The following is an 85,082-nucleotide window of genomic DNA, read 5'->3' as shown; positions in this document are numbered from 1 at the left end:
CGTATTTCACACCTGTAAAGGATGTCTCCGGTTTAAAACGTAAAGGATGTCTCCGGTTTCTACCACCTCAAACACCGTCCCTTGTGGGAGCCGGGCTTGCCCGTGATGAACGATTACACGGTGTGTCAGCCAGACCGCGTTGTGGCCATCGCGGGCAAGCCCGGCTCCCACAGGGATTTGTGGTGTTACTGGATCAGCGAGCCGCGCAGCGAGTGCGGCTGTGCCGCATCGATGTGCACGTCGGCGAACTGGCCGATCAGGGTCGGATTGTCGCAGCGGAAGTTGACGATCCGGTTATTCTCGGTCCGGCCTTGCAGCTCGCCGGGGTCTTTTTTCGAGTAATCGGTCACCAGAATCCGCTGGACCGAACCGACCATTTGTCGGCTGATCTCGAAACCTTGCTGGTTCAGGCGATGTTGCAGGGCATTCAGGCGTTCTTTTTTCAGCTCTTCAGGCGTTTCGTCGGCCAGATCGGCTGCCGGTGTGCCCGGGCGCTGGCTGTAAACGAACGAATAGGAGAAGTCGAAACCGACGTCTTCGATCAGCTTCATGGTTTGTTCGAAGTCTTTTTCGGTCTCGCCGGGGAAGCCGACGATAAAGTCCGAGCTGATGCAGATCCCTGGCACGGCCGCGCGCAACTTGCGAAGTTTGGATTTGTATTCCAGCGCGGTGTGGTTGCGTTTCATGGCCGAAAGAATGCGGTCCGAGCCCGACTGCACCGGCAAGTGCAGGTGTTTCACCAGTTCCGGCACTTCAGCGTGGGCATGGATCAGGCTGTCGGAGAACTCCAGCGGGTGCGAAGTGGTGTAGCGGATGCGGTCGATGCCATCGATGGCGGCGACCACGCGGATCAGCTCGGCCAGATCCGCCAGGCGACCATCGTGCGTCGTGCCGCGATAGCCGTTGACGTTCTGGCCCAGCAGCGTCACTTCGCGCACGCCGTTCTCGGCGAGGTGGATGATCTCGGCAATCACGTCATCGAACGGGCGGCTGACTTCTTCACCGCGAGTGTAGGGCACCACGCAGAATGTGCAGTACTTGCTGCAACCTTCCATCACTGACACATAAGCGCTCGGGCCATCGATGCGCGGCTCGGGCAGGTGGTCGAATTTCTCGATTTCCGGGAACGAGACGTCCACTTGCGGCAATTTGGTGGCGCGGGCGGCGTCGATCATTTCCGGCAAGCGGTGCAAGGTCTGCGGGCCGAACACCACGTCCACGTACGGGGCGCGGTCACGGATGGCGGCGCCTTCCTGGCTGGCCACGCAACCGCCGACGGCAATCACCATTTCAGGGTTGGCCAGTTTCAGTTCGCGCCAGCGGCCGAGCTGGGAATACACCCGGTCCTGGGCGCGCTCGCGAATCGAGCAGGTATTGAGCAGGATCACGTCGGCGTCTTCAGCGCGAGCGGTAACTTCCAGGGCCTGATGTTCACCCAGCAGATCGACCATGCGCGAGCTGTCGTACTCGTTCATCTGGCAACCGTGGGTTTCGATGTAAAGCTTCTTGGCCATGGATACAGTCATCACGTGATTCAAAGAACCGCGCATTATAGGGAACATGTCCCCAGGTTCCTACCGCTGCGCGTCTGGTGGCTATGCTATAGTTCGCGCCCTCATTTTTATCCCCCGATGTGTTGCTCGCCCACCATGACCAAACGTGAAGCTCCAATCTACAAGGTGATTTTCCTCAATCAGGGCCAGGTGTACGAAATGTACGCCAAGCAGATCTATCAAAGTGATCTGTGGGGCTTCCTGGAAGTGGAAGAGTTCGTCTTTGGCGAGCGCACGCAAGTGGTCGTCGACCCGAGCGAAGAGAAGCTCAAGGCTCAGTTCGAGGGTGTCGTGCGCAGTTTTGTGCCGATGCATTCGATTGTGCGCATCGACGAAGTCGAACGTCTTGGCACGCCGAAAATCAGCGAAGCCCGTGGCGCGGTCGGCAATGTCATGCCGTTTCCGATGCCGATGCCTGAGAAGTAAGCCTCTGTGGCGAGTGGGCTTGCCCCCTCGCCAGCGCTGGAATCAGGGAAGAGGCGAGAAAGGCGTACGCCCATCCACGCTCTGCAATTCCATCAGGTACTTGCGGAAGATTTGCCCAAGCACCTGCGTTGCAACCTCAAGTTCTTCACGCGGCATCTTCTCGGCGACTTCATCCGCCGTATCCAGCGCTTCTTCCGCACCATTGACCGCCGCCATTTTCAGCACGATATATGCCTGAACGTTATTGGCCGGTACGCCTTCGCCGTGGAAGAACATGGTGCCGAGCTTGAATTGCGCCTGGGCATGGCCTTGCAACGAGGCCTTTTCGAAGTAATCCAGGGCTTTTTTGAGATCGCGCGGGGTGTTTTTGCCGTCGTAGTAGAACTCACCCAACTCGTATTGCGCTTGCGCATTCCCTTCATCCGACGCTTTCTGACAGGCGGCGAGGGCCTGTGCCAGGTCTTGCGGCTGGGTATTGAGGGTGCAGCGACCCATCGCTGGGATTAACAACGAGTTGCCGCCTGCTTGTGCGAGCGCGAGCAGGGGCTGAAGGAGCAACAGGCAGCCCAATGCAAGGGCGCGGCCGGTGCGGTTCATGGGAATCGACTTACCTCTGAAGGGCGCGCGGACCCAACGAGGGGATCCAATAAGCGCGCATTATGAAATAAGCAGGGCCAACCTTACAAAGTCTTTACTCGTTTTTCTGCTGCGCGGGGAATATATCGCCCGGTTTACGGGGGATTATCGGCAGATGAGTAAGAAAAGACGCTGGAATGTAGGTAAAAGCTGACGCTGGCAATCGCCAACGTCAGCGGCACAGGGTTATTTCAATGCAGCGAAAGCGCGCTCGGCGGCATCCAGCGTCAGTTTCAACTCGGCTTCGCCGTGGGCGATCGAAGTGAAACCGGCTTCGAATGCGCTCGGTGCCAGGTAAACGCCGCCTTCAAGCATCAGGTGGAAGAAGCGGCCGAACAGCTTTGCGTCGCTGGCCATCACGTCATCGAAGGTGACGATGTCGTCGGCGCCACTGAAGTACAAGCCGAACATGCCACCGGCCTGGGTGGTCACGAACGGAATGCCGGCGGCGTCGGCGCGCTGTTGCAGGCCATCGAGCAGGCGGCTGGTGTAGTCGCTCAGCTCGGCGTGGAAGCCTGGGCGGCTGATCAGGCGCAAGGTTGTCAGGCCGGCCGCCATCGCCAGCGGGTTACCCGACAAAGTGCCCGCCTGATAAACCGGGCCCAGCGGCGCGATGTGCGACATGATTGCGCGTTTGCCGCCGAAGCAGCCAACCGGCATGCCGCCACCGATGATCTTGCCGAACGTGCTCAGGTCTGGCGTGACGCCGTAATGCGCTTGAGCACCACCGAGTGCGACGCGGAAACCGGTCATCACTTCGTCGAAAATCAGCACCACACCGTGCTTGTCGCACAGGGTTCGCAGGCCTTCGAGGAAGCCCGGCGCCGGCGGCACGCAGTTCATGTTGCCGGCCACTGGCTCGACGATGATGCACGCGACCTCCTGGCCAACTTCGGCGAGCATGGTTTCTACCGCGTCGATGTCGTTGAACGGCAGGGTCAGGGTGTGTTTGGCGAAGGCCGCCGGTACACCGGCCGAGCTCGGCACGCCTTGGGTCAAGGCGCCGGAACCGGCTTTGACCAGCAGGCTGTCGGAGTGACCGTGGTAGCAGCCCTCAAACTTGATGATGCTGTCGCGGCCGGTGAAACCACGGGCCAGGCGAATCGCGCTCATGGTCGCTTCGGTGCCGGAGCTGACCATGCGCACCATTTCCATCGACGGCACGATCGAGCAGACCAGGTCGGCCATCTCGGTTTCCATCTCGGTCGGGGCGCCGTAGGACAGGCCGTGTTCCAGCTGTTTACGCACCGCGTCCAGCACGTCCGGGTGGCTGTGGCCGAGAATCATCGGGCCCCAGGAACCGACGTAATCCACATAACGCTTGTCGTCTTCGTCGGTGACGTAGGCGCCTTCCGCGTGTTTGAAGAACAACGGCGTACCGCCCACGCTCTTGAATGCGCGAACAGGCGAGTTCACGCCACCGGGAATGTGTTTCTGGGCATTGGCAAACAGCGTTTCGGAACGAGACATGATAGGACTCTCAAATCAGACTTTTAAGCTACTTAGATAGAAAGCAGGGCATTAAAGGCGCGGGCGCGACGGGTGACTTCAGCCGTGCTCTCGGCGCCGAACAAACCGTGGACCACCGCCAGCAGATCGACCCCGTGGGCCACCAGCGGGGCGGCGTTTTCCAGAGTGATGCCGCCGATCGCGCAGATCGGCAGGTGCAATTTGCTGCGGGCCTGGTCGAGCAGTTCGAGGCTGCAGGCCGGTGCGCCGGGTTTGGTGTTGGAGTTGAAGAAGCGGCCGAAGGCGACGTAGCTGGCGCCTTCCTTGGCCGCTTGCTCGGCGAGTTCAAGTTGCGCGTGGCAAGTCGAACCGATGATCGCCTGGCGACCGAGCAGTGCCCGCACCGGCATCAGCGGGCCATCGGTCTGGCCCAGGTGCACGCCGACGTTCAGGCGTGCGGCCAGTTCCGCATCGTCATTGATGATCAGATGGGTCTTGTAGCGTTCGCACAGATCGCGCAAAGCTTCAGCCTCGCGCAAGCGGCGGGCCTCGTCGCTGGTCTTGTCGCGGTATTGCAGCAGAGTGACGCCGCCTTCCAGCGCCGCCTCCACGTACGAAAGAAATTTACCGGCCAGTAACTGGCTGTCGGTAATGGCGTACAGGCCACGTAGTTTCATCGGGCAAGCCTCATGGCGTTACGAACAGAAATCCAGCGGCAGGCGGCGCGGCACGAACTGACCTTTGCCCAACTGCTCGGCATCGCGCAGGGTGCGCCACGTGTAGTTAAGCGCGGTCTGCACGGCACTGACGAGGTTTTCACCTTGGGCCAGACGACCGGCGAGGGCACTGGCCAGCGTGCAACCGGAACCGTGGTAACTGCCGGGCAAGCGCTGACAGGTATAGGTTTCGCGCAGGCCGTCGCGACTGTACAGGCGATTGTGTATTTCGTGTTCATCGCCGTGGCCGCCGGTGATCAGCAGGTGTTTGACGAACGGCAGGAGTTTTTCAGCGCACTCGTCGGCGGTGCCTTCGGGCAGTTCGGCGAGGATGCGGGCTTCGGGAAGGTTAGGGGTGGCGATGATGGCCAAGGGCAGCAGGCGTTCGCGCATCGCGTAGCCGACTTCATCCTTGCCCAGTCGTCCGCCACCGCCGGCGCGCAGCACCGGGTCGCAGACCATCGGCAAATGCGGGTGCGCCTGCAGCAGTTCGACGACGGTGTCGACCATTTCCAGGGAACCGAGCATGCCCAGTTTGACGGCGGCGACTTCGGAATCGTTGAGCACAGCGTTGGCCTGAGCCAGCACCCACTCACGGTCGAGGACGCGGAAGTCCGTGACATTGACCGTGTCTTGCACGGTCAGGGCGGTGACGGCCGGGGCCGCATGACAACCCTGGGCAAGCAGGGCTTCGATATCTGCCTGCAAGCCGGCGCCACCACTTGGGTCGTGGCCGGAGAGACAGAGGACAACGGGGCGAGAGCTGTAGATATTCATGGTGCGCGAGCTTACCACCAAACATCAATTTTCGGGTGCAGTGCCCGCCAGGTCTGCCGATAGAGAGTCATGGGCGGGCAATGCAACGGCCGGGATCGGCAAAAACTGACCCGCTAATCAACTCTGGCTCAATGTTATCCGCTGTAATGCCCGTGCTAGAGCCTTTGCAGGAAAAATTTCAATGGTGTTCAATGGCCATCAACGGCTATGCTAGAGTGGATCCAAACCAATAACAGGTAATGCCGGTTTTACGTCTTCTCAAAAGGAATGAGGGGCTTCCTGAGATAACCGGACAGGCCACGCTGGGGCTTAAATGCGCTATTTGCTGATGTTGCTGTTTTGCTTGCCCCTCATGGCGAGCGCAGTCGAGTTCGATGAATTCACTCAAAGCCTGCCCCTGGGCCGAGCCCTGCAAGTGTTCGAAGATGCCGACGGTCAGGCGACCATCGATGATGTCCGTGCGCAAGCTGCGGCCGGACACTTCAAACCCCACGACAAGGCCACGCTCAACGCCGGTTACTCGCGTTCGGTGTTCTGGTTGAAAATCGACCTGCATTACCGCCCGACCAATCCCGGCGCACAACGGACGTGGCTGCTGGAACTGGCCTATCCACCCCTCGATCACCTTGATCTGTATTTGCCCGATGCTGGCGGTGGCTATCAATTGGCCCGTCAGACCGGCGACGCCTTGCCGTTCAACACTCGCGAGATTCGCCAGAACAACTACCTGTTCGATCTGAATTTCACGCCCGATCAAACGCAGTCCGTGTACTTGCGCCTGCAAAGCGAAGGGTCGATCCAGGCGCCGGTCACCTTGTGGTCGAGCACCGCGTTTCTTGAAGAACAGCCGGTTCGGCTATATGTGTTGGGCCTGATTTACGGCGTGTTGTTGGGGATGCTGGTCTACAACCTGTTCATCTATCTCAGCGTGCGCGACACCAGTTATCTCTATTACATCTTCTATATAGCCTCGTTCGGCCTGTATCAGCTGTCGGTGAATGGCGCGGCCGTGCAGTATTTCTGGCCGGACAATCCGTGGTGGGCCAATGCCGCGACGCCTTTCTTCATCGGTTGCGCAGGGCTGTTCGGCAGCCAGTTCGCCCGCAGCTTCCTGCAAACGGCGACCCTCAACCGCTGGCTCGATCGCTTACTGCTGGCGTTGATTGCGTTCGGTGCGGTGGTTGTCGGGTTGTCGTTGATGACCAGTTACGCCTTGGCCTTGCGCTTGGCGACAACGTTGGCCCTGACGTTCACCGTGGTGATTTTCGCTGCAGGGTTTTTCGCCTGGTGGCGCGGCTTGCGGGTGGCGCGTTATTTCATCATCGCCTGGTCGGCGTTTTTGCTCGGCGGCATCATCAACACATTGATGGTGTTGGGTTACCTGCCGAACGTGTTCCTGACCATGTATTCCAGCCAGATCGGCTCGGCCATCGAAGTGGCCCTGTTGTCCCTGGCCCTGGCCGACCGCATCAACGCCATGCGCGAGCAGCAGGCGCAGACCTTGTTCGATGCCAGTCAGAAACTCGAAGTGCTCAACCAGCAACTGGCGCACAGCAACAAGCTCAAGGATGAATTCCTCGCCACGCTGACCCACGAATTGCGCACGCCGATGAACGGCGTGATCGGTTCGCTGGAGTTGATGCAAACCGTCGAGATGGATCCGGAGCTGGAGCAATACCAGCAAACGGCTGCCGGTTCGGCGCGAGACATGATGCGCATGGTCAACGGCATTCTTACCCTGACCGAATTGCAGGCCGGCAAGCTCAAGGCTTCGGCGTCCACCTTCAGTTTGCGCAGTGTGGTCGATGCTTTGCGGGTGCAGTTCGACGGCAACGCGTCGGGCAAGTCGCTGGACTTCAAGGTCGACGTGACGCCGGGCCTGCCCGACCGCTTGCACGGCGACAGCGTCAAGTTGGCGCAATGCCTGGAATGCCTGTTGGATAACGCGATCAAGTTCACGCGAGTGGGCGGGGTGGCGCTACGGGTCACGGGTAAAAACGTGGAGCCCGACAGAGTGGCGTTGTCCTTTGCGGTGATCGACACCGGCATCGGTTTTACCGATTTGGGCGAGGCGACGCTGTATCAGCGGTTCTTCCAGCTCGACGGCTCGATGACCCGTGAGTATGGCGGCCTCGGTGTCGGCCTGGCGATCTGTCGACAACTGGTCGATCTGCTCGGCGGGAACCTCACGCATCGCTCCGAGCCAGGTCGTGGCAGCCGTTTCCAGCTTGACGTCGAATTTGAACTTCCCTTGGTAGACCGCGTGACAACGCCATTGATGACCCGCGAATTCCCGCGCCTGCGCTTGCCTCAGGACTGCACGGTGTTGCTGGTGGATGACAACAGCATCAATCAATTGGTGATGCGTGGCATGTTGCTCAAGCTTGGGTTCCAGGTCCGCACGGCAGGCAACGCAGTGGTCGCGCTGGAAATCCTGCAGCGTGAAACTTTTGACGCCGTACTCCTCGAGGGTCAGTTGTCGCCCCTCGATGGCGTGTCTGTCTGCTGCCAGATCCGGGCCTTGCCGGGTTGCGCCGAATTGCCGGTGTTTGTGATTGCCTCGAGTGCTGACCGGGATCGTTGCCCAACCGGTGCCTTGATCGATCACCTGAGCAAACCGGTGAAATTCGAAGACTTGCAGGCTGCGTTATATCGACGAGTGCTTTGTCCGAAACAAGGCGAAAGCGCCGACAGTTAGGCGGATATGCCACTTTGTTCGGCCTCGGGGCAGTGCTTAACTGAATCCCTTGGTTGACCAAAGGAGCCCCGTCATGAACCTGCATCAGTTCGCCGAAACCCACGAAGTCACCAACCAGCCACCGTCGCTGGATGGTGTAAACCTGTATCGCATCGATCTGCCGTTGCAGGAGTGGTCGCGGCGTTTCGGGGCCGGTTGGGCTGAATCGCGTATCGACGCTTATGGCGCACTGGCCGGCGGACCGCTGATGGAAGCGGGGTTTCTGGCCAATCAGAACAAGCCAGTGTTCAGCAGTCACGACCGTTATGGTCACCGCATTGATCTGGTGGAATTTCACCCCGCGTATCACGAACTGATGCGAACGGCCATCGAACACGGACTGACCTCGCTGCCCTGGGCGCATCCACAGGACGGCGCCCACGTCGCCCGCGCCGCCATGACCTATCTGCACAGCCAGGCCGAAGCCGGCAGTGGTTGTCCGCTGACCATGACGTTCGCCAGCGTCCCGGCGATGCGCCTGCAAGCGGATCTGGCCAAGCAGTGGCTGCCGAAAATCCTCGCCACCGAATATGACCCGCGCAACGTCGGCATGGCCCACAAGGCCGGCGTCACCGTCGGCATGGCCATGACCGAGAAGCAGGGCGGCACCGATGTGCGGGCCAACACCACCAAGGCGTATCCGGTGGGGGCCAGCGGTCCCGGCCAGGCTTATGAGCTGGTGGGCCACAAATGGTTCTGTTCCGCGCCGATGTGCGACGCCTTCCTCACGCTGGCGCAGACGGACAAGGGTTTGACCTGTTTCCTGTTGCCCCGCCATCGTCCGGACGACACGCGCAATCAGTTCTACATCCAGCGCCTGAAGAACAAACTCGGCAATTGCTCCAACGCCTCCAGCGAAGTCGAGTTCCGGGGGGCGCTGGCGTGGATGGTCGGTGAAGAAGGGCGCGGCGTTCCGACCATCATCGAAATGGTGGCCATGACCCGCTTCGATTGCATGGTCGGTTCCAGTTCGCTGATGCGCCAGGCATTGACCCAGGCCAGCCATCACTGCGCTCACCGTAGGGTCGGCGGCAAGCTGCTCAGCGAGCAACCGTTAATGCAGAACGTGCTTGCCGATCTTGCACTGGAAAGTGAAGCGGCCCTGGCGTTGAGCCTGCGCATGGGCAAGGCGCTGGATCATCTGGATGATGAGCACGAAGCGAAATTCGCCCGCCTGGTGACGGCGGTGGGCAAATACTGGATCTGCAAACGCGCGCCCGCGATGATCAACGAAGCCGCCGAATGCATGGGCGGTGCGGGTTATGTCGAAGACAGCATCCTGCCGCGTTTGTACCGTGAGGCACCGGTCAATTCGACATGGGAAGGTTCCGGCAACGTGCAATGCCTGGATGTGTTGCGGGCGCTGTCGAAAGAGCCCGGTGTGCTCGATGTGCTGTTCAGCGAATTGGGCGATGGTCACGGCGACAAACGGCTGGCTGCGCACATCAGCCAACTGCAGGTGGCCTTCAAGGACACCAGCGACATTCAGTATCGTGCGCGGCAGCTCACGGAAGACATCGCCTTGGGGCTACAGGCCAGGCTGTTGCTGGAGGCGGGCAATTCGGCGGTCAGCGATGCCTTCATTGCCAGCCGTCTCGGTTCGGCCGGCCGCGTGTATGGCGCGTTGCCACGGGGGCTGGATGTGGAAGCGATCGTCGCCCGCTCGACTCCGCTTTTGTAAACAACACAAAACCCCTGTGGGAGCTGGCTTGCCAGCGATAGCGGCAAGTCAGTCACCATCAATGGTGAATGATAAGCCGTCATCGCTGGCTAGCCAGCTCCCACAGGGTTCATCTGTGTTTCAGAATGGGTGTGCAACCAACACGCCACTGTTCCCGTGAAGCGACGATGCAGGCAAGATGAAGGCCTGCAAGTCAGAACACAGGATGCTGATCGTGACCGAAGCTTTTATTGTCGTTCAAACCGCCGAGGAAGCCGTGGACCGGCTTGCTCACCTGCACAATCGTGCCACCACCGCGCTGAACCAGGCGCTCAAGCGTTACCTCAAGGATCGAGTTGAACCGGACGCCGAACAGCGTGCGATGTTTCGTTATCCTGAACTGCGTCTGACCTACCATTGCCACGGCGAAGTCCCGCAAACCACCCGAGCCTACGCCAAGGTGCAATTGCCGGGGACCTACAGCGTCACCGTCACCCATCCGGCGGCTTTCCGCAAATACCTGCTGGAACAACTCGTGCCGTTGATGCATGACTTCACCGTGACCGTGGAAGTCGGCATCAGTCAGCAGAACATTCCTTATCCGTACGTGGTCGAGCAGGGCGATGAACTGGCCGGCTCCGGCGTGACTGCGGCCGTGCTGGCGCGGGTGTTCCCGAGTACCGACCTGTCCGCCGCCACCGATGGTATTGCTGACGGTTTGTACGATTGGGAAAATACCGACCCGCTGCCGCTGGCCCTGTTCGACGCCGCGCGGGTGGATTTCTCGCTGCGCCGGCTGGTGCACTACACCGGCAGCGACTGGCGCCATGTGCAGCCGTGGATTCTGTTGACCAACTACCACCGCTACGTTGACCAGTTCATCGTTCATGGCCTTGAGCAGTTGCGCAGCGATCCGCGTTTCGTGCGCATGGTTCTGCCGGGCAACGTGATCATCGAAAAGAGCATGGATCACGGCGAAGCCTCGGCGATTGCGGCCGGTGTGGTTTGGCATCGCTATCAAATGCCGGCCTATCACCTGATTGCCAGTGACGGTCATGGTGTGACCCTGGTGAACATCGGCGTCGGCCCGTCCAACGCCAAGAACATCACCGACCATTTGGCGGTGCTGCGTCCGCATTGCTGGCTGATGATTGGTCACTGCGGCGGTTTGCGTCAGTCGCAGACCATTGGTGACTACGTGCTGGCTCACGCCTACATGCGCCGCGACGGGATTCTCGACCGGGTGGTGCCGCCTAACATTCCGATTCCGGCCCTGGCCGAGGTACAGATGGCGTTGCAGCAAGCGGCGGCCAATATCACCGGGGAGAAGGGCGACGAGCTGAAAAAACGCCTGCGCACCGGCACCGTGCTGACCTACGACGACCGTAACTGGGAATTGCGCTGGGCGCAGGAACGGCCTCTGATCAACCTGTCCCGCGCCGTGGCGGTGGACATGGAAAGCGGCACCATCGCCGCGCAAGGTTATCGCTTGCGAGTGCCGTATGGCACGTTGCTCTGCGTCTCGGACAAACCGCTGCACAGCGAAATCAAGCTGCCGGGTTCGGCCAACGCGTTTTATGAGCGTGCGGTCAGCCAGCACCTGAAGATCGGTATCGAGGCGGTGGATCTGTTGCGCACCGAACTCAACTCGTTGCACTCGCGCAAACTGCGCAGCTTCGACGAGCCGCCGTTTCGGTAACAGTTGTCATGGTCATTTGGCGGTCAGGGCACTAGCATTAGCAGTCCTGACCGTTAGATGTTCTCTTCGCCATGTCCCGTCCCCAACGTCCCGTTTCCCGCCGCCCCGGCGTGAACACCCCGCCATCAGCCCCGCGCCGTGTCGCCAAGGCGCCACCGGCCGAGCCGAAGCTGATCCTGTTCAACAAACCTTTCGATGTGCTGACGCAATTCAGCGACGGCGAAGGGCGGGCGACGCTCAAGGACTACATCGAGATTCCCGGGATTTACCCGGCAGGACGGCTGGATCGCGACAGCGAAGGCTTGCTGTTGCTGACCAACGACGGCCAGCTTCAGGCGCGGATTGCCGATCCCAAACACAAACTGGCCAAGACGTATTGGGTGCAAGTGGAGGGCGAGCCGAGCGCTGAGCAGTTGCAGCGTTTGCGCGAGGGTGTCGAACTGAATGACGGCATGACCTTGCCCGCCGAAGCACGGCAACTGGATGAGCCTGAATTGTGGCCGCGCAACCCGCCAGTGCGTTTTCGCAAAAGCGTGCCGACCAGTTGGCTGGAGCTGGTGATTCGCGAGGGGCGTAACCGTCAGGTCCGGCGCATGACCGCAGCGGTCGGCCTGCCGACGTTGCGGCTGGTGCGGGTCAGGATCGGGGACTGGTCGATCGAAGGGCTCGATCAGGGCCAGTGGAAAGAAGTGCCGGCGCGCTTATAACGTCCCGGATTCGATCAAACCGATGACCACGCTTTTGATCACGAATGCGGCCACGCCCAGACCGAGCACGAAGAACAGGATGAACGAGCCAAAGCGCCCGGCCTTGGATTTTTTCGCCAGATCCCAGACGATGAAACCCATGAAAATGATCAGAATGCTGACCAGTCCGGTCATCATCCACTCTTCGAATACTGCAGGATCCATCAGGTAACTCCAGCGCAAGCGGGGCTAAAAGGCGCTGGAGTATACGGCATGGGGGATTGGCGCAGTATTGACCTGCGGCGGTGTGTCGCAGCTATTCGTCGCCTGTGCAGACCCCTTCGCGGGCAAGCCCGCCCCACAGGTTATGTATCGATCACGATATTGCGATTGACACAAAACCTTGTGGGAGCGGGCTTGCCCGCGATGGCGGATTCAGCTGCGCAGATGAGTCAGCGGCAACTCAGTGCTGTTCAACACCTGATTCAACACAAAACTCGACCGCACACTCGTCACCCCTTCAATCCGTGTCAGATGCCCCAGCAGCAATTTCTGATAGTGATCCATGTCCGGCACCACCACCTTGAGCTGATAGTCCGCATCCATCCCCGTTACCAGGCTGCATTCCAGCACTTGCGGCAACGTGCGAATCGCCGCCTCAAAGTTTTCGAAACGCTCCGGCGTATGCCGGTCCATGCCGATCAGCACATAGGCGGTCAGGCTCAAACCGAGCATCTTGCGGTCCAGCAGGGCCACCTGGCGGGTGATGTAGCCGTCGTCCTCCAGTTGCTTGACCCGGCGCGAACACGGTGAAGGCGACAGGCCGATGCGTTCGGCCAGCTCCTGGTTGGAGATGCGCGCGTCGCGCTGCAATTCCGCCAAAATGCTCAGGTCGTATCGGTCGAGTTTGCTCATCAATCAGGCCTTTGTCATATCAATTGCGGCAGATTATCTATCCAGGGTTAAAAATTGCGCAAGTCATGTTTATTTGAGCAATCTTCGCAATCATCTGTCGCCGCTGCAGGCCTATTCTTATCACCAGAATCACTGCTCGGACAAACAGTCCACAGCGGCTCGCCCAATCAGGCCAGTCGCGGCCGCCACCCCCACCGGGGATGTGCCGGCCCCCGAGCTACACACTGTCCAGAAGACGGCGTGAGGTGAGCCGACGTCAAAAGCGTCGAGCACGGACGAAGTTCTCAAAGGGAGGCCGACGGGTCTCCCTTTTCTTTTGCCCGCAATTTATTGCCGGCCCCTCAATAAATAAGTTGCGCGACTGATAACCTGTTGCAGAACCGGCCTGTGCTTTCCCAGTCTTACGTACAGGCTCTAACCCGCAGTGAGGAAAAGCATGAAGTCGCGCATCTGGCGTTTGGCCGGTGTTGGTTTGCTGTGTATCAGTGTCACTGCGCAATCGCTGGCCGATGAGCCGCAGAACCGTGGTCCCGATAACGGGCAGCGGGGCGACGGCCACCAGGGCAACAATCAGGGGCATGGCGGCAACAATCAGCCCCGCCCGCAAAACAATCCTCAGCAGAATCAGCCACGCCCGCACAGCAACGAGATCATTCGCGGCGACAACAGTCGGCAGTTCGAGCACAACGGCCAGCCGAGCAATGGCGGGCAGTGGCAAAACAATCAGCCACGCGACAATCAGCCTCGCGACTTCAACAATCCCGTTCGGCCACCACCGCCGCCGCCGCAATTGCCGGCCAACGACCTGCCGATCCAGGGCCGGCCCGATACCGTGCGCCAGACCCAGCAACCACAGCGTGGCTACTACAATGACGTGCCGCGGCGTAACGACAACAACAACCAGCACTGGCAGAACAACGGCCCGCGTCCCGATGATCATCGCTGGGCCGGTCGCCCGGACGGGCACGGTAATGGTTGGGGCCCGGGGCCGCAGTATCGTCCTGGTCATGTGATCGACCGCTTCCCGGACCGCGACTATCGCGTGCCGTATCGTGGCCAGGATTATTTCTTCTCCGGCGGCTACTGGTATCGCCCGCTCGGCCCGCGCTATGTCGTGGTGCAGCCGCCACGGGGGATTCGCGTCAGCTACCTGCCGGATTACGCCCGCGAAGTGTGGATTGGTGGTGCGCTGTTGTTCCTCGCGGCCGGTTCGTATTACGCCTACCAGGAAACCACTCAGGATTACGTGGTGGTCGAGCCCCCGGTGCAACCGCAGCCGCAACCGCTCAGCAATGGTTATGACGTGGTGGCCTATCCGGCCAACGGGCAGTCGCCGGAGCAGGTCAATCAGGACGGTTACGAGTGCTATCAGTACGCGGTGCAGCAGAGTGGCTTCGATCCGCGCACAGCCACTTACCAGCCGGACCCTTCGGTGGTGCAAGCCTACCGTCAGGCCCAGGGCAACTGCCTGAGCAGTCGCGGGTATCAGGTGAGTTTCTGATTCACCCTGGGGGCCTTCACCGCCTCCTGCGGGTCGGCGTGCACCAGCACCTCGGCTCGCGGGTAAGCGGCGTGAATCGCATCCGCCGCCTGATCGCTGATGCCGTGGGCGACTGACAGGGTCAGTTCGCCCGGCAATTCCAAATGCAATTGCACGAACCACTGGTTGCCGGAAACCCGCGTGCGCAGGTCATGCGCACCCAGCACGCCGGGTACGCTGCAAGCCAGTTCGAGCATGTGCTGACTGACATCTGGCGGCAGCTCTTCATCCATCAGCACGGTAAAACTTTCCCGGGCGATTTGGATGGCGCTCCAGAGGATGTAAGCGGCGATCCCCAATCCAAACCATGCATCCACCTGATGCCAGCCGAACCCCGCCAGCACCAGTGCCACCAGAATGCTGCCATTGAGCAGCAGGTCCGAACGGTAATGCAGGGAGTCGGCACGCACGGCGTTGGAACCGGTGGCCTTCACTACTCGATGCTGCAACATCAGCAACGCCAACGTCAGCACCAGGGAAAACACAATCACGCCAATGCTGATCCACGGCGCACCCACCGGTTCGGGATGCTTGAGCCGATCAAACGCCTGTAACGCAATCAACACCGCACTGCCGCCAATGAACAGTGCCTGCGCCATCCCCGCCAACGACTCGGCCTTGCCATGCCCGTAACGGTGATCGTCATCGGCAGGGCGCAACGCGTAATGCACCGCCAGCAGGTTGAGCAACGAGGTGACGCCGTCGAGGACGGAATCGGTCAACCCGGCGAGCATGCTCACCGAACCGCTCAGCCACCAGGCGATGCCCTTGGCAACGATCAACATGCACGCGACTGCCACCGAGGCACGGGTCGCCAGCCGCAGCAGGCGGGCGTGTTCGGAACTGGAAATCATAGGTGCGGCTATTCCTTTATGTGCACGGATTACGCGGCAGGCTGCAGGCCGAGCAGGGCCAGTTGCTGAGTGCTGCCCTTGTGCTGGATCAGGCGTGGATCGTCCAGCGGGAAGCTGCGGCCCAATTCGGTTTCAAGAATAGTCTGCAATTTGTGGGTATCGACCTTGCCGTCGGCGCCGATGGCTTCCTTGAGTTTTTCCGGCGCCACCTGCGCAGTCTCGCCCGGTGCGTAATAGATCGCGCCGGAGGCAAAGTCCACGGCAAACGCGATCAGGCCGGGGATGATGTAGAACAGTAGGCCCACGGCATCCAGCGCTGCGATTGCGGGGTCGATCTTGCCTTCGATCTGCCCGCGACGATCAGGGTAGAAAATCGATCCGCAAGCAGTGACCTGGGTCAGCAGGGTTGCAACCAATACACCGCCAATCAGGCGAAAGGGAACACGCATAGGAAATCTCCTGAGTAGTCTTGAAACGAAAGGGCGTCTCTATGAATTAGGACCCTGATAAACACCGAGCAGTTCGCCGTTATACTCGGCCCGGCAGGGCGTGCCCACAGTAAATTGCGGCCGCGTCTCACCCCTTCCTGGAATAGTTGAGTACTGAAGTTGTTTCTTCCAGTTCGACCACGTGTAACGGCTGATGAATTTGATCGGGGTTCGGCCCTCCGGGCTGAAGCTGTGGACGCGCCATGCTGCGTTGCGGGACTTGGTAAGGAAACGACCCTTACCTGCGTCCCGCGCCTTGCCTGGTACGTCCACAGCTTCAACTCGACTCGCAATTTACTGTGGGCACGCCCTGGGGAGCCAGCATGATTTCTTTGCCGATTGATGAAGTTTTACCCGCCCTGCGTGAAGCCTTGGCTACACGCCACGAAGCCGTGCTCGAAGCACCGCCCGGCGCCGGTAAAACCACCCGGGTGCCCTTGGCCTTGCTCAACGAGCCGTGGCTGGCGGGGCAGACCATTCTGATGCTCGAACCGCGTCGGTTGGCGGCGCGTGCGGCAGCGGAGCGTCTGGCCAGCGAGCTGGGCGAAAAGGTCGGTGAAACCGTCGGCTATCGCATTCGGCTGGACAGCAAAGTGGGCCCCAACACCCGTATTGAAGTGGTCACCGAAGGCATTCTCACCCGTCGCTTGCAGGACGACCCCGCGCTGGAAGGCGTGGGTCTGCTGATCTTCGACGAATTCCATGAGCGCAGTCTCGACGCCGATCTGGCGCTGGCCCTGAGCCTGAATGGCCGGGAGCTGTTCCGCGACGATCAGCCGCTGAAAATCCTGTTGATGTCGGCAACGCTGGAAGGCGAACGCCTGGCCGGGTTGCTCGATGACGCCCCGATCCTGCGCAGCGAAGGCCGCATGTACCCGGTAGCGATGCGCTGGGGCCGGCCGTTCCAGCCCGGTGAATTCATCGAGCCGCGCCTGGTGCAGACCATCCTTGAAGCCTTGAACGATGAAACCGGCAGCCTCCTGGTATTCCTGCCGGGGCAAGCGGAAATCCGCCGGGTGCATCAACAACTGGCCGATGCGCTGGGCGATAACACGCCGGTGTTGCTCTGCCCGTTGCACGGTGAACTGGACCTCGCCGCGCAACGCGCCGCGATTGATCCGGCACCGGCAGGCTTTCGCAAAGTGGTGCTGGCGACCAACATCGCCGAGACCAGCCTGACCATCGACGGCGTGCGCGTGGTGATTGATGCCGGGCTGGCGCGGGTGCCGCGTTTCGATCCGGGCAGCGGCATGACCCGTCTCGACACGCAACGCATCTCCCGCGCCAGCGCCACTCAGCGCGCCGGTCGGGCAGGGCGGCTGGAGCCGGGCGTGTGTTATCGCTTGTGGTCGCAGGATCAACACGAGCAACTGGCGGCGTATGCCAGTGCGGAAATTTTATCGGCGGACCTTGCGGGGCTGGCGTTGCAACTCGGTCGCTGGGGCGTGACGCCGGGGCAGTTGGTGTGGCTCGACGTGCCGCCAGCCGCCGCGTATGCACAGGCTCAGGACTTGCTTGATCGACTGGGGGCACTGGACGGCGAAGCGCTGACCCGCCACGGTCAGGCCATGGCCGAACTGCCGGCGCATCCGCGCATCGCCCATTTGCTGCTGCGCGGTCAGGCGCTTGGCTTGGCAGAGATGGCGTGCGATGTCGCGGCATTGCTCGGCGAGCGGGATATCTTGCGGGGTGCCGGCGCCGATCTGCACAGTCGATTGGTGCTGCTGTCCGGTGAAGAACGTGCCGCGCGCGGTGCTCAGGGCGGCGTGCAACGGGCTCGGCAACTGGCGCGTCAGTATCGCGGTTACCTGCGCGGCAAACCGTCGGAGCCGGTCAGCGACCCGGATCATCCCCGCTGGCTCGGCGCACTGTTGGCGCTGGCCTATCCCGACCGTGTGGCGCAGCAACGTCGAGCGGGCGGCGCGGAGTATCGCCTGGCCAACGGTCGTGCGGCGTTGTTCGCCGAGGCTGACAGTTTGATGAAGCAGTCGTGGCTGGTGATCGCCGATCTGGGCAGTCGTCAGGGCCAGCGTGAGGAACGGATTTATCTGGCGGCGGATTTTGATCCGGCGTTATTCGATTCAGTGTTGGCCGAGCAAGTGCGGGTGGTCGATCAGCTGGATTGGGATGAGCGCGAAGGCGTGTTGCGCGCCGAGCGTCAGCGCAAGGTCGGGGAGTTGATCCTCAGCCGTGAACCCTTGACCGGGCTCGATGAAACCGCGCGCAGTCAGGCGCTGGTGAATCTGGTGCGGCGCAAGGGGCTGGAGCTGTTGCCGTGGACCCCGGAGTTGCGTCAGTGGCAGGCGCGGGTGGCGTTGTTGCGGCAGTTGGATCTGGGTAGCAAGCGTGAGAGCGAGTGGCCGGATGTCAGCGACGCTGCATTGCTCAAAAGCCTCGAACATTGGCTGATGCCGTATTTGGGCAAAGTCTCGCGGCTCAGTCACTTCGCCAATCTGGACCTCTCGAGTATCGTCCATAACCTGCTGCCGTGGCCGTTGCCGCAGCGGCTGGAGGAGCTGGCGCCGCATCATTTGAGCGTGCCGTCAGGGTCCTCGATTCGGCTGGATTACAGTGAGCAGCCGCCGATTCTGGCGGTGCGGTTGCAGGAACTGTTCGGCTTGGCCGAAACGCCGCGCATCGCCGGTGGGCGGCAGGTGGTGAAATTGCATCTGCTGTCCCCGGCACGGCGGCCGGTGCAGGTGACGCAGGATCTGGCGAACTTCTGGCGCAGCACGTATGCCGAGGTGAAGAAGGATTTGAAGGGGCGGTATCCGAAGCATTACTGGCCGGATGATCCGCTGGTGGCTGAGGCCACGGCGCGGATCAAACCGCGCAAGGTTTAGCGGCCGTGCTCCGCAACGCCGTGCGCTATATCAGTACCCAATCCAGGGCGGCCTGATCTTTGGTCCGCTCGTATAAAGGTCAGATTATTCGTAATCCCGGTTGAATCACCCATTGACTCTCCCGTTACGGGCACACCCTACCCTGAGAGCTTCACTTTCAGGATGTCGTCATGATGAGCAAGCGAGTACTGGTAATTCTGGGGCACCCGTCAACCGACAGTTTTTGTGGTGCGTTGACTGAGGCGTATGTCGAGGCGGCCAAAAGTGCCGGGCATGATGTGCGTCTGTTACGACTGGATGCGTTGAGCTTCGATCCGGTGCTGCACGATGGCTATAAACAGATTCAGCCACTGGAGCCCGACCTGCTCAAGGCCCAGGCCGATATCACCTGGGCTGAGCACCTGGCCTTTGTCTATCCGATCTGGTGGGGCGGCATTCCGGCCTTGATGAAAGGTTTTTTCGACCGGACGTTTTTGCCCGGCTTTGCCTTCAAATACCGCGAAGGCAAAGCCTTTCCCGACAAGCTCTTGAAAGGACGGACCGCTCACCTGCTGGTCACGATGGACACTCCACCGTGGTATTACAAATGGGTCTATCGGATGCCTGGCCTGCACCAGATGCGCAAGACCACGCTGGCGTTCTGTGGCATCAAGCCATTGAAGACCCTGACGTTTGGCCCGTTGCTCGGTTCCAGGTCCAATCAGCGGGATGCCTGGCTCAAGCAAGCCCGGGAAATCGCCAGCCACTGATACGCCCGTTGTGCAGCATCGCCTGCAACGGGCGATGCCCGCTTCATGCCTGCCAGTCCCCCGCCATTTGATGCCCTCGGGTTCCCGCGTTCGCATGCCTATGTAAAGATGCCGCCGCGCAAGCGAGCGCCCCTTTCCTGGCATAAAAAGGACTTTTTCATGTATATCGGCAAAGCGGCCCGGTTGTCGGGTACGACGATCAAAAGCATCCGCCACTATGAAGACATTGGCTTGCTGCCGCCGCCCCAGCGGGAAGGCAAATATCGGGTCTACAACCAGCAGAGCGTTGAACTGCTTACGTTCATCAAATGTGCCCAGCAACTGGGCTTCAAGCTTAAGGAAATGCAGGCGATCCTCCAGGATCACCGGGGCCAGGAGCTGCCCTGGGACTTGGCGAGCAAGGCAATTGCCGACAAGAAAGTGGAGTTGATGGCCCGGATCGAAGGGTTGCAGCAGGTTTACGCCGGGCTCGAGGCGTTTGAAACCAACCTGAAGGACGCCCAATACCAGTGCCAGTTTGAACGCCTTGGCAAAACCGCTTGAGCGACCTTGCGGGGGTGTTAACGAAGCACGACTGACTGGGAACAAGCGCCGCCTTCAAGTCCATCGTGAGCAAGCGCGCTCCTACAAGAGCAGGTGTGAACCTTGAGATTTAGCGGTCAGTTGCTCTCGACAATAATCGGCAAACAACTGCGCCGGTTTGGTCAGTTGCCCGCGTTTGAGCCACGCCGCCACCAGTCCTGAGCCGGTGACGTCTTCGATGATGTCCACGCACACCACTTTCTGACCGTCGTAGGTGCATTCCGAGTGCGGGCGGGTGACCAGGATCGAGAAGCCGAACCCTTGCCCAACCATGCCCCGAACCATCTCGATCGACGGTGAGCTGAAGGCGATGTTCGGCGAAAGGCCCAGTTCTTCAAAGAGGCTGACGAAGTAGGTCCGGCTCGGTTGCACGTCCAGCAGAATCATCGGCTCCAGGCACAGGTCGCGCAGTGAAACCTGTTTGAGCTGGGCAAACCGGTGATCCGCCGGCAGCAGTGCATAAGGCCGCTGCGCCGGCATCAGCGGTTCGGTTTCGATGGTGGCGTCGAGGTCGTGTTCATAGAGGATCGCCAGGTCGAAGGTGCCTGAGGTCAGGCCTTGCACCAACTCTTGCTGCTCGCCATCGCGGATGCGGATTTTCACGCCGGGGTACAGCGCCGAGAACCCGGCAATCAATTGCGGCAGGTACAGCGGCGCGACGGTTTCGAAGCAGCCGATGTCGATTTGCCCGGCTACCACGTCATTGTCGGCCAGAGCGTTCTGCTCGAACTCCTTGGCCATGCGCAACAGTTCCTGGGCCTTGCGGTAGAAGCGTGCACCACTGGGGGTCAGGGACACGCCTTGCGCGTGATGACGGATCAGCAGTTGCACGCCGAAGCTGTCTTCCAGGCCTTTGATCGCCGTGGAGATCGCCGGCTGAGCGATGTACAGCTTGCGCGACGCCTCGGCGACGCTGCCGCATTCGACGGTGGTGATGAAGTACTTCAATTGACGCAGGTTGTAGGCAGCCACGGCAAACCTCGGGGTGGATGGACTCGACATCCAGGCAATTTTTACGCCGACTGCATCCGTTCTGACGACGGTGTTGTTGTGCCTGAACAATAACCACATACCGCGCAACCGTGGAGATGGGCTGCCCAGTTTTTTCATGGTCTGCGAAGACATTTTTACTATTTTTCCTCGACACGGGTCTGGGCCACCATCCAATTCACAAGAAAAGCCCATGGAGCATCTGAACGTGTTCGAGCTTACCTACTGGCAAAACCAAGCCGCTGCGCTGACGTTTCCCGACCAGGCCCTGATCGACGGCAAACTGCGTTCGGCGCAGTCGGGCCAGACCTTCGCCGCGATCAACCCGGCCACCGGCCAGTGCCTGGCCAACGTGACCGCGTGCGGCGCTGAGGACGTCGACGTCGCGGTCAACAATGCGCGGCAGGTGTTTGAGGCCGGCACCTGGTCGGCGCGTTCGCCGGCCGAGCGCAAGCTCGTGCTGCTGCGTCTGGCCGATCTGATCATGACTCACCGCGAAGAATTGGCACTGCTCGATTCGCTGAACATGGGCAAACCGGTGATGGACGCCTACAACATCGACGTGCCGGGCGCCGCCGGGGTATTTCGCTGGTACGCCGAAAGCCTCGACAAGCTCTACGACCAGATCGCCCCGAGCGCACAGAACGTGTTGGCAACCATCACCCGCGAAGCACTGGGCGTGGTTGCCGCCGTGGTGCCATGGAATTTCCCGCTGGACATGGCCGCGTGGAAGCTCGCGCCAGCCTTGGCCGCAGGCAATTCGGTGATCCTCAAACCCGCCGAGCAATCGCCTTTTTCTGCCCTGCGTCTGGCCGAGCTGGCGCTGGAGGCCGGTGTTCCCGCCGGCGTGCTGAACGTGCTGCCCGGCCTCGGCGAACAAACCGGCAAAGCCCTCGGTTTGCACCCGGACGTCGATTGCCTGGTGTTCACCGGCTCCACCGAAGTCGGCAAATATTTCATGCAGTATTCCGCGCAATCGAACCTGAAACAGGTATGGCTGGAGTGCGGTGGCAAGAGCGCCAACCTGGTATTCGCCGATTGTCAGGACCTGGATCTGGCCGCCGAGAAAGCCGCGTTCGGCATCTTCTTCAATCAGGGCGAAGTGTGCTCGGCCAACTCGCGGTTGCTGGTGCAGCGTTCGATCCATGACGAGTTCGTCGAGCGCCTCAAGATGCAGGCCGAACGGTGGTTGCCGGGCGATCCGCTGGACCCGTCGAGCAGCGCCGGGGCGATTGTCGACAGCCGCCAGACCGCACGAATCATGAAGTTCATCGAGCAAGCCGAACGCCAGGGCGCGAGCAAGGTGTGTGGCGGTCGGCAGTCGATTTTCAACGGATCCGACAACTTCATTCAGCCGACGATTTTTACCGGCGTGAGCCCGGACATGCCGCTGTTTCGCGACGAAGTGTTTGGCCCGGTGCTGGCGGTCACCGCGTTCGATGACGAGGCACACGCCTTGCAACTGGCCAACGACAGCGTCTACGGGCTGGCTGCGTCGCTGTGGACCGACGACCTCAATCGCGCCCACCGCGTGGCGCGGCAATTGCGTGCGGGCACGGTGTCGGTGAACAGCGTCGATGCGCTCGACGTGACCGTGCCATTCGGTGGCGGCAAGCAGTCCGGTTTCGGCCGCGACCTGTCGCTGCACTCATTCGATAAATACACCCAGTTGAAGACCACCTGGTTTCAGCTGCGCGCATAACAGCCGCTCACAACAAAACGGAGAACTGGCGATGACCACACCACGTGAAACCCGCGACTACCAGGCCGCCGACGCTGCGCACCACATTCACGCATTCGTCGATCAGAAAGCGCTCAACGATGAAGGGCCACGGGTGATGGTCCGTGGAGAGCGCCTGCACCTGTGGGACAACGATGGTCGGCGTTACCTCGACGGCATGTCCGGGCTGTGGTGCACCAACCTCGGTTACGGTCGCAAGGATCTGGCGGCTGCGGCGACCCGACAGCTTGAACAGTTGCCGTACTACAACATGTTTTTCCACACCACCCACCCGCAAGTGATCGAGCTGTCGGAGCTGTTGTTCAGCCTGTTGCCGGGGCACTACAGCCACGCGATCTACACCAACTCCGGCTCGGAAGCCAACGAGGTGCTGATTCGCACCGTGCGGCGTTACTGGACGATCCTCGGCAAGCCCGAGAAGAAAATCATGATCGGTCGCTGGAACGGTTACCACGGTTCCACGCTGGCGGCGACGGCGCTCGGTGGCATGAAGTTCATGCACGAAATGGGCGGCATGCTGCCGGACATCGAGCACATCGACGAGCCGTACTTCTTCGCCCACGAAGGCAACCTGACCCCGGCTGAATTCGGCCTGCGGGCGGCGCAGCAACTGGAAGCAAAGATTCTTGAATTGGGCGCGGACAAGGTCGCCGGGTTTATCGCCGAACCGTTCCAGGGCGCGGGCGGGATGATCTTTCCACCGGAAAGCTACTGGCCGGAAATTCAGCGGATCTGCCGCAAGTACGACGTGTTGCTGTGCGCTGACGAAGTGATCGGCGGCTTCGGTCGCACTGGCGAATGGTTTGCCCACGAGCACTTCGGTTTCGAGCCGGACACGCTGTCGATCGCCAAGGGTCTGACCTCCGGCTACATCCCCATGGGCGGGCTGATTCTGTCGAAGAAAATGGCCCAGGTATTGGTGGAGCAGGGCGGGGTGTTTGCCCACGGCCTGACGTACTCCGGGCACCCGGTGGCGGCAGCGGTGGCCATCGCCAACCTCAAGGCATTGCGCGATGAAGGCGTGGTGACGCGGGTCAAGGATGACATCGGCCCGTACCTGCAACAGTGCTTGCGCGAGGTGTTCGGCAACCATCCGTTGGTGGGGGATATCCAGGGTGTCGGGATGGTGGCGGCGTTGCAGTTGGCCGAGGATAAAACCAGCCGCAAGCGCTTTGCCAACGAGAACGACATCGCCTGGCGCTGCCGCACGATTGGCTTTGAGGAAGGGGTGATCATTCGTTCGACGCTGGGGCGGATGATCATGGCGCCGGCGTTGATTGCCAGTCGTGAAGAGGTTGATGAGCTGGTTGGCAAAACCCTGAAAGCGGTGGATCGTACGGCTCAGGAATACGGCCGGCTCTGATCTGGCCGGAAGGTCCTTCGGACCTTATCGCGAGCAGGCTCGCTCCCACATTGGGACTGTGTCAACCTCGGTAGAGAGGACGACATGGAACCCCTGTGGGAGCGAGCCTGCTCGCGATAGCTTTCTCTCCCGCAACCTATCTCTAAGCTTTTGCACCCGTCCCGTGCGCCCCCGCAAACAGCGCTCATTTTCAGTGCGCGCTACCCAGTTTTTTCATCACTCCCAACGACATATTTCCTGATTTTCCTTCTCTCGGCCTTGGGCCAACATCGACCTCGCCAGTCAGCCGAACGCTGCCCACAAAAAGGTCCATCAGAGACCGCCCGTGGCAGCTCTTCTCCAAACGCTGCTGGCCGTACTGCCCATGACAAAACTAAATCAACAGCTTTGGGAGTGCTCCATGATCAAGTCCTTGCTTACCCGCGTCGCTCATCCACTGGCGATCACCGCCATCGCCGCCACGGTTGCCACCAGCGCCCAGGCCGGCACTCTCTCTATCGGCCACACCACGTGGGTCGGTTACGGCACGCTCTACCTCGCCCAGGACCTGGGCTACTTCAAGGAGAACGGTTTGACCGTCGAATTGCCCGTCGTCGAAGAAGCCTCGATGTACATGGCCGCGCAAGCGTCGGGTGAATTGTCCGGCTCGGCGTCGACCATCGATGAGGTGCTCAAGTACCGTCCGCAATTCTGCTTCAAAGCGGTCGCTGCACTGGACGACAGCCATGGTGGCGACGGTGTTCTGGTAGGCAAGGACGTCAAGAGTCTGCAGGAGCTGAAGGGCAAAGCCGTGGCGGTGAACGAAGGTTCCACCTCGCAGTTCTGGCTGTCGTACTTGCTGAAAAAACACGGCATGAGCATGAGCGACATCACCGTGCAGAACATGACGGCTGATGACGCCGCCACCGCGTTCATCGCCGGGCGTGTACCCGCCGCTGTGACTTGGGAACCGCATCTGTCGATGGTGCGCAGCAAGCAACAGGGCAAAGTGCTGATCGACAGCAGCAGCACGCCGGGGGTGATCGTCGATGTGGTCGCGCTTAACTGCACCGTCATCGAGAAGCAACCGGAAGACGTCAAGGCGTTGGTCGCCGGTCTGTACAAAGCGGTGCAGTACACCAAGGACCATCCGAAGGAAGCCTACAAAATCATGGCCAAGGGCGTGGGTGGTTACCTCGCCGATCCGAAGGAACTGGAAGCGGCCGCGCAAGGCGTGCGTTTCTACGATCAGGCCATGAGCGAAAAACTCCTGGGCTCGCCGGGCAAGCCGGGCGACAGCGAACCGCTGATCAAACTGGCCAATGAAACCGCCAGTGAATTGCAGGGCAAACCCTACAACGTCAGCAATGACGACCTGATCGACAACCGCTTCGTCACCCCGCTCTAGGAGGTTCGCATGTTCAAGCGCAATTCATGGCTGAGCCGCTGCATCACGCCCAAGACCGGCCTGCCGGTTTCAGTGATCTGGAGCGCAAGCGGCTTGGCCTGGGTGTTATTGGTTGGCCTGTGGGCCGGGTTGTCGTATGGCGGCGTGGTGCCGGGCATGTTCCTGCCGACACCGGGCGCGGTGGTCGAAGCCGCCGTGCGCCTGAGCCGAGACGGCACCCTCGGCCTGCATGTGTGGGCCAGTCTTGAAGTGGTGATCGTCGGTTTCGTCGTCTCGTCGCTGGTGGCGGTGCCGCTGGGGTTGCTGATGGGCAGCTTTCGCATCGTTCAGGCGTTCCTCGAACCGATGGTGAATTTCATTCGCTACCTGCCGGTAACCTCGTTCGTGCCGCTGTTCATTTTGTGGATCGGCATCGGTCTGGAACAGCGCGTTTCGGTGATCATCTTCGGCGTGTTTTTCCAGCAACTGGTGATGATCGCGGACGTGTCCAAAGGCATCTCCAAGGACCTGATCAATGCGTCTTATACCTTGGGCTCGAACCGCCGCGATGCGGTGCTGCACGTGATCGCTCCGGCCTCTTTGCCCGGTGTGCTCGACACCTTGCGCGTGACCATGGGCTGGGCCTGGACTTACCTGGTGGTCGCCGAGCTGGTCGCCGCTTCCAGTGGCCTGGGTTACTTGAGCCTCAAGGCCATGCGTGGCTTTCAGGTGGATGTGATTTTCCTCGCCATCGCGATCATCGGCCTGTTGGGCCTGGTCACTGATCAACTGTTCCGTTTCCTTCGTCTGAGGATTGCCGCATGGGCTCAGTAACTGCCGTCAACCCGCGTTTCGTCACCCCGATGGCTGCCCCGGTGCACGCCGCGCCACGCCTGCAAGTGGACAAGGTCAGCCTGCGTTATCAGAAGCCCGATGGCGGTGTGTTCACTGCACTGGATCAGGTTTCGTTCGAAGTCCCGGATCAACAATTCGCGGTGCTGGTCGGGCCGTCGGGCTGCGGCAAGTCGAGTTTGCTGTACCTCACGGCCGGCCTGAATGAGCCCACGGAAGGCGAGATCTACGTCGGCGGTCAGCAAGTGCAGGGCCCCGGCGCGGATCGCGGCATGGTGTTCCAGAGCTACACGCTATTCCCGTGGCTGACCGTGCGCCAGAACGTCGAGTTCGGCCTCAAGCGTCGCGGCATGGCGGCGGCGCAGCGCAAGGAGATCGTCGATCACTACGTCAATGAAGTCGGCCTGACGGGTTTCGCCGACAACTACGCCAAGCAGCTGTCCGGCGGCATGATGCAGCGGGTGGCGATTGCCCGGGCGTTGGCCAACGATCCGCAGATCCTGCTGATGGACGAACCCTTCGGCGCCCTCGACAGCCAGACGCGCCTGCAAATGCAGCAGCTGCTGTTACGGGTCTGGGGCAACAGCAAGAAGACCGTGCTGTTTGTGACCCACGACATCGACGAGGCGATTTTGCTGGGCGACCGGGTTTACGTGATGGGCGCCAGGCCTGGGCGGATCAAGCAGATTCTGGACGTGCCGATTGAGCGTCCACGGACCCTGGACATGGTCATGGAGCGCTCGTTTATCGAGATGAAGCGCGATATTTTCGGCTTGCTGCACGACGACCTGGAGGAGGTGCATTGAGCCGAATGTGGGCCGTGCACAGACCCTGTGGGAGCGGGCTTGCCCGCGATGAGGCCATCACATGCAACATCGTTGTTGACTGACAGTCCGCAATCGCGGGCAAGCCCGCTCCCACAGGTTTTTGTGTACGGCTGAGCTACGGTGCGGCCGGCAACAGAAACCGCGCAATCACCGGCAAGTGATCGGAGATCCGCAAGGTATCGTCCTGCCGCACCGTCGCCTCGACCCGTTTGATCCGCGGGCTGTAAAACAGGTAGTCAACAGTCCGGTCCGGGCCGTTCAGCCCCGGGTCATTCGGGTAATGCGTCAGCCACTGCGCCCGATCGATGCCGCTCGCTTCATTGTTGGTCGGGATCATCGGGTACTTGTCCCACAACAGGTGTAACGCGCTGTCGGCGGAGTAGGGCGTGCGTTGTTCAGTGGGCAAGCGTCGATATTGCCCCAGCGGCAACAGGTTGAAGTCGCCGCCGATCAGCCACGCCGTGCCACGGCTTTCGTATTTGTCGAGGACTTTGGCCACCGCCGTCACCTGGGTCTGTAGCGTTTCATCAGGTTGGGTCGCGCGGTCCAGATGGGTGTTGAGCACTGCTATCTGACCGCCGTCACTCAAGGGCAGGTAAGTGACGAGCAACGCATTTTTCGGTTGGAACTGGCGGCTGATGAGGTTGGCCGGCGCGACCGGCAATTGCAGGCGTTCGGCGTGATCGATCTGGTAGCGGCTGAGGGTTGCCAGTTGTCGGCCGACACTGCCGAAGAGGTGCGGTTGCGGTACGAAGTCGGCTTTCCAGTCGAAGGCATGAGCGCTGCACGGATAGAGGTCGGCGAGGCGTTCCTGGAGCAGCTTGAACTGGTTCTGGTAATCGCTGGCCTTGGCGCCGTCATCGAGTTCTTGCAACAACACGATGTCCGGTTGTTCGTCGCGAATGACCCGCGCCACCTCATCGAGGCTGAAGGCCATGTCTTCAGGCGTCGGTTTTTCATCGCTGCCGGCGGCCAGGTCATTCCAGAACACATAGCGCTTACCCGCCAGGTACTGAACGTTCCAGGTCATCACTTTCAACGCCTGGCCGGGCACCAGTGTCGGTGCTTGAGCATTGCAGCTGACGGGCAGAACTTCCTTGGCTTCAGGGCGCCAGGTCAGGCTGTAGATCAGCAGGGCAATCAGGCCGATCGCAATCAACAAGCCCAGCAGGGTGTAGCGCAGTAGACGGGTCATGGCTCGGCTTATAGCGTTACAAAAGATGACCCCGAGCATAACCGAGAGCGGGGCCGAAGCCCACGCTTAGAGCGGTCGGTCGATTTTCTCGGGAACGTCGCTGATCAGCATGAACAAACGGAACACCACCACGCTGGTGAACAGTTGCAGGAAGCTGTGGGCGCTGTCGATCAGCAGGGAGATCACCGGGTTCTGCGGTTCCGGGTAAACGTTGAGGGTCACGCCTTTGAGCAGCCACAACGGGGCCATCACACACAGAATGCACACCAGAATGCGCAGGAAATGACCGCGGGTCAGGCGCAGGCTTTCTTTCATTGCCGCCAGTGGCGCCAGGCCGCGCAGCACCAGCAGGTATTCGCCGAACGCCAGGGTCACCATCAGCCAGATGCCCGGCAGGAAATACAGCGACAGACCGAGCAGGATTAGCAAGGTATTGAGCGCGGTCAGCAGGGCGAAGCGCGGCCACAGCCAGGCGGACCTTGTCAGCAGGTCACGGTTACGCGGTGATTCGCCTCGGCTGCGCGCGTCGAGAAACAGAATCAGCGCGCCGGTGTACAGCGGATACACCAGCAGGCCGACGATCACGCTGATGCCGGGGAAACTGTCCGGTTCGGTGGAGTGGTCGACCACTTGTTGCAGCAGCGTCTCGAGGATCACCAGCGGCAGGCACAGCTGCACGATCTGGCTCAGATTGCGCTTGAAGAAATACAAAGAGTCACGCAGTACATCGAACGGATTCATCAGTCGGTATCGCAGGTTGAAAGCAGTGGCCCACTTTAACCGATGCAGCGCTTCGGGGCGCAAACGTAAACGTTCGGTAAAGGTCATTGAAACAACTTGTTTCAGCCTCCATTAAGGTCGAGCGCCGTATCCTCCCTGGAGAAGGTCAACGATTTCCCCGGCAATCTACGAGGTCGCCATGAACAGCGAAGAACAAACCCTGATCGATGGACTGTTTTCCCGGCTGCAACAGGCCGAAACGGACTCAGCCCCGCGTGACGCCCAGGCCGAGGCGCGGATCAAGGAGCATCTGACTCGCCAACCTGCGGCGGGCTACTTCATGACCCAGGCGATTCTGGTGCAGGAGGCCGCGATCAAGAGCCTCGACGCGCAGAACAAGCAACTCACCCAGCAAGTCCAGCAATTGCAGGCCGAGCTGCAATCGGCCAAGGCGCAGACGGTGGCTCCGGCGCCAAGCGGCGGTGGCTTCTTGTCGAGTATTTTCGGCGGCAGCTCCCGTGAGGCGCCTGCTCAGAGTGCGCCGCCCTCCAACGGTGGCTGGCGCGAACCGGGGCGGCCCTCATTCAACGCGCAGCCGCCGCAGCAGGGTTTCGCTGCACCGCCACCGCAGCAGAACTACGCGCCGCAACAGCAGGCGCCTGCGGCCGGCAGCAGTTTCCTCGGTGGCGCGCTGAAAACCGCCGCCGGTGTGGCGGGTGGCGTGATGCTGGCGCAGGGCATCAGCAGCCTGTTCCACAGCAATCAGCAGCCTCAGGAGGTCGTCGAAGTCATCAAGGAAGAGCCGGCTCAGGTCAACGATCAGAGCAATGACAGCGGTTGGGCCGATGATCAGCGTGTGGCGGACAACGCCAGTGATCAGGGCGGCTTTACCGACGCCGACTACAACGATGACAGCTCATCGTTCTTCGGCGGCGACGACGATTCCTTCGTCTGACACGCCATTCGTCCGGAGCGCTGCGGCGCTCCGGACCGATTATTCGCGGAACAATCCTTCAGGCTGGCATACTGGGCAACTTTTCGGGCCCGGTGCCTGATCCAGCCTTGAGGAAAACCGGTGAAAAAAATTGCAGTGTTCGCCGACGTTCAAAACCTCTATTACACCGTGCGTCAGGCCTATGGTTGCCACTTCAACTACGCCGCGTTGTGGGCTGACATCAGCAAACAGGGCGAGATCGTCGAGGCCTATGCCTACGCGATCGATCGTGGTGACAGCAAGCAGCAGCAGTTTCAGCAGATCCTGCGCAACCTCGGTTTCACCGTGAAGCTCAAACCCTACATCCAGCGCAGCGACGGCTCGGCCAAGGGCGACTGGGACGTGGGCATCACCCTCGACATCATGGACGCGGCGGACCACGTCGATGAAGTGGTGCTGGCCTCCGGCGACGGCGATTTCGACATGCTGCTGGAGCGCATCATCGCCAAGCACGGCGTGCAAGCCGTGGCTTACGGCGTGCCAGGCCTGACGGCCAACTCGCTGATCCGCGCCGCCAGCCGCTACGTGCCGATCGAAGGCGCGTTGCTGCTCAAGAATTGATTTTTACGGAGTTGAAACAGGTTTGGAACGCATAGCAGTCATCGACTTTGAGACCACCGGGATCTCCCCGAGCAGCAGCTGCCGGGCCACGGAAATCGCCGTGGTGATCCTTGAACAGGGGCGCATCGTCGAGCGTTACCAGAGCCTCATGAACGCCGGCGTGCGCGTCCCGGCCTTCATCGAACAACTCACCGGCATCAGCAACGCGATGCTGCGCACCGCGCCATCAGCCGAGCAGGTGATGAACGAGGTCAACGAATTCGTCGGCATTACGCCGTTGCTGGCCCACAACGCCGCGTTCGACCAGAAGTTCTGGGACTTTGAACTGGGGCGGATCAAACGCACGCGGTTGCAGAACTTTGCCTGCTCGCTGTTACTCGCCCGCCGCCTCATGCCCGCTGCGCCGAATCACAAACTCGGGACGCTCACCACCTTCGCCAGCCTGCCCAACACTGGCAAGGCTCACCGGGCCATGGCTGACGCCGAGATGGCCGCCAACCTGACGGCGCATCTGGCGCAGGAACTGCGGCAGAAGCATGGGTTGCGCGAGTTGTCCCATGATCTGCTGGTCAGCCTGCAGAAAGTGCCGGCGGCGAAGATCAATGAGCACCTCAAGCGCCACCGCGGGTTCTGACAGAAACACCGGTGAACCCCTGTGGGAGCGAGCCTGCTCGCGATAGCGATTGATCATTCAACATCTATGTTGCCTGACACTCCGTCATCGCGAGCAGGCTCGCTCCCACATTTGATCTCCTGCAACTTTAGACCGGTTTCCCTTCCAACTGCCCCAACGGCACGCGCTTTTCGATGGCGCTCGACAACACAATCGACGTCTTGCTGAACCCGAATTTGGCAATCCGGTTGATCAGCTCCTCCAGCTCCGGCATCGAGCCCACCGCCGCTTGCATGATCACGCACGGGTCGCCCGTCACCCGGTGGCATTCGGTCAGTTGCGGGATTTTGATCAGGTCGTCATAGGCCTTCTGGTTGCCGTGCTGGTTCAGGCGCAGTTCGATGACGCACTGGATCGGCAAGCCAAGCTTGGCCATGTCGACTTTCGCCTGGTAACCGGTGATCACCCCGCTGGCTTCGAGTTTGGCCACGCGCTCGGCCACGGCCGGGGCGGACAGGTTGACCTTGCGCGCGAGGTCGGCGTAGGACGCACGACCGTTTTCCAGCAGGGCGCTGAGGAGCATGCGGTCGTATTTATCCATCGTCGTATTCCTGAAAAATGACTGACTTTCGAAAGCACGGTTTATAGCGCTGATCTCCGTGATTTGAAAAGTGTACCGGCGCTATAAACAGGTTTTGTAACTTATTTTCTATGGTTCACCTTTCTAGAATAGCTGTTCATTTGTCCTTGCCTGTGAGCTGCCCCCATGCCTGGCCTGCGCCGTTTTCCCTTACCGTTGATCGCTGCCTTTTTCGCCTTGTACGTGATTTGGGGCTCGACTTACCTGGTGATTCGTATTGGCGTGGAGTATTGGCCGCCCTTGCTGCTCGCCGGTATTCGCTTTGTCATCGCGGGTACCTTGATGTACGCCTTCCTGCGCTGGCGCGGTGCTCCGGCCCCGACCTGGGCGCAGTGGAAAGCGGCGGGGATCATCGGGATTTTGCTGTTGGCGTGCGGTAACGGCGGGGTCAGTGTGGCGGAGCACATGGGCGTCGCGTCCGGCGTCGCCGCGCTGGCGGTGGCGACGGTGCCGCTGTTTACCTTGCTCTGCGGCTATTTCTGGGGCGCGCGTAATACCCGTCTCGAATGGGCCGGGATTGTGCTCGGGTTGATCGGCATCGCCATGCTCAACCTCGGTTCCAACCTGCAGTCGAGCCCGCTGGGTGCCCTGTTGTTGATCTTCGCGGCAGCTTCCTGGGCGTTTGGTTCGGTGTGGAGCAAGCACTTGCCGCTGCCCCAGGGCGCGATGGCCAGTGCCGTGGAAATGCTGGTGGGTGGCGTGGCGCTGCTGATCGGCAGTGCCGTGAGCGGTGAGCATCTGGAAGCCATGCCGCCGATTGAGGGTTGGGCGGCACTGGCCTACCTGACCTTCTTCGGTTCGATCATCGCCTTCAACGCTTACATGTACCTGTTGAAAAACGTGCGTCCGGCGGCGGCCACCAGTTACGCCTACGTCAACCCGGCGGTGGCGGTGTTGCTGGGGATCGTGTTTGTCGGCGAGACCATCGGTATCGAAGAAGCGCTGGCCATGTTGGTGATCATCAGTGCCGTGGTGTTGATCGGTTTGCCGCAGTGGCGCCGGGCGCCGGTGCGACCGGCTGCCGTGGTGCAGACAGAATCGAGCGTGAATTAGGGTAAACTGCGCGCCATTGCACACTTGTTTGCACACCCGCGCTGAATTTTCCTACGGTAATCCCATGACTTTCGCCTCCCTTGGCCTGATCGAACCCTTGCTGCGCTCTCTCGAGACGCTCGGCTACCAGACCCCGACGCCGGTTCAGGCGCAAGCCATTCCGGCGGTGCTGGCCGGTCGCGACCTGATGGCCGCCGCCCAGACTGGCACCGGCAAGACCGCCGGTTTCGCTGTGCCGCTGCTGCAATTGCTGGCCATGGAAGGGCCGAAAGTCACTGCCAACTCTGTACGTGCATTGATTCTGGTGCCGACCCGCGAATTGGCCGAACAGGTTCACGAAGCCGTGCGTCAGTACGCCGAGAACCTGCCGTTGAGCACTTACGCGGTGTACGGCGGCGTCAGCATCAACCCGCAAATGATGAAGCTGCGCAAAGGCGTCGACCTGTTGGTGGCGACGCCGGGCCGCTTGCTCGACCTGTTCCGTCAGAACGCGCTGAAGTTCAACCAGCTGCAAACCCTGGTGCTGGACGAAGCGGACCGCATGCTCGACCTGGGCTTTTCCGAGGAGCTGGGGAACATTTACCGGGTGCTGCCGAAGAAACGTCAGACACTGCTGTTCTCCGCGACCTTCTCCGATGCGATTCGCCTGCTGGCCGGGCAAATGCTCAACGATCCGCTGAGCATCGAAGTCAGCCCGCGCAACGTTGCGGCCAACACCGTTAAACAGTGGGTGGTGACGGTGGACAAGAAGCGCAAGCCGGAGCTGTTCATCCATTTGCTGCGCAAGGGCAAGTGGAAGCAGGTGCTGGTGTTCGCCAAGACCCGCAACGGCGTGGACGCGCTGGTGGAAAAACTCCAGGGCCTGGGCATCAATGCCGACGGCATCCATGGTGACAAACCTCAAGCGACCCGTCAGCGTGCGCTGGACCGGTTCAAGGCCAGTGAAGTGCAGATCCTGGTGGCCACCGACGTCGCCGCCCGTGGTCTGGACATCGAAGATCTGCCGTTGGTGGTCAATTTCGACCTGCCGATCGTGGCAGAGGACTACATCCACCGGATCGGTCGTACCGGCCGTGCGGGTGCCACCGGGCAGGCTATTTCGCTGGTGTGTGCCGATGAAGTGAATTTGCTGTCAGCCATTGAGACGTTGACGCGTCAGACGTTGCCTCGGCAGATGGAGCATGACTTTGAACCTGAGCACCGTGTGCCGGATACCGATGCCAGCGGTCAGGTGGTGAAGAAACCGAAAAAGCCGAAGAAGCCAAAGACCTCCGGTGGCGGTAAACGCAATTTGGGTAAATGGGTCGAGAGCGGGGATGCTTCGGCGCCGGAGCCTTCGATCAAGCCTGTGCGTAAGGTGCCGGTATTCAATACCGGGCCGCGTAAGCGTAAGCCTTGATTCTCGGCGGCGCCTGCTAAGTCCTCATCGCGAGCAAGCTCGCTCCCACAGGTAACCGAGTTCTTTCATGGGAATACGGTCACCTGTGGGAGCGGGCTTGCCCGCGATGGGCGCGCCTCGGTCTCAATCCTGGCGCTTGAGCCACTCCACCATCCCCAACCCCGCTGCTCGCCCACTGGCGAAACACGCGGTCAGCAAATAGCCCCCCGTCGGCGCTTCCCAATCCAGCATTTCCCCCGCGCAAAACACGCCAGGCAGTTGCTTGAGCATCAAACGTTCGTCCATCGACTCGAACATCACGCCACCGGCGCTGCTGATGGCTTCGTCCAGTGGACGGGTTTTCACCAGCGTCAGTGGCAGCGCTTTGATCGCTTTGGCCAGCAACGCCGGATCGGCGAAGCATTCAGCCGCCGTTAGCTCGCGCAGCAACGCTGCTTTCACGCCATCAATCCCCAGCTGACTGTGCAGATGTTTGGACATTGAACGAGAACCGCGCGGTTTGCTCAGCGCCGCCTGAACTTTATCCACAGGTCGGCCCGGTAACAGGTCGAGGTGAATGGTCGCCGAGCCGTGTTGATTGATGGCTTCGCGGATTGGAGCCGACAGGGCGTAGATCAAGCTGCCTTCAATCCCGGTGGCCGTGATCACACATTCTCCCAGCCTTGGAACATCGTCATTGAGCCCGATGGCGATGTTTTTCAGCGGCGCACCGGCGAATTTGCTGACCATCAATTCGCTCCAGGCCTGCACTTCGAAGCCGCAATTACTTGGTTGCAGCGGCATCAGTCCTACGCCACGTTGCTCCAGTGGCAACATCCATGCGCCGTCGGAGCCGAGCCGCGACCAACTGCCGCCGCCGAGGGCCAGCAGGGTCGCGTCGGGCCGAATGGTTTTTTCGCCGTCGGGACTTCCGATGAGCAATCCACCGTTGTCATCCCAGCCCAGCCAGCGGTGGCGGGTGTGGATAACTACACCGGCATCCCGCAAGCGTTTGAGCCAGGCGCGTAACAGAGGCGCGGCTTTCATGTCGGTCGGAAACACCCGGCCGGAGCTGCCGACGAAGGTTTCGATGCCCAGATCATGAATCCACTGGCACAGCGCCTCGGCGCCAAAGGCGCGCAGCAGCGGTGCAATCTGCGGTGCACGCTCGGCGTAGCGTGCGAGAAAGGCCGGATAGGCTTCGGAATGGGTGATGTTCATGCCGCCGACCCCCGCCAGGAGGAATTTTCGCCCCACTGAAGGCATGCCGTCGTACAGATCGACCTTGATTCCAGCCTGGCTCAACACTTCGGCGGCCATCAGGCCGGCGGGGCCACCGCCGATGATGGCGACTTGAGGGGGGAGGGCTGCGGAGGTTTGGGTCATGGAATGCGCTGCGGTTTGGCGGAATAAGCCGGGCATTCTACCAGCACGGTTAACTGTAGGAGCGAGCCTGCTCGCGATGGCGGTGGGTCAGTCAAAATCGATGTTGGATGTGAGGGCCTCATCGCGAGCAGGCTCGCTCCCACATTGGTTCCGGGGTGTTCATAAAATAGTGATCAAAAAACAACCAGCGCTTTGCAGGCTATATGCAACATGGCCTGCAGGCCCTTTCACTCAGGTTATCCACAGGCAGTTCCACAGGCATTGTGGGTAAAGACTCATACCTCAATGACAACCTGATGACGTCCAGACCCGCTGCGCACTGTGATGCAGGATGCCGTGACGTCGCGCCAACGCCTTGCGGTCCTTGCTGTAACCGCCGCCAATGACCCCGACCACCGGGATATCCCGCCCCAGGCAATGGCGCATGACGCTTTCATCCCGAGCGGCCACGCCTTCGTCTGTCAGCTTCAGATAACCGAGCGCGTCATCCTTATGCACATCGACACCGGCGTCGTACAACACCAGGTCCGGTTGATAGAGCGGCAGCAGATAATTCAGCGCATCGTCCACCACCTTCAGGTAATCGGCATCGCCCATCCCTTTGGGCAGCGGGATGTCCCAGTCACTTTCTGCCTTGCGTGCGGGAAAGTTCTTCTCGCAGTGCAGGGAAACGGTCACCGCGTCCGGGGTGTTGTGCAGGATGCGTGCAGTCCCGTCGCCTTGATGCACGTCGCAATCGAAGATCAGCACCCGATTCACACGACCGCTTTCCAGCAGGTAATGGCTGATCACCGCCAGGTCATTGAAGATGCAGAACCCCGCCGGATAGTCGTAATGCGCGTGATGCGTGCCCCCAGCCAGGTGACAGGCCAGTCCATGTTCCAGCGCCTGTTCCGCCGCCAGCAACGACCCGCCGACTGCCCGCACCGTGCGCCGGGCCAGTGCTTCGCTCCACGGCAGGCCGAGGCGCCGCTGGTCTTCGCGAGATAACTCGCCGCTCATGTAGCGCTCGATATAAGCAGCGTCATGGGCGAGGGCGAGAATCTCCGGTGGGCAGAGCTGCGGGCGCAGCAGGTCGGCGTCCCGGGTCAGGCCGCTGTCCACCAGGTGATCTCGCAGCAGGCGAAACTTGTCCATGGGGAAGCGGTGGTCCGCAGGGAACTCGGGGCTGTAGTCTTCGTGGTAAATCAGCGGCAGCGGCATGGCAGGCTTTTATTGAGTACGGCGTGTAGGAATGAGTGAACGATCCTACCAGCGATGTAGACTTGCAGCATGGAAACGGAGGGGCACGATGGAGCCGATACTGGAACTCGAGAGCGCACGACTGTTGTTGCGACAGTGGCGTGACGAGGATTTGCCGGAGTTTGCGGCGATGTGCGCCGACCCACAGGTGATGCGCTACTTTCCGGCGCCCTTGAGTCGACTGGAAAGCGCCTCGCTGATCGGACGGATTCGTGGGCATTTCGCCGAGCATGGTTTCGGCCTCTGGGCGCTGGAGCGCAAGGACACCGGCGCATTTATCGGTTTTACCGGGCTCGGTGTGGTCGGTTTCGACGCGCCCTTCACCCCGGCCATCGAGATTGGCTGGCGCCTGGCGCGCGAGCACTGGGGCCTGGGTTATGCCAGTGAAGCGGCATGGACCGCTCTGCGCTGCGGGTTTGACCGCTTGGCGCTGAAAGAGGTCGTGTCCTTCACCACCCAAACCAATACGCCTTCTGAAAAAGTCATGCAGGCGATTGGCATGCACCATGATTCAGCCGATGACTTTGAGCACCCCAAGCTCGCGGCCGATCATCCCCTGCGTCACCATGTGTTGTACCGCATCACCCGCGAACAATGGCTGCAAACCTTGCATGGATAAGCCGGCCCGGACGTTTACAATGGCGCCAATGATGGCCCCGGCCAGAACCTGAATCGACCGCCGCAGCCAAGACTGCGCGGCATAGCGTTGTGTGAGGAGAGTCTGAATGAGCCAAGTGTTGGATGATCTGGTCGACTTGCTGACCCTGGAACCGATCGAAGAAAACCTGTTCCGTGGCCGCAGTCAGGACCTGGGTTTTCGTCAGTTGTTCGGCGGTCAGGTAATCGGCCAGTCCCTGTCGGCGGCCAGTCAGACGGTCGAAGCTGCGCGCCATGTGCATTCGATGCACGGTTATTTCCTGCGTCCGGGCGATTCCGCGTTGCCTGTTGTGTATCAGGTTGACCGGGTCCGCGACGGCGGCAGTTTCAGCACACGCCGGGTGACGGCCATCCAGAAGGGCAACCCGATCTTCACGTGCAGCGCCTCGTTCCAATACGACGAAAAAGGCTTCGAGCACCAGGCCGAGATGCCGACCGTGGTCGGCCCGGAAAACCTGCCCTCGGAGCTGGAACTGACCCAGCAGCGTGCGCACCTGATTCCCGAGCACATGCGCGAAAAATTCCTGTGCCCGAAACCGATCGAATTCCGCCCGGTCACCGAGAAAGATCCCTACAACCCGCAGCCGTCCGATCCAATCAAGTACGTCTGGTTTCGTGCCGACGGTGCCTTGGCCGATACGCCGGCGCTGCACAAATACCTGCTGGCCTACGCCTCGGATTTCGGTCTGCTGACCACGTCGATGCAGCCGCACGGCAAGTCGGTCTGGCAGAAAGACATGCAGGTTGCCAGCCTTGATCATTCACTGTGGTTCCACGCGGACCTGCGCGCCGATGACTGGTTGTTGTACGCAATGGACAGCCCTTGGGCAGGTAATTCCCGAGGTTTCTCTCGCGGCAGCGTGTTCAACCGTGCGGGGCAATTGGTGGCCTCGGTCACCCAGGAAGGCCTGATTCGTCACCGCAAGGATTGGGCATGAGCCTGGCCGAGGTGCGGCACTGGGTGTTCGACATGGACGGCACCCTGACGGTGGCCGTGCATGATTTCGCGGCGATTCGCGTGGCATTGGCGATCCCGGCCGAAGACGACATTCTGACCCACCTCGCGGCGCTGCCAGCCGATGAAGCCGCGGCCAAACACGCGTGGTTGCTGGAGCATGAACGGGATCTGGCACTGGGTTCGAAACCGGCGCCGGGTGCCGTCGAGTTGGTGCGTGAGTTGGCAGGGCGCGGTTATCGTCTGGGCATTCTGACGCGCAATGCGCGGGAACTGGCGCATGTCACCCTGGAGGCCATTGGCCTGGCCGACTGCTTCGCGGTGGAGGATGTGCTGGGGCGTGATGAAGCGCCGCCGAAGCCGCATCCCGGTGGCTTGTTGAAACTGGCCGAGGCCTGGAACGTGCCGGCGAGCGAGATGGTGATGGTCGGTGATTACCGGTTTGATCTGGATTGCGGGCGGGCGGCGGGGGCGCGTACGGTATTGGTGAATCTGCCGGATAACCCGTGGCCGGAGTTGACCGATTGGCATGCGGCGGATTGTGTGGAACTGAGGCAGATGCTTTCGGCTTGAGGAATTGGCGCGCTGACAGGCCGCCATCGCGGGCAAGCCCGCTCCCACAGTGATTTGCATGTAACGCAAAATTCTCATCCGGCGAAGCATCCTGTGGGAGCGGGCTTGCCCGCGATGGCGGCCTCTCAGGCACCGCAAGGCTTACTGACCAAACAAAACCTTCTGCCCCTCCGGCGACGTAAACATCCCATCCCCGTTGTGCCCAACTCCAGGCACTTCGATCAATTGCTGATTCAATCCTTGTGGATGACTACGCTTCAAGAAATCAAAATAATTGCGTCCGCGAATCAACCGATTGGCGCCCTGGGCTTTCGCCTCACAGCCTTTATCCAGTGCCGGATGATTCGGGTCGATGTCCTGCTGCCCCAGTAGATAGACGATGTCACGCTGGACGTAGTTTTCCTCCAGTTGCGCGGGCGTTTGGCCTTCAGCATAAGCCGGCAAATCTGTCAGACCGTACTTCCAGCGATTGAACTCCGGGCAACCGGCGTGGCTGAAAGCCACCGGCCGGCGCTCATCGAAATACGCGTAGGAAGACGGGTTGGCGATGACATAACGCACATGCACGCCTGCAGCCTTGAGCTCCGGTTGATCGTGACTCAACAACGCATAACGCTGAACCACCTGGGCCCCACCCGAGTGACCCGCGATGACGACGTCTTTCACATCCGGAAACTGTCGACGATCGCCGAGCCGGGCGATGATCTGGTCGAGAGCCGCGTAGGAACTCAGCGCAAACGGAGCGGTGGATAATCCGCCAGCCATCCAGTCATTGCCCTGCCAGCGCAACACAGTGTCGGCCACGGGTTGGAGTGCCACGTCGGTTTCATTGAGAAATTGCGGAGCAATCACCAGCGTATTCGCGCTTTGCCCGGCCAGTTCTGCCGCACGCTCGGCGCTCTGGCGATAGGTTTCGGCGTTGCGCAACCGTCCATGGATGATAATCAGCACGCGTTCGATTTTCGCCGGCGCCGGGCCAATGCCCACCGCCATCTCACCTTCTTCCAGCAACAGCCGTCCGGGGCTGATCTCCTTGACCCCCTGCTCGGCAGCCTGGGTATTTGCGCAGGTGAACAACAGAACCAACAGCCACTTGTTCATCTATAGGTTTTTCGCCGCAAAGGTATCGCACTGGCCGACCTGGCCTTGCGCAAATCCGGTTTTGAACCAGCGCACCCTTTGCGCTGACGTGCCATGGGTAAACGAGTCCGGCACCACGCGACCCTGACCTTGCTGTTGCAAGCGGTCGTCGCCGATGGCGTTGGCAGCATTCAAGGCTTCTTCGATGTCGCCCGGTTCCAGCCAGTTCAGGCGCTGCTGTGCATTGTTGGCCCAGACACCTGCCAGGCAATCCGCTTGCAGTTCCTGGCGCACCAGCAAACCGCCGTCGCCTTCCATTTGCCGGCCTTGCTGGCGGGCGGTCTGAATTTTCGCGGAAACGCCGAGCAAGGTCTGAACGTGGTGTCCGACTTCGTGAGCGATCACGTAGGCCTGAGCGAAATCACCCGCCGCGGAAAAGCGTTGCGACATTTCCTGGAAGAAACTCATGTCCAGGTAAACCTTCTGGTCCGCCGGGCAATAGAACGGCCCGGTCGCCGACGTCGCGAGGCCGCACGCCGAGTTCACCCGGTTGCTGAACAGCACCAGCGTCGGATTTTTATACTGCCGACCGGCCTGCTGAAAAACCTGGCCCCAGGTGTCTTCGGTGTCACCGAGGATCGACCGTACGAATTCGGCCCCTTCATCATTGGCCGGCGGTGCCTTGCGGGTTTGCGTCGGTGCGGGTGCCGATTGCTCGGTCATTTGCCCGGTGAGTTGGCCGAGGATCTGCAGCGGGTCCTGGCCGGTGATCCAACCGATGCCGACAATCAGAATGATCGCGGTCAGGCTCAGGCCCTTGCCGCCACCAAAGCGCATCCCGCCACCACCGCCGCCGGCATCATCACCACGGGCGTCGACCACGTTGTCGCTGCGTCGGCCTTTTTTCCATAGCATGTGGGAATCCTCTGATTGTCCGTGGGGATGAGTGTTGCTGGTGAGTGAGAGCGGCGCCAGTCCGGTCGTCCGGCTTTTCGCGCACGGCCGCATTCCCGGTCACCGTCAGTGGTCACCGGGAACAGTGCAGACTTGTATTGAACGTGGATAACCCATCAAATTCCGTCAGGTGACAGGTTTTTATGGCGTCAGGGCGAGCGCCCAATACCTTGTCCGGTGATTACCGGTCGAACGTATCCCACACTGGCGCAAAGTCCGGGCTGACCTGCCGTTCGCGTTTGGACAAACCGGCAATCAACGCCCGGTCTTCATCATCCAGCCGGACTTCGAGCGAGGCCAGGTTGGCCAGTTGATTGGCCTTGCTGCTGGTTTGGACATATTCAAACCCTGTGCATTAACGATGCGCTGCATGGTCGATCTCCTGTTCGTAAGCAGTGATTCCGGCGATATGTCGCGCGGCAATGTAGCCAAACGTCAGCGCAGGGCCGAGATTAATGCCGCCGGCGGGGTAATGCCCGCCCATGATGCTGGCCATGTCGCCGCCCGCGGCGTACAGCCCTGCGATGGCTTGGCCTGATTCGCCGAGGACCTGGGCGTGTTGATTGACCTTGAGCCCGGCGAAGGTGCCGAAGCAGCCGGGCTGGACTTTCACCGCGTAAAACGGCCCTTGCTCGATGGGGGCTACGCACGGGTTGGGTTGCTGCAAGGCGTCTCCCTGTTTGCGGTTGTAAGGCGTCGAACCACGGCCAAACAAGGGGTCTTCACCGTTGCGCGCATGCCGGTTGTAGTCCGCCACCGTACTACGCAAGCCGTCCGGGTCGATGCCGCAAGCCTGGGCCAATTCCTCGATCGTGTTGCCGGTTTTCAGATAGCCGCTGCGGATAAAGGATGACAACGGAACCGGAAATGGCCGAGAGATGCCCAGCCCATAGCGGCGTTGAAAACCATGGGTGCAAATCAGCCAGGAAGCCACTTCTTCACCCTGAGGTGCGGCGGCGACCATGGCTGTCACGTAGTCGAAGTAGCCGTTGGCTTCGTTGACGAAACGCTGGCCGTTGCTCAGTACACCGATGATCCCCGGTTTGCCGCGCTCGACGATGTGCGGGAAGTGACCGAGGCTGCCATCACGGTACGGCACTTGTGAAACCGGCGCCCACGCGACGGGCGACGCCATGTCGGTGTCGACCCGCGCACCCGCGCTTTCACCCAGGCGCAAGCCATCACCGGCCACGCCAAGCGGTGGCAGCGCCCAATGTTCGTTGCCGGTCGGTGTACGCGGGAACAACGCCTTGCGCCTCTCGATGTCGTTGGCAAACCCACCGGCTGCGAGCACCACAGCCTTGCGCGCATGGATGCGGATGCTGCCTCTTTCAGTGCTCACCATCGCGCCTCGCACCTGGTCGCCGTCGCGAAGCAATTGAGTCACTGGTGCCGATTCCCACAGCAATACGCCAAGGTCTTCGGCGGACTTTGCCAAACGGGCGACCAACGCCACACCGTTGACCAGTTGCATTGCCCGGCCATGAACGGCAAGGTCGCGCAGATGCCGGGTGAAGCGTTGGGTCACATGCCATGCCGCTGACAAAGAGCGGGTCAGATTGAGAAATGCCGTCAGGTCCGCGCCCGCCATGATCGGCATGCCCATGAACGAAGTTTCCCGCATGGTTGGGCGAAGACGCTTCAGCAGTTTGCCGACTTTTCGCCCGTCATAAGGCGCGGCGATCACCGAGCGCCCACCGGTACCCGCGCCCGGGGTACCGCCATGAATGTCGGCGATGGCGTTGCCGTCGGCGAATTGCAGGGACGTGTGCTGCTCGAAGAACTCGACCATGCGCGGGCCGGCTTCGAGAAACGCGTCGATCATCGCCGGATCGTAGTGCTGGCCCAGTTCGTGTTTCAGGTAGGTGCGCGGTTGTTCGACGTCTTCGACGATGCCGGCGCGCCGCGCCAGTGGGTTACACGGCACCCAGGCCCAACCGCCCGACCATGCGCTGGCGCCGCCAAACACCGGGTCTTTTTCCACCACGATCACTTTCAATCCGTGCCAGGCAGCGGTAACCGCTGCCGATAACCCGGCTGCACCGGAGCCGACGACCAGCACATCGCAGTCGATGTCCGGAGAGCTATGGGATTCGGCAGGCATTGTTGAAAACTCCAGTGCACATTTTTAGAATTTGATTCCAGAAAATATAGCGACATGAATCTGTTCGGCAACCGTTCAGCCGATAAAGCGGGCGGTTACCGGACAAGCAGTTCCAGATTTCGCATTGAGCGGTTTGTCTTCTAGAATCGAGCAAATTTCAGGTGGAACCTCCCATGGCCGGCAGTCAGATCGAACGTGTTTTCAGCGTGCTGGAAAGCCTTACCAATGACCCTCGCGGCTTGCCGATGCAGACGCTGGCGGAACAACTGGACATCCCGAAAAGCGCGACTCATCGCCTGCTCGCCGAACTGATTCGGCTGGGTTACGTGCGGCAGAATCCGGAAAACCTGCGCTATCACTTGTCGACCAAACTAGTGGCCATGGGCTTCCGTTATCTGTCGGGAAGCGGCACCGATATCGTGCAGCCAGTGCTCGATCGCCTGGCGCAGGAAACCGGCGAGCTGGTGCGGCTCGGGGTGATCGAAGGTGAGCGGCAAACCTGGATTGCCAAGTCCCAGGGCGCTCGGGCCGGTTTGCGGTACGACCCGGACATGGGCCGTGATGCGCCCTTGTTTTACACGGCGTCGGGGCATGCGTGGCTGGCGTGCATGAGTGATGCCGAAGCGTTATCGCTGGTGGAGCGTCAGGGCGGCGAGCGGCCGAAAGATCTTGGGCCAAACGCGCCACGCTCCAACATTGAATTGCTCGAGCGCCTGCGTCTGGCGCGGGAGCAGGGTTACGCCTGGGTCGAAGAGAGTTCGGCAGTGGGCACTTCGGCGATTGCGGCGGTGGTGCGCCACCCTGGCGATGGGCGAGTGATCGGGGTGCTGAGCATCGCCGGGCCGAGCGCGCGGATGCCGGGGGCGCGGCTGCATGAGTTGGCGCCGCTGTTGTTGAAATTTACCGAGGAGTTGTCGGCGGCGAGTCAGGCGTCGGAACTCTTCAGTTAACCAGGCGCCACCCTCCACAGTGATCTCTGCTCGCCCGGAAAGATGTGCGTTGTTCGCACACATTCGTGGTTCGCGTGTGTAAGAATCTGGAACCAGGTTCTAAATTGTTGGTTGTCACCCACAATAACCACAAGAGGACCGCACCATGCCTTCCCCCCTTCGCATCGCCCTGATCGGTGCCGGCAACATGGGCCAGCTGCATTATCAGCATCTGAGGACCCTGACCGAAGCGACCCTCTGTGCGGTGGCCGACCCTGGCCCACAAGCGGCTGCGCTCGCGGTCGAATGGGGCGTGGGATATTTCTCCGATCACCGTCAGATGCTGGAGCAAGTGAAGCCGGACGCGGTGATCGTTGCCAATCCGAACACGCTGCACGTCAGCACCGCGCTCGACTGCCTGGCTGTCGGCGTGCCCGTCCTGCTGGAAAAACCGGTCGGGGTGCACCTGGATGAAGCGCGCGAGTTGGTGGCTGCATCGAAAGCCACCGGCGTGCCGGTATTGGTCGGCCACCATCGCCGCCACAATCCGTTGATTGTCCGTGCCCGCGAACTGGTGCAAAGCGGTACTTTGGGACGGCTGACGACGGTGACGGCGCTCTGGCAATTGCGCAAACCCGACAGTTATTTCGAAATACCGTGGCGCCGCGAGCCGGGCGCGGGAATGTTGCTGACCAACCTGATTCACGACCTCGATCTGCTGCGGCATCTGTGCGGTGAAGTGCGGCAGGTTCAGGCGATCACCAGCAACGCGGTGCGCGGGTTTGCCAACGAGGATTGCGCGGCGGTGTTGCTGCAATTCGACAGTGGCGCACTGGGCAGCCTGACCGGCTCCGACGCGGTGGCGGCGCCTTGGAGTTGGGAGCTGGATTCCGGGGAGAACCCGATGTATCCGCGCCAGGCCGATCAGCCGTGTTACTTGCTGGCCGGTACGGGCGGCGCGTTAAGCATTCCTCAGCTCAAACGCTGGCATTACGCCGATACCGATGGGGGGTGGCATGACCCCTTGCTGCCCGTGCAGGAGAGTTTCAGCGGCGAAGAAGCGTTGCGTTTGCAGTTGCAACATTTCGTGCGGGTGGCACGCCGGGAGGTCGAGCCGTTGGTCAGCGCTGCCGATGCCGCGCGCACATTGGCGCTGATCGAAGCCATCCGCGAAGCCGCCGAAACCCGTCGAGCCTGTGCGCCGATGTTGATCGAGGAGTGAACATGAGTGAACGGATCTTTTCCCTGGCCAGTCTGACGGTACTGGAGTTATCGCCGCCGCAAATGGTGGACGTCGCGGCGCGGGCTGGTTACAGCCACGTGGGACTGCGCCTTGAGCCTGCGACACCCGAAGAACATCACTTTGCGCTGGTCGCCGATATCGGTTTGCGGCGTGAGACGCTGGCGCGTCTGCGCGACACCGGCATTCGTGTGCTGGATGTTGAAATCCTGCGTCTTAAACCGGACACGGTTGTCGCCGATTTCGAGAAGATTCTGGCGGTTGGTTCGCAGTTCGGTGCCAGTGAATTGCTGGTGGCCGGTAATGATTCTGACGAGCAGCGGCTTACGGAAAACTTCGCCCGGCTCTGTGATCTGGCGGCACCTTACGGGCTCCATCCGCACCTGGAGTTCATGCCTTGGACCGACGCACGCAATCTGGAACAAGCGGTGCGTATCGTCGAAAGTGCCGGGCGTGAAAACGGCGCGGTGCTGGTCGATGCTTTCCATTTCGATCGTTCAGGATCGCGGCTGGAAGATCTGGTCAAAGTCGCCCCGTCACGGTTACGGTATGCGCAGTTGTGTGATGTGGCGGGGGCGCGTCCGACGGACATGGCGGAAATTTTGCGTCAGGCCCGCAACGAGCGACGTTTTCCGGGGGATGGCGATTGTGATCTGGCGGGGTTGTTGCAGTGTTTGCCAGCCAATATTCCGTTGAGCCTGGAGATACCCACCGTGAAGTTGCTGGAGCAGGGCGTGAGCGGGTTGCAACGGGCGCAGATGGCGTTGGATAAAACCCGGGAATTGTTGGTACGCCGGTAAGCTTTTGACTTTCGATGTAAAAAAGGATCGCTAATGACCGTCAGCACCCCGCTCTCCGGCGTAAACCAACCCTTCAAAGGGATTTTGCTGATCGTTGTCGCGACCTTCCTCTTCTCCAGTCACGACGCCCTGTCGAAATACCTTTCGGGGTTCTACCCGATTGTCATGGTGGTCTGGGCCCGCTATGTGGTTCACACCTTGTTGATGGCCGGGATTTTTCTGCCGCAATCCGGGCTGCGAGTCCTACGCACAAAACGACCGTGGCTGCAGTTGCTGAGGGCGCTGTGCCTGCTGGGCACCAGTCTGTTTTTCACCACCGGCTTGCAGTACATCCCGTTGGCCGAAGCCACGGCGGTTAACTTTCTCGCGCCGGTGCTGGTCACTGCGCTGTCGGTACCACTGTTGCGTGAGCGGGTGACCCGTGGTCAATGGATCGCGGTGATTTGCGGATTTATCGGCGTGTTGATCATCGTCCACCCCGGCGGCGATCTGTTCACCCCAGCGGTGCTGCTACCGCTCTGCTCGGCGCTGTTTTTCTGCTTCTATCAATTGCTCACTCGCAAGCTCAGCAGCATCGACAGCCCGACCACCAGCAACTTTTTCGCCGGCTTGTGCAACACCCTGGTGATGAGTGCGCTGGTGCCGTTCTTCTGGCAGGTGCCGAGCCTTGGGCATGGCTTGATGATGGTGGCGCTGGGCGCGTGCGGGATGACGGCGCACTTGTTTCTGACCCAGGCATTCCGCTATGCCGCCCCGGCGCTGCTGGCGCCATTCGGCTATTGCCAGATTGTCTTTGCCGGTTTGTTGGGCTGGTTGCTGTTTTCCCACACGCCGACCCTGACCACAGTGGTCGGGATCGCGGTGATTTGCTGCAGCGGGTTGGCGGCAGCTTGGCAGCAAAGCCGTCGCTGAACATGATCAGAATCTGAAACGCACCACCAGATTTTGCAGGCCGGTCGCCAGTTGCGACAATTCCTGACTGGTGGCGCTGGTCCGGGTCGAGGCGTCGGCACTTTCCAGCGACAGATCGCGGATGTTCAGCAAATTGCGATCCACCTCGCGGGCCACTTGCGCCTGTTCCTCTGACGCGCTGGCGATCACCAGATTACGTTCATGGATCTGCTCCATGGCCCGGGTGATTTCTGCCAGTGCCAGACCCGCCTGTTCGGCAATCGACAAGGTTTCGGCGACGCGCTGACTGTTGTCGTGCATCGACAGCACCACGCTGTCGGTATCGCCCTGCACCCGACCAATCATCTGTTCGATTTCGCGGGTCGATTGCTGGGTGCGATGAGCCAGCGCCCGCACTTCATCGGCCACCACTGCAAACCCACGCCCGGCTTCCCCGGCGCGCGCGGCCTCGATGGCGGCATTGAGGGCGAGCAGGTTGGTCTGTTCGGCGATGGCGCGGATCACGTCCAGCACCTTGCCGATTTCCCGGGATTGCTCGGCAAGCGTCTGTACCTGTTGCAGAGCGATGCCGGCATTGCTGCTCATCGCCTGAATCGAATCGAGTGTCTCAATGACCCGCGTCTGACCCTGGCTGGCTTGTTGCGTGGACAGGCGAGTGCTGTCGGAAGTCGACACCGCGTTACGTGCGACTTCTTCCACCGCGACCGTCATCTCGTTCACGGCCGTGGCGGCTTGCTCAATTTCATTGTGTTGCTGTTGCAGCCGAGCGGAATCCTGCCGAGTGTTCTGATTCATCTGCAGCGCAGCCGCCGCCAATTGCGTCGAGGTGCCGCTGATCAGTTGCAGGGTTTCGCGCAGGCTGGTTTGCATGGCCGACAAGGCCTTGAGCAAGCGTGCGGTTTCATCGGTGCCATGGCTGCGGATCGGTTTACTCAAGTCACCGGCGGCGACTTGCTCGGCCACGGCGACGGCCTGACGGATCGGAACGACGATGCTGCGGATCAGCAACCAGGCCAGGCACAAGGTCAGGAGCGCAACGGCTATCAGCGCACCGATCACGGTGAACTTCACCTGGCTGTAAAGCGAATCGGCCTGGTTGGCCGACAGGCTGACTTCGTTGGCGGCAAGGGCCATCAGTTCGGCGAACTGGTCACCGGTCTGGGTCGAGTAATCCTGGATTTTACCGTTGAGCAGCGCGGTCATGTCCTCGCTGCGGTTCTCCCGCGACAGCGCTTCATATTGCGCCAACGCCTGACGGTAACGGGTGACGGTGGCAACGAACTTTTCGTACGGCTCCCGGTTGTAATCACCGACCAGCGGGGTGAATTTTTCCAGCGTCTCGCCCAGCCAGCCCTGTACTTGATGCAGGCGTGTGACGGTCGCATCGAGCACTTTCGGGTCGCGGTTGAGTGCCATGCGCAGGCTGAGTACGCGAATGCTAAGGACGTAGTCGCGGATTTCACCCAGGTAGCGAACGCTCGGCAGGGAGATGTTTTCCGTGTGCTGGCCGGTGGCGCGGACCTGCGCGACCTGTTTGAGGGCGAACAGTCCCTGCAACAGAACCAACAGGGCGATAACGCCGAAGCTGATCACGGCGCGTTTGGCAATGCTCAAGTGACCTGGCGACATGGTGGGTCTCTGTGGTGTTGAGAAAAAAGGGGACATTCATAAATCCTGCGCATAAAAAAACGCAGGCCCGGGATCAGGCCTGCGTTTGGGGTGTGTCAGTTTTCGACAGTCGGAATCTTGCGGGGCGCCATGAAGTACATCCAGGTCAGCGCGATGAAGTACATCGCCGGAATCATGGTGAACAGCACGGTGTAGTTGTTGTTGGTGATGGTCAGAATGTGGCCGACCAACTGGGTCATGAACATCCCGCCGATGGCGGCGCACATGCCGCCGAAGCCGAACACCGTACTCATCATGTGTTTAGGCGTGTAGTCCATCACCAGGCTCCAGATGTTCGCGGTCCAGGCCTGGTGTGCACCGATGGCCAGGGAAATCGCAAACACCGCCACCCACAAGCTGCTCGAACCAGCGGCCATGATCACGCCGACGATGCAGCAGGCGAACAGGAACATGGACATCAGTCGCGCCTTGATCGGGTTCATGCCACGGCCGATCAGGAACGAGGACAGGATGCCGCCGCCGACACTGCCGAAGTCGGCCGTCAGGTAAATGATGATCAGCGGGATACCCATCTGGGTCACGTTGATGCCCAGGTTGTATTGCTGATTAAGGAACGGCGGCAGCCAGTACAGGTAGAACCAGAACACCGGCGCGGTGATCGAGTAGGCGAGGGCGAAGGCCCAGGTGCCACGCATGCGCAGGATTCTCGAGAACGGTACGCGGGCCTGTTCCGGTTCGACTTCCTTCTGGATGTAGTCCAGCTCCGACTGTTTGACGCTCGGGTGATCTTCCGGGTTGAAGTACTTCAAACCCCAGAACAGCAACCAGATCCCGCCCAGGGATGCCATGCACAGGAACGCAGCCTGCCAGCCCCACACGTGCAGGATCAGCGGCAGCAGCATTGGCGTGAACATCGCACCGACGTTGGTGCCGGCGTTGAAAATACCGGTGGCCACGGCGCGTTCGCCGGCCGGGAACCACAACCGCGTGGTCTTCACGCAGGCCGGGTAGTTGGCGGCTTCGGTGAGCCCGAGGATAAAACGGCAGACCATGAAGCCGACCGCCGAGGTGGCGAGGCCATGGGCGCCGGTCGCCAGGCTCCAGAGCAGCACCGCGCAGAAGAACACGCGTTTCACGCCGACCCGATCGATCAGCCGGCCTTGCAGCACGAAACCGATGGCGTAACCGACCTGGAACCAGAAGTTGATGTTGGCGTAGTCCATCGCCGTCCAGCTCATTTCCTTGGCCAGGATCGGCTGCATCACGCCCAGTGCGGCGCGGTCGATGTAGTTCAGGGTGGTGGCGAAAAACACCAGCGCCAGCATGCCCCAGCGGGTTTTGCCGACAGCCATGGCGCCACGGATTTTATCGCCGATACCGCCGACGGCAGGAGTCGTGGAGGAGCGCTCCACGGGAGAGCTTTGGGAAGGAGTCATGTAGGCCACCGATTATTTTTATGTGGTGTTTTGAGTCTTGGGTCACCGAGACCGCTGGTTGTGACCGGACTCAATGTGTAGTGGATGGTGGGCAGTGGACGAAAAATCGTCAATTCGCCAAAGGCCATTGTGTTCGATAATCGCACGCAAAACTAACTGGGTAGTACACTTTGAATTGCTCATTGTATGGGGCCGCTCAATAATTCACTCACTCTTTTAAAAGCGGCGCAAATTCCCTGTAGCCGAAGCCTCCACCGGGAGTCGAAACATGCAGCGTTCCATTGCCACCGTGTCCTTGAGCGGTACCCTGCCGGAAAAACTCGAAGCCATTGCCGCCGCCGGTTTCGACGGGGTGGAGATTTTCGAGAACGACCTGCTCTATTACGACGGTAGTCCCCGAGAAATTAAACAGATGTGCGCCGATCTCGGGATCGCCATCACCCTGTTTCAACCCTTCCGCGATTTCGAAGGCTGCCGCCGCGACCGTCTGCCACGCAATCTGGAACGGGCCGAGCGCAAGTTCGACCTGATGCAGGAGCTGGGCACGGACCTGGTGCTGGTGTGCAGTAATGCGTCCGCCGATTCCGTGGGGGATGAGCAAATCCTCGTCGACGACTTGCGCCTGCTGGCCGAACACGCCGGTGCCCGTGGCCTGCGAATCGGCTACGAAGCGTTGGCCTGGGGTCGCCACGTCAATACTTGGCAACAGGTGTGGAACATCGTTCGCCAGGCGGATCACCCGAGCCTCGGCGTGTTGCTGGACAGTTTTCACACGTTGTCGCTCAAGGGCGATCCAACGGCCATTGCTGAGATCCCAGGCGACAAAATCTTCTTCGTGCAAATGGCCGACGCGCCGATCCTGGCCATGGACGTGCTGGAATGGAGCCGGCATTTTCGCTGCTTCCCGGGCCAGGGCGAATTCGATTTGCCGGGGTTCCTCGCGCCGATTATCAAAAGTGGCTACACCGGACCGTTGTCGCTCGAGATCTTCAACGACGGTTTCCGCGCCGCGCCGCCACGAGCCAACGCCGCCGACGGTTTGCGTTCGTTGTTGTACCTGGAAGAGAAAACCCGCGAGCGACTGGCGCAGGAAGCCAAACCGGCGGCCAACCCGGACATTCTGTTCGAGACGCCCAAAGCCAGTGAATACAACGGCATCGAATTTCTTGAGTTCGCCGTGGACGAAAGCCTTGGCGCCAAGCTCTCTCATTGGCTGGAGCGACTGGGTTTCGTCAAGGCCGGCCAGCACCGCTCCAAAAGCGTGAGCCTGATGCGTCAGGGCGACATCAACCTGATCCTCAACTCCGAGCCTTACTCGTTTGCCCACAGCTTTTTCGAAGCTCATGGCTCGTCGCTATGCGCCACTGCGGTGCGGGTCAAGGACAGCGCCAGTGCGCTGGCCCGGGCCGTGGCTTACAAAGGTCAGCCGTATCGCGGACTGGTCGGCCCCAATGAACTGGAGCTGGCCGCGGTGCGTGCGCCGGATGGCAGCCTGATTTATCTGGTGGACCAGGACGCCGACGTCTACGACACCGATTTCAATCTGCAACCGACGGCAGCGGCCAGCGGTGGCCTCAAGCGCATCGACCACATGGCCATGGCGTTGCCGGCTGACAGCCTCGACAGTTGGGTGCTGTTCTACAAGAGCCTGCTGGATTTCGAAGCTGACGACGAAGTGGTGCTGCCGGACCCGTACGGTCTGGTGAAGAGCCGGGCGCTGCGCAGCCGCGACAGTTCGATCCGCTTGCCGCTGAACATTTCCGAGAACCGAAACACCGCGATCTCACACGCGCTGTCGAGTTATCGCGGCTCCGGTGTGCATCACATTGCGTTTGACTGCGACGATATCTTTGCCGAAGTCAGTCGCGCCAAGGAGGCGGGCGTACCGCTGCTGGATATCCCGCTCAACTATTACGATGACCTGGCCGCGCGGTTCGATTTCGACGACGAATTCCTCAGCGAACTGGCCTATTACAACGTGCTCTACGACCGTGATGCCCAGGGCGGTGAGCTGTTTCACGTCTATACCGAGCCCTTCGAAGGGCGGTTCTTCTTTGAAATCATCCAGCGCAAGAATGGCTATGCCGGTTACGGCGCGGCCAACGTGGCGGTGCGGCTGGCGGCCATGGCCAAGTCCCGCAGCGGCGCCATTCGTCAGGCGAAGTTGTAGTGATTTGGTAAACGCGAGGATAAACCGCTGCCGCGCAGCTTCCTTCACTGTGCGGTGCGGCTCATAATCGCCGGCGTGTGCAGTGATGGCCGTGAGCCCGCAATGACAATGACCTCAGAACTCTCCGTAGCGCCCGACGAACCCATGACCGAGCCTCGCAAGAGTCGTAAGAACAACCCGGAAAAGACCCGCGAGAACATTCTTCAAGAAGCCATTGTCGAGTTCGTCCAGCAGGGGCTTTCCGGTGCTCGCGTCGATGCGATCGCCGAGCGCATCCATACCTCGAAACGCATGATCTATTACTACTTCGGCAGTAAGGAACAGCTCTACATCGAGGTGCTGGAGAAGCTCTACGGCGATATTCGCAACACCGAAAACCGCCTGCACCTGGCCGAACTGGCGCCGGTGGAAGCGATTCGGCGGCTGGTGGAGTTCACCTTTGATCACCACGATCGCAACGTCGATTTCGTGCGCATCGTCAGCATCGAGAACATTCACAACGCCGAATTCGTGAAGCGTTCCGATGCGATCAAGGCGATGAACAACACCATTCTTGATTCACTGGGCGTGATATTGCGTCGCGGCGCTGAAGAGGGTGTGTTCCGGACAGGGCTTGAGCCTTTGGATGTGCATCTGCTGATCAGTTCGTTCTGCTTCTATCGCGTGTCGAACCGCCATACCTTTGGTGAGATTTTTCAGATCGACCTGCCGGACGAAAGCATCAAGCAGCGTCATCGGGAGATGATTTGCGAGTCGGTTTTGCGATACCTGCAGGCCTGACGTTATTTGTAGGAGCCGGCTTGCTGCTGGCTCCTACAAGTTGCATCAGCCATTCATGCTTTGAAAATGCGCCAGCATTCGCTGCGCATCCGGCACCACGCCACTGAACAGCTCAAACGCCTTTACCGCCTGAAACACCGCCATGTTGCCGCCATCCAGTGTCCGGCAACCCAAGGCGCGGGCGTTGCGCAGCAGTTCGGTTTCCAGCGGGAAGTAAACGATCTCCGCCACCCACAACTGTGGCCGCAGCAACTCCACCGGGACCGGCATGCCCGGGAGTTTTTTCATGCCCATAGGCGTGGTGTTCACCAGGCCGTCAGCCTGTGCCAGCGTGTTCGGCAAGTCATGCCCTGCTACGGCTCGGCCAGCGCCGAAATGCTGATTGAGATTGTCCGCCAGACTCTGCGCGCGACTGATTTCCACGTCGAAAATAGTCAGCCGTTGTACGCCTTCGCTCAATAACGCGTGGGCCACTGCAGCACCCGCACCGCCGGCGCCCATCTGGACCACACGCTCAAGGGCAACGCCCTGCAAGCCACGGCGAAAACCTTCGGCAAACCCCAGGCAATCGGTGTTGTGGCCGATGCGTTTACCGTCCTTCAACACCACCGTGTTCACCGCACCGATGCCGCGGGCTTCCGGCGACAATTCGTCGAGCAACGGGATGATCGACTGCTTGCAGGGGAAGGTGATGTTCAGACCGGTGAAGTTCATGCGTTCGGCCGCCATCAACAGGTCGGGCAGGGCGCTGCTGTCGAGTTTCAACTGATCGAGGTCGATCAGTCGGTAGAGGTAGCGCAAACCCTGGGCGTCACCTTCGTGTTCGTGCAGCGTGGGTGTACGGGACGCCTGGATGCCGGCGCCGATCAGCCCGGCCAGTACTGCGTTGTTCTGAGTCACTGTGTTCACCCTTTCAAGCGCAGGCTGAAATGCTCCAGCGCCAGGCGGTAGCCGTGGCTGCCGAAACCGGCCATCACTGCGGTGGCAATGGCTGAAACAAAGGAGTGGTGGCGGAAGGGTTCGCGAGCATGGACGTTGGACAGATGGACTTCGATCACCGGCAATTCGCTGGCGACCAGGGCATCACGAATGGCAACCGAGGTGTGGGTCCATGCGGCGGGGTTGATGACGATCCCGGCGCAACGACCGCGGGCGGCGTGTATCCAGTCGAGCAGTTCGCCTTCATGGTTGGTCTGGCGAAATTCCACCGTCAGGCCGAATTCTTCGGCAGCCCGGCCACACAACGCGGCGATATCTGCCAGGGTTTCGTGGCCGTAAGTCGCTGGCTCGCGCGTGCCCAGCAGGTTCAGGTTCGGGCCGTTGAGCACCAGAACGATAGGGTTCATCAGGGTCTCTCCACTTATTGTTCTTGGCATCGGCTGATGCTTCAGCCTGTGGAGATAAATTGTACTAGATGGTTAATTTGGTCAATTGAAGAGGTGCCTCGACGAAGCTTTGTGTGCGGTGATCGGACGCTTTCGACCATTCAGCGTGGCAAATGCTCTACCAGAAAATCAATAAACGCCCGTAACCGCAGAGGCACATGGCGGCTTTGCGGGTAAAGGAGGGTGAATGGCCGTGACCGCCCGCCGTAAGGTTTGAGGACTTCCACCAGCGAGCCATCGGCCAGCTCCTTTTCGACGATGAACCGATAGGTCTGGAACAGGCCCGCCCCATGTTTGGCCAGGGTCACACCGCCCAGAACGTCGTCAGAACAACTGAGATCGCCCTCGGCGAGAATCTCGCGCTGCACCCCATCGTCGTTGAACAGCCAGGCAATCCGCCGACCGCTGCTGGGCAAATCGTACTGGATACATTCGTGCTGTTTGAGATCATCCAGGGTTTGCGGTATGCCCGCGCGTTTCAGGTAATCGGGGCTGGCGATCATCACCAGTTCCGCGTCCTCAAGTTGCCGGGCGATCAGCCCTGAATCCGGAATCGCCCGCACACGGATGGCCAGGTCATAGCCTTCACCGACGAAATCAATGTTGCGGTTGCTGATATGCGATTCGACTTTTACTTGCGGAAAGCGCTCCCGAAACGCCGGCAGCAACGGCAGGATCCGGTGATGCGCATACGTCGTGGGAATGCTGATGCGCAACGTGCCGGAAGGCTGCTGCTGCTGGCCCATGACCTCTCGTTGGGCCTCGACCAGTTGCGCCAGCGCCTGGCGGCATTCTTCGTAATAGCGGCGCCCGCTGTCGGTCAGTTTGACGCTGCGAGTGGTGCGCGCGAACAGCCGTACACCCAGGCGTTCTTCCATGCGCGATACGGAACGGCTCACCGCTGCGGGGGTCACGCCGGCCACCAGCGCGGCAGCGGTAAAGCTGCCCGCTTCGGCGGCGAGGCAAAACAGTTCGATGCTGCCGAGCTGAAGATCGTCGAATGTTCGCTGCATGATTGATTACACCGGAGATCAAATGAAGGGCTTGATGCAGTGTTTATCAAATTGCGGAAAGGATTGCTTACCATTTTTGCCCCGGATCGCCGCGCTCGATTTGCGTTGGAACGCTAGCCTCAAGTTCGGCTGGCAATGTGCACGCCTGTACCGGTTATCGGATTTTTAAAGGAATGACGAGTCCTCGGGCTCATTAACCTAACGGATGGGTTAACAATGAAATTGTTCAGCTACAAAGGGCTTTCAGTGGTGATCATGCTCCTTGACGAGCATTGCCCGCCGCACGCACATGTGGATGCCGGAAGCTGGAGCGCACGCTTCAAATTCAGTTTTTGGCACAACAGTGTCGAACTGTGGGACGTGGTGCCCCATTCAAACCGGCCACCGGTGGCCGTGCTGGAAGGGTTGCGTCACGCGCTCAGACAACCCGCTCACTTGCGTCGCGCCCGGAGCATCTGGTGGGAAAAGCTGCACACGGTCTGCCTCGACCATCAGATATGGGACTGGCAAACCGGCGAAGTTGTGGTGGCCAAAAGGATTGCCAGTACGACCACCATGATTTATTCGGCTTGCTATGAGCCCGAGACGAACAAGACCCTGCTGTCGCTGATCGGTGTTTGGGAGGGCGTGGAGATCAAACTATGAAAACGATAGAAGCAAGCATGATGGCCGATCGTCCCGTCACCGAGGACGTGCTGGATGAAGCCATCCGGCGAGGGCAAGTACGTCACAAAAGCGGTTTGCAGGCGACTGCCGTGTCCTTCGTGGAACCATGTCTGGCCGTCAGTTTCATTGATGGCAGTGGCGTGCTGCTGCCTGTGCAGCACTATCCCGAATTCAATGATTTCGAGGTCGAGGATTTCGCCGGGCTGAAAGTCGGCTTTTCCGGAACCGCCCTCTGCCATGAGGGCAAGGATCTTCAAGTCTCGATCGCCGGCATGATCTCGGCGAGCAAGCCGCTGATGGACATGGCCGCCTCGGTCATCGCTTCGCGCAATGGTCGCCAAAGCAGTGCCGCCAAAGCCGAGGCCGCGCGGGCCAATGGTCGCAAGGGCGGGCGTCCGCGCAAGCCAGAAATCACTGAATGAGCGCGCACAAAAAAGCCGTCGAAATGACGGCTGTTTTGTATCGGACGGCTGCAATCAACGTCGGGTCAACAGCACCCCGGACTCCATGTGGTGAGTCCACGGGAACTGGTCGAACATTGCGCATCGGGTAATGCGGTGGGTGTCGTGCAACTGGGCGATGTTGGCCGCGAGGGTTTCCGGGTTGCAGGAGATGTACAGGATGTTGTCGAAGCGCCGGGTCAATTCGCAGGTGTCCGGGTCCATGCCGGCGCGAGGCGGGTCGACGAAGACGCTGCCGAATTCGTAGCTCTTGAGGTCAATGCCTTGCAGGCGACGGAACGGGCGAACTTCGTTCAAGGCCTCGGTCAGCTCTTCGGCGGACAGACGCACCAGCGTGACGTTGTCCACCGCGTTTTCGCTGAGGTTGCTCAGTGCCGCGTTGACCGAGGTCTTGCTGATTTCGGTGGCCAACACTTTACGTACGCGGGTAGCGAGCGGAAGCGTGAAGTTGCCGTTGCCGCAATACAGCTCCAACAGATCGTCGGGACGATCGCCGAGCGCGTCATAAGCCCAATTGAGCATCTTTTGGTTCACGGTGCCGTTGGGCTGGGTGAACGCGCCTTCCGGTTGACGGTAGCTGAACGTGCGGCCACCGACTTGCAGTTTTTCGACCACGTAATCGTGACCGATCACTTCGCGTTTGCCCTTGGAGCGGCCGATCACACTGACGTTAAGCTCGGCGGCGAGTTTCGATGCCGCAGCGTGCCAGTGTTCGTCCAGAGGACGGTGGTAGCACAGCGTGATCATTGCATCGCCGGCCAGGGTGGTCAGGAATTCCACCTGAAACAGCTTGTGGCTCAGGGCCGCACTGGCTTTCCACGCGGCTTTCAGTTGCGGCATCAATTCGTTGATGCGCAGGCTGGCGATCGGGAACGCTTCGATCAGGATCGGTGTGCGTTTGTCTTCCTGGGAAAACATCGCGTAGTGGCGCTCGCCGCCTTCACGCCACAAGCGGAACTCGGCGCGCAGGCGGAAGTTTTTCAGCGGCGAATCGAACACGGTCGGCTCAGGTGCATCGAACGGGGCCAGCAGGTCGCGCAGGCGCGAGACCTTTTCTTCGAGCTGAGCGGTGTAAGCCTGGGAATCAAAAGTCATGCGTTGAACCAACCCAACTTGATCACGAACAGAATCGACAGAATCACCAGCGCCGGGTTCAGTTCACGGCCGCGACCGGACAGCAACTTGATCGCGGTCCAGGAGATGAAACCGAAGGCGATGCCGTTGGCGATGGAATACGTGAATGGCATGGCCAGTGCAGTGACCACGACCGGTGCGGCAACGGTGATGTCGTCCCAGTCTATTTCGGCCAGGCCGGAAGTCATCAGCACGGCGACGAACAGCAGTGCCGGTGCCGTGGCGTATGCCGGAATGCTGGCGGCCAGTGGCGAGAAGAACAACGCCAGCAGGAACAGAATCGCCACGACAATGGCCGTCAGACCGGTGCGGCCACCGGCACTGACGCCGGCGGCGGATTCGATGTAGCTGGTGGTGGTCGACGTACCCAGCAACGAACCGGCCATAGCCGCGGTACTGTCGGCGATCAGGGCGCGGCCCATTTTCGGCATGTGGCCGTCCTTGCCCATCAGGCCGGCGCGCTTGGCGACGCCAATGAGGGTGCCGGAGTTGTCGAACAGGTCGACGAACAGGAAGGCGAAAATCACGCTGACCAGACCGATGTCCAGTGCACCCTTGATGTCCAGTTGCAGGAAGGTCGGCGCCAGCGAAGGCGGCATCGACATCACGCCGCCGAACGGGGTGAAGCCCATCAGGATCGAAACGATGGTCACCGCCAGAATCCCGATCAGTACTGCACCGCGTACGGCCAGCGCTTCGAGGGCGACGATCAGGGCGAAGCCAAGCGTTGCGAGGATCGGAGCCGGTTGTTTCAGGTCACCGAGACCGACCATGGTCGCCGGATTGCTGACCACGATGCCGGCGTTGTGCAGGGCAATCAGCGCCAGGAACAGGCCGATACCGGCAGCAATCGCCGAACGCAGCGGCAGCGGGATGCTGTTGATGATCCATTCACGGATGCGGAAGATCGACAGCAGGAAGAACAGCACTGCCGAGATGAACACCGCGCCCAGCGCCACTTGCCATGTGTGGCCCATGTGCAGAACCACGGTGTATGTGAAGAAGGCATTCAGGCCCATGCCCGGTGCGAGGGCGATCGGGTAGTTGGCGATCAGGCCCATCACCGTGGAGCCGATGGCCGCGGCCAGACACGTCGCGACAAACACCGCACCCTTGTCCATGCCGGTCTCGCCGAGGATGCTCGGGTTGACGAACAGAATATAGGCCATGGCCAGGAAGGTCGTGATGCCCGCAAGAATCTCGGTCCGCACGTTGGTGTTGTGTGCCTTGAGTTGAAACAGCCTTTCCAGCATGTCTGCTCCCCGTGGCGCGCCCGGCGCCGTGAATGTATCGACCTCAACAGCAAAGCACAGACCGCTGCAGGCGCCTGGTAATTTTCTGTGGGTCGGAAAAAGCCGCGCATCATACCAGCCGCGTGGGGTTGTGGCTGCTTATGGTGGTGATCGTCGTCGATGTTTTGCGTTAAAGCCAAGTGCGCCATACTGCGCGCTGGTTTTGGGGGACATGGGGATAGCATGAAAACGCATCTGGTTAACGTATTCGCAATAGTGATTGGCTTGTTGCTGGGGGCACAAACCGCCTCGGCGGCGTCGGCGGCGCCGTTGAGTCAGGTCAAGGTGCTCAAGGTCGAGTCGCCGGCCTGCGGGTTTGAAGACATTGGCGATGGGCAAGAGAAAACCCGTTGCGATCACAGCGGGCCGAACATCAAGATCTACGTGCTGGAAGTCGGCTACGGCCGCAAGGCGCAAGTCGGGCTCGACGGTTTTGACGTGGACGGCACCCGGACTCCGGTTTGCGCCTTTGATAATGGCAACCTGACCGATTGCACCGTCGGCAGAAAAACCGTCGGTTATCTGTATGTCTTTGATCTGGCCGGCAAGCAGGAAGGCACGTTCACCTTCAGCAACACGTCGATCAACGCGCCGGGCAATACGATGTCGACGCAGCTTTACATCAAGTAACGCCCGCCCGAACGGAGAGCAGGAAAGCTGACTACGCTGTAAAGATCATCCTGTGGACTGCACTCATGACCTTTAGAGCCCTGATTACCCTCGCCGAGGGCATCGATGACCTGCAAGCCGCGACGCTGATCGATGTGCTGCGCCGCGCCAAGGTTGAAGTGGTGGTGGCCAGCATCGAGGGCCGGCGCATGCTCACCTGTGCCCGCGGCACCCGCGTGACGGCCGATGCGATGCTGGTGGATTTGCTGGCCCAGCCCTTTGACCTGATCGCACTGCCCGGCGGTGCAGTCGGCGCGCAGCATCTGGCGGCGCATCAACCCTTGCAACAATTGATCAAGGATCAGGCGGCGGCCGGACGTCTGTTCGCCGGCATCGCCGAAGCCCCTGCGCTGGCACTGCAAACCTTTGGCGTCCTGCGTCAGCGGCGGATGACGTGCCTGCCTAGTGCCAGCCATCAACTGTCGGGTTGCAACTTTGTCGATCAACCGGTGGTGGTCGATGGCAACTGCGTGACCGCTCAAGGTTCCGGGGGCGCACTCGCGTTTGCCCTGACACTGGTGGAACAACTCTGCGGCAAAGCTGCGCGGGCGACGGTGGCGGGGGAGTTGGTGGTTTAGAGCATGTCAGGCGTGAACGGCAAGCGGTTTGATGATCGGTTGTTCCCGCTGCTCTGCTTGCCAAAGATCGTAGTCGGTCTGAACCCCTAACCACATACGCGCCTTGCCAATCACTATCTATGTATTGCACTTGGTCGGCAAAATTGTGCTCTAGCCCTGGTTCAAACCCTGGCTTCTTCCACCGGCACATGCATACGATCACGGTTGGCCAACGTCGGGAAAAGCTTGATCCACACCCCGGTGACCACCAACGTGCCGATACCGCCCATGACCACCGCCGGCACCGTGCCGAACCAGTGAGCGGTAAGGCCGGATTCGAACTCACCCAACTGGTTCGAGGCGCCGATGAACAGGCCGTTTACCGCGCTGACCCGGCCACGCATTTCATCCGGTGTTTCCAGTTGCACGAAGGACGCGCGGATTACCATGCTGATCATGTCTGCCGCGCCCAACACCACCAGCACAGCCAGCGAGAACCAAAACGAGGTCGACAGGCCGAACGCAATGGTCGCGACGCCAAACACACCCACGGCGGTAAACATCACCCGACCGACCTTGCGATCCACCGAGAATCGCGCCAGCCACAGCGACATCAGCAACGCACCGACTGCCGGAGCTGAACGCAGCAGGCCCAGCCCCCATGGCCCGGTCAGCAGAATGTCCTTGGCGAACACCGGCAGCAACGCCGTCGCTCCGCCGAGCAGCACTGCAAACAGATCGAGGGAAATCGCGCCGAGAATATCCGGACGGCTGCGAATGAAACGGACACCTGCCAGCAGCGAATCGAGGGTCGCCTTGCCTTTGTTCAGCGGCGTTTGCCGGGCGGGCAGGTTGAGCATTAACAGGCAGGCGATCACATAAAGGATCACGGTCGGCCCGTAGACCCAGACGCTGCCGAAGGCATACAACAAACCACCCAAGGCCGGGGCGACGATGGTTGCCGATTGTTGCGCCGACTGTGCAGCGGCGACGGCGCGGGGGAACAGCGCAGCGGGAACGATGCTCGGCAATAGCGCCTGGGTGGTCGGCATCTCGAAGGAGCGAGCGGCGCCGAGCAGGAACGCGAGGATGAAGATCATTTCCCGGGTGACGTGGCCGGTAGCGCCGCCAATCGCCAGCGTCAGCGCAATCAATGCCTGCAGTGACTGACAGATGGCCGCGACTTTACGGCGGTCATAGCGGTCGGCGACGTGCCCGGTGTGCAGCATGAACAGCACGCGCGGGGCAAATTCCACCAGACCGACCAGGCCCAGGTCCAGCACGTTGCCGGTCAGTTGATAGAGGTTCCAGCCGATGGCCACGGTGAGCATCTGAAAGCCGCTGGCAGTAAACACCCGAGCCAGCCAGAACGCGATGAAAGGGCGATGATGACGTAACAGCAAGGGCGCTTGGCTGGGCATCGGTGGCAGATCTTGAGCGAGGGGAGGTTCGAGATTATCACCAACCTGTAACTAGAAGTTGCGGGGCCGGAAAATTTAGTTAGCTAGACACCGATATGGCGGGATTGCTTACGGAATGTGTTGCAGCTGATTGCCGAATCCATGAGGCAACCTGTCACGCGGCAAAAGACCACACCGTCCATCGTCAAAAACCGGACTACTCTTTTACCCATGCTTGATCCAGATCAAAACCTTTGTGGAATTGATTCGGTGGCCAGATGGCCAGACTCCCTGCGTGTGATGTTTGTAAAAAGAAGAACGAATTCAAATTCGCCACACTCCATATCCGTGGGGGCCGTGGGTGTAGGCCGCAAGCCTTCAGCCGGTATTACCTGACAGAGGAAGACTTATGTTCGGTTTGGAGGCGCTTGATCTCGCCCGAATTCAGTTCGCGTTCACCATCTCGTTCCACATCCTGTTTCCGGCCATCACCATTGGTCTGGCGAGTTACCTGGCGGTACTCGAAGGCCTGTGGCTGAAAACCAACAACGATACTTACCGCGATCTGTACCACTTCTGGTCGAAGATCTTTGCCGTCAACTTCGGCATGGGCGTGGTCTCCGGGTTGGTCATGGCTTATCAGTTCGGCACCAACTGGAGCCGTTTCTCGGACTTCGCCGGTTCCGTGACCGGGCCGTTGCTGACCTACGAAGTACTGACTGCCTTCTTCCTCGAAGCCGGTTTCCTAGGGGTCATGCTGTTCGGCTGGAACAAGGTCGGACGCAATCTGCACTTCTTCGCCACTATCATGGTCGCCATCGGCACGCTGATCTCGACCTTCTGGATTCTCGCGTCCAACAGCTGGATGCAGACCCCGCAGGGCTTCGAAATCATCAACGGCCAGGTCATTCCAACCGACTGGCTGGCGGTGATCTTCAACCCGTCGTTCCCGTACCGCCTGATGCACATGGCGACGGCCGCGTTTGTCGCCACCGCATTCTTCGTCGGATCCTCGGCGGCGTGGCATTTACTGCGCGGCAAGGACAACCCGGCGATCCGCACCATGCTCTCGATGGCGATGTGGATGGCCCTGATCGTTGCACCGATTCAGGCGGTCATCGGCGACTTCCACGGTCTCAATACGTTGAAGCATCAACCGGCGAAAATCGCCGCGATTGAAGGCCACTGGGAAAACCACGGCGATGAACCGACCCCGCTGATCCTGTTCGGCTGGCCGGACATGAAAGAAGAGAGGACCAAATTCGCCGTCGAAATTCCGTATCTGGGCAGCCTGATCCTCACGCATTCCCTGGACAAACAGGTGCCGGCGCTCAAGGAGTTTCCGCCGGAAGACCGACCAAATTCGACCATCGTGTTCTGGTCGTTCCGGATCATGGTCGGCCTGGGCATGCTGATGATCTTTACCGGTCTGTGGAGCCTGTGGCTACGCAAAAGCGACAAGTTGTATACCTCGCGACCGTTCCTGTACCTGGCGTTGTGGATGGGCCCGTCCGGCCTGATCGCGATCCTTGCCGGTTGGTTTACCACTGAAATCGGCCGTCAGCCGTGGGTGGTGTACGGTTTGATGCGCACGGCAGACGCATCGTCCAATCACAGCTTCATGCAGATGAGCATCACGCTGATCCTGTTTGTCGTGGTCTATTTCGCGCTGTTCGGTGCCGGACTGGGTTACATGATGCGCCTGGTGCGCAAAGGGCCGAAGATCGACGAAGGCAAGGAAACCAACGACGGTGGTCCTGGCCAGAAACGCACGCCGGCCCGTCCGCTGTCGGCGGCTGACGATGATGGCGCCGAAAGTGACCACAGCCCCAGCCTGACCAAGGAGATTTGAGTCATGGGTATTGATCTTCCGCTGATCTGGGCCGTGATCATCATCTTCGGCATCATGATGTACGTGGTCATGGACGGCTTTGATCTGGGCATCGGGATTCTCTTCCCGTTCATCCCGGGCAAGACCGACCGTGACGTGATGATGAACACTGTCGCGCCAGTCTGGGACGGCAACGAAACCTGGCTGGTGCTGGGCGGCGCGGCACTGTTCGGCGCCTTCCCGCTGGCGTATTCGGTGGTGCTCTCGGCGCTGTACCTGCCGCTGATTTTCATGCTGATCGGGCTGATCTTTCGCGGCGTGGCGTTCGAGTTCCGCTTCAAGGCCAAGGATGACAAGCGCCATCTGTGGGACAAAGCGTTCATCGGCGGCTCGGTCGCCGCGACCTTCTTCCAGGGCGTGGCATTGGGGGCGTTCATCGATGGGCTGCCGGTGGTCAACCGTCAGTTCGCCGGCGGGTCACTGGACTGGCTGACGCCCTTCACGATGTTCTGCGGCGTGGCGTTGGTGGTGGCTTATGCGCTGCTCGGCTGCACGTGGCTGATCATGAAAACCGAAGGCAAGTTGCAGGAGCAGATGCACAACCTGGCGCGGCCGTTGGCCTTTGTGGTGCTGGCGGTGATTGGTATCGTCAGCATCTGGACGCCGCTGGCCCACGCCGAGATCGCCGCGCGCTGGTTCACGTTGCCGAATCTGTTCTGGTTCCTGCCGGTGCCTATTCTGGTGCTCGTGACTATGTACGGCTTGATCCGCGCCGTGGCTCGCAATGCGAACTACACCCCGTTCCTGCTGACCCTGGTACTGATCTTCCTCGGCTACAGCGGTCTGGGCATCAGCCTGTGGCCGAACATCGTGCCGCCGTCGATCTCGATCTGGGACGCCGCCGCACCGCCGCAGAGTCAGGGCTTCATGCTGGTCGGCACCTTGTTCATCATCCCGTTCATCCTGGGTTACACCTTCTGGAGCTACTACGTATTCCGCGGCAAGGTTACCCATGAAGATGGTTACCACTAGCGCACACGGCAATGGCGCAGGCTTGAGACCTGCGCCATTTCAGAGGAGATCACGATGATGGCTGGCAAACATTCCTTGCAGGAAATCGAAGCAGCAGAGAAAAAGCCGCTGTGGCAGCGGCTCGGTTGGTTGGCGATGATCTGGACCGGCAGCGTCGTGGCGCTGTTCATCGTTGCGAGCCTGATGCGCATGTTCATGAATGCTGCAGGCCTGTCGACCCACTGAATTCGCAAAATCCCATCCCGATGCCTTGCGGCACGGATTTACAACCCTCCCGCGCTGGAGGGTTTTTTTTGTCCGGGATTATTTTCGGGCTTTGAGGATCACGAACTTCGGTGTGGCGGCCACTTGTTCGACGCCGCGGAACAACCGCGCCAGTTTGCTGTGGTAACCCAGATGACGATTGCCGACGATGTACAGCGCACCGCCCACCACGAGTGCTTCCCGCGCCTGCTGGAACATCCGCCAGGCGAGGAAGTCGCCCACGACTTGTTGCTGGTGGAACGGCGGATTGCACAGCACCACGTCCAGTGACTGCGGTTCCTGCCCGGCCAGACCATCCCCGGCACGCACGATCACGTCCCGGTCACCCAGCGCCGCGCGCCAGTTTTCGGCGGCCGATTGCACGGCCATGAAGGATTCGTCCACCAGCGTGTAGTGCGCCTGCGGGTTTTGCAGTGCGCTGGCAATGGCCAACACGCCGTTACCGCAGCCCAGATCAGCGACCCGTGCCGCGCCGAGGTTTGTCGGCAAGTGTGGCAAAAAGGCTCGCGTACCGATATCCAGCCCTTCGCGACAAAACACATTGGCGTGGTTGAGCAGCTCAATCGCTGGCACATCCAGCCGATAGCGAGTCGGGTAGGGCGACGTCGCAGGGGCTTTCGCTTCAGCGGTGGCCATTAACAGTCGAGCCTTTTTCACCGCCAGCGAGGCTTGAACCGGGCCGATGTAGCGCTCCAGCAAATCCCCGGCGGCGCGTGGCAGATGCTTGATCATGGCGCCGGCAATCACTTGGGCTCCGGGCGCCAATTGGCTTTGCAGACGGATCAATTGCTCCTCTAGCAAGGCCAGGGTTTTCGGCACGCGGATCAGGACCCGATCAAACGGGCCGCTAAACGCTTCGCTGGCAGGCACGCGAGGCACGGCATCAAATGCCTGAGCGTTACGGATCAGATTTTTTTCCAGGCCCTGAAAGGCCAGGAACGAGTCGCCGCTGCTGGTCACCTGAACCTTGCCCACGAGGCTGGCGGCCAATGCGCCAAAGCTGTCGTTGAGCACCAACACTCGAGTGTTCGCGCTCGGTTGCTGGTCGGCCAAATGATTGAGCAGGTACTCGTCGGCGGCATCAAACGCTTGCAACGGTTCGTTCTGCTGTTCTGGCTGGCGGATCAGGTCGAGGCGGGCGAAGGGTGTTTCGAGCAAAGGCATGGGGCGGGGCTCTGGGTCAATCAACGGGTATCCCGCGGCTCAGGGGCGTTATAGCGGGCGAGACCGTCTGAGTGCACTGCGTCGTGAAGGTTCGCACGTCTACACTCAGGAGGAATCGCAAATGGTACGTTACTCGCCGGTTTTAATCGATCAACGTATCGAGGTGCTGCTGAGGTAGCCTGCCTTGAGGGCGGCGATAATGGCCGCAATTTTGTTACTGACCCCGAGTTTATCGATCGAACTTTGAATGTGAAAATGGATGGTCCGTGCACTCAGATTCAGAATTCGTGCGCTTTCTTCTGCCGTCTTGCCGGCTGCCGCCAGTTCCAGGACGTCGATTTCCCGGGGAGATAAATGCGGAGCGGATGGCTTCAGCATTTTCTTGGGCAGTGATTGTGCGATCAGCGTATGAAGATGTCGGCACATGAACATCGAAAAACCGAGATTTTCATACAATTCCAGGGCCGTGATCGGGCAATGGCTCCTTGCCAGGCTCAGAATGCTGCAGAGGCCGCTCTCTTCGTCATGCAGTGATTGCGACCAGCCGTGCTGCAAACCTTGTGCTTCAAGAGCTTCCCACAGCGAAGGAACGTTGGAGAAAAGAGTTTCGCTCCACAAAATGGGCAGCGTGGAGTGATTGCAATGAGCCACTACCGGATCCACCGAACTCAAATTCTTTTGTTTATATTCCTTGTTCCAGCTCGCCGGGTAATTGTTGCGCTGGATAGTGTTGAACTGGTTGTTTTTTGTTTGATAAGTAGTTGAAAAGGCGAAAAATTTAAACCCGATGTTTTTCGCGAATTCAAGTGCAATCGGGTACGCGGTATCTATATCCAGCGTTCTCGATAGTTGGTTGAGTTGTGATTCCTTCCAACGTTCCATCCTGTATCTCCATTTCACAATCTGCTGGGGTGCTGTTTGGATCCAAGATCCAGCACGAGCCGAGTGTAGGATGAATCTTACAGGCAGGTGAGATTTTTTGGCTTTACTGCGCGTTAAAAATTAAATATCAGGTTCTAAACAAATTAGACAAATAAGATCGCTATTGAATGCTGTGTTTAATGTGATTGCCCAGTTTTTAACTGAGTGGTACGTCTAATGATTTAAATACTCGTTGTAATGTCCACGATGACAAATTAAAACACTACAAAAAGTGGGTGTTTGTTTCCCAGGCTTTGCTGGACACTGGACGCTATCTGTTGAATGGAGCGCCCCATGACTGCCAGTGCAGAAAAATACACGCGCCAGACCCTGCTCGACGTCAAGCCGTTGACCCCGAACCTGTTCACCCTGCGCACGACAAGGGATCCCGGCTTTCGTTTTCGTGCGGGGCAATTCGCCAGGCTGGGGGTGACCAAGCCGGACGGCAGCGTTGTTTGGCGTGCCTATTCCATGGTCTCTTCGCCTTATGACGAGTTCCTCGAATTCTTTTCCATCGTGGTGCCGGGGGGAGAATTCACCAGTGAGCTCAGTCGGCTGGGTGTCGGCGATACGCTGCTAGTGGACCGCCAGGCTTTTGGTTACCTCACGCTTGACCGCTTCGTCGACGGGCGGGACCTCTGGTTGTTATCCACAGGCACGGGCGTGGCGCCTTTTCTGTCGATCCTGCAGGACTTCGAGGTCTGGGAGAAATTCGAACGAATCATCCTCGTCTACAGTGTGCGTGAAGCCCGGGAGCTGGCGTATCAGGCGCTGATCGCGGAGCTGGTGCAGCGTGACTATCTGGCCGAATACGCACACAAGTTTCAGTACATTGCCACGGTCACCCGCGAACAACATCCGGGTGCCTTGAATGGTCGAATCACCACCTTGATAGAGAGTGGCGAAATGGAGCGAGCAGCAGGTGCGTCGCTGACAGCCGAGCATTCGCGGGTCATGCTTTGTGGTAACCCGCAGATGATCGATGACACGCGAAAGTTGCTGAAACAGCGCGACATGCACCTGAGTCTCAGCCGACGCCCCGGGCACGTGGCGGTGGAAAATTACTGGTAAAAAAAACGGCGCAACGAGGCGCCGTTTTTGTCTGCATCAGATCATTCAGGCCGATTGTTCTGGGCCTTCAGCAGATCACGGATCTCACCCAGCAGCTCTTCTTCCTTGGTCGGAACCGGCGGCAGGGTGGGCGCAACGGCCTCTTCGCGCTTCAAGCGGTTGATGGCTTTGACGCCCATGAAAATCGCGAACGCGACGATGATGAAGTCGATCATGCTCTGGATGAATTTGCCGTACGCCAGCACCACTGCGGGAATGTCCCCGTTGGCTGCCTTGAGCGTAATGGCCAGGTCACTGAAATCCACCCCACCGATCAGCATGCCGATTGGCGGCATGACCACGTCGCCGACAAACGACGAAACGATCTTGCCGAAGGCCGCACCAATGATGATACCGACCGCCATATCAACCACGTTGCCTTTGACCGCGAAGGCCTTGAACTCACTTATCACGCCCATAGGTTATTTCCTTGTTACAGATGAGGTTGGTAATGCAGTGTAAATCAGCCAAATCGTTCTTGCCCGAAACACCTGCTTACAGCGCTAGCCCGCTATCGACCAGATCATCGGTAAAAAGTTTTCAAAATGCCATCATTGATGGGTAAATCTGCTCGTTCCAGGCGCGTTCCCGCTATCCATCTGAAGGACGTTACTCGTCATTCAGGCGCTTGTGCCGATCAGCGATGGGGGTGGCTATCATTGAAAGTGTGTGCGTTGCAGAAGTCGCTTATTGAGTGTAGTGGGAGTGTGCGTGCTATTAGTTTTACAGTGCTGAATCTCAAGTATAAGTTCTCGGTGTGGAAAATAATGACCGGAAAAATACATTGTGCATGATGTCGTAAAGCCATCGTTTTGAATGTCTGTATTAAACTCTTGGTTCATTGGGTAATGTTGTACTTTAAGCTTGAGAAGTATTAAGGCTTGTACAGCTTTGTGGGGGGGCGGTTTAACTTGGGTGGAGTTGTCTGTGCTGGGCGTTGTACAAGTTATGTGAGTTGTAACGCTGTCGCTGTCTCGGGATCTTTGCAAGTTCAGGTAGAGCCCCATTGGGTAACTTCGTCGCACTGATCCAGTCCAGCTGAGCTATCATCGCGGTTTTTTGCCGGGAGTTCAGATGGCCAAGGCCAAGCGCATGTACGGCTGCACCGAGTGCGGCTCAACCTTCCCCAAGTGGGCCGGCCAGTGCGGCGAATGCGGGGCCTGGAACACCTTGACCGAAACCATGGTCGAGAGCGGCGGTGCAGCAGCCCCCAGCGGTCGCACCGGTTGGACAGGCCAGCAGGCGCAGATCAAGACCCTGGCCGAAGTCAGCGTTGAAGAGATACCGCGTTTTTCCACAGCCTCCAGTGAGCTCGATCGCGTCCTGGGCGGCGGGCTGGTGGACGGTTCGGTGGTACTGATCGGCGGTGATCCGGGCATCGGCAAATCAACCATCCTGTTGCAAACCTTGTGCAATCTCGCCAAGAGCATGCCGGCGCTATACGTCACGGGCGAAGAGTCCCAGCAGCAAGTGGCCATGCGCGCCCGTCGCTTGGGATTACCGCAGGATCAACTGCGTGTCATGACCGAAACCTGCATCGAAACCATCATCGCGACCGCCCGGGTCGAAAAGCCCAAGGTCATGGTGATCGACTCGATTCAGACGATCTTCACTGAACAACTGCAATCGGCACCCGGTGGCGTGTCCCAGGTGCGTGAGAGCGCGGCCTTGCTGGTGCGCTATGCCAAGCAAAGTGGCACGGCGATTTTCCTGGTTGGCCACGTGACTAAAGAAGGCGCGCTGGCCGGGCCGCGAGTGCTGGAGCACATGGTCGATACCGTGTTGTATTTCGAGGGTGAATCCGACGGTCGCTTGCGCTTGCTGCGGGCGGTGAAGAACCGTTTCGGCGCGGTCAACGAACTGGGCGTGTTCGGCATGACCGACAAGGGCTTAAAGGAAGTGTCCAATCCGTCGGCGATTTTTCTCACTCGTGCTCAGGAAGAAGTACCTGGCAGTGTGGTCATGGCAACGTGGGAAGGGACCCGGCCGATGCTGGTGGAAGTTCAGGCGTTGGTGGATGACAGTCACCTGGCCAACCCTCGTCGGGTCACGCTGGGGCTGGATCAGAATCGCTTGGCGATGTTGCTGGCAGTGTTGCACCGTCACGGCGGCATTCCGACCCACGACCAGGACGTGTTCCTCAACGTGGTGGGGGGGGTGAAGGTGTTGGAAACGGCTTCCGACCTGGCGTTGATGGCGGCGGTCATGTCCAGTTTGCGCAACCGGCCATTACCCCATGATCTGCTGGTGTTCGGCGAAGTCGGTTTGTCTGGCGAAGTGCGCCCGGTGCCGAGTGGGCAGGAACGCTTGAAAGAAGCCGCCAAACACGGCTTCAAACGGGCCATTGTGCCCAAGGGCAACGCGCCGAAAGAGGCGCCGCCGGGGCTGCAGATTATTGCCGTGACGCGTCTGGAGCAGGCCCTCGACGCACTATTCGAGTAACTGCAGGCATTCCCCAATACTGTAGGAGCCGGGCTTGCCCGCGATAGCGGTTTGTCAGCCGACATTTGTGTTAGGGCTGGCACTGCCATCGCGGGCAAGCCCTGCTCCCACAGGGATTTGCGTCGAGTCGTCAGACCTCGATCAACGCACCCAATTCCCGCTCCAGTTCCCGCTGATCCCCCAGATTGAGTTCGATCAACCGTCGCAGGCGCGCTATGGAATCCAGGCTGATGTATCGGCAGACGAAACCCAACTGGCCGTGATCGTCGTGCGTTAGCTGCACATCCATCTTGATCTCGACGTCTTTATTCAGATGAATGTCGACGGAAAAAACCTTTGCCTGATCGCCCAGCCACGGCTCGGGTTTTTCGATCAGCAGCCCCTTGAGTGACAGGTCAATCAACTTCACTGGCCAGATGAAGTCCCCTTGGCACAACTCTGTTCGGGCGTCGAACGCAATACGTTTGAAGCGGCGGCGATCGGCAGGGTGTTGGCTCATGGCGCAATCCTCTGAATGTTCGCTGACTATAGACCCGCATTGTCAAAGCCTGCCAGCCGGGAGGGCGTCCAGACCAATGTCGGGGTATGGCCTTTGCCGTCAGGCGAGCTAAACTCGGGGTGGCTGTCTTTCTTGTCCACCCTGGCTGGAATCATAAAATGAAAAATAATAATAGCCTGCTACGCCATCTACCCTGGCTGCTGCTGGCAATCGTAGGAGCGTGCGCTCTTGGTGTCGTGGCGTTGCGCCGAGGCGAGGCAATCAACGCCTTGTGGATTGTGGTCGCTGCCGTGGCCATTTATCTGGTTGCGTACCGTTACTACAGTCTGTTCATCGCTAACAATGTGATGCAACTCGATTCGCGACGGGCCACCCCCGCCGTGCTCAACAATGATGGTCTGGACTACGTCCCTACCAACAAACATATCCTTTTCGGTCACCACTTCGCGGCCATCGCCGGCGCGGGGCCGCTGGTCGGTCCGGTGTTGGCGGCACAGATGGGCTACTTGCCCGGCACGCTGTGGCTGATCGCCGGTGTGGTACTGGCCGGTGCGGTTCAGGACTTCATGGTCCTGTTCATGTCGACTCGCCGCAACGGTCGCTCCCTGGGCGACATGGTCCGTGAAGAAATGGGCCGCATCCCCGGCACCATCGCGCTGTTCGGCTGCTTCCTGATCATGATCATCATCCTCGCGGTGCTGGCGCTGATCGTGGTCAAAGCCCTGGCCGAGAGCCCGTGGGGCATTTTCACGGTGATGGCGACCATCCCGATCGCAATGTTCATGGGCATCTACATGCGCTACATCCGCCCGGGCCGCATCGGTGAAATCTCCGTGGTCGGCGTGTTGCTGCTGCTCGGTTCGATCTGGCTCGGCGGGCAGATTGCCGCCGATCCGGTGTGGGCCAAGGCGTTCACCTTCAATGGCGTTCAGATTACCTGGATGCTGGTCGGTTACGGTTTCGTGGCCGCCTCGTTACCGGTCTGGTTGATTCTGGCACCGCGTGACTACCTCTCCACGTTCCTGAAAATCGGTACCATCGTCGCGTTGGCGATCGGCATCCTGATCACCATGCCAGAGCTGAAAATGCCGGCGTTGACCCAGTTCGTCGATGGCACTGGTCCGGTGTGGAAGGGCGGTCTGTTCCCGTTCCTGTTCATCACCATCGCCTGTGGCGCGGTCTCGGGGTTCCATGCGCTGATCTCCTCCGGCACCACGCCGAAGCTGCTGGATAACGAAGTCAACGCCCGTTACATCGGTTACGGCGCCATGCTGATGGAATCCTTCGTCGCCATCATGGCGATGGTCGCCGCGTCGGTGATCGAGCCGGGCGTCTACTTCGCCATGAACAGTCCAGCGGCAGTCGTCGGTGGTGATGTGGTGGCTGTGGCACAAACCGTCAGCAGCTGGGGCTTTGCAATTACCCCGGAAGCCTTGCAAGCGGTGGCCAAGGACATCGGTGAAACCACCATCCTCGCCCGTGCCGGCGGCGCGCCGACCCTGGCGGTCGGTATCGCGCAGATCCTGCACAGTGTCCTGCCGGGTGAAAACACCATGGCGTTCTGGTACCACTTCGCGATCCTGTTCGAAGCGCTCTTTATCCTGACCGCGGTTGACGCCGGTACCCGTGCCGGTCGATTCATGCTCCAGGATTTGCTCGGCTCTTTCGTGCCGGCGCTGAAGCGCACCGAATCCTGGGCGGCCAACCTGATCGCCACCGCCGGTTGTGTCACGATGTGGGGCTGGTTGCTGTACCAGGGCGTGATCGATCCACTGGGCGGCATCAACACCTTGTGGCCGCTGTTCGGTATCTCCAACCAGATGTTGGCCGGTATCGCGCTGATGCTCGGCACCGTCGTGCTGATCAAAATGAAACGCCAACGCTACGTCTGGGTGACCATGCTGCCAGCGGTCTGGCTGCTGATCTGCACCACCACGGCCGGCTTCATCAAGCTGTTCGACGCCAACCCGGCGATCGGCTTCCTGTCACTGGCGAAAAAATACAGCGATGCGCTGGCCAACGGTCAGATCCTCGCCCCGGCCAAGGACATCACTCAGATGCAACACGTGATCTTCAACGCCTACACCAACGCAACGCTGACGGCGCTGTTCCTGTTCGTGGTGTTCAGCATCCTGTTCTACGCGCTCAAGGTCGGTATTTCCGCCTGGGGCACCAAAGAGCGTACGGATAAAGAAGCACCGTTCCAGGCGCTGCCGGATGCGTAATCGAGGAATGCACGATGTTCAATGACCTGAGTCGCCTCGGTAAATACCTCGGTCAGGCCGCGCGCCTGATGGTCGGCATGCCCGACTACGACAACTACGTCGAGCATATGCAAACCAAACACCCGGACAAACCGGTGATGAGCTACGAGATGTTCTTTCGGGAACGCCAGGAAGCTCGTTACGGTGGCAAGGGTGGGCCGAAGTGCTGTTGACCCGGTTATCGGATTAACAGCAATCCGTGTGGGAGCTAGCCTGCTGGCGATGGCGGCTGAACATTCAACATCACTGTTGATTGACAGTCCGCCATCGCCAGCAGGCTAGCTCCCACATTTGTTTTGTGTTGTTTTTTAACTTTGTGAAACAGGAGATTCCAGTTGTCCTCTCCCATCCCCGTCACGATCCTCAGCGGCTTCCTTGGCGCCGGCAAGACCACGCTGTTGCGCCACCTGCTCAAAGCCGAGCACGGCCTGAAAATCGCCGTGATCGAAAACGAATTCAGTGACGCCGGTATCGACACCCAACTGTTGGGCGACGAGCCGGTGCAAGTGATGACACTGTCCAACGGCTGCGTCTGCTGCACCATCCACACCGACCTGACGAAGGCGCTTTACCTGTTGCTCGAACGCCTGGACAGCGGCGAAATCGCCTTCGATCGTCTGGTGATCGAGTGCACCGGCCTGGCTGATCCGGCACCCGTGGCACAGACCTTCTTCATCGACGAGGAACTGCGCGAGCGCTACATCCTCGACGGCATCATTACCTTGGTCGACGCGGCGCACGCCGACGTGCACCTGACCCAAGCCATCGCTCAGGCGCAGATCGGTTTCGCCGACCGCTTGCTGGTGAGCAAACGCGATCTGGTGGACGAGCCGGCCTTCACCGCGTTGAGCGAACGCCTGACCCGCATCAACCGTCGCGCGCCGATTCGCGTGGTCGACCACGGCCAGATCGATCTGGCCGAACTGCTCGATGTGCGTGGTTTCAATCTCAATGCCGACCTCGGTGGCGGCCTGAGTCTGCGTCCGGTCAGCAAAGCGCCTTCCATCGACCGCATTTCCAGCCTGGTGCTGCGCACTGACAAGCCGCTGGATATCGACAAACTCAGCGAGTTCATGAACGAACTGCTGGAAGATCATGGCAAGCAATTGCTGCGTTACAAAGGCGTGCTGAACATCCTTGGCGAGCCGCGGCGCATGGTTTTTCAAGGTGTGCTGAAGTTGTACGGGTTCGATTGGGATACGGAGTGGGCGGACGATGAAACGCGTGAAAGCGTGATCGTGTTTATTGCCGATGATTTGCCGGAGGAGAAGATTCGGGAGGGGTTTGCACGGGTGGCGGCGGGCTGAAAGATTTGTAGCATCAGTGATGACGCCATCGCGGGCTTGCCCGCGATGGCGATCTAACCAGCAACACGATTCTGGCTCAGGCCCGGCCCCGGGGGCAGCAATGTTTCCTCCAGATAATCCAGATGCCTGCTGAGCAGCATGGCCGCCTTGACTGCCTCGCTACGCTCTACTGCATCCAGAATTCCGGCATGCACCTGCCACTCGCAATAACCCTCCACCCGCACATCCAACTGCGCAATCGCCAACGAAGTCAGCGGCACCAGGGTGCCTAAAAAATGCGCCAACGGTGCATTCCCCGCCATTTCAGCCAACTGCAGATGAAATTCCCCGGCCAACCGAATCGCCGCGCCACGCGTGGTGCACAGGCGCTCGCTATCGATCAAGGTGCGCAGGTGTTTCAAATGCTGTGGATGGGGCTGCTGACAGGCAAGCCGCACCACCGTGGTCTCAGTCAGTCGCCGGGCATGCAGCGTCTGCCGGACCTGCTCGCTATCGAGCAGGGCGACGCGGGGGCGATGGTGAGTGCGCAGCACGATGACCTGCTGATGGGACAGTTGCGTCAACACTCCACGAATGTCACCGCGTCGAACGCCGAACATCTGCGCCAGGCTTTCTTCCGTAAAGCGGCTGCCGGCATGGAGGCGTTGCTCGAGTATGGCGTCGAAGACTCGCGAGTAGAGATCATCTACCGGCGGAGAAAAGGGCAGGGCGACAAGAGTTTGCGGTGAGGCGAAGCTGTTCATGGCCTGTCTCCGGTTTCAATAGGTTTCAACTGCCGAGGTTGTCGTCCGGGATATTCAATTCGATGCCCATCCGCTTTCCTTCGCGAAGGATATGGCGGCGCATCTCGGCACTGGCCTGGGCGCTGTTCTTGCTGCGAATCGCGCGCACCACGGCTTCGTTCTCTTCCAGGCGCTCAGCCAGATGCTCGGGGGAATTGCGCAGCACCTCGGCGCTTTGCTTGAGGGCATTGCTCGTCTGCTGCACCACGCTCTGGAAAATCGGGTTCGAGGTCAGGGTGAACAGCTCTTCGTGGAAGGCGATGTAGGCGTTCACGCCGGCTTCGCTATCGTTCGCCTCCAGGGCTTCGCGCATGTCCATGAGGGTCAGGCGCAATTGCCCGACTTCCTTGCTGCTGATGGATTGCGCCACCAGGCCGACGATAAACGGTTCAAGGGTGTAGCGCAGTTGCAGAACGTCTTCCAGGCTCGCGCCGGCCACCGCGCTGTCATGGCTTTGGCTGTCGCTGAGATTGGCGTCCAGCACCACCACGCCTTTGCCCGGCATCGAGCGCACCAGGCCGAGGGTCTCCAGCACGATCACCGCTTCGCGCAGGCTCGGGCGGCTGATGCCCAGTTGCTCGGCCAGTTCACGCTGGCCCGGCAACATTTCGCCGGAGCGCCACTGACCGCGGGCCAAGGCGGCCCGGAGTTTTTCTACCACTGAATTGACGACGGTTGACGAGGTAATCACTGTTCGCTCCAAGTCGCGATAAATGTGCCTGCCCGCAGGCAGGCACACGTTGTTTAAAATTCCTGCTGATGCGCCGGGGCAACCGGTTTTCTCGGCTGGAAGGTATAACCGACCTGGCCCGAAAGCACTTTATTTGCCCGTTGGATATCGATGTCTTTTTCCCAGCGAGCGATGGCCACGGTGGCGACGCAGTTACCAATCAGGTTGGTCAGCGCGCGGCCGATGCCCATGAACCAGTCCACCGCCAGCACCAGCACCAGACCGACCACCGGAATCGCCGGAATGGCTGTCAGCGTCGCCGCCAGAATCACCAGCGCCGAGCCGGGAATCCCGTGGGCGCCTTTGGACGTGATCAATGACACCAGCAGAATCGTGAGCAGATCGGTCATGGCCAGCGGCGTACCGGTGGCATTGGCGATGAAGACGATGGCGAGGGTCAGGTAGATCGAAAAGCCGTCGAGGTTGAACGAGTACCCGGTTGGAATCACCAGGCCGACCGTCGAACTGCCGATGCCCAGGTGCTCAAGCTTGCGCATGATTTGCGGCAGTACGGCGTCGGACGACGCGGTGCCCATGACGATCAGCAATTCTTCGCGCAGGTATTTGAGCAGTGGCCACATCCGCAGGCCGGACAGGCGCATCACCAGACCGAGAATCAATGTCACAAACGCCACACAGGTCAGGTAAAACAAGCCAACCAGACTGCCCAGGTGTTGTAGCGAGTCCAGGCCATATTTGCTGGTAGTGAAGGCAATCGCGCCGAACACACCGATCGGCGCCAGGCGCACGATCATGCCCATGATGCGGAAAATCACGTGGCTGAGCTCGTTGATCAACCGGGAAATGCCCGATGCCGCTTCGCCCACCAGGTTCAGCGCGCTGCCGAACAGCACCGAAAACAGCAGCACTTGCAGAATGTTGTTCTCCGCGAAGGCGCCGATGACCGAGGTCGGGATCAGGTTCATCAGGAACTGGGAGGTGGTTTGCATGTGCTGACCGCGCTGGGCGATGTCGCCCATGTCGGCGGCAGATAACTGCTCCAGATGAATGTTCGCGCCGCTGCCGATGCCGGTGGTGAACGCGAGCACCAGACCAATCACCAGGGCAATGGTGGTCAGCACTTCGAAGTAGATCACCGATTTCAGGCCGATGCGTCCGACCTTCTTCAGGTCGCCTGCACCGCTGATGCCGCTGACCACAACGCAGAACACAATCAGACCAATGAGCATCTTGATCAGCTTGATGAAACCGTCACCGAGGGGTTTGAGCTGGGCGGAATATTCGGGAAGGGTCAGCCCGCAGACGATGCCGAGCACCAGTCCGAGAACCACTTGAAGGAAGATTGAACGCGAGCACCATCTGAGCATGGGAGGAATCCTGGTCGGTGTCCTGGCTGCCGTGCGCGAGGCGCATCAGATTCAGGACTTAATTATTGTGGTCTTACCGGTATGTCCAGTGCAGGCGCAGTCTAGGCGCTAATTTTGGGTTGTCGCAAGTAGAAACTGTGAAGTTGGCATGACCGGTCTGACCAGTGGTGCGGCTCCTGCAAAATCGCAGGCGAAAAAAAACCGGCCATCACTGGCCGGTTTTTTCTGACTGCGGTTTAACGGGCTGATTAAGCGCCGTACACCGGCAGCTTCTTGCAGATGGCCTTGACCTTCTCACGAACGGCGTCGATCACCGCTTCGTTGTTCAGGTCAGCCAGGATGTCGCAGATCCAGCCGGCCAGCTCTTTGCACTCTGCTTCCTTGAAGCCGCGAGTGGTCACAGCCGGAGTACCGAAGCGCAGGCCGGAGGTGACGAACGGGGAGCGTGGATCGTTTGGCACGGAGTTCTTGTTAACGGTGATGAACGCTTTGCCCAGAGCGGCGTCAGCGTCTTTACCGGAGATTTCCTGCTTGATCAGCGACAGCAGGAACAGGTGGTTTTCAGTACCGCCGGACACCACATCGAAGCCGCGCTCGATGAATACGCTGGCCATGGCCTGGGCGTTTTTCACCACTTGTTGCTGGTAAACCTTGAACTCAGGTTGCAGCGCTTCTTTGAAGCAGATCGCTTTGGCGGCGATCACGTGCTCCAGCGGGCCACCCTGGGCGCCCGGGAATACCGCGGAGTTCAGCTTCTTCTCGATGTCGGCGTTGGCGCGAGCCAGGATCAGGCCGCCACGTGGACCGCGCAGGGTCTTGTGCGTGGTGGTGGTCACGACGTCAGCGAATGGCACCGGGTTCGGGTAGACGCCAGCGGCGACCAGACCGGCCACGTGGGCCATGTCGACGAACAGGTAAGCGCCAACCTTGTCAGCGATTTCACGGAAGCGCGGGAAGTCGAGGATCTGCGAGTACGCAGAGAAACCGGCCACGATCATTTTCGGCTTGTGCTCAACGGCCAGACGCTCGACTTCGTCGTAGTCGATCAGGCCATTGGCGTCGATGCCGTACTGAACGGCGTTGTACAGCTTGCCGGAGGAGGAAACGCTGGCACCGTGGGTCAGGTGACCACCGTGAGCCAGGCTCATGCCCAGGATGGTGTCGCCCGCTTGCAGCAGGGCCAGGTAAACGGCGCTGTTGGCTTGCGAACCGGCGTGCGGCTGAACGTTGGCGTAATCGGCGCCGAACAGTTCTTTGGCGCGGTCGATGGCCAGTTGCTCAACAACGTCGACGAACTCGCAACCACCGTAGTAGCGCTTGCCCGGGTAGCCTTCGGCGTACTTGTTGGTCAGTACCGAGCCTTGAGCTTCCATCACCGCAGGGCTGGTGTAGTTTTCCGAAGCGATCAGCTCAATGTGCTCTTCCTGGCGCTGAGCTTCTTGCTCCATGGCGGCAAAGAGATCGGCGTCGTACTTGGCAATAGTCAAATCACGGCTGAACATGGCGGTCCTCAAGGATCGGGGCAGAAAAGGGGGGCATTCTAACCCAATGGGTTTTAGATGGCATATGAAAGGACGTCATGTCGCAGACAAGTGGGCTTCATGACGGGATCAGCGGTGATCATGCCGGCCCAATCGCCAGCAGGCTGGCTCCCACAGTAATTGCGATAGCCTGCAAACTCCCTGACCGACCATAAATTCTTGTGGGAGCCAGCCTGCTGGCGATGGCCTCCCTGCAAAAATCTCAGTCGAACATGAACAACGCATCATTACTGAACTGCGCCTCAAACCGGCCCGCCGGCATCGGCCGCCCGAACAGGTACCCCTGAACCTCATCGCAGCCATGCTCACGCAGGAAGTCCAGCTGCTCATGGGTTTCCACGCCTTCGGCGATTACCGCCAGATTGAGGCTGTGGGCCATGGCGATGATTGCCCGGGCGATCTGAGCATCCTGTTCACCCGACGGCAAGCCATCGACGAACGTGCGGTCGATTTTCAGCACGTCGATCGGGAACTGCTTGAGGTAGTTCAGCGATGAATAACCGGTGCCAAAGTCATCGACCGCAATGCTCAGCCCGAGGTTTTTCAGCCCGGCCAGAATCTGCATCGCCTCGCTGACTTCGCGCATCAGGATACTTTCGGTCAGTTCCAGCTCCAGGCAGGCCGGCGGCAGGCCGGTTTCCTTGAGGATGGTGGCGATCCGCGTGCCGAGCTGGCCGTCGGAGAACTGCCGGGCGGAGATGTTCACCGAGACCTTCGGCACCCGCACCTTGGCCTGATGCCACGCCTTGAGTTGACGACAGGCCTCGCTGATCACCCAATCGCCAACGTCCACCACCAGGCCGAGTTCTTCGAGCACCGGAATGAAATCTCCCGGCGGCACCAGGCCACGGCGTGGATGACGCCAGCGAAGCAATGCTTCGGTGCCGGTCAGGCGTTTGCCGTCGCCGCTGAACTGCGGCTGGTAGTACAGAACGAATTCGTTTTGCTCCAGGGCATGGCGCAAGTCGCTTTCCAGTTCCAGGCGCTCGAGGGCGCTGGCGTTCATGTCGGCCTGATAGAACTGGAAGTTGTTTTTGCCGCGCTCCTTGGCGTGGTACATCGCGGTGTCGGCGTTCTTCATCAACTGACTGAGTTCGTTACCATCCTGCGGGCTCAGGGCGATGCCGATACTGGCGGTGACGAAAAACTCGCGGCCTTCGAGCACGAACGGTTTCACCAGGCTGGCGAGGATCTGCTCCGCCACGTGAATCGCCCGGTTCAGAGCGATTTCCCGGTTGATGCGCGGTTGCAGGAGCAAGGTGAATTCGTCGCCGCCCATGCGTGCCACGGTGTCGTCATCATCGACGCAACCGAGCAGGCGCGTGGCCATTTCCTTGAGCATGCGATCGCCGGCGGCGTGGCCCAGGGAGTCGTTGATCGGCTTGAAACGGTCGAGGTCGAGGAACATCAGCACCACCCAGGACTTCTGCCGTTCCGCCGATTGCAGCGCGGTGTGCAGGCGGTCCTGAAACAGTGTGCGGTTGGGCAGGTGCGTCAGGGCGTCGTAATAGGCGAGGCGGTGAATCCGTTGTTCACTGGCCTTGCGCTCGCTGATGTCGCTGAAGAAGCACACGTAACTGGCCAGATCGCCTTCGTCGTCGAGCACCGCCGTGATGCCGACCCACGCCGGGTAATGCTCGCCGTTACGACGCTTGAGCCAGACTTCGCCTTCCCAGGTGCTGTGCTGATTCAATTGCTTGAGCACATAGCGCAGGTGCGCTTCCTGCTGCTCGTCGACGGTCAGCATGTTTGGCAACTGGTCGAGCACTTGCTCCACCGCATAACCGCTTACGCGACTGAACGCTTCGTTGGCCTGGACGATGTAGCCCGCCGGGTCGGTGATCAGGATCGCCGAGGTCGAGTGTTCGAATACCGTGGCCGCCATGCGCAGGTCTTTCTCGGCACGGCGTTGCTGGCTGATGTCGCGACCGACACCGAGCACGCCTTCGAAGGCGCCGTGTTCGTCCCAGACCAGCACCAGACGCAACTCGATCGGGATCTTGCGCCCGTCGGCGCGCAGGCAGTCGAACAGGAACAGTTGGGTCTGCACCTGACTGCGCAATAGCGCCAGTTGCTCGGGTTTGCCCAGTGCTTTGCTGACGCGGTCCATCAGGTTGTAGATGCCGGTCAATTGTTGCGGGTTGGCAATGGTCGATTGCCAGCCATTCTGGAAAATCCAGTCGGTGTCGTAGCCCAGCACGGCTTGCACCGACGGGCTGACGTAGTTGAGCGAGAGCTTGCTGTCCGTGGAGAAAATCACGTCGCTGATGCTTTCGGCGAGCATCCGGTAGCGCTGCTCGCTGTCGCGCAGGGACTCACTGGCCTCGATCTGCTCGGTGATGTCCTTGGCCACGCCGATGATCCGTGTGACCTGGTCGTGTTTGTCCCGCGCCAACGCCTGTTCACGAATATCGAAACGCCGCCATTTGCCGTTGCGGTGACGGAAGCGCAGTTGGCATTGCAGCAATTGCGTATAGCCCGCGTGGCGCTGGGTCTGGCGCGAGCGGTGGTAGTGGTCGGCATCTTCGGGGTGCAGGAGGATTTCCCAGAAGTACTCGCCCATCTGGTGCAGCTCGGTGCGGTTATAGCCGAGTGTCTGGCCCAGATGATGGTTGCTGAAGATCATGCGCTGGCTGATCACGTCCTGGACGTACAAATGATCCGGCACGGTGCGCACCACGTCGGACCAGAACCCTTCACGCTCGAGCAGCGACAGTTCGACGAGCTTGCGACTGGTGATGTCGCTGATGCTCAGGATCACGGCTTTATAGTCGTCCTGGTTTTCCGGCAAGCGCAGCACCAGCCACAGGTGCTGATCGCGGCCATTGGCGTCTTGCAGTTTTATTTCCAGCTCAAACTGTTTCTGCTGGTTGAGCACCGCGTCGAGCACTTGATTGCCGATGGCGGTGCCATCCAGCGGATTGCCGTCGATCAGCAACTTCCAGGCTTGCTCGCAGGAATTGACGTTGAGCAGTTGCAGGGCAACCTGGTTGACCTCGGTAATGCGCAGTTCCTGCAGCAGTTGCTGGCGCTGTTCCGGAGTTTCCAGCCAGGCTTGCAGTTGTTCGGTGATGTGCAACTGGGCTTTGTCGAAGACGCTCTTGAGGCCAGACACATCGAGTACACACAGGGCGACGCCGGTGCCTTCGAAGATATCCTGATAGCGCCGGCGACCTTCAGTCACCTGGCGTTGACGGCGGCGCATATTCAGCAGGGCGATCAGCGGCAGCAGAGAGAGCGCCAGCCCCAACAGGCATTTGCCGATAAACGCTGGCAGCAGTTCTTCGATCACACGTTGCCGGTCGAACAACCCGCGCAGTTGCCAGTCGCTGCCGGTCAGGGGAACCGTCAGCACGCTGTTGGCCACATCGTCCGCGGTCAGCTCGCTCGGTTTGGCCAAGGGCAGTGAATCATCGCGGCTGATGACCTGGTGATTGAAGCGGTTTTCCACCAGCCACATTGGGCGGATACCGGCCTCGCTGGGTTTGGTCAGTGACGAGAAAAAGCTTGGCGCCAGGCGCAGGACCCAATAACCCCGGGAGCTGCCGCTGGCCTGATGCAGCAGCAGATGCACCACCGAACCGTTGTCGGCGTTGCTGAAATAGTGCACCTGGGCACGGCTGCGGCGTACCAGCTCGACGAGGTAGTCGGCGTCGTCGCTGTCGGCGGCGCTGTCGCTGATGACTTTTCCCGAGGGGCTCAACAGCGCGAGGCTGCGCAGGTCGGGCAAGGACTTTTGCAGCTTGCGCAGCAGCTCCAGCTGTTCGTCGGCGCTTTGCGGCTGTTCGACGATGGGTAGCAGGTTGAGGGCGATCTGCGCATTCAGCGACATGTTCAGACTGACTTGGGCAGCCAGATCGGCGCTGTAGTCGATAGTGTATTGGCGCTGGTTTTTCTGGGTTTCGCGCAGCTGATCCAGCAGTTGCCAGAACAGCAACGCGAGCAGCAAAAGCACGAGTGTTGCCAGCGCGCCCTTCAATGTTCCGCGCAGGGGGGTACCGGTCACCGCAGTCGGTGCACGGGTGGTCAAGGGCGGAGTGACATTAGACAAACTGTAATCCTGCGGTTTGGCTGGACTGGCGCGACGTGCACTATAAGCCGGACGCCCGGAGGGCGGCTAGCATGCCTTGAGTTGTGGCAAAGTGCCAGTCCTGCTCGGCTGGACTGCCATCGGTCATTAAGGTAGCTTTGCCGGTTACGCGGGAGCGTTCCAGCTCCTAGAATCAGACTTTTTCAGCGCGCACGTATTGATAGCTATCAGTCGGACGACGCGCACGGTCTGGCCGGGCATCGCCTGCGCTCCAATCATTCATCTGTCACTGACCCAAGGTTCTCCATGGCTCAATACGTCTTCACCATGCATCGGCTGGGCAAAGTTGTTCCGCCGAAGCGGGAAATCCTGAAAAACATTTCGCTGTCCTTCTTCCCCGGCGCCAAGATTGGCGTGCTCGGCCTCAACGGTTCGGGTAAATCCACGCTGCTGAAAATCATGGCCGGCGTCGACACCGAGTTCGAGGGCGAAGCCCGTCCGATGCCGGAGCTGAACATCGGCTACCTGCCACAGGAACCGATCCTGGACCCGGCCAAGACCGTGCGTGAAGTGGTCGAGGAAGCGGTCAGCGTGATCAAGAACGCCCAGGCGCGCCTGGACGAGGTCTACGCCGCTTACGCTGATGAAGATGCCGACTTCGACAAGCTGGCCGCTGAACAGGCCAAGCTCGAAGCCATCCTGCAAGCCAGCGACGGTCACAACCTGGACCGCCAACTGGAAGTCGCTGCCGATGCGCTGCGCCTGCCGGCCTGGGACGCCAAGGTCGAATTCCTTTCCGGTGGTGAAAAGCGTCGTGTGGCCCTGTGCCGCCTGCTGCTGTCCGCGCCGGACATGCTGCTGCTCGACGAACCCACCAACCACCTGGACGCCGATTCCGTCGCCTGGCTGGAGCATTTCCTCCACGACTTCCCGGGCACCGTGGTCGCGATCACGCACGACCGTTACTTCCTGGACAACGTCGCTGGCTGGATCCTCGAGCTCGACCGCGGCGCCGGTATCCCGTACGAGGGCAACTATTCGGGTTGGCTCGAAGCCAAATCCGATCGTCTCGCTGCCGAGTCCAAGCAGCAGTCGGCTCACGAAAAAGCCATGAAGGAAGAACTGGAGTGGGTGCGCAAAGGCGCCAAGGCCCGCCAGTCCAAATCCAAGGCTCGTCTGCAACGCTTCGAAGAAATGCAGTCGCAGGAATTCCAGAAGCGTTCGGAAACCAACGAGATCTACATCCCGGCGGGTCCACGCCTGGGTGACAAGGTCATCGAGTTCAAGAACGTCACCAAGGGCTACGGCGATCGCGTGTTGATCGACAACCTGTCGTTCTCGATGCCGAAGGGCGCCATCGTTGGCGTGATCGGCGGTAACGGTGCCGGTAAATCGACCCTGTTCCGCATGCTGATGGGCAAGGAACAACCGGATTCGGGCAGCATCGAAGTCGGCGAAACCGTGCAACTGGCCTGCGTCGATCAGAGCCGCGACGACCTGGACGGCAGCAAGACTGTGTTCCAGCAAATCTCCGACGGTTCGGACCAGATCCGCATCGGCAACTACGAGATCCCGTCGCGGACCTACGTCGGTCGCTTCAACTTCAAGGGCGGCGATCAGCAGAAGTTCGTCAAGGACCTGTCCGGTGGTGAGCGCGGTCGCTTGCACCTGGCCCTGACCCTGAAAGAGGGCGGCAACGTCCTGCTGCTCGACGAACCGTCCAACGACCTCGACGTTGAAACCCTGCGTTCCCTGGAAGAAGCCCTGCTGGACTTCCCGGGCGCCGCCATTGTGATCTCTCACGATCGGT

General features: G+C 60.1%; 76 protein-coding genes and 2 pseudogenes. 41 read left to right on the top strand and 37 right to left on the bottom strand.

What is annotated here, in order from left to right; translation table 11 throughout:
• Positions 1 to 185: 185 nt before the first annotated feature.
• Entirely contained in the window at positions 186 to 1,514 is a 1,329-nt protein-coding gene (gene miaB / locus Q7W83_RS24645; RefSeq protein ID WP_473657454.1) for a tRNA (N6-isopentenyl adenosine(37)-C2)-methylthiotransferase MiaB, read from the bottom strand.
• A gap of 135 nt (positions 1,515 to 1,649) precedes the next feature.
• On the opposite strand from miaB, the gene Q7W83_RS24640 reads away from it, so the two are divergent.
• Positions 1,650 to 1,979 (top strand): DUF1820 family protein, encoded by a 330-nt coding sequence (locus tag Q7W83_RS24640; protein WP_007894425.1) that lies wholly within the window; start codon positions 1,650 to 1,652, stop codon positions 1,977 to 1,979.
• 42 nt (positions 1,980 to 2,021) lie between these two features.
• On the opposite strand, the gene Q7W83_RS24635 is transcribed toward Q7W83_RS24640, so the two are convergent.
• The 4 genes from Q7W83_RS24635 to Q7W83_RS24620 form a co-directional block, all read right to left on the bottom strand.
• Positions 2,022 to 2,576, bottom strand: coding sequence for a tetratricopeptide repeat protein (locus Q7W83_RS24635; protein ID WP_473657452.1), 555 nt, complete (start codon positions 2,574 to 2,576; stop codon positions 2,022 to 2,024).
• A 225-nt stretch (positions 2,577 to 2,801) separates the two neighbouring features.
• A complete protein-coding gene (gene hemL, locus Q7W83_RS24630; RefSeq protein ID WP_150638394.1) occupies positions 2,802 to 4,085 on the bottom strand; it encodes a glutamate-1-semialdehyde 2,1-aminomutase in 1,284 nt (427 codons plus the stop codon).
• Between the two features lie 32 nt (positions 4,086 to 4,117).
• Positions 4,118 to 4,741 (bottom strand): thiamine phosphate synthase, encoded by a 624-nt coding sequence (thiE, locus tag Q7W83_RS24625; protein WP_150630389.1) that lies wholly within the window; start codon positions 4,739 to 4,741, stop codon positions 4,118 to 4,120.
• Positions 4,742 to 4,759: 18 nt separating this feature from the next.
• Positions 4,760 to 5,557, bottom strand: coding sequence for a hydroxymethylpyrimidine/phosphomethylpyrimidine kinase (locus Q7W83_RS24620; protein WP_150630390.1), 798 nt, complete (start codon positions 5,555 to 5,557; stop codon positions 4,760 to 4,762).
• Between the two features lie 313 nt (positions 5,558 to 5,870).
• On the opposite strand from Q7W83_RS24620, the gene Q7W83_RS24615 reads away from it, so the two are divergent.
• The 4 genes from Q7W83_RS24615 to Q7W83_RS24600 all read left to right on the top strand — a co-directional run bounded on the left by Q7W83_RS24615 (position 5,871) and on the right by Q7W83_RS24600 (position 12,360).
• Positions 5,871 to 8,255: a hybrid sensor histidine kinase/response regulator gene (locus Q7W83_RS24615; RefSeq protein ID WP_150638392.1), complete on the top strand. Its 2,385-nt coding sequence runs from the start codon at positions 5,871 to 5,873 to the stop codon at positions 8,253 to 8,255.
• 73 nt (positions 8,256 to 8,328) lie between these two features.
• Positions 8,329 to 9,975 carry an acyl-CoA dehydrogenase family protein gene (locus Q7W83_RS24610; protein ID WP_150638390.1) on the top strand — a complete coding sequence of 549 codons (1,647 nt, stop codon included), beginning with the start codon at positions 8,329 to 8,331 and terminating at the stop codon, positions 9,973 to 9,975.
• A 178-nt stretch (positions 9,976 to 10,153) separates the two neighbouring features.
• Positions 10,154 to 11,653, top strand: a complete 1,500-nt coding sequence (amn, locus tag Q7W83_RS24605) for an AMP nucleosidase (RefSeq protein ID WP_191630150.1) — start codon at positions 10,154 to 10,156, stop codon at positions 11,651 to 11,653.
• A gap of 71 nt (positions 11,654 to 11,724) precedes the next feature.
• The gene (locus Q7W83_RS24600; RefSeq protein WP_150630394.1) at positions 11,725 to 12,360 is read left to right on the top strand and encodes a pseudouridine synthase; all 636 of its coding nucleotides are present in this window, start codon (positions 11,725 to 11,727) and stop codon (positions 12,358 to 12,360) included.
• On the opposite strand, the gene Q7W83_RS24595 is transcribed toward Q7W83_RS24600, so the two are convergent.
• Complete coding sequence (locus Q7W83_RS24595) at positions 12,355 to 12,564, bottom strand: DUF2788 domain-containing protein (protein WP_007937369.1); 210 nt, start codon at positions 12,562 to 12,564, stop codon at positions 12,355 to 12,357. The two genes, Q7W83_RS24600 and Q7W83_RS24595, sit on opposite strands and share 6 nt — an antisense overlap.
• Positions 12,565 to 12,774: 210 nt before the next feature.
• Complete coding sequence (locus Q7W83_RS24590) at positions 12,775 to 13,254, bottom strand: Lrp/AsnC family transcriptional regulator (RefSeq protein WP_007894448.1); 480 nt, start codon at positions 13,252 to 13,254, stop codon at positions 12,775 to 12,777.
• Positions 13,255 to 13,690: 436 nt separating this feature from the next.
• Here Q7W83_RS24590 and Q7W83_RS24585 point away from each other — a divergent pair, with 436 nt between their 5' ends.
• Entirely contained in the window at positions 13,691 to 14,755 is a 1,065-nt protein-coding gene (locus tag Q7W83_RS24585; protein ID WP_473657444.1) for a DUF6515 family protein, read from the top strand.
• Here Q7W83_RS24585 and Q7W83_RS24580 read toward each other — a convergent pair.
• Together Q7W83_RS24580 and Q7W83_RS24575 are read right to left on the bottom strand one after the other, a co-directional pair.
• Positions 14,740 to 15,648, bottom strand: a complete 909-nt coding sequence (locus Q7W83_RS24580) for a cation diffusion facilitator family transporter (RefSeq protein ID WP_150630396.1) — start codon at positions 15,646 to 15,648, stop codon at positions 14,740 to 14,742. The genes Q7W83_RS24585 and Q7W83_RS24580 overlap by 16 nt on opposite strands.
• 29 nt (positions 15,649 to 15,677) lie before the next feature.
• Positions 15,678 to 16,097 (bottom strand): polyribonucleotide nucleotidyltransferase, encoded by a 420-nt coding sequence (locus Q7W83_RS24575; protein ID WP_150630397.1) that lies wholly within the window; start codon positions 16,095 to 16,097, stop codon positions 15,678 to 15,680.
• Positions 16,098 to 16,459: 362 nt separating this feature from the next.
• On the opposite strand from Q7W83_RS24575, the gene hrpB reads away from it, so the two are divergent.
• From hrpB to Q7W83_RS24560, 3 genes are all read left to right on the top strand, one after another.
• A complete protein-coding gene (gene hrpB, locus Q7W83_RS24570) occupies positions 16,460 to 18,979 on the top strand; it encodes an ATP-dependent helicase HrpB (protein ID WP_150638383.1) in 2,520 nt (839 codons plus the stop codon).
• 170 nt (positions 18,980 to 19,149) lie between these two features.
• Positions 19,150 to 19,728 (top strand): NAD(P)H-dependent oxidoreductase, encoded by a 579-nt coding sequence (locus Q7W83_RS24565; protein WP_150630399.1) that lies wholly within the window; start codon positions 19,150 to 19,152, stop codon positions 19,726 to 19,728.
• Between the two features lie 159 nt (positions 19,729 to 19,887).
• Positions 19,888 to 20,271, top strand: coding sequence for a MerR family transcriptional regulator (locus Q7W83_RS24560; protein WP_150638379.1), 384 nt, complete (start codon positions 19,888 to 19,890; stop codon positions 20,269 to 20,271).
• An 81-nt stretch (positions 20,272 to 20,352) separates the two neighbouring features.
• Here the strand turns inward: Q7W83_RS24560 and Q7W83_RS24555 are convergent, their stop codons facing one another.
• Positions 20,353 to 21,282, bottom strand: a complete 930-nt coding sequence (locus Q7W83_RS24555; RefSeq protein WP_150654513.1) for a LysR substrate-binding domain-containing protein — start codon at positions 21,280 to 21,282, stop codon at positions 20,353 to 20,355.
• 226 nt (positions 21,283 to 21,508) lie between these two features.
• Here Q7W83_RS24555 and Q7W83_RS24550 point away from each other — a divergent pair, with 226 nt between their 5' ends.
• From Q7W83_RS24550 to Q7W83_RS24530, 5 genes are all read left to right on the top strand, one after another.
• Complete coding sequence (locus tag Q7W83_RS24550) at positions 21,509 to 23,002, top strand: aldehyde dehydrogenase (RefSeq protein WP_473657702.1); 1,494 nt, start codon at positions 21,509 to 21,511, stop codon at positions 23,000 to 23,002.
• A gap of 31 nt (positions 23,003 to 23,033) precedes the next feature.
• A complete protein-coding gene (locus Q7W83_RS24545) occupies positions 23,034 to 24,404 on the top strand; it encodes an aspartate aminotransferase family protein (protein WP_150630401.1) in 1,371 nt (456 codons plus the stop codon).
• Between the two features lie 400 nt (positions 24,405 to 24,804).
• Positions 24,805 to 25,791 (top strand): ABC transporter substrate-binding protein, encoded by a 987-nt coding sequence (locus Q7W83_RS24540; protein WP_150630402.1) that lies wholly within the window; start codon positions 24,805 to 24,807, stop codon positions 25,789 to 25,791.
• A gap of 9 nt (positions 25,792 to 25,800) precedes the next feature.
• Complete coding sequence (locus Q7W83_RS24535) at positions 25,801 to 26,604, top strand: ABC transporter permease (protein WP_150630403.1); 804 nt, start codon at positions 25,801 to 25,803, stop codon at positions 26,602 to 26,604.
• Positions 26,592 to 27,428, top strand: coding sequence for an ABC transporter ATP-binding protein (locus Q7W83_RS24530; protein ID WP_473657439.1), 837 nt, complete (start codon positions 26,592 to 26,594; stop codon positions 27,426 to 27,428). The genes Q7W83_RS24535 and Q7W83_RS24530 overlap by 13 nt, the downstream gene beginning before the upstream one ends.
• A gap of 136 nt (positions 27,429 to 27,564) precedes the next feature.
• Here Q7W83_RS24530 and Q7W83_RS24525 read toward each other — a convergent pair whose 3' ends face one another.
• Positions 27,565 to 28,644, bottom strand: a complete 1,080-nt coding sequence (locus tag Q7W83_RS24525; protein ID WP_150630405.1) for an endonuclease/exonuclease/phosphatase family protein — start codon at positions 28,642 to 28,644, stop codon at positions 27,565 to 27,567.
• Positions 28,645 to 28,710: 66 nt separating this feature from the next.
• Positions 28,711 to 29,385, bottom strand: coding sequence for a YciC family protein (locus Q7W83_RS24520; protein WP_473657700.1), 675 nt, complete (start codon positions 29,383 to 29,385; stop codon positions 28,711 to 28,713).
• A 178-nt stretch (positions 29,386 to 29,563) separates the two neighbouring features.
• On the opposite strand from Q7W83_RS24520, the gene Q7W83_RS24515 reads away from it, so the two are divergent.
• From Q7W83_RS24515 to Q7W83_RS24505, 3 genes are all read left to right on the top strand, one after another.
• Positions 29,564 to 30,319 (top strand): DUF2076 domain-containing protein, encoded by a 756-nt coding sequence (locus tag Q7W83_RS24515; RefSeq protein ID WP_150630406.1) that lies wholly within the window; start codon positions 29,564 to 29,566, stop codon positions 30,317 to 30,319.
• Between the two features lie 120 nt (positions 30,320 to 30,439).
• Positions 30,440 to 30,919 carry a LabA-like NYN domain-containing protein gene (locus Q7W83_RS24510; RefSeq protein WP_064675757.1) on the top strand — a complete coding sequence of 160 codons (480 nt, stop codon included), beginning with the start codon at positions 30,440 to 30,442 and terminating at the stop codon, positions 30,917 to 30,919.
• 22 nt (positions 30,920 to 30,941) lie between these two features.
• Positions 30,942 to 31,553, top strand: a complete 612-nt coding sequence (locus Q7W83_RS24505) for a 3'-5' exonuclease (protein ID WP_017340916.1) — start codon at positions 30,942 to 30,944, stop codon at positions 31,551 to 31,553.
• 127 nt (positions 31,554 to 31,680) lie between these two features.
• Here the strand turns inward: Q7W83_RS24505 and Q7W83_RS24500 are convergent, their stop codons facing one another.
• Entirely contained in the window at positions 31,681 to 32,133 is a 453-nt protein-coding gene (locus tag Q7W83_RS24500) for an Lrp/AsnC family transcriptional regulator (RefSeq protein ID WP_150630408.1), read from the bottom strand.
• 165 nt (positions 32,134 to 32,298) lie between these two features.
• Between Q7W83_RS24500 and yedA the strand changes: the two genes are divergently transcribed.
• Together yedA and Q7W83_RS24490 are read left to right on the top strand one after the other, a co-directional pair.
• The gene (gene yedA / locus Q7W83_RS24495; RefSeq protein ID WP_150630409.1) at positions 32,299 to 33,225 is read left to right on the top strand and encodes a drug/metabolite exporter YedA; all 927 of its coding nucleotides are present in this window, start codon (positions 32,299 to 32,301) and stop codon (positions 33,223 to 33,225) included.
• Positions 33,226 to 33,289: 64 nt separating this feature from the next.
• Complete coding sequence (locus Q7W83_RS24490; protein ID WP_150630410.1) at positions 33,290 to 34,624, top strand: DEAD/DEAH box helicase; 1,335 nt, start codon at positions 33,290 to 33,292, stop codon at positions 34,622 to 34,624.
• A gap of 123 nt (positions 34,625 to 34,747) precedes the next feature.
• Here the strand turns inward: Q7W83_RS24490 and Q7W83_RS24485 are convergent, their stop codons facing one another.
• Both Q7W83_RS24485 and Q7W83_RS24480 read right to left on the bottom strand, forming a co-directional pair.
• Complete coding sequence (locus Q7W83_RS24485; RefSeq protein ID WP_473657433.1) at positions 34,748 to 35,989, bottom strand: TIGR03862 family flavoprotein; 1,242 nt, start codon at positions 35,987 to 35,989, stop codon at positions 34,748 to 34,750.
• Positions 35,990 to 36,271: 282 nt separating this feature from the next.
• A complete protein-coding gene (locus Q7W83_RS24480) occupies positions 36,272 to 37,192 on the bottom strand; it encodes a histone deacetylase family protein (RefSeq protein ID WP_473657430.1) in 921 nt (306 codons plus the stop codon).
• A gap of 88 nt (positions 37,193 to 37,280) precedes the next feature.
• Between Q7W83_RS24480 and Q7W83_RS24475 the strand changes: the two genes are divergently transcribed.
• From Q7W83_RS24475 to Q7W83_RS24465, 3 genes are all read left to right on the top strand, one after another.
• A complete protein-coding gene (locus Q7W83_RS24475; RefSeq protein ID WP_150630414.1) occupies positions 37,281 to 37,850 on the top strand; it encodes a GNAT family N-acetyltransferase in 570 nt (189 codons plus the stop codon).
• Between the two features lie 106 nt (positions 37,851 to 37,956).
• Positions 37,957 to 38,826 (top strand): acyl-CoA thioesterase II, encoded by an 870-nt coding sequence (tesB, locus tag Q7W83_RS24470; RefSeq protein ID WP_150630415.1) that lies wholly within the window; start codon positions 37,957 to 37,959, stop codon positions 38,824 to 38,826.
• Complete coding sequence (locus Q7W83_RS24465) at positions 38,823 to 39,416, top strand: HAD family hydrolase (protein ID WP_150630416.1); 594 nt, start codon at positions 38,823 to 38,825, stop codon at positions 39,414 to 39,416. Before tesB ends, Q7W83_RS24465 begins: the two co-directional genes overlap by 4 nt.
• Before the next feature lie 141 nt (positions 39,417 to 39,557).
• Here Q7W83_RS24465 and Q7W83_RS24460 read toward each other — a convergent pair whose 3' ends face one another.
• From Q7W83_RS24460 to Q7W83_RS24445, 4 genes and pseudogenes are all read right to left on the bottom strand, one after another.
• Entirely contained in the window at positions 39,558 to 40,517 is a 960-nt protein-coding gene (locus Q7W83_RS24460) for an alpha/beta hydrolase (RefSeq protein ID WP_473657425.1), read from the bottom strand.
• Positions 40,518 to 41,411, bottom strand: a complete 894-nt coding sequence (ypfJ, locus tag Q7W83_RS24455; protein WP_150630418.1) for a KPN_02809 family neutral zinc metallopeptidase — start codon at positions 41,409 to 41,411, stop codon at positions 40,518 to 40,520. It abuts the gene before it with no gap.
• Positions 41,412 to 41,631: 220 nt separating this feature from the next.
• Positions 41,632 to 41,784 (bottom strand): annotated as a pseudogene (locus tag Q7W83_RS24450) (aldo/keto reductase); the annotation flags it as partial.
• 21 nt (positions 41,785 to 41,805) lie between these two features.
• Positions 41,806 to 43,554: an FAD-dependent oxidoreductase gene (locus tag Q7W83_RS24445; protein WP_458377023.1), complete on the bottom strand. Its 1,749-nt coding sequence runs from the start codon at positions 43,552 to 43,554 to the stop codon at positions 41,806 to 41,808.
• 173 nt (positions 43,555 to 43,727) lie between these two features.
• On the opposite strand from Q7W83_RS24445, the gene Q7W83_RS24440 reads away from it, so the two are divergent.
• From Q7W83_RS24440 to Q7W83_RS24425, 4 genes are all read left to right on the top strand, one after another.
• Positions 43,728 to 44,504 carry an IclR family transcriptional regulator gene (locus Q7W83_RS24440; protein ID WP_150630420.1) on the top strand — a complete coding sequence of 259 codons (777 nt, stop codon included), beginning with the start codon at positions 43,728 to 43,730 and terminating at the stop codon, positions 44,502 to 44,504.
• A gap of 145 nt (positions 44,505 to 44,649) precedes the next feature.
• Positions 44,650 to 45,705: a Gfo/Idh/MocA family protein gene (locus Q7W83_RS24435; RefSeq protein WP_150630421.1), complete on the top strand. Its 1,056-nt coding sequence runs from the start codon at positions 44,650 to 44,652 to the stop codon at positions 45,703 to 45,705.
• 2 nt (positions 45,706 to 45,707) lie between these two features.
• Positions 45,708 to 46,523 (top strand): sugar phosphate isomerase/epimerase family protein, encoded by an 816-nt coding sequence (locus Q7W83_RS24430; RefSeq protein WP_473657418.1) that lies wholly within the window; start codon positions 45,708 to 45,710, stop codon positions 46,521 to 46,523.
• A gap of 33 nt (positions 46,524 to 46,556) precedes the next feature.
• Positions 46,557 to 47,435 carry a DMT family transporter gene (locus Q7W83_RS24425; protein ID WP_150630423.1) on the top strand — a complete coding sequence of 293 codons (879 nt, stop codon included), beginning with the start codon at positions 46,557 to 46,559 and terminating at the stop codon, positions 47,433 to 47,435.
• A gap of 6 nt (positions 47,436 to 47,441) precedes the next feature.
• Here Q7W83_RS24425 and Q7W83_RS24420 read toward each other — a convergent pair whose 3' ends face one another.
• Positions 47,442 to 49,064, bottom strand: a complete 1,623-nt coding sequence (locus tag Q7W83_RS24420; protein ID WP_150638359.1) for a methyl-accepting chemotaxis protein — start codon at positions 49,062 to 49,064, stop codon at positions 47,442 to 47,444.
• Positions 49,065 to 49,159: 95 nt separating this feature from the next.
• Entirely contained in the window at positions 49,160 to 50,416 is a 1,257-nt protein-coding gene (locus Q7W83_RS24415; protein WP_224787855.1) for an MFS transporter, read from the bottom strand.
• A 352-nt stretch (positions 50,417 to 50,768) separates the two neighbouring features.
• Between Q7W83_RS24415 and quiC the strand changes: the two genes are divergently transcribed.
• Together quiC and Q7W83_RS24405 are read left to right on the top strand one after the other, a co-directional pair.
• The gene (gene quiC, locus Q7W83_RS24410) at positions 50,769 to 52,670 is read left to right on the top strand and encodes a 3-dehydroshikimate dehydratase QuiC (RefSeq protein WP_473657415.1); all 1,902 of its coding nucleotides are present in this window, start codon (positions 50,769 to 50,771) and stop codon (positions 52,668 to 52,670) included.
• A gap of 102 nt (positions 52,671 to 52,772) precedes the next feature.
• Positions 52,773 to 53,450: a TetR/AcrR family transcriptional regulator gene (locus tag Q7W83_RS24405; protein WP_150630427.1), complete on the top strand. Its 678-nt coding sequence runs from the start codon at positions 52,773 to 52,775 to the stop codon at positions 53,448 to 53,450.
• A gap of 45 nt (positions 53,451 to 53,495) precedes the next feature.
• On the opposite strand, the gene Q7W83_RS24400 is transcribed toward Q7W83_RS24405, so the two are convergent.
• The 3 genes from Q7W83_RS24400 to Q7W83_RS24390 all read right to left on the bottom strand — a co-directional run bounded on the left by Q7W83_RS24400 (position 53,496) and on the right by Q7W83_RS24390 (position 55,848).
• On the bottom strand, positions 53,496 to 54,350 hold the full coding sequence (locus tag Q7W83_RS24400; RefSeq protein ID WP_150630428.1) for a shikimate dehydrogenase: 855 nt from the start codon (positions 54,348 to 54,350) through the stop codon (positions 53,496 to 53,498).
• A gap of 5 nt (positions 54,351 to 54,355) precedes the next feature.
• Complete coding sequence (aroQ, locus tag Q7W83_RS24395) at positions 54,356 to 54,796, bottom strand: type II 3-dehydroquinate dehydratase (RefSeq protein WP_150654483.1); 441 nt, start codon at positions 54,794 to 54,796, stop codon at positions 54,356 to 54,358.
• A 140-nt stretch (positions 54,797 to 54,936) separates the two neighbouring features.
• Positions 54,937 to 55,848, bottom strand: coding sequence for a LysR family transcriptional regulator (locus tag Q7W83_RS24390; protein WP_150630429.1), 912 nt, complete (start codon positions 55,846 to 55,848; stop codon positions 54,937 to 54,939).
• A gap of 216 nt (positions 55,849 to 56,064) precedes the next feature.
• Here Q7W83_RS24390 and Q7W83_RS24385 point away from each other — a divergent pair, with 216 nt between their 5' ends.
• Both Q7W83_RS24385 and Q7W83_RS24380 read left to right on the top strand, forming a co-directional pair.
• On the top strand, positions 56,065 to 56,493 hold the full coding sequence (locus tag Q7W83_RS24385; protein ID WP_150630430.1) for a DUF4160 domain-containing protein: 429 nt from the start codon (positions 56,065 to 56,067) through the stop codon (positions 56,491 to 56,493).
• Complete coding sequence (locus tag Q7W83_RS24380) at positions 56,490 to 56,936, top strand: DUF2442 domain-containing protein (RefSeq protein ID WP_150638353.1); 447 nt, start codon at positions 56,490 to 56,492, stop codon at positions 56,934 to 56,936. The genes Q7W83_RS24385 and Q7W83_RS24380 overlap by 4 nt, the downstream gene beginning before the upstream one ends.
• Positions 56,937 to 56,990: 54 nt before the next feature.
• On the opposite strand, the gene trmA is transcribed toward Q7W83_RS24380, so the two are convergent.
• Positions 56,991 to 58,070, bottom strand: a complete 1,080-nt coding sequence (trmA, locus tag Q7W83_RS24375) for a tRNA (uridine(54)-C5)-methyltransferase TrmA (protein WP_150638352.1) — start codon at positions 58,068 to 58,070, stop codon at positions 56,991 to 56,993.
• Entirely contained in the window at positions 58,067 to 59,362 is a 1,296-nt protein-coding gene (locus Q7W83_RS24370; RefSeq protein ID WP_150630433.1) for an NCS2 family permease, read from the bottom strand. Before Q7W83_RS24370 ends, trmA begins: the two co-directional genes overlap by 4 nt.
• 222 nt (positions 59,363 to 59,584) lie before the next feature.
• Between Q7W83_RS24370 and Q7W83_RS24365 the strand changes: the two genes are divergently transcribed.
• Both Q7W83_RS24365 and Q7W83_RS24360 read left to right on the top strand, forming a co-directional pair.
• The gene (locus Q7W83_RS24365; RefSeq protein WP_150638349.1) at positions 59,585 to 60,031 is read left to right on the top strand and encodes a DUF4879 domain-containing protein; all 447 of its coding nucleotides are present in this window, start codon (positions 59,585 to 59,587) and stop codon (positions 60,029 to 60,031) included.
• 65 nt (positions 60,032 to 60,096) lie between these two features.
• Positions 60,097 to 60,648, top strand: coding sequence for a DJ-1 family glyoxalase III (locus tag Q7W83_RS24360; RefSeq protein ID WP_150630435.1), 552 nt, complete (start codon positions 60,097 to 60,099; stop codon positions 60,646 to 60,648).
• Positions 60,649 to 60,654: 6 nt separating this feature from the next.
• On the opposite strand, the pseudogene Q7W83_RS24355 reads toward Q7W83_RS24360, so the two are convergent.
• Positions 60,655 to 60,759 (bottom strand): annotated as a pseudogene (locus Q7W83_RS24355) (HigA family addiction module antitoxin); the annotation flags it as partial.
• A 50-nt stretch (positions 60,760 to 60,809) separates the two neighbouring features.
• Positions 60,810 to 62,048, bottom strand: a complete 1,239-nt coding sequence (locus Q7W83_RS24350; RefSeq protein ID WP_150638347.1) for an MFS transporter — start codon at positions 62,046 to 62,048, stop codon at positions 60,810 to 60,812.
• 388 nt (positions 62,049 to 62,436) lie between these two features.
• Here Q7W83_RS24350 and Q7W83_RS24345 point away from each other — a divergent pair, with 388 nt between their 5' ends.
• Genes Q7W83_RS24345 through Q7W83_RS24335 form a run of 3 tightly spaced genes read left to right on the top strand, consistent with a single transcriptional unit; the run spans position 62,437 to position 65,115 of the window.
• Positions 62,437 to 63,879, top strand: a complete 1,443-nt coding sequence (locus tag Q7W83_RS24345) for a cytochrome ubiquinol oxidase subunit I (protein ID WP_150630437.1) — start codon at positions 62,437 to 62,439, stop codon at positions 63,877 to 63,879.
• Between the two features lie 3 nt (positions 63,880 to 63,882).
• On the top strand, positions 63,883 to 64,890 hold the full coding sequence (cydB, locus tag Q7W83_RS24340) for a cytochrome d ubiquinol oxidase subunit II (RefSeq protein WP_150630438.1): 1,008 nt from the start codon (positions 63,883 to 63,885) through the stop codon (positions 64,888 to 64,890).
• Positions 64,891 to 64,947: 57 nt separating this feature from the next.
• A complete protein-coding gene (locus Q7W83_RS24335) occupies positions 64,948 to 65,115 on the top strand; it encodes a DUF2474 domain-containing protein (protein WP_064680606.1) in 168 nt (55 codons plus the stop codon).
• 78 nt (positions 65,116 to 65,193) lie between these two features.
• Here the strand turns inward: Q7W83_RS24335 and Q7W83_RS24330 are convergent, their stop codons facing one another.
• Positions 65,194 to 66,318 (bottom strand): methyltransferase, encoded by a 1,125-nt coding sequence (locus tag Q7W83_RS24330; protein ID WP_473657400.1) that lies wholly within the window; start codon positions 66,316 to 66,318, stop codon positions 65,194 to 65,196.
• Positions 66,319 to 66,468: 150 nt separating this feature from the next.
• Positions 66,469 to 67,200, bottom strand: coding sequence for a helix-turn-helix transcriptional regulator (locus tag Q7W83_RS24325; protein WP_473657397.1), 732 nt, complete (start codon positions 67,198 to 67,200; stop codon positions 66,469 to 66,471).
• Positions 67,201 to 67,533: 333 nt separating this feature from the next.
• On the opposite strand from Q7W83_RS24325, the gene Q7W83_RS24320 reads away from it, so the two are divergent.
• Entirely contained in the window at positions 67,534 to 68,310 is a 777-nt protein-coding gene (locus Q7W83_RS24320) for a ferredoxin--NADP reductase (RefSeq protein WP_150654479.1), read from the top strand.
• A gap of 41 nt (positions 68,311 to 68,351) precedes the next feature.
• On the opposite strand, the gene mscL is transcribed toward Q7W83_RS24320, so the two are convergent.
• On the bottom strand, positions 68,352 to 68,768 hold the full coding sequence (gene mscL / locus Q7W83_RS24315; RefSeq protein ID WP_150630442.1) for a large-conductance mechanosensitive channel protein MscL: 417 nt from the start codon (positions 68,766 to 68,768) through the stop codon (positions 68,352 to 68,354).
• 655 nt (positions 68,769 to 69,423) lie between these two features.
• On the opposite strand from mscL, the gene radA reads away from it, so the two are divergent.
• Entirely contained in the window at positions 69,424 to 70,791 is a 1,368-nt protein-coding gene (gene radA, locus Q7W83_RS24310) for a DNA repair protein RadA (protein WP_008040321.1), read from the top strand.
• A gap of 130 nt (positions 70,792 to 70,921) precedes the next feature.
• Here the strand turns inward: radA and Q7W83_RS24305 are convergent, their stop codons facing one another.
• On the bottom strand, positions 70,922 to 71,290 hold the full coding sequence (locus tag Q7W83_RS24305; protein ID WP_150630443.1) for a PilZ domain-containing protein: 369 nt from the start codon (positions 71,288 to 71,290) through the stop codon (positions 70,922 to 70,924).
• Positions 71,291 to 71,448: 158 nt separating this feature from the next.
• On the opposite strand from Q7W83_RS24305, the gene Q7W83_RS24300 reads away from it, so the two are divergent.
• The 3 genes from Q7W83_RS24300 (at position 71,449) to yjiA (ending at position 74,861) form a co-directional block, all read left to right on the top strand.
• The gene (locus Q7W83_RS24300; RefSeq protein ID WP_150638340.1) at positions 71,449 to 73,515 is read left to right on the top strand and encodes a carbon starvation CstA family protein; all 2,067 of its coding nucleotides are present in this window, start codon (positions 71,449 to 71,451) and stop codon (positions 73,513 to 73,515) included.
• Between the two features lie 14 nt (positions 73,516 to 73,529).
• The gene (locus Q7W83_RS24295; RefSeq protein WP_007895266.1) at positions 73,530 to 73,727 is read left to right on the top strand and encodes a YbdD/YjiX family protein; all 198 of its coding nucleotides are present in this window, start codon (positions 73,530 to 73,532) and stop codon (positions 73,725 to 73,727) included.
• A 162-nt stretch (positions 73,728 to 73,889) separates the two neighbouring features.
• A complete protein-coding gene (gene yjiA / locus Q7W83_RS24290) occupies positions 73,890 to 74,861 on the top strand; it encodes a GTPase (RefSeq protein WP_150633518.1) in 972 nt (323 codons plus the stop codon).
• Between the two features lie 53 nt (positions 74,862 to 74,914).
• On the opposite strand, the gene Q7W83_RS24285 is transcribed toward yjiA, so the two are convergent.
• From Q7W83_RS24285 to Q7W83_RS24265, 5 genes are all read right to left on the bottom strand, one after another.
• Entirely contained in the window at positions 74,915 to 75,604 is a 690-nt protein-coding gene (locus Q7W83_RS24285; RefSeq protein ID WP_473657393.1) for a GntR family transcriptional regulator, read from the bottom strand.
• Positions 75,605 to 75,629: 25 nt separating this feature from the next.
• Positions 75,630 to 76,334 (bottom strand): FadR/GntR family transcriptional regulator, encoded by a 705-nt coding sequence (locus Q7W83_RS24280; RefSeq protein WP_084319536.1) that lies wholly within the window; start codon positions 76,332 to 76,334, stop codon positions 75,630 to 75,632.
• A gap of 53 nt (positions 76,335 to 76,387) precedes the next feature.
• Complete coding sequence (locus tag Q7W83_RS24275) at positions 76,388 to 77,701, bottom strand: C4-dicarboxylate transporter DctA (protein WP_150633516.1); 1,314 nt, start codon at positions 77,699 to 77,701, stop codon at positions 76,388 to 76,390.
• A 248-nt stretch (positions 77,702 to 77,949) separates the two neighbouring features.
• Entirely contained in the window at positions 77,950 to 79,203 is a 1,254-nt protein-coding gene (gene glyA, locus Q7W83_RS24270) for a serine hydroxymethyltransferase (protein ID WP_150633515.1), read from the bottom strand.
• 241 nt (positions 79,204 to 79,444) lie between these two features.
• Positions 79,445 to 83,293, bottom strand: coding sequence for a sensor domain-containing protein (locus Q7W83_RS24265; protein ID WP_473657387.1), 3,849 nt, complete (start codon positions 83,291 to 83,293; stop codon positions 79,445 to 79,447).
• A 285-nt stretch (positions 83,294 to 83,578) separates the two neighbouring features.
• Here Q7W83_RS24265 and ettA point away from each other — a divergent pair.
• A partial coding sequence (gene ettA, locus Q7W83_RS24260) for an energy-dependent translational throttle protein EttA (RefSeq protein ID WP_473657384.1) occupies positions 83,579 to 85,082 on the top strand: 1,504 nt, incomplete at its 3' end.

This window comes from Pseudomonas sp. 300 (genome assembly GCF_055803035.1).
Note: the sequence above shows the minus strand (reverse complement) of the source record. Positions and strands in the feature narration are given on the sequence as shown.

What these genes read in the sequence shown, in the direction of transcription:
- miaB (WP_473657454.1), bottom strand. Translation starts at nt 1,514, where the DNA reads ATGGCCAAGAAGCTTTACATCGAAACCCACGGTTGCCAGATGAACGAG.
- Q7W83_RS24640 (WP_007894425.1), top strand. Translation starts at nt 1,650, where the DNA reads ATGACCAAACGTGAAGCTCCAATCTACAAGGTGATTTTCCTCAATCAG.
- Q7W83_RS24635 (WP_473657452.1), bottom strand. Translation starts at nt 2,576, where the DNA reads ATGAACCGCACCGGCCGCGCCCTTGCATTGGGCTGCCTGTTGCTCCTT.
- hemL (WP_150638394.1), bottom strand. Translation starts at nt 4,085, where the DNA reads ATGTCTCGTTCCGAAACGCTGTTTGCCAATGCCCAGAAACACATTCCC.
- thiE (WP_150630389.1), bottom strand. Translation starts at nt 4,741, where the DNA reads ATGAAACTACGTGGCCTGTACGCCATTACCGACAGCCAGTTACTGGCC.
- Q7W83_RS24620 (WP_150630390.1), bottom strand. Translation starts at nt 5,557, where the DNA reads ATGAATATCTACAGCTCTCGCCCCGTTGTCCTCTGTCTCTCCGGCCAC.
- Q7W83_RS24615 (WP_150638392.1), top strand. Translation starts at nt 5,871, where the DNA reads ATGCGCTATTTGCTGATGTTGCTGTTTTGCTTGCCCCTCATGGCGAGC.
- Q7W83_RS24610 (WP_150638390.1), top strand. Translation starts at nt 8,329, where the DNA reads ATGAACCTGCATCAGTTCGCCGAAACCCACGAAGTCACCAACCAGCCA.
- amn (WP_191630150.1), top strand. Translation starts at nt 10,154, where the DNA reads ATGAAGGCCTGCAAGTCAGAACACAGGATGCTGATCGTGACCGAAGCT.
- Q7W83_RS24600 (WP_150630394.1), top strand. Translation starts at nt 11,725, where the DNA reads ATGTCCCGTCCCCAACGTCCCGTTTCCCGCCGCCCCGGCGTGAACACC.
- Q7W83_RS24595 (WP_007937369.1), bottom strand. Translation starts at nt 12,564, where the DNA reads ATGGATCCTGCAGTATTCGAAGAGTGGATGATGACCGGACTGGTCAGC.
- Q7W83_RS24590 (WP_007894448.1), bottom strand. Translation starts at nt 13,254, where the DNA reads ATGAGCAAACTCGACCGATACGACCTGAGCATTTTGGCGGAATTGCAG.
- Q7W83_RS24585 (WP_473657444.1), top strand. Translation starts at nt 13,691, where the DNA reads ATGAAGTCGCGCATCTGGCGTTTGGCCGGTGTTGGTTTGCTGTGTATC.
- Q7W83_RS24580 (WP_150630396.1), bottom strand. Translation starts at nt 15,648, where the DNA reads ATGATTTCCAGTTCCGAACACGCCCGCCTGCTGCGGCTGGCGACCCGT.
- Q7W83_RS24575 (WP_150630397.1), bottom strand. Translation starts at nt 16,097, where the DNA reads ATGCGTGTTCCCTTTCGCCTGATTGGCGGTGTATTGGTTGCAACCCTG.
- hrpB (WP_150638383.1), top strand. Translation starts at nt 16,460, where the DNA reads ATGATTTCTTTGCCGATTGATGAAGTTTTACCCGCCCTGCGTGAAGCC.
- Q7W83_RS24565 (WP_150630399.1), top strand. Translation starts at nt 19,150, where the DNA reads ATGATGAGCAAGCGAGTACTGGTAATTCTGGGGCACCCGTCAACCGAC.
- Q7W83_RS24560 (WP_150638379.1), top strand. Translation starts at nt 19,888, where the DNA reads ATGTATATCGGCAAAGCGGCCCGGTTGTCGGGTACGACGATCAAAAGC.
- Q7W83_RS24545 (WP_150630401.1), top strand. Translation starts at nt 23,034, where the DNA reads ATGACCACACCACGTGAAACCCGCGACTACCAGGCCGCCGACGCTGCG.
- Q7W83_RS24540 (WP_150630402.1), top strand. Translation starts at nt 24,805, where the DNA reads ATGATCAAGTCCTTGCTTACCCGCGTCGCTCATCCACTGGCGATCACC.
- Q7W83_RS24535 (WP_150630403.1), top strand. Translation starts at nt 25,801, where the DNA reads ATGTTCAAGCGCAATTCATGGCTGAGCCGCTGCATCACGCCCAAGACC.
- Q7W83_RS24530 (WP_473657439.1), top strand. Translation starts at nt 26,592, where the DNA reads ATGGGCTCAGTAACTGCCGTCAACCCGCGTTTCGTCACCCCGATGGCT.
- Q7W83_RS24525 (WP_150630405.1), bottom strand. Translation starts at nt 28,644, where the DNA reads ATGACCCGTCTACTGCGCTACACCCTGCTGGGCTTGTTGATTGCGATC.
- Q7W83_RS24520 (WP_473657700.1), bottom strand. Translation starts at nt 29,385, where the DNA reads ATGAATCCGTTCGATGTACTGCGTGACTCTTTGTATTTCTTCAAGCGC.
- Q7W83_RS24515 (WP_150630406.1), top strand. Translation starts at nt 29,564, where the DNA reads ATGAACAGCGAAGAACAAACCCTGATCGATGGACTGTTTTCCCGGCTG.
- Q7W83_RS24500 (WP_150630408.1), bottom strand. Translation starts at nt 32,133, where the DNA reads ATGGATAAATACGACCGCATGCTCCTCAGCGCCCTGCTGGAAAACGGT.
- yedA (WP_150630409.1), top strand. Translation starts at nt 32,299, where the DNA reads ATGCCTGGCCTGCGCCGTTTTCCCTTACCGTTGATCGCTGCCTTTTTC.
- Q7W83_RS24490 (WP_150630410.1), top strand. Translation starts at nt 33,290, where the DNA reads ATGACTTTCGCCTCCCTTGGCCTGATCGAACCCTTGCTGCGCTCTCTC.
- Q7W83_RS24485 (WP_473657433.1), bottom strand. Translation starts at nt 35,989, where the DNA reads ATGACCCAAACCTCCGCAGCCCTCCCCCCTCAAGTCGCCATCATCGGC.
- Q7W83_RS24480 (WP_473657430.1), bottom strand. Translation starts at nt 37,192, where the DNA reads ATGCCGCTGCCGCTGATTTACCACGAAGACTACAGCCCCGAGTTCCCT.
- Q7W83_RS24475 (WP_150630414.1), top strand. Translation starts at nt 37,281, where the DNA reads ATGGAGCCGATACTGGAACTCGAGAGCGCACGACTGTTGTTGCGACAG.
- tesB (WP_150630415.1), top strand. Translation starts at nt 37,957, where the DNA reads ATGAGCCAAGTGTTGGATGATCTGGTCGACTTGCTGACCCTGGAACCG.
- Q7W83_RS24465 (WP_150630416.1), top strand. Translation starts at nt 38,823, where the DNA reads ATGAGCCTGGCCGAGGTGCGGCACTGGGTGTTCGACATGGACGGCACC.
- Q7W83_RS24460 (WP_473657425.1), bottom strand. Translation starts at nt 40,517, where the DNA reads ATGAACAAGTGGCTGTTGGTTCTGTTGTTCACCTGCGCAAATACCCAG.
- ypfJ (WP_150630418.1), bottom strand. Translation starts at nt 41,411, where the DNA reads ATGCTATGGAAAAAAGGCCGACGCAGCGACAACGTGGTCGACGCCCGT.
- Q7W83_RS24445 (WP_458377023.1), bottom strand. Translation starts at nt 43,554, where the DNA reads ATGCCTGCCGAATCCCATAGCTCTCCGGACATCGACTGCGATGTGCTG.
- Q7W83_RS24440 (WP_150630420.1), top strand. Translation starts at nt 43,728, where the DNA reads ATGGCCGGCAGTCAGATCGAACGTGTTTTCAGCGTGCTGGAAAGCCTT.
- Q7W83_RS24435 (WP_150630421.1), top strand. Translation starts at nt 44,650, where the DNA reads ATGCCTTCCCCCCTTCGCATCGCCCTGATCGGTGCCGGCAACATGGGC.
- Q7W83_RS24430 (WP_473657418.1), top strand. Translation starts at nt 45,708, where the DNA reads ATGAGTGAACGGATCTTTTCCCTGGCCAGTCTGACGGTACTGGAGTTA.
- Q7W83_RS24425 (WP_150630423.1), top strand. Translation starts at nt 46,557, where the DNA reads ATGACCGTCAGCACCCCGCTCTCCGGCGTAAACCAACCCTTCAAAGGG.
- Q7W83_RS24420 (WP_150638359.1), bottom strand. Translation starts at nt 49,064, where the DNA reads ATGTCGCCAGGTCACTTGAGCATTGCCAAACGCGCCGTGATCAGCTTC.
- Q7W83_RS24415 (WP_224787855.1), bottom strand. Translation starts at nt 50,416, where the DNA reads ATGGCTGTCGGCAAAACCCGCTGGGGCATGCTGGCGCTGGTGTTTTTC.
- quiC (WP_473657415.1), top strand. Translation starts at nt 50,769, where the DNA reads ATGCAGCGTTCCATTGCCACCGTGTCCTTGAGCGGTACCCTGCCGGAA.
- Q7W83_RS24405 (WP_150630427.1), top strand. Translation starts at nt 52,773, where the DNA reads ATGACAATGACCTCAGAACTCTCCGTAGCGCCCGACGAACCCATGACC.
- aroQ (WP_150654483.1), bottom strand. Translation starts at nt 54,796, where the DNA reads ATGAACCCTATCGTTCTGGTGCTCAACGGCCCGAACCTGAACCTGCTG.
- Q7W83_RS24390 (WP_150630429.1), bottom strand. Translation starts at nt 55,848, where the DNA reads ATGCAGCGAACATTCGACGATCTTCAGCTCGGCAGCATCGAACTGTTT.
- Q7W83_RS24385 (WP_150630430.1), top strand. Translation starts at nt 56,065, where the DNA reads ATGAAATTGTTCAGCTACAAAGGGCTTTCAGTGGTGATCATGCTCCTT.
- Q7W83_RS24380 (WP_150638353.1), top strand. Translation starts at nt 56,490, where the DNA reads ATGAAAACGATAGAAGCAAGCATGATGGCCGATCGTCCCGTCACCGAG.
- trmA (WP_150638352.1), bottom strand. Translation starts at nt 58,070, where the DNA reads ATGACTTTTGATTCCCAGGCTTACACCGCTCAGCTCGAAGAAAAGGTC.
- Q7W83_RS24370 (WP_150630433.1), bottom strand. Translation starts at nt 59,362, where the DNA reads ATGCTGGAAAGGCTGTTTCAACTCAAGGCACACAACACCAACGTGCGG.
- Q7W83_RS24365 (WP_150638349.1), top strand. Translation starts at nt 59,585, where the DNA reads ATGAAAACGCATCTGGTTAACGTATTCGCAATAGTGATTGGCTTGTTG.
- Q7W83_RS24360 (WP_150630435.1), top strand. Translation starts at nt 60,097, where the DNA reads ATGACCTTTAGAGCCCTGATTACCCTCGCCGAGGGCATCGATGACCTG.
- Q7W83_RS24350 (WP_150638347.1), bottom strand. Translation starts at nt 62,048, where the DNA reads ATGCCCAGCCAAGCGCCCTTGCTGTTACGTCATCATCGCCCTTTCATC.
- Q7W83_RS24345 (WP_150630437.1), top strand. Translation starts at nt 62,437, where the DNA reads ATGTTCGGTTTGGAGGCGCTTGATCTCGCCCGAATTCAGTTCGCGTTC.
- cydB (WP_150630438.1), top strand. Translation starts at nt 63,883, where the DNA reads ATGGGTATTGATCTTCCGCTGATCTGGGCCGTGATCATCATCTTCGGC.
- Q7W83_RS24335 (WP_064680606.1), top strand. Translation starts at nt 64,948, where the DNA reads ATGGCTGGCAAACATTCCTTGCAGGAAATCGAAGCAGCAGAGAAAAAG.
- Q7W83_RS24330 (WP_473657400.1), bottom strand. Translation starts at nt 66,318, where the DNA reads ATGCCTTTGCTCGAAACACCCTTCGCCCGCCTCGACCTGATCCGCCAG.
- Q7W83_RS24325 (WP_473657397.1), bottom strand. Translation starts at nt 67,200, where the DNA reads ATGGAACGTTGGAAGGAATCACAACTCAACCAACTATCGAGAACGCTG.
- Q7W83_RS24320 (WP_150654479.1), top strand. Translation starts at nt 67,534, where the DNA reads ATGACTGCCAGTGCAGAAAAATACACGCGCCAGACCCTGCTCGACGTC.
- mscL (WP_150630442.1), bottom strand. Translation starts at nt 68,768, where the DNA reads ATGGGCGTGATAAGTGAGTTCAAGGCCTTCGCGGTCAAAGGCAACGTG.
- radA (WP_008040321.1), top strand. Translation starts at nt 69,424, where the DNA reads ATGGCCAAGGCCAAGCGCATGTACGGCTGCACCGAGTGCGGCTCAACC.
- Q7W83_RS24305 (WP_150630443.1), bottom strand. Translation starts at nt 71,290, where the DNA reads ATGAGCCAACACCCTGCCGATCGCCGCCGCTTCAAACGTATTGCGTTC.
- Q7W83_RS24300 (WP_150638340.1), top strand. Translation starts at nt 71,449, where the DNA reads ATGAAAAATAATAATAGCCTGCTACGCCATCTACCCTGGCTGCTGCTG.
- Q7W83_RS24295 (WP_007895266.1), top strand. Translation starts at nt 73,530, where the DNA reads ATGTTCAATGACCTGAGTCGCCTCGGTAAATACCTCGGTCAGGCCGCG.
- Q7W83_RS24285 (WP_473657393.1), bottom strand. Translation starts at nt 75,604, where the DNA reads ATGAACAGCTTCGCCTCACCGCAAACTCTTGTCGCCCTGCCCTTTTCT.
- Q7W83_RS24275 (WP_150633516.1), bottom strand. Translation starts at nt 77,701, where the DNA reads ATGCTCAGATGGTGCTCGCGTTCAATCTTCCTTCAAGTGGTTCTCGGA.
- glyA (WP_150633515.1), bottom strand. Translation starts at nt 79,203, where the DNA reads ATGTTCAGCCGTGATTTGACTATTGCCAAGTACGACGCCGATCTCTTT.